We start from the raw sequence: 109,724 nt of genomic DNA, 5'->3' as shown, positions 1-109,724 counted from the left end.
CCCCCCCCCCCCCCCCCCCCCCCCCCCCCCCCCCCCCCCCCCCCCCCCCCCCCCCCCCCCCCCCCCCCCCCCCCCCCCCCCCCCCCCCCCCCCGCTACTGAGAAAACCTCATTGGGGCGCTGTGGCTACCGGGCCGGGGCCACGCCGAGCCGGTCGGCGACACCCGTCGTGATCGCGCTCGAGCCGAGGTCCGTGCCCGGCTTGATCCAGGACTGGTCCGGCTCCGCACCCGCGACCGTGCGCTCGCCGATGAACTGACCCGTCACCGGGTCGACGATGAGCTGGCGGATCTCGTGGCGGTCGTCCAGGCCGAGGGCGACGCCGGTGCGGCCGTCGAGGTTGGTTTCGGCGGCCAGCACCGTGATGCCCGGGATCTTCGCCAGCGCGCGGTACCACTGGGCGCGCAGCTCGGCGGGCATCAGCCCGGCGCGGAGGATCTCGATGCCGAAGTGGAACATCACCGTCGGCGTCGAGCCGCGGCCCTTGGTCATGGACTGCAGCTTCGCGTAGAGCTGGGCCGGATCGTGCGGCAGCGTCGCGTAGTACGCCGGGCTGTCCCAGTCGGTCGGGTCGTCGCACTTCTTGGCCGGCTTGGCCTTCGGGAAGAAGTCACCGCAGCGGCCCTGCCACTGTCCCTGGTCGGTGTCGGTGATCTCCGGCTCGGGCGCCTGCGCCTGCGGCACCGAGCCGCCCAGGAACTTCCCGGTGCTGAGGATCTTGCGGTTCTCCTGCCAGACGTCGTGCGTGTCGGCCGGGATCCAGCGCTCCAGCCGCTGCTCCCACAGGTAGGTGTAGCCGGTCGTCTCGCCGGTGTTGACCCCGCGCCCGACCCACGTGTGCTCGTCGACGTACCGGAACTGCCCGGGCCCGACGGGCTGGTCGACCGCGCCGACGCTGAGGTCGGCCGCGCGGTTGAGCACCTGCACCGCCGACATCAGCTTGATGTCCGGCCAGTGCGCGGTCGGGTTCGTGCTGGACGCGGGGGCGGCGGCCGCCGGCCCGGCGGTGGGCCCGGACGAGCCGGTCTGCGTCACGACGACCGTCACCGCGACCACCCCGGCCACGGCGGCGGCGACCGGCAGGGCGAACCGGCGGGCCCGCTTCGGCCGCAACGGGATCACGGTGGCTTCGGGTGCGAGCTCCGCCATCAGCCGGGCGCGCGCCGCGGACAGGTCGGCCGGGGCCGTGCGGGCGTCGCGGTGGAGCAGCTCGAGGGTCTCGTCGAGCTCATTCATGGGTGTTCTCCTCGATGGGGACGAGCAGGGCCTGGAGGCGGTGGCGCACGCGGTGCAGCCGCGAGCGCACCGTGCTGGCGGGGACGCCGAGCGCCTCGGCGACTTCGGCCGGTTCGAGACCGGCCCAGGAGGTGAGCAGCAGGACGTCGCGGTCCTGTTCGGACAGCCCGGAGAGCTCACCGGCCAGCAGACGCAGGCGGGCGGCCGCGTCGACCCGTCCGGCCACCGCGGTGTCGTGGCTCTCGGCCGGGCGGTCCTCGGTCCCGGCTCTCGCGGTCAGCTGGAACCCGCGGACCTCCTGCCGCACGTGGTTGCGGAGCAGGTTGGTGGCGATCCCGTAGAGCCAGCCGCGGATGGGTGCCTTGGCGGGGTCGTAGCTGGCGCGTCTTCGCAGCGCGACGACGAAGGTCTCCGCCACGAGGTCGTCGGCGACGTGCACGCCCACGCGGCCCGCGAGGTATCCGCGCAGGGGGTGGGCGTACTCGTCGAAGAGCCGCGCGAAGACCTCCTTCGGATCCCGCGCGGCGAGGTCGGGCCGATCGAGCCGTTCGACGATTCTGGTCACGGTACTGGTTGTCGCGACCCCGCACCCGCGTCCCCGATCACCCGGCCGGATGAGACACAGGCCACATTCCGGCCCGTCCGGCCGAACAGTCGCGGTGGCTGCGGACAAGAGCCGGTATGCACCGAGGAAACGTGATGCTGGCCGGCTCGTGCGCCGGAGCGGTGGTGGCGATGCTGGTCGTCGCCGCGGCGATGCGGGCGCCGGGACCCGCCGTCGCGGCCGGGCCGGTGCTGGAAACCGGGCCGCCGCTGACCACGAGCGTGGCGACCACGGCGACGTCGGCCCCGCCGGAAACCTCGGCCTCGGCCTCGGCGCCGGCGAAGCCGCACCTGCCGGCCGGCGCCGACCTCGCCGCGCTCGTGCCCGGCAAGGTGAGCGTGCTCGTCCACGACCGCAAGAACGACCAGGACCTCGTGTCCTACCGGCCGGACGCGACCTACACGTCGGCGTCGCTGGTCAAGCTGCTCATCGCGCTCGAAGCGCTGAAGCGGGGCGAGCCGGCCAGTGAGGTCTCGGAGATGCTCTCGCGCAGCGACGACGACGTCGCGAGCCGGCTCTGGTCACAGCTGGGCGGGCCGACGATCGTCACGTCCTGGGCGAAGCGGGCCGGCATGACCTCGACCCGGCCGCCCGCCGACGCCAACCACTGGGGCGGGACGCTGGTCACGGCCACCGACCTGGTCCGCTTCTACGACTACCTGATGGACGACGCGCCCGAAGCCAGCCGTCAGGTGATCCTGCGCGCCCTCGACGGCGCCACCGAGCACGGCGCCGACGGCTTCGACCAGTTCTTCGGCATCCCGGGTGCGGTCACCGCGACCGACTGGGCCGTCAAGCAGGGCTGGTCCTGCTGCGACCCGGGCCGCAACCTGCACACCAGCGGGCTCGTCGGCGGCCGCCGGTACGTGGTCGTCGTGCTCAGCGCCCAGCCGGCCGCCACGAGCTGGGGGAAGGCCTCGCAGAACGTCACGGCCGTCGTGAAAGCGCTCTCCGGGCCGCTCGGCTGGGGCTGACGCCTCGCGCGCGGCGCGGGACGACCGGTGCGCGGCGGTTCGGCGGTACCGTCTCCTAGGTGGCGAAGCGCGAGGTGGAGGGGGCCAGGGTGGCGGACCGGGCGAAGCCGGGGGAGCAGGCCAGGACGTCGTTCCCCGGGCCGCGGCAGCCGAGCCTGGCCGACGTCGCCGGCATGGCCGGGGTCTCGCACATGACCGTCTCGCGCGTGGTCAACGAGAGCGGGCCGGTGCGCCCGGAAACCCGCGAACGGGTCCTCGCCGCCGTCCGGAAGCTCGGGTACCGGCCCAACTCCGCCGCGCGGACGCTGGTCACCGGTCGCTCCGGCACCCTCGGCGTGGTCGCGCTGGAGTCGAACCTCTACGGCCCGGCGAGCACGCTCTACGGCATCGAGAACGCCGCGCGCGAGGCCGGCTACGGGATCGCGATCTGCAGTGTCACGCGGCCGGGGCGCTCGTCGATCGGCGACGCGGTGGAGAGCCTGCGGCGGCAGGCCGTCGAAGGCATCGTCGTGATCGCCCCGCACGTGACGGCCGGACGCGCCCTCGACGCGGCCCCGTCGGACATCCCGCTGGTGGCCGTCGGCGGCGGGGAGGCCGCGCCGGTGCCGGTGATCTCGGTGGACCAGTACGACGGCGCCCGCCGGGCGACCGAGCACCTGCTGGCGCTCGGCCACCGGACGGTCTGGCACGTCGCCGGCCCCGAGGACTGGCTCGAAGCCCGGGACCGCGAACGCGGCTGGCGGGAGACCCTCGAACGGCGGGGCCTGCGGGTGCCCGCGGTCGTGCGCGGCGACTGGAGCCCGCGGTCGGGGTACGAAGCCGGCCGCGCGCTCGCCGGGAAGCGCGGGCTGAAGGCGGTCTTCTCGGCCAACGACCAGATGGCGCTGGGCCTGCTGCGGGCGTTCACCGAAGCCGGCATCCGGGTGCCGGAGGACGTTCACGTCGCCGGGTTCGACGACGTGCCCGAGGCCGCGTACTTCACGCCGCCGCTGACCACGGTGCGCCAGGACTTCATCGAGGTCGGCCGCCGCACGTTCGGGCTCCTGGAGGACCGGATGGCAGGCGGCGACGTCGGCGCGCGGCACCTCGTGCCCGCCGAGCTGATCGTGCGGGAGAGCACCGGCCCCCGCTGATGTCCCGTGCCTGGCTCGTTCGAGACACCGGAGCAGGACAGTTAGCGTTAACACGACGTCGGCACTGATCCATCTCGGTGTTGCATCTTGACCGCTTCTGTGCGGTTGCCAAAGGATCGTGTGCGGTTCAGTGCCGTTCCTGGAGGTCCCCGCATGCGTGCTTCGTTCCGGGCCCTGCTCGTCGCCCTGCTGGCTCTGGTCGGCGTGGTCGTCCCCCAGGCCGCCGCGGCGCCACCGAAGGCGGCCCACACCGTCACCTACGACGGCTACTCCTTCCTGGTCGACGGCAACCGGACCTACCTGTGGTCGGGGGAGTTCCACTCCTATCGCCTGCCGAGCCCCGACCTCTGGCTCGACATCTTCCAGAAGATGAAGGCCGCGGGCTTCAACTCGACGTCGCTCTACTTCGACTGGGGTTACCACTCGCCGCGCCAAGGTGTGTACGACTTCAGCGGCGTCCGCGACCTGGACAAGCTGCTCGACGTCGCGCAGCAGGCCGGGCTGTACGTCATCGCGCGGCCGGGGCCCTACATCAACGCTGAGGTCGACGGCGGCGGCTTCCCGACCTGGCTGTCGACGACTCCGGGCCACACTCGTAGCGCCGACCCGGTGTATCTGAAGTACTCCGACGAGTGGCAGACGCAGATCGACCGGATCATCGCGCGCCACCAGCTGACCAACGGCACCGGCAGCGTGCTCGCCTACCAGGTCGAGAACGAGTACTACAACGGCAACGCCGACGGCCGCGCGTACCTGAAGCACCTCGAGGACAAGGCCCGCGCCGACGGCATCACGGTTCCCCTGGTGGGCAACAACAACGGCACGTTCAACGCCGGCGAGGCCGCGCTCGACGTCGACGCCGCCGACTCCTACCCGCAGGGCTTCGACTGCTCCAACCCGACGCGCTGGAACGGCGTGCCGGACATCAGCTACGACCACGTCCCCGGCAAGCCGCTGATCACCGCCGAGTTCCAGGGCGGTGCGTTCGACCCGTGGGGCGGCCCGGGCTACGAGAAGTGCGCGCAGCTGATCAACGACCAGTTCGCGAACGTGTTCTACAAGCAGAACATCGCGGTCGGCGCGACCGGCCAGAGCTTCTACATGCTGCACGGCGGCACGTCCTGGGGCTGGAGCGCGATCCCGCAGAACTACACCTCCTACGACTACGGCGCCGCGATCACCGAGGGCCGCCAGTTCGACCCGAAGTACAACGAAGACAAGCTGATCGGCTACTTCACGCAGTCCGTCGCGCCGCTGACCAAGACCGACGGGCTGGCGGGCGCGCCGCTGACCGACCCGGCGCTGACCGACACCGCCCGGATCAACCCCGACACGCGCACGCAGTTCCACACGCTGCGCCACACCGACTCGACGTCGACCGCCACGAACACCACGAGCCTCGCGCTCGACCTCGCGGCGCACGCCGGCTACACCTACGACGACCGCGCGACCGAGGTCGGCTACACCGGCACCTGGACCCACGCCGGCCCGGAGGTGGACTACACCGGGGGTGACTACCAGCACACCGAGTCGTTCTCGGAGGTCACCGGCGACAGCGTGAGCATTCCCTTCACCGGCACCGGAATCCGCTGGGTGACGTCGAGGGACCCGAGCCACGGCGTCGCCGACGTCTACCTCGACGGGTCCAAGGTGGACACCGTCGACCTCTACGCGGCGAGCAAGCAGAACCAGGTCACCGGGTACGAGGCGCGGGGCCTGACCGCCGGGGCGCACACGCTGAAGATCGTCGTCACCGGGCAGAAGAACGCGAAGGCGACCGGGCCGTTCGTCGTGGTCGACGCCGTCGACCTGCTGTCGGACAGCGCCGACTACTACCCGGTCGTGCCGCAGCAGACCGGCACCGGGATCACGCTGAACGGCCGCCAGTCGAAGATCGTCGTCGCCGGTTACGACCTCGGGCGGACGCGGCTGCAGTACTCGACGTCGGAGATCATGACGTCGGCGGCCATCGGCGGCCGTGACGTCGCGGTCCTCTATGGGGACAAGGGCGGGCCCGGCGAGACCGTGCTGAGGTTCGCCCGGCAGCCGTCGGTGCAGGTCCTCGGCGGCACCGCGACGTCCACTTGGGACGCCGCTCGCGGCGACCTGCGGCTGAACTACACCCACGACGGCCTGGCCCGCGTGCTCGTCACCGCACCCGGTCAGCGGCCGCTGCTCCTGCTGCTCGCGGACAAGGCGACGGCGGCGACCTTCTGGCGTCAGGACACCGCCGCCGGGCCGGTGCTGGTCCGCGGCACGCACCTGGTGCGGACCGCGACCGACGACCACGGCGCGCTGAACCTGACCGGGGACACCGGAACGGACGGCGCGTTCGAGGTCTTCGCCGCCGAGAAGTCGTTGTCCTGGAACGGATCCCGCGTCGCGACCCAGCCGACGTCCAGCGGCAGCCTCACCGCCGCCGCACCGACCGCGAAGGCCGTCACGCTGCCCGCCTTGAGCGGCTGGAAGCACGAGCAGGAGTCGCCGGAGAGCCAGCCCGCCTTCGACGACTCGGCGTGGCCGGTGGCCGACAAGGACACCTCCAACAGCTCGACCGCGCTCGGCACCAAACCGGTGCTCTTCGCCGACGACTACGGCTTCCACACCGGCAACACCTGGTACCGCGGCCACTTCACCGGCGACGGCAAGCAGACCGGGATCACGCTGTCGAGCCAGAGCGGCGGCCCGGCGGGCGCGTTCTCGGCGTGGCTCAACGGGGTCTTCCTCGGCAGCTCGAAGGACCCGCAGCACACGTTCACCTTCCCGGCGGGCACCCTGCGCGCGGGCGACAACGAGATCTCCGTGCTGACGGTGAACATGGGGCACGAGGAGGACTACGGCGCGGACAACGGCAACAAGGCCGCGCGCGGGCTCACCGCCGCCCGGCTGACCGGCGCGCCGCTGACGTCGGTGACCTGGCGGCTGCAGGGTGTCCGCGGTGGCGAGACCGGGCTCGACCCGGTCCGCGGCCCGCTCAACACCGGCGGCCTCTACGGCGAGCGCGCGGGCTGGTCGCTGCCCGGCTTCCCGGACCAGCGCTGGGCCCCGGCGACACTCCCGGCGACGGACACGACTCCCGGCGTCTCGTGGTACCGCACGACCGCGGACCTCGACCTGCCGCGCGGCCAGGACACCTCGCTCGGCCTCACGATCACCGACGACCCGGCCCGGCAGTACCGGGCGCTGCTGTTCGTCAACGGCTGGCAGCTCGGCCAGTACGTCAACTACCTCGGCCCGCAGCACAGCTTCCCGATCCCGAACGGCGTGCTGAACCCGAACGGGCACAACACCATCGCCGTCGCGGTGTGGAACCTCGACGGCAGCACCGGCGGCCTCGGCAAGCTCGCCTGGACGAACTACGGCAGCTACCGCTCGCCGCTGACCGTGCGGCAGAACGCGTCGCCCGGTTACGACCCCGCGCGGTACACGATGCCGTCGGCGCCGACCGCCGCGGTGTCGCTGACCGCGCCGGACACCGCGTCGGGCGGCCAGCGCTTCACTGCCTCGGCGACGGTCCGGGTCCCTGCGGGCGCGGCTCCGGCCTTCGACGTGAAACCGGTGCTCACCGCGCCGGCCGGATGGACGGCCGGCCCGGCGTCCCCGCCTTCGGTGGCGCGGATCGACGGCGGGCGTTCGGCGACGTTCTCCTGGCCGGTGACCGCTCCCTCCACAGTGGACACCGCCGCGCTGAAGGTCGCGGTGGCCTACCGGCAAGCCGGGCGGCCGGGGTCGGTGTCCGGCGAACGGATCGTCGGCGCGGTGCCGCCGGCGCCACCCGCGGGCCAGGTCGCGGTGAGCTCACTGCCGTTCCTGACCGCCACGAACGGCTGGGGCCCGGTCGAGCGTGACACGAGCAACGGCGAGGCGGGCGCGGGGGACGGCAAGCCGATGACCATCGGGGGAGTGGCGTACCCGAAGGGCCTCGGCGTCCACGCGGCGAGCGACGTCCAGCTCTACCTGGCCGGCGCCTGCTCCCGGCTGACGGCGTCCGCGGGTGTCGACGGCGAGACCGGAACCGGCGGTAGCGTCAGCTTCAGCGTTTCGGTCGACGGCGCGACCCGCGTCACGACCCCGGTGCTGCGCGGCGGCCAGGCGGCCGTCCCGATCGACGTCGACGTCACCGGGGCCCAGGTCCTGGACCTGCTGGTGAACGACGGCGGGGACGGCAACGGCAACGACCACGCGGACTGGGCGCTGCCGACGCTGACCTGCGCTACGCCGCCTGCCGGGTGAGCTCGGGCAGCGGGCGGACGAGGAACGTGGCACGGATTTCCCGGCGTTCCTTCCACAGCTGGTAGAGCGCCAGCCCGAAGATGATCGACCCCATGACGTTGGCGATGAAGTGCCACCAGACGCGGTAGGTGGTGAGGCCCGGGCCGGCGTCGATGAGGCCGAAGAACGTCGACACGCCGATGGCGCGCGACCCGAACGCGACCGAGAGGGTGAGGACCAGGTGCTCGAGCCCGTGCAGGCCCTGCATCCAGACGCCCATCTTCCCCCAGCGGCGGGCGCGGGTGCCGGTGGCGCGGCGGGTGATCACCATGACCCCGGCGAGCCCGGCCAGGAAGATGAAGTTGCCGGTGAGGTGCAGCAGCTCCATGCCGAACGTCGGCCGGTTCGGCAGGACCATCTGCAGCCCGTTCGCCAGGCCGGTGCCCCACGGGGTCATCCACGCCGGGGCGTTCGGGTGGCCGAGCCAGTACCCGACTTGCGCGATGTGCTCCTGGACGTGCCCGAGCTGCCCGAGGACCCCGATGCCGATCACCGCGAGCGAGCCGCGGTACACCCAGGGCCGCACCGGCCCGCGGTTCGCGTAGGCCAGGATCCCGACCGCCGCCCACATGGCGAGCGCCCACAGCACGATCAGCACCGCGCCGGCGGTGTCCCAGCCCGACATCGACGTCATCGGCATGTTCATGATCGCCTCCCGTGTCGTCCCTTCGACCCTAAACCCGGACCGGGGGCCCTACTTCTCCCGTCGTGCGGCCGGAATCGGGACGAATCGTTATGGGACAACGGTTTTCCGGTCAAGAGAGGACAAGTCGGACGGCCAGCGCGGTGATCACCGCACTCGACACGAGCGCCGTCACCAGCCGGCCGCGCGCTCCGGTGAGGAGCCGTCCGAGCAGCGCGCCACCGCCGGCGAGGAGGGCCTGCCAGCTGGCGGAGGCGGCGAACGCGGCGAGCACGAAGACGGTCTGCTGCGGCATCGCGACGGCGGCGCCGGCCCGGTCGCCGACGACCAGCGCGGTGAAGTAGACGACGGTGGCCGGGTTCACCAGCGTGACCCCGAGCAGCGTGACGTAGGCGCGGCCGGGCGCGAGCGGCGTCACGGGCCGGGTGGCGGTGTCGCGGTGCTCGCGCAGTGCCGAGACAGCACCGCGGAGTGCCAGCAGGACCAGGACGCCGGCCGAGGCGTACCGCAGAGGTTCGGCGACCGGCGTCAGGACCCCGGCGACCGCGGCCCCGCCGAGCACGGCGACCAGCGCGTACACACCGTCGGCGCTCGCGACGCCGAGCGCGGCGGCCAGGCCGGTTTTGAGGGAGGTGCGGGCGGTGAGGGCGACGAGGTAGGTCGAGACGGCCCCGACGGGGATCGCGATGCCGTAGCCGGCCAGCAGCCCGGCGACCAGCGCGGTGATCACGGCGCGGTGGTGCTCGACCCCCGCGATCGGCCCGGCTGCTGCGTGACCGGCGCGAGGGTCGCGGCGACGGTCGGCAGGAGCGGGGTGCGGTGCGTGGTCATGCGCCGATGGTGTCGGTGCGGCGCACGTGGCGGCAACCGGATTTCCGGGATCGGCTCAGCCGGTGCGTCCCGGTCACCTGTGCTTGAATCGGCGCCGAAGCACCGGCCGACGCGAGAAAGGGCTTTCACGATGCGGGTCGACCTGAGCGGGAAGACGGCGCTGGTCACCGGGTCCACCCAGGGCATCGGCTCGGCGATCGCGGCGGGGCTCGCCGCCGCCGGGGCACGGGTCGCGATCAACGGCCGGAGCGAGACGGGTGTCGCGAAGGCCATCGCGCGGCTCAAGGAAGACCTGCCGGACGCCGACCTGGTGCCCGCCCCGGGCGACGTCTCGGAGGAGGCCGGCGCGGCGCAGGTCGTCGAAGAGGTGCCCGACGCCGACATCCTCGTCAACAACCTCGGCATCTTCGGCGCGCAGGAGCCGCTGGAGATCACCGACGCCGACTGGCGGCGCTACTTCGAGGTCAACGTCCTGGCCGCGGTGCGGCTCACCCGCGCGTACCTGCCCGGCATGACCGGGCGTGGCTGGGGCCGGATCCAGTACATCGCCAGCGACTCCGCGGTCGTGATCCCCGCCGAGATGATCCACTATGGAGTGTCGAAGACGGCGCTGCTCGGTGTGTCCCGCGGGTTCGCCAAGCACGCGGCCGGGACCGGGGTCACCGTCAACGCCGTGATCGCCGGGCCGACGCACACCGGTGGCGTCGAGGACTTCGTCTACGAGCTGGTGGACAAGGACCTGCCGTGGGACGAGGCGCAGCGGGAGTTCATGAAGAAGCACCGGCCGCAGTCGCTGCTGCAGCGGCTCATCGAGCCGGAGGAGATCGCGAACCTGGTGGTGTACCTCAGTTCGCCGTTCGCTTCGGCGACCACTGGCGCGGCCGTGCGGGTCGACGGCGGGTACGTCGACTCGATCGTCCCCTGAGGTCCCGCTCCCGCCCGGAAGCACGGGGGAACCTCTGGCGGGAACGGGAGTGGGAGGCGGCGGGCTTCGCCTCGCCGACACCGGTAAGAACGCTAAAGTTCACCGGGAGTTCCCGCACCGGGGAGTGACGCGCGTCGCCGGGGTACCCCGCGCAGGGGTCGCCCGACCGGGCGCGCCGGGTGTCGGGATCGGCGCGCGTGGTTCATGATCGAATTCATGGACCACATCGAGACACCGGCGAAACCCGCCCGCGGCCTCCGGCGAGTCCTCCTCGCGGCGGCGACGGGCGCAGTGCTCGCCGCCGCCGCGTGGGTGGCCCTGTGGCTGGCCATGCACCTCTGACCGCCCTTCTCGTCGCAACTCATCGCACCGCGCGTCGATCCGGGCCGGTCGGCAGGGCGAACGGGCTGATCGTGCGCCGTTCGTCGCAACTCGGTGCTGATCTTCGGTGTAGCCCGAAGGTGGGTTCCGCGCCAACCGGCGCGTCCACTCACCTGGCCGAGGGGTTCTCGTGCTCACCTGGATCGTCACCTCCTGCGCCGTCCTGCTCATGGCCCTGTTCGGTAGCGCCGGTGGCTTGCTTTCACTGGTGGTGAAGCTCCACGACCTGCACGTTCTGTCAAGCGGCGGTACTGGAGGAGCGGCGCCGGAGTGCGCTTTCTCGAGAAGGATGACCACGCGACCAGGTTCCGGTTCGGGCGGGAGCCGGACGGGACTCCCGCCGAACCGTGGACCTGGGACGATATCGAACAATGATGACTACGGCGTGACGGGGATGTTCGTCAGCCCGGACTTGGCGTTCGTGACCGTGTTGGACGCGTACACCACGTTCGGGTTGGCCGCGCACTTGGAGACCGAGCTGATCTTGATCGCGTAGTCGCCGACGCCGCCGAGGTCGGACTTGTTGCCGCGCCACACGTTGCCGCAGCCGTTGTCGAACGAGGGGGACGTGCTCGTGTTGTGGTTCTCGTAGCCGTTCGCGAACACGCCGGGCGAGGCGAACGTGCCCGTGTTGTTCTCGATCGTGTAACCGATGCCCTTGACGTCGATCCAGGAGTCGGCCGAGTTCTCGCCGGAGATGCCGCGGCCGTCGAACGTGTTGCCGCGGATGAGCCCGTTGAACGTGCCTTCCTTGACGTCGATCGGCTCCGCCGCGATGAACGGGCCGATGTGGTTGTCCAGCACCTGGATCCGGTCGCCGCGGTCGACGCCGCCGGAGTTGCCGTGGCAGGCCCAGTTCGAGTTGGCCGAGCCGAGGTAGACGCCTTCGCCGTACCCCGGCTGGACCAGGCCGGTGTAGGTGATCGTCGAGTTCTTCAGCACGCTGTCGGCCGACGAGCGGCGGAAGTGGACCGCCTCCTCGTCGACGTGGTTGACGTTCACGCCGTCGATCACCGTGTGCGGGGAGTTGTCGGCGACGATGCCCTTCTTCGACTCCTGCACCGTGAAGCCGGTCAGGTTCCAGTACGGCGCGCCCGAAAGCCACAGGCCGTACCCTGAGTCCCAGCCCGCCGTCGGCGCCGGGCAGTCCGGCGCGTCACCCGACGGGCCGTCGTTGATCAGCACCGCGTTCGACGGCCCCGACAGCGTGATCGGCTTCGCCGCCGTCCCGGCCTTCGTCGTGACGAACGAGCCGCGGTAGGTGCCCGCGGCGAGCTTGATCGCCTGGCCCGGGGCCGCGTCGGCCAGCGCCGCCTGCAGCTGGGCGGCCGTCGAGACGTTCACCGTGTCCCCGGCGGGCGGGGGAGTCGTGGTCGTCGTCGGGGGTGGAGTCGTGGTGATCGTCGGCGCGGTGGGTGTCGTGGTGACCGGGCCGCCGCCGGCGCACGGGAGGCCGTTCACCGTGCAGCCCGCGGGCAGCCCGGACCCGGCGACGTTGAAGCCGAAGTTCGCGGTGGCGCCCGGCTTGACCGTGCCGTTGAACCCGGCGTTCGTGAACTTGTAGTGCTGCCCGGACTGCGTTTTCACCGAGCTCCACGAGCTGCTCACCGAAGTCCCGGCGGGCAGGTCGAACTCGACGGTCCAGCCGGTGGCGGTGGCGTCGCCGTGGTTGGTGATCGTGTACCCGGCCCCGTACCCGCCGGTCCAGACCGACGTCTGCGCGAACGCGGCGGACAGGTTCGCCGCCGCGGCCTGGGCGGTGACGGCGCCGGTCAGCGCGAGGGCGGCGGAAACGGTGGCGGCGCCCAGCAGGACGGCACGGCGGAGCGGACTTCGTCGGAACACCCGAGACCTCCGGGAAGGGGGACTACAGCGGAGGTGTTGCGGCGTGACACCCGGACGCCCCTTTATAGGTCACACTCGTGACACGCGTCAACAAACTGAACGCCGGTCACGTATGTGAAAGATCAGCCCGTGACGCTCGCTGCGCCGGTCTCGACGTGGCCGCTGAACCGGCGCAGGAACTTCGGGTCGGCGTCGAGCGTCGCCGAGAGGTCGTACCAGCCGGAGCCGTAGGAGACGGGGTTCCAGTCGTCGGTGATCGTCTGGCCCGCCGCCAGCGGGTACGTCCACGGCCCGTCGGTGCGGTAGTGGTTGGCGGTCACCGTGATCTTGACCGCCGTCGTGCCGCCGTTGCGCATCGTCAGCCGCAGCTTGTTCTCGGTCGTGTAGCCGGCCGTGACGTCGACCGCCGCGCCGGCGCTGTCCGCGTCGCCGGCGAAGACCCAGCGGAACCGGTTGGGCCCGTGCACCGCGACGCCGTACTTCCCGCCGCCGTAGAGCTGCACCCGCCAGGTGTCGGCGACCTGCGCGCCGGGGGCGACGTCGTAGGGCCACGGCCCGTCGGTCTGCCCGTCGTTGCGGTAGGCCATCAGCTGGACGGCCGCGCTGCCCTGGTTGGCGAACGTCGTGGTGAGGATCTGGCGGTCGGCGCTCAGCGACGTCGTCACCAGCGGCCGGTAGGGCAGCGGCCGAGCGGGCCGGGTGCCCGCTTCCTGCGCCGGAACCTGCTGCTTCCCGGTCGCGGGCGGCGCCGGCTTCGGCAGCTTCCGCTGGGTGTCGTCGGCCTGCTTCCGCAACGCCGCGGTGTCCGGCAGCAGCGGAATCCGGACGTTCGCGGCGCCGAAGTCGAAGCAGCTCATCAGGTCACCGCAGAGCGCCCGGCGCCAGGCGCTGATGTTCGGTTCGGCGACCCCGGTCCAGCGTTCGAGGAACCGGATCACCGACGTGTGGTCGGTGACCTCGGAGCTGACCCAGCCGCCGCGGCTCCACGGCGAGATCACCGTCATCGGCACCCGCGCGCCGAGCCCGATCGGCTTGCCGCCGATGTACTCGCCCGCGGTGCCGGACGGGGCGATCGGCGGGGCGACGTGGTCGAAGAAGCCGTCGTTCTCGTCGTAGTTGATGAGGACCACAGTGGACTCCCAGAGCTTCGGGTTGGCCCACAGGGCGTTCAGCACGGTCTGGGTGTACGCGGCGCCGTCGACCGGGCGGGCTTCCGGGTGCTCGCAGTAACCGTAGGGCGCCACGATCCAGGACACCTTCGGCAGTGAACCGCTCGCGCAGTCGGCGGTGAACTCGGCGAGGACGTGGTCGACGTCCTTGCCCTTCCCCGAATCCGGGCCCCAGGTCTTGAAGACGCTGGCGCGCTTCGAAAGGTCGCTCGAGTAGTCCTGGTGGTAGGCCTTGAACAGCCAGAGCGGGTTGTCGCCGTAGTCGCCGACGAACGAGCCGCCCGCGTCGCCGACCTCCTTGTTGGCGTAGACCTTCCACGAAACCCCGTGCTGCTGCAGGCGTTCCGGGTAGGTGGTCCAGCTGAACACCGGTTTGTAGTCGGCCGGGTTGTAGTTCGCCGGGCCGCCCGCCTGGCCCGCGGCGTCGATCGTGCCGGTGAACAGGTAGAGCCGGTTGGGTGTGGTCGGGCCCTGCACCGAGCAGAAGTAGTGGTCGCACACCGTGAACGCGTCGGCGAGCGCGCGGTGGAACGGGATGTCGCCCTGGCCGAAGTACCCCATGGTCATCTCGCCCTTGGCGGGCACCCACGCGTTGTTCGCGCCGCTCGCGATCGCCTGGTGCTGGTCGGCCCAGCCGTGGCCGAGGTCGCCGAGGTCCTGACCGTCCACTTTGGTGGTGTCCACGCGGAACGGCAGCAGGTACTTGCCGTCGCTGCGGCCGGAGTCGGGCTGATGGAAGACGTCCTGGCCGTTCGGCTGCACGATCGCCGACCGGTCGCCGAACCCGCGGACACCCTTCATGGTGCCGTAGTAGTGGTCGAACGACCGGTTCTCCTGCATGAGGACGACCACGTGCTGGACGTCGGACAGGCTGCCGGAAACCCGCGGTTCGGCGAGGGCTTCGGCCATTCCCGGCGGCAGGGCGCCAAGGGCGCCGGCGGCGGCGACCCCGCCGAGGAAGCTGCGGCGGGTGAGTCGGTTCGGATCGGCCATCACGGGAGCCTCCAGGGGGACCTCGGGCGGGCAGCGATCAGCCTAGGTGATCGAAGCTGTTCGTAACTACCGACGTTCGGACGTAATCGAGCAACAGCTGTTCATGTGCTGTTCGATCCCCGGTCCCGTCGCGTGACACTTTCCGGTGACGCGGAGCTGAACGGGCGGTCGGCGGGGAACTCCTCCCTGCACAAACCCCTGGGACGCAGGGGATTCCGGGAGGAGAGCACCATGAAGACCCGCATCGCCGCGCTCGCGGCCGCGCTCACCCTCGCCTCGGCCGTCGTCACGGCGGCCCCCGCGTCGGCGGACCCGGTGCCGGGCAACCCGAACCAGTTCTACGCCTACTGCTCGGTCGACCTGCTCGGGGTGCCGCTGGGGTGCACCGAGACCGACGCGGCGCACGCGTCGCACCTCTGTCAGTACGTCGTCACCGGCGTCGGGGTCGGGCTCGACTGCATCCAGCGCTGAGCCGTTGCCCGAAAGTACCCGGTGGTCCGGACCATCGGGTACTCGTCGGAAAATGTCCGACCGGATAGTCTTGTTCTTCGCCACCGGCCCGTTCATACTTTGTTGCGACGCACAACAAATAGGGTGCCGGTGATCCGCCAGCCCGTCGCCCGCGGAACGGAAGAGGCGACAATGATGTCGACCAGGAACTCCGCCCGGTGGTGGCGGACGGCCCGGCTGCTGGCCGCGCCCGCCGCCCTGCTCGTGCTCGGCGCCGTGGTGGCCGCCCCGCAGAGCCAGGCCGCGCCCGCCGCGCCCCTCGCGAGCTTCAGCGACGACTTCGACGGCCCCGCCGGCGCGGGCGTCGACGGCTCGAAGTGGGTGCACGAGACCGGTGACAACGTGAACAACCACGAGCGCCAGTGGTACACCGACGGCACCGCCAACGCGGCGCTCGACGGCCAGGGCCACCTCGTGATCACCGCGAAGAAGGAGAACAGCGGCAACAACTGCTGGTACGGCCCGTGTGAGTACACCTCCGCGCGGCTCAACACCTCCGGCAAGTTCACCGCGTCCTCCGGGCACATCGAGGCCCGGATGAAGCTGCCGCGCGGGCAGGGCATGTGGCCCGCGTTCTGGATGCTGGGCTCCGACATCGGCAACGTCGGCTGGCCGCAGTGCGGCGAGATCGACATCATGGAGAACGTCGGCTTCGAGCCGAACACCGTGCACGGCACCATCCACGGCCCCGGCTACTCGGGCTCCGGCGGCATCGGCGCGGCCTACAACGGGCCGAACTTCTCCGACGACTTCCACACCTACGCGATCGACTGGTCGCAGGACCGGATCGTGTGGTCGGTCGACGGCAACGCCTACCAGACCCGCACGCCGGCCGACGTCGGCGGCAACCAGTGGGTGTTCAACCACGACTTCTTCGTGATCCTCAACCTGGCGGTCGGCGGCTACTGGCCCGGCGACCCCGACGGCAGCACCCAGTTCCCGCAGCAGCTCGTGGTCGACTACGTCCACGTGAGCTGAGGGGTCCAGACCAGCGGGACCGGTTCTCCTCCGCGCGCGGCGGAGGGGGGCCGGTCCCGCGCCATGTCCCGGCCCGGGCGGCTTTGGTACAGAACCGCGACATTTCTGGTTCAGACCTGTCGAACAACCCCGACGGACCGGCGATCTTCCCCGGACAGAGTGACGGTGTGCGCTCGAGCGGCGCACCCCGGCACCCGGAGGAGAGTCATGGCCCGTACCCGCATCCCACCCCTCGCCGGCGGGCTGGCCGCCGCCGCGGCGGTGGCGCTCGCCGCGGCCGTCTGGGTCGTCTTCCCGCCCGAGGTCGCCGGACACGCCAGCGCCGCGCGGCCGGACGTCGACCTGCCGCTGCCGTGGCCCGCGGAAGGCCAGGCCAGTGCCGAGGTCCAGGGGCTCGGCTCGCTCGGCAGCCGCGGTGAGCAGCAGCCGGTGCCGATCGCCAGTGTCACCAAGGTGATGACCGCCTACGTCGTGCTGAAGGACCACCCGCTCGCCGAGGGGGACGCGGGCCCGGAGATCACCGTCGACGACCAGGCCGAGGCGGAGTCCACCGCCGCCGACGAGTCGACCGCGCCGGTCCGCGCGGGCCGCCGGATCAGCGAGCGGGACCTGCTGGCCCTGATGCTCGTCCCGTCCGGCAACAACGTCGCCCGCCTGCTCGCGCGCTGGGACGCGGGCAGCCAAGACGCCTTCGTCGAGAAGATGAACCGCGAGGCCGGCGCGCTCGGGATGACGAGCACGACCTACACCGGCGCCAGCGGGGTCGAGGACTCGACCACCAGCACCGCCACCGACCAGCTCCGGCTGGCCCGCGAGGTGATGAAGAACCCCGTCGTCCGCGCGATCGTCGGCACCCCGAGCTTGCGCGTAGACGGTGTGCCGGGCGCTGTCGTCAACACGAACACCCTGCTCGGGCGCGACGGCGTGATCGGGCTCAAGACCGGGTCGTCGACCGCGGCCGGCGGCGCCCTGATGTGGGCGGCGCAGAGCCGGGGCGGGACGCTGATCCTCGGGGTCGTGCTGCACCAGAGCCCCGGCGGGAGTCCCGCGGCCGGGCTGCGCGCGGTGCTGGAGAACAGCGCGAAGCTGATCTCCGCGATCCAGCGGGAGCTCCCGGCGGCGACCCGATGACCGCGGTCACCGAGCCGATCACCGTGCCGAAGCCCGGCCGCCCTCGCGCACGCCGTGGCCGCGTCATCGCCGTGTTCTCGGTGTTGACGGCAGTGCTGCTGCTCGCGCATTCCCTGGTGCCCAACTGGATCGGCAACGCGGGCAGCCTGCTCGAGACGGTCCTGCCGTGGACCGGGCTCCTGCTCGTCCCGCTGCTCGTCGCGGCACTGGTCCGGCGCTCGGCGCTCGCCCTCGTCTCGCTGCTGCTCCCGGGCCTGGTGTGGGCCGGCTTCTTCGGCGGGCGGGTGTTCGACAAGACCGAGGCCGGCGGCGACTTCACGATCGTCTCGCACAACGTCAACGACGAGAACCCGGACCCGGCCGGCACCGCCCGCGCGCTGGCCGCCTCGGGCGCGCAGGTGATCGCGTTGGAAGAGCTGAAGAGGTCCGAGATCCCGAAGTACGAGGACGCGCTCGCCGCGCGCTACCCGCACCACTCGGTGCAGGGGACGGTCGGTGTCTGGAGCACCTACCCGCTCGGCGACACGCGGCCGGTGGCGATCATGCCGTGGACCCGCGCGCTGCGGACCACAGTGGACACTCCGAAGGGGCCGGTCGCGGTGTTCGTGGCGCACCTGCCGTCGGTGCGCGTGCGGCTCGACTCCGGGTTCACCGCCAACGGCCGCGACACCGCGATCGGCCTGCTCGCCGACGCCGTCGAAGCGGAATCCGCGCCGCGCAAGGTGCTCGTAGGCGATTTCAACGGCACCACCGACGACCGCGCGCTCACCCGGATCACCGACGGGATGCGGGTCGCGCAGGACGAAGCCGGTGACGGGTTCGGCTTCAGCTGGCCGGCTTCGCTGCCGTTGGCGCGCATCGACCAGATCTTCACCGCCGGGCTGCGGCCGACGGCCGCCTGGACGTTGCCCGCGACCGGCAGTGACCACCTCCCGGTGGCGGCTTCCCTCGCGCTCTGACGCCCGGCCCGCGTGACGAGACCGTTACGCGGGCCGGGTTGACCGCGCGGGTGTTATCGCTAACACTGACTCCTCGCCGTCACCGGAACGGGTGACGGGCGCCACGTCGAAGCGGACGGAAGGGGACGCCGGTGGTCGAACGATCGCGGGCCGGTGGTCCCGTCAAGGTGACCGCGGCCGGCACCCGGCAGCCCAGCCTGACCGACGTCGCCGGGGTCGCCGGGGTGTCCCACATGACCGTGTCCCGGGTGATCAACGGGACCGGCCCGGTGCGGCCGGAGACCCGCGCCCGGGTGCTCGCCGCGATCGAAGAACTGGGCTACCGCCCCAACTCCGCGGCCCGCGCACTCGTCACCGGGCGGACCGGCACGCTCGGCGTCGTCGCGCTCGAGTCCAACTTGTACGGTCCGGCCAGCACGCTCTACGGCATCGAGAACGCCGCCCGCGAGGCCGGCTACGCGATCACGATCTCCAGTGTGAGCCGCCCGGGCCGGTCTTCGATCGCCGACGCGGTGGAAAGTCTCCGCCGCCAGGCCGTCGAAGGTGTCATCGTCATCGCCCCGCACGTGACCGCCGGCCGGGCCCTGGAGGCCGCGCCCGCGGACTTTCCGGTGGTCGCCGTCGGCGGCGGGGAGACCGCGCCGGTCCCGGTGATCTCCGTCGACCAGCGCGACGGCGCCCGCCGCGCCACCGAACACCTGCTGGCGCTGGGTCACCGGACCGTGTGGCACATCGCCGGCCCGGAGGACTGGCTGGAGGCCCGCGACCGCGAGCTCGGCTGGCGGGAAACCCTGGAACGCCACGGTGTTCCGGCGCCGCGCGTGGTCCGCGGCGACTGGAGCTCGCGCTCCGGCTACGAGGCGGGGCGATCCCTCGCCGGGGAACGCGACCTCGACGCCGTCTTCGCCGGCAACGACCAGATGGCGCTCGGCCTGCTCCGCGCGTTCGCCGAGGCGGGCATCTCGGTGCCGCGGGACGTGCGTGTCGCGGGCTTCGACGACGTGCCCGAGGCGGCGTACTTCACGCCGCCGCTGACCACCGTGCGCCAGGACTTCATCGAAGTCGGCCGGCGCACGTTCGGCCTGCTGACCGAGCGGCTGGGCGGCGGCGACCGGCACGCCCGGGCCCTGGTCGTGCCCGAGCTGATCGTCCGCGAGAGCACCGGGCCGCGCTAGCGCGGTCGCCTGCGGCGGAGGCCGTGAACCACCTCCGAATGTTAACGCTAACAGAATTGATCACCGTCGATCGAGGAGTGAACGTGCTGAAGAAGCGATGGGCCGCCGCGGCGGCCGCGGCGGCGGGACTCGTGCTGCTCACCGCGTGCGGCGGGGGGAGCGGCTCGGGGTCAACCGACGGGAAGATCACGCTCGGCTTCGCCCAGGTCGGCGCGGAGAGCGGCTGGCGGACGGCGAACACGAAGTCCATCCAGGACTCGGCGAAGACCGCCGGGATCGAGCTCAAGTTCTCCGACGCGCAGCAGAAGCAGGAGAACCAGATCTCGGCCATCCGCTCCTACATCCAGCAGAAGGTCAAGGTCATCGCCTTCTCGCCGGTGGTCGAGTCCGGCTGGGAGACCGTGCTCAAGGAGGCCAAGACGGCCAACATCCCGGTGATCCTCACCGACCGCGCGATCGACTCGCCGGACAAGTCGCTCTACAAGACCTTCCTCGGCTCGGACTTCATCGCCGAGGGCAAGAAGGCCGGCGAGTGGCTGACCAAGGAGTTCGGCACCGCCACCGGCCAGGTGAACATCGTCGAGCTGCAGGGCACCACGGGTTCGGCGCCGGCGAACGACCGCAAGAAGGGCTTCGCCGACGTCATCGCGGCGGACCCGAAGTACAAGATCGTCGCCTCGCAGACCGGTGAGTTCACCCGCGCCAAGGGCAAGGAGGTCATGGAGGCCTTCCTCAAGTCCCAGCCCAAGATCGACGTCCTCTACGCGCACAACGACGACATGGCCCTCGGCGCCATCGAAGCGATCCAGGCCGCGGGCAAGGTGCCGGGCAAGGACATCAAGATCGTCTCGGTCGACGGCGTGAAGGACGCCTTGCAGGCACTGGCCGACGGCAAGATCAACCACGTCGTCGAGTGCAACCCGCTGCTCGGCCCGCAGCTGATGGACCTGGTGAAGAAGGTCTCCGCCGGCGAGCAGGTGCCCGCGCGCATCGAGACCCAGGAGACCGAGTTCGACCAGGCGTCGGCCAAGGCTGCCCTGCCGCAGCGCCAGTACTGAGGGGTGCCGCATGTCCGCCGAAATCCTCACCATGACCGGGATCCGCAAGGTGTTCCCCGGGGTCACCGCCCTCGACGACGTCGGCTTCCGCCTCTTCCCGGGCGAGGTCCACGCGCTGATGGGCGAGAACGGCGCCGGCAAGTCCACCCTGATCAAGGTGCTGACCGGCGTGTACGGGGTGGACGCGGGCACGATCACCCTCGCCGGGACCACCGCCGCCTTCGGTGGTCCCGGCGAGGCCCAGCGGGCGGGCATCAGCACCGTCTACCAGGAGGTCAACCTCTGCCCGAACCTGTCGGTGGCGGAGAACGTCTGCCTCGGCCGGGAACCCCGCCGCTTCGGCCGCATCCAGTGGGGCCCGATGCGGCGGCGGGCCGAGGAGCTCCTCGCCCGGCTGGACGTCCACGTGGACGTCTCGGCCGAGCTGGGCACCTGCTCGATCGCCGTCCAGCAGCTGGTCGCGATCGCCCGCGCGCTCGACGTCGACGCGCGGGTGCTGGTGCTCGACGAGCCGACGTCCAGTTTGGACACCGGCGAGGTCGCGAAGCTGCTGGAGGTCGTGCGGTCGCTGCGCGCGGAGGGGATGGCGATCCTGTTCGTCTCCCACTTCATCGACCAGGTCTTCGCCGTCGCCGACCGGATGACCGTGCTGCGCAACGGGAAGCTGATCGGCGAGTACCGCACCGAGGAGATCACGCCGGTCGAGCTGGTCACGAAGATGATCGGCAAGGAGCTCACCGTTCTGGAAACGCTCGAAGACTCCGGGCCGAGCCGCGCCGAGGTCGCCGACGCGCCGGTGCTGCTGGCCGCCGAGGACCTCGGCCGCAAGGGCGGTGTCGAGCCGTTCAGCCTCGGCATCCACGCAGGTGAGGTCGTCGGGCTGGCCGGGCTCCTGGGCTCGGGACGCACCGAGCTCGCCCGGCTGCTCTTCGGCGCCGACCACGCCGACACCGGTTCCGTCCGGGTCGACGGGGAGGTCACGACCCTGCGCACCCCGCGCGCCGGGCTCGACCACCGGATCGCGTTCTGCTCGGAGAACCGCAAGACCGAAGGCCTGGTCGAGGAGCTGACCGTCCGGGAGAACATCGTCCTCGCGCTGCAGGCGTCCCGCGGCTGGGCACGGCCGCTCTCACGCCGCCGCCAGGACGAGCTCGCCCGGAAGTACGTGGCGCTGCTCGACATCCGCCCGGCCGACCCCGAGGCGCCGGTCGGCACGCTGTCCGGCGGCAACCAGCAGAAGGTGCTGCTGGCGCGGTGGCTCATCACCGAGCCGCGGCTGCTCATCCTCGACGAGCCGACCCGGGGCATCGACATCGGCGCCAAGACCGAGATCCAGCGGCTGGTGACCCGGCTCTCCGCCGACGGCGTGGCCGTGCTGTTCATCTCCGCCGAGCTCGACGAGGTGCTCCGGCTGAGCCACCGCGTCGTGGTGCTGCGCGACCGGAAGGTGGTGGCGCAGCTGGACAACCGGGCGCTCACCGCGGACGAGATCATGGCCACGATGGCCGAGGGAGCCGTCTCATGACCAAGCACCGCCTGTTCTGGCCCGTGGTGGCGCTGCTCGCGCTGCTGGTGGGCGACCTCATCGCCAGCCCGGCGTTCTTCTCGGTCGAGCTGCGCGACGGCCACCTCTACGGGAACCTCGTCGACATCCTGAAGAACGGCGCCCCGCTGGTCCTCATCGCGATCGGCATGACGCTGGTGATCGCCACCCGCGGCATCGACCTCTCGGTGGGCGCGGTCGTCGCGATCAGCGGATCGCTGGCCTGCCTGTGGATCGCCGATCACCCCGGTGGTGCCGGCGCGACGCTCGTGGCCGTCGGGCTCGCGCTGGGGCTGTCGCTCGTGCTCGGGGTGTGGAACGGCTGGCTCGTCGCCGCGCTGGGCATCCAGCCGATCATCGCCACGCTCATTCTCATGGTCGCCGGCCGCGGGATCGCGCAGCTGATCTCCGGCGGGCAGATCATCACCGTCAACTCCGGCCCGTACGAGTGGATCGGCAGCGGGTTCGTGCTGACGCTGCCGAGCGCGATCCTCCTCGCGCTGGCCGTGTTCGTGCTGGCGTCGGTGCTCGTCCGCCGGTCCGCGCTCGGCCTGCTGGTCGAAGCCGTCGGCGGCAATCCCGAGGCCAGCCGGCTGGCCGGGTTGCGCTCGGCGCGGCTGACCTGGCTCGTCTACGTCTTCTGCGCGCTGTGCGCGGGCCTCGCCGGGCTGATGATCAGCGCGAACGTGCACAGCGCCGACGCCAACCACGCCGGGCTGTTCATCGAGCTCGACGCGATCCTCGCCGTCGTCGTCGGCGGCACGCAGCTGACCGGCGGCCGGTTCTCCCTCGGCGGCGCGGTGATCGGCGCGCTGCTCATCCAGACGCTGACCACCACCGTCTACGCCCTCGGCATCCCGCCCGAGGCGATCATGCTGTTCAAGGCCGTGGTCGTGCTCGCGGTGTGCCTCCTGCAGTCGCCCGCGCTCCGCCGCAAGCTCCGCCGCCGGACGCCGCCGCCCGGGCAGCCGGCCCCCACCTCCGCTCCGGAGAAGGTCGAGGTCACGGCATGACCACCCTGGCCCGCGTCCGCGGTTACCGGCCGAAGCAGCGGCACCTGCCGATCCTCGCCACGATGGCGCTGCTCGTCGGCGCGTACCTCTTCGGCGCGTCGAGCTACGAGGCGTTCGGCTCCGGGCAGGTCGTGCTGGACCTGTTCATCAACAACGCCTTCCTGCTCGTGGTCGCCGTCGGGATGACGTTCGTGATCCTCACCGGCGGCATCGACCTGTCCGTCGGGTCGGTCGTCGCCCTGTCCACAGTGGTCTCCGGCGACCTGCTGCAGAAGCACGGCTGGCCCGCGTACGCGGCGATCGCCGTGGTGCTGGTGATCGGCGCGCTGCTCGGCGCCGGGATGGGCGCGCTCATCCACTTCTTCGAGATCCAGCCGTTCATCGCGACGCTCATCGGGATGTTCTTCGCCCGCGGGCTCTGCTACACGATCAGCACGGAGGCGTACTCGATCGACAACCCGACGATCGCCGGTCTCGCCCAGGCGCAGATCCCGTTGGGCGGGGAGCTGCACATCTCGATCAGCGTGGTCGTCGCGCTGGTCGTCGTCGCGGTCGCGGCGTACGTGCTGGCCTTCACGCGGTTCGGGCGCACGGTCTACTCGATCGGCGGCAACGCGCAGTCCGCGATGCTGATGGGCCTCAAGACCGGCCGCACGAAGATCGCGGTGTACACGGTGAGCGGGTTCTGCTCGGCTCTCGGCGGGCTGCTGCTGGTGCTGTACAAGTCTTCCGGCGACCCGCTCAACGGCGTCGGTCTCGAACTGACCGCGATCGCCGCGGTGGTCATCGGCGGCACCATCCTCACCGGCGGCTCCGGCTACGTGCTGGGCACCGTGCTCGGGATCATGGTGCTGGGCATCATCCAGACGCTGATCACCTTCGACGGCACCCTCAACTCCTGGTGGACCTCGATCATCACCGGCGCCCTCCTGTTCGTCTTCATCGTCCTGCAACGCCTCGTGACCCGAGGGAGCCACCGATGAAAACCCGCATCCTGGCCGTGCTCGCGGCCCTGACCTTGTTCTCCACCCTGCCCGCGACGGCCACCGCGGCCGAGCCCGCCTCGGCGCTCGCCGGGCACTGGACGTTCGACGACGGCAGCGGGACGACCGCCGCCGACACCGCGGGGGACCACCCCGCGACCCTGAACTCGGGCGCGGGCTGGGGTCCGGGCATCCGCGGCGGCGCCCTGACCACCGACGGAACGAGCGGGTTCGCCGATGCCGGCGCGTCCGTGCTCGACACCACGAAGAGCTTCTCCGTCAGCAGCTGGGTCAAGCTCGACAAGACGTCCGGCTACCAGACGTTCGTGAGCATCGACGGGAACCAGGTCAGCACCTTCTTCCTCCAGTTCCGCGACGACTCGCGCCGCTTCGCCTTTACCCGCCTCGCCGGGGACGCGCCCGCCGACGGCGTCGTCGCCTCGGCGAACTTCGACCCGGTCGTCGGCCAGTGGTACCAGCTGACCGGAGTGTTCGACGCGGCCGCGTCAACGCTGTCGTTGTACGTGGACGGCACCCGCCAGGCCACGGTCGCCGCGCCCGCGGGCTGGGCCGGTAGCGGCCACCTGGTGATCGGCCGCGGCAAGTACGCGGGCAACCCGGTGGACTACGTCGACGGCACGATCGACGACGTCCGCGCCTACTCCGGCACGCTGACCGCGGCCGACGCGGCCCGGCTCGCCATCGCCGGGCACTGGAGCCTCGACGAGGGCACCGGCGCCACCGCGGCCGACGACTCCCTCGACGCCCGCACCGCGACCCTCACCGGCGGTGCGACCTGGGGTGACGGGGTCGTCGGCCCGCACGGCGTGGTCCTGAACGGCGCCGACGCCGCGGTCGAGACCCCGGCCCCGGTGGTCGACACCGGCCAGAGCTTCTCGGTGTCCGCGTGGGTGAAGCCGACGGCGGCCACCGGTTTCCGGACCGTCGTCAGCGTCGACGGCACGACCATCAGCGGCTTCTACCTCCAGCGCACCACCGACAGCCGGTTCGCCTTCACCCGCCGGGCATCCGACGGCGACACGGCGTCGTCCGCGGCGGTCTCGACGTTGCCCGCGCAGGCCGACCAGTGGCAGCACCTCGTCGGCGTCTACAACCGCGCGGTCGGCACGCTTTCCCTGTACGTCAACGGAACCCTGCAGCAGAGCGTTCCGTTCACCACACCGTGGACCGCGGGCGGGCACCTCGTCATCGGGCGCGGCAAGTGGGCCGGCAGCCCGGCCGACTGGTTCGCCGGGGGAGTGGACGACGTCCGCGCGTACCCGACGCCGCTGACCGCGTCCGCCGTCGCCGCGCTGGCCGCGAGCGGATCGTGGCACTTCGACGAAGGCTCGGGCACGGTCTCGCGGGACTCTTCGGCGAACGCGGCGGACGGGACGCTGAAGGGTGCCACGTGGACCGCGGGTGCCGCGGGCAAGGCCGTCGAGTTCGACGGGAAGTCCACTGTGGACCTGGGTACCTCGCCCGCGTTCGACGCCGGAACGGGTTCGCTCTCGCTGGCCGCATGGTTCCGCACGACGGGCGACGGCACGCTCGTCGACCACGGCGACGGCTACGCGCTTGGCGTGACCGGCGGCAAGCTCACCGCCCGCGTCGGCGCCATCCAGGTAACGACGACCGGCGCCGGACTCGCCGACGGGAACTGGCACCACGCCGCCCTCGTCCTCGACCGCGCGTCGCAACGGCTCACCGTCTACGCCGACGGTGACGCGGCGGCCGTCGTCAGCACCTGCGGAACCTGCCCGGCGTCCGGCACCGCCGCTCCGCTGACGGTCGGCGCGGGCTTCACCGGCGCCGTCGACGAGCTGGAGCTGCGCCGCTTCCCGCTCACCGCCACGCATATCGGGACGCTGGCCGGGGCGAACCAGCTGGCCGTGGACGCCAACGTCGTCCGCGCGAACACCCGCCCGACCACCTACGGCTCGATCCTCGAAGACATCAGTCACTCCGTCGAAGGCGGGCTGTACGCAGAGCTCGTCCGCAACCGCACCTTCAAGGAGGCCTACCAGCGCGGCAGCGGCGCGGGCGACACCCCGGTCCCGTACTGGTCCCTGCTCGCCTCGCCGGGAGCAACCGGGACGTACACGATCGACAGCACGACCCCGCTCAACACCGCGCTGGACCGCTCGCTGAAGCTGCACGCCGACGCCGTCCCGGCCGGCGGGCGGGTGGCCGCCGCGAACGTCGGCTTCTATGGCGTCGCCGCGAAGCCGTCCACCAAGTACACCGGTAGCTTCTTCGCGCGCGGAACGTGGACCGGCGCGGTCCGCGTCAGCCTGGAGAAGCCGGACGGGACCGTGCTGGCGAGCAAGGACCTCCAGCTCGGCGCGGCTTGGGGACAGCAGACGTTCAGCTTCACCACACCGTCGACGATCACGACGTCCACCGACAACCGGATCGTCGTCTCCCTGGTGAACAAGACCAAGAAGGCTCTCGCCGGGGACGCCTGGTTCCAGCAGGTGTCGCTGTTCCCGCCGACCTTCAAGAACCACGGCGTCCGGCTCGACCTCGGGCAGAAGCTCGCCGCGATGAAACTCGGCCTGTTCCGCGTCCCGGGCGGCAACTACCTCGAAGGCAACACCCTCGACACGCGGTTCGCGTGGAAGAACACCATCGGCAAGCCGGAAGAGCGCCCCGGCCACCAGAACACCGCGTGGGGCTACTGGTCCACCGACGGCTTCGGCATCCTCGACTACCTCAAGCTGTCCGAGGACATCGGCGCCCAGCCGCTGCTCGCGCTGTTCGCCGGTTACACGCTCAACGGCCAGCACGTCAGCCAGGCCGACTACCCGCAGTACGTCCAGGAAGCCCTCGACGAGATCGAGTACGCCATCGGCGACGCCTCGACGACATGGGGTGCGAAGCGGGTCGTCGACGGGCATCCGGCGCCGTTCGACCTGCACTACGTCGAGGTCGGCAACGAAGACTGGTTCGACGGCTCGGGCAGCTACGCCTGGCGCTTCACCGACATGTACAACGCGATCAAGGCGAAATACCCGCAGCTGACGGTCATCGCCACGACCGGCGGCCTGCAGGGCGGGGCCGCGTCGAGCACCCCGACCGGCGTGCGCCCGGACGCCGCGGACGACCATTACTACCAGTCGCCGCAGTGGTTCACCGACAACTCGACCCGGTACGACACCGCGGACCGCAGCGGCCCGGAGATCCTCGTCGGCGAATACGGCGCCCAGGACGGCCGGCCCACCGGCACCCTGGCCGCCGCTATCGGCGAGGCCGCCTTCCTCACCGGGCTGGAACGCAACAGCGACGTCGTCATCGGCTCGATGTACGCGCCGGTGCTGGTGCAGGAGAACCAGTCGAACTGGCCGGTCAACCTGATCGGCTTCGACGCCGGGAGCAGCTACGGCTCGCCGTCGTACTGGGTGCAGCAGATGTTCTCCAGCACGCTCGGCAAGCAGATCGTGTCCAGCCGCCTCAACCCGGGCAGCCCGCTGCGGCAGGTGGTCAATGTGACCACCAAGGGTGGGAAGAAGACGTTCACCGTCAAGCTCGTCAACCCGACCGGGCAGGTGCAGACCGCGCGGCTGGCGCTCACCGGCGTCACGGCGGTCGACGGCACCGGGACGCTCACCACCCTCACCGGCGACCCGGCGGGGCGCAACAGCCTCGCCGCGCCGGCCGCGATCGTGCCGCAGACCAGGGAGATCAGCGGACTGGCGGCGACCTCGAAGCTCACGCTGCCCGCGAACTCCGTGACCACGCTCGTCCTCACCGCCCGGTGAACCACCCCAGAAAGGACCCAGCAGTGTCAGCAGGACCCCTCGTCGTCGGTGTCGACTTCGGCACGCTCTCCGGGCGCGCGGTCGTCGTGCGGGTGGCCGACGGCGCCGAGCTGGGCAGCGCGGTCTTCGAGTACCCGCACGGGGTGCTCGACGAGACGCTGCCCGCCACCGGCCGCGCGCTGCCGCCGGACTGGGCGCTGCAGGTGCCCGCGGACTACGTCGGAGTCCTCCGCGAAGCCGTCCCCGCGGCGCTGCGGGACGCGGGCGCCGACCCCGCCGACGTGGTCGGCATCGCGACGGACTTCACCGCGTGCACGATGGTCCCGACGACCGCCGACGGCACGCCGCTGTGCGAGCTGCCGGAGTTCGCGGCCGAGCCGCACGCCTACGTCAAGCTGTGGAAGCACCACTCGGCCCAGCCGCAGGCGGACCGGATCAACACCCTCGCCCGCACCCGCGGCGAGAAGTGGCTGCCGCGGTACGGCGGGCTGATCTCCTCGGAGTGGGAGTTCGCCAAGGGACTCGAGGTGTTCGAAGAAGCCCCGGACGTCTACGCCGCGATGCGGCACTGGGTCGAGGCGGCCGACTGGATCGTCTGGCAGCTGACCGGCGGGTACGTCCGCAATGCGTGCACGGCGGGGTACAAGGGGATCCTGCAGGACGGCCAGTACCCGAGCCGCGACTTCCTCCACGAGCTCTCGCCGGGCTTCGAGTCCTTCGTGGCCGACAAGCTCGAACATCCGTTGGGGCAGCTGGGTTCCCGCGCCGGTTCGCTGTCCGCCGAAGCCGCCGGCTGGACCGGGCTGCCCGAAGGCATTGCGGTCGCCGTCGGCAATGTCGACGCGCACGTGACCGCGCCCGCGGCGAACGCCGTCGAGCCCGGGCAGATGGTCGCGATCATGGGCACCTCGACGTGTCACGTCATGAACGGCGCCGAACTGCGTGAGGTCCCCGGCATGTGCGGGGTCGTCGACGGCGGGATCGTCCCCGGGCTCTGGGGCTACGAAGCCGGGCAGAGCGGTGTCGGCGACATCTTCGGCTGGTTCATCGAGCACTTCGCGCACGAGGGGCACGAGCAGCTCACCCGGCTCGCGCAGCAGCAGGACATCGGCGAGCACGGCCTGGTCGCGCTCGACTGGCACAGCGGCAACCGCTCGGTGCTCGTCGACCACGAGCTGTCCGGCGTGATCGTCGGGCAAACCCTCGCCACCCGCGCCGAGGACGTCTACCGCGCGCTGCTGGAAGCCACGGCCTTCGGCACCCGCAAGATCATCGAGACCTTCGGGGAGGCCGGAGTTCCGGTCACCGAACTGATCATCGCGGGCGGCCTGATGAAGAACACGCTGCTCATGCAGATCTACGCCGACGTCACGAACCTCCCGCTGTCGGTCATCGGCTCCGAACAGGGACCCGCGCTCGGCTCGGCCATCCACGCGGCCGTCGCCGCCGGGGCCTATCCGGACATCCGCGCGGCCGCCGCGGCCATGGGCTCGGTCCAGCGCGCGGTGTACCAGCCGATCCCGGCGAACGTCGCCGCCTACAACGAGCTGTACGCCGAGTACACGACGCTGCACGACTACTTCGGCCGTGGCGGCAACGATGTCATGCACCGCCTGGCCGCCCGTCGCCGAACCGTCGCGAAAGGACGGTCCTGATGTCCCTGACCGACGAAGTCCTCGACACCGTCGCCGAGCTCCGCGAGACGGTCGCGAACCTGCACGGTGAGCTGACCCGCAACGCGCTGGTCATCTGGACCGCCGGCAACATCTCGGCCCGGGTCCCCGGCCGTGAGCTGATGGTCATCAAGCCGTCAGGCGTGTCCTACGACGAGCTGTCCGCCGACACGATGGTCGTCACCGACCTGCACGGCGAACTGGTCCACGGCGAGCTCGCGCCGTCGTCCGACACCGCCGCGCACGCCTACGTCTACCGGCAGCTGCCCGAGATCGGCGGCGTCGTGCACACACACTCGACGTACGCGACCGCGTGGGCCGCGCGCGGCGAGCCGATCCCGTGTGTGCTCACGATGATCGCCGACGAGTTCGGCGGGGAGGTGCCGGTCGGGCCGTTCGCGCTGATCGGCGACGACTCCATCGGCCGCGGCATCGTCGAGACCCTCCGCACCAGCCGCTCCAAGGCCGTGCTGATGCGCAACCACGGCCCGTTCACCGTCGGCCGCACCGCCCGCGACGCGGTCAAGGCCGCGGTGCTGGTCGAAGACGTCGCCCGCACCGTGCACAAGGCCTTCGAGCTGGGCACCCCCGAACCCCTCCCACCCGACGACGTCGACCGGCTCTACGCCCGGTACCAGAACGTCTACGGCCAGCACTGAACCGCTTCCAGGAGAAACGATGACCCGCGCGTCGAAACCCCAGCTCTGGTTCCTCACCGGGAGCCAGGCCCTCTACGGCGAGGAGACCCTCGAACAGGTCGCCGGCCAGTCCCTGCGCATCCAGCAGCTCCTGGCCGCCGCCGGCGGGCTCCCGGCCGAGATCGTCGGCAAGCCGGTGCTGACCGAGGCTTCGTCGATCCGGCGGGTCCTGCAGGAGGCCAACGCCGACGCCGCCTGCGTCGGGGTCATCGCGTGGATGCACACCTTCTCGCCCGCGAAGATGTGGATCACCGGCCTGGACGCGCTGCGCAAGCCGTTGCTGCACCTGCACACCCAGCTCAACGAAGCCCTGCCGTGGTCGACCATCGACATGGACTTCATGAACCTCAACCAGGCCGCGCACGGCGACCGCGAGTTCGGGTTCGTCCAAACGCGGCTCGGTGTGCCGCGCAAGACCGTCGCCGGGCACGTGTCGGACCCGGTTGTCGTCGCGCGGATCGACGCGTGGGCGCGTGCCGCCATCGGCGCCGACCACCTGCGCAACCTCCGGCTGGCCCGCTTCGGGGACAACATGCGCGATGTCGCGGTCACCGAGGGGGACAAGGTCGAGGCCGAGCTGCGGTTCGGCGTCTCGGTCAACACCTACGGCGTCAACGACCTGGTCGAGCTCGTCGACCAGGTGTCCGAAAAGGACACAGTGGACTCGCTCGTCGCGCAGTACGCCGAGGACTACGACGTCGTCCCGGCGCTGGCGGCCGGGGGAGCGCGGCACGAGTCGCTGCGGTACGCGGCCAAGATCGAAGCCGGGATGCGGAAGTTCCTCACCGACGGCGGCTTCGGGGCGTTCACGACGAACTTCGAGGACCTCGGCGGCCTGCGCCAGCTGCCCGGCCTCGCGGTGCAGCGGCTGATGGCCGACGGTTACGGCTTCGGCGGCGAAGGCGACTGGAAGACGTCGGCGCTGCTCGCGGCGGTGAAGGCGATGGGCACCGGCCTGGACCGCGGCACGTCGTTCATGGAGGACTACACCTACCACTTCGGCCCGGGCACCCCGAAGATCCTCGGCGCGCACATGCTGGAGGTCTGCCCGAGCATCGCCGCCACCCAGCCGTCGTGCGAGATTCACCCGCTGGGCATCGGCGGCCGCGAAGACCCGGTCCGGCTCGTGTTCGACGCGGCGCCCGGCCCCGGCGTCACCCTCGGCCTGGTCGACCTCGGCGACCGCTTCCGCCTGGTGGCCAACGAGATCGAGGTCGTCGCGCCGGACGAGCCGCTGCCGAACCTGCCGGTCGCGCGGGCGGTGTGGGAGCCGGCGCCGTCGCTGTCGACGTCCGCGGAGTCGTGGATCACCGCGGGCGGCCCGCACCACACCGTGCTCACCCAGGCCGTCGGCACCGAGACCTTGCGCGACTTCGCGAACCTCCTCGGCGTCGAGCTGCTGGTCATCGACTCCGACACCACGCCGCACGGCTTCACCGACCGCATCCGCTGGAACCAGGCCTACCACCGGCTCGCTCAGGGTTTCTGAGAAAGGAAGAAGGAACAATGAAGTTCACCAGAGGAATCGCGGCTATCGCGGCCGCGGGACTCGTGCTGACGCTCTCCGCGTGCGGTTCGAGCGAGAAGACGGCCGACCAGGCGGCGGCGTCGAGCGCGAGCGCGGCGGGCGGCCTCGTCGGCGTCACCATGCCGACGAAGTCGTCGGAACGCTGGATCCACGACGGCGACAACATCAAGTCGGCGCTGGAGAAGCTCGGCTACCAGGTCGACCTGCAGTACGCCGAGAACGACATCCCCACCCAGGTGAACCAGATCGAGAACCAGATCACCAAGGGCGCGAAGCTCCTGGTCATCGCCTCGATCGACGGCACCGCCATCACCACCCAGCTGCAGGAGGCGGCCGACCGCAAGATCCCGGTCATCGCCTACGACCGGCTGATCCGCAACTCGCCGAACGTCGACTACTACGCGACCTTCGACAACTTCAAGGTCGGCGTCGAGCAGGCGAACTCGCTGGTCAAGGGCCTCGGTGACGGCGCGGGTCCGTTCAACATCGAGCTGTTCGCCGGCTCGCCCGACGACAACAACGCGACGTTCTTCTTCAACGGCGCGATGTCCGTGCTCAAGCCCCTGATGGACAGCGGCAAGCTGGTCGTCAAGAGCACCCAGACGGACTTCGCCCGTGCGGCGATCCTGCGCTGGGACCCGGCCACCGCGCAGCGGCGCATGGAAGACCTGCTGACCAAGACCTACACCGGTGGCGCCAAGGTCGCCGGCGTGCTTTCGCCGTACGACGGCCTGTCGATCGGCATCCTCTCGGCGCTGAAGAGCAACGGCTACGGCACCGCCGGCCAGCCGTACCCGGTCGTGACCGGGCAGGACGCCGAGGTCGCGTCGGTCAAGTCCATCATCGCCGGCGAGCAGTACTCGACGATCTTCAAGGACACCCGCATCCTCGCCGACACCACGGTGAAGATGGCCGACGCCGTGCTCAAGGGCGGCAAGCCGGAAGTCAACAACACCAAGGACTACGACAACGGCAAGAAGGTCGTCCCGTCGTTCCTGCTGCAGCCGGTCACCGTGGACAAGGCGAACTACCAGAAGGAGCTCGTCGACTCCGGCTACTACACGGCGGGTCAGCTGAAATGACCGAACTGCTCGGCATGCGCGGGATCACCAAGACCTTCCCCGGGGTCAAGGCGCTGTCGGACGTCACCCTTTCCGTGCACAGCGGCGAGATCCATGCGATCTGCGGGGAGAACGGCGCCGGGAAGTCCACCTTGATGAAGGTGCTCTCCGGCGTCCACCCGCACGGGACGTACGACGGTGAAATCCACTTCGACGGGCAGCGGTGCGAGTTCGGTTCGGTGCGCGAAAGCGAGCGGCGCGGAATCGTGATCATCCACCAGGAGCTCGCGCTGTGCGGGCAGCTTTCGATCGCCGAGAACATCTTCCTCGGCAACGAACAGGCAAAACGCGGCTGGATCGACTGGAACCGCACCAACCACGAGGCCGGCGCGCTGCTGCGGCGCGTCGGCCTCGCCGAAAACCCGGTGACGCCGGTGCAGGAGCTCGGCGTCGGCAAGCAGCAGCTGGTCGAGATCGCCAAGGCGCTGTCCAAGGAGGTCCGGCTGCTGATCCTCGACGAGCCCACCGCGGCCCTCAACGACGAGGACTCGGCCCACCTGCTGGAGCTGCTGCGCGAGCTGCGGTCCGACGGCGTGACCTGCGTGATCATCTCGCACAAGCTCGGCGAGGTGACCGCGATCGCCGACACCGTCACGATCCTGCGGGACGGCCGGACGATCGAGACGCTCGACGCGGCCGGGCTGACCGAGGAACGGATCATCACCGGCATGGTCGGGCGCGACCTCGAGCACCGGTTCCCGCCCCGGGAGCCGGACATCGGGGAAGAGGTGCTGCGGATCGAGGACTGGACGGTGCACAGCCCGACCCAGGCCGGCCGGGTCGTCGTCGACCACGCGTCGCTTTCGCTGCGGCGCGGGGAGATCGTCGGCCTGGCCGGGCTGATGGGCGCGGGCCGGACCGAGCTCGCGATGAGCGTGTTCGGCCGCTCCTACGGCAAGGACATCTCGGGAAGGATCCTCAAGCACGGCGAGGAGATCGACGTCCGGTCGGTGCGCGACGCCGTCCGCCACGGCATCGCCTACGCCACCGAGGACCGGAAGCGCTACGGGCTCAACCTGATCGAGGACATCCAGCGCAACGTGTCCGCGGCGGGGCTGGGCAAGCTGGCGAAGCGGGGCTGGGTCGACGAGAACGCCGAGCACGACACGGCCGCCCGCTTCCGGCGTGACCTGCGGATCAAGGCGCCGACCGTGCGCAGCGTGACCGGGAAGCTCTCCGGCGGCAACCAGCAGAAGGTCGTGCTGGCCAAGTGGATCTTCACCGACCCGGACGTGCTGATCCTCGACGAGCCGACCCGCGGCATCGACGTCGGCGCGAAGTTCGAGATCTACACGATCATCAACGCCCTCGCCGCGCAGGGGAAGGCCGTCCTGGTCATCTCCTCCGAGCTGCCGGAGCTGCTCGGGCTCTGCGACCGGATCTACGCGCTGTCGGCCGGGCGGATCACCGGCCAGGCGACCCGCGAGGAAGCCACCCAGGAACTGCTCATGCAGTACATGACGAAGGAACGGGAATGACCACGACCGAAGCGCGGCCCGCCGCGCCCCCGGTTGAGCGCTCCAAGCGGAGGATCTCGATCAATCCGCGCCAGAGCGGCATCTACGTCGCGTTCGCGCTGATCGTGGTGCTGTTCGAGGTGCTCACCGGCGGCGCGCTGCTGGAGCCGCAGAACATCTCCAACATCATCGTGCAGAACAGCTACGTGCTGATCCTCGCGATCGGGATGATCCTGGTGATCATCTCCGGGCACATCGACCTCTCGGCCGGGTCGGTGGTCGCGATGACCGGCGCGGTGTCGGCGGTGCTGATGGTCAACTGGCACCTGCCGTGGTTCGTGGCGGTGCTGATCACCCTCGTGGTCGGCGCGGCGATCGGGGCCTGGCAGGGGTACTGGGTCGCGTACTTCGGGATCCCGGCGTTCATCGTGACGCTGGCGGGCATGCTCGCGTTCCGCGCGCTGACCCTGACGGTGCTGGGCAACCAGGGCATCGGGCCGTTCCCGGACGCGATCCGCACGCTGTCCAACGGGTTCACCGACGGCTACCTCGGCAACATCGGCCTCGGGCCGTTGGGTGGAGCGGATCTGGTGTCGCTGCTCGCCGGAGTTCTTGCGGTGGCGGGCATCGCGTTCATCCAGTGGCGCAAGCGCTCGGCGCGGCTCGGGTACGGCCAGGACGTCGACCCGTTCCCGGTGTTCGTGCTGAAGATCGTCGGGATCGCGGTGGTGGTCCTCGCGCTGGTCGTGCAGCTGGCGCGGTTCAAGAACCTGCCGTGGGTGCTGATCCTGCTGGCCGTCCTGGTGCTGGGGTACTCCCTGGTGGCCGGGAAGTCGGTGTTCGGGCGGCACATCTACGCCGTCGGCGGCAACCTGCAGGCGGCGACGCTGTCCGGCGTCAAGGTCAAGTCGGTGACGTTCTGGATCTTCGTCAACATGGGCGTGCTGGCGGCCCTGGCCGGGATCATCTTCGCGGGCCGGCTGAACCAGGCGGGCCCGACGGCGGGCGTCAACTTCGAGCTGGACGCGATCGCGGCGGCGTTCATCGGCGGCGCGGCCGTCCAGGGCGGCGTCGGCAAGGTGGTCGGCGCGATCACCGGCGGCCTGATCATGGCGGTGATCAACAACGGGATGTCGCTGATCGGCGCGCCGAGTGAGCGGGTGATGCTGGTGAAGGGCGTCGTCCTGCTGGCGGCGGTGGCCTACGACATCTGGACGAAACGTCGGGCGGCTTCCTGAGGGCCCGGAGTCCGTGAATGGCACATCGAGGGGCGCCGAGTCCTTCGATGTGCCATTAGGATGCCGGGGTGGCGGATCCGGTGGACGAGGAATGCGAAACCCTCGAATTCCTCAACGACGAAGTGGCGGCGAGAACCACCCGGCAGGACCAGGCCGCCGCACGGCTGGAAACCAAGGCGACGGTTCTGCTCGGATTTTCGGCGACGGCCGCCCAGTTCCTCGCCACCCGAACGGCGCAACCGGTGCTCACCTGGGTCGCGTTCGTCTTCTACCTGGGATCCTTCTGCGCGAGTGTGGCCGTGATCGCCGTGCGGCGGTACAAAGATTTCGACCCGATCGCGTTGGTCGGCCATCACGCACAACCGAAGCTCGACGTGATTCGGCTGGTGCTCGCGAGCCGGACCGCCATGTTCGAGCACAACGCGAAGAACCAACGCCGGAAAGGGATCGCCTGGCGCGTCTCGATCGTGCTCTTGATGGGCGGATTGGTGGCGTCGGCGGTGGGAATCGTGCTAGGAAAATGACATGAGCGAACCCACGCCGTCGGAGGCACCGGACGGCGCGAAGCTGCCGCCGCCCGCGAAGTCGCCGTCCGAGGAGGGCAAGTCCTTCGTCGGCAAGTTCGCGAAGAAGATCGTCGAGATGACGGAAGATCGCGCGAACGGCCCGTCCGGGAAATAGCCCGCCCTCAGAGGGTCAGGCGGTCGCCGAGGTTGCGGATGTGGTCGGCGTTGCCGCAGCCGAGGGCCAGCTGGCGGCGGCGCTCCGCCACGAACGCCCGGCCGAGGCCCGTGCGGTCCGAAGTGGACATCGTGCGGCGCAGGTCGTTCAGCAGCCCGCGCTCTTCCCCGCGGACGTGCGCGTCGACGGCGTTCTCCAGGCTTAGCAACGCCTTCTCGGAGTCCGACGTCTCCAGGACCGCCAAGAGGTCGTCGGTGAAGGGAAGCCCGGGGGAGTCCGGGCGCACGATCCGCTCGGTCGCCGTCGCGTGGGCGACCAGGAGGCCCGCCAGCTCCGCGACCAGGGCCGGGCGGTCGGCCTCGGTGTTGCGCAGGTCGCGGAACAGCTGCTCGAACCGGCGGTGGTCGGCCAGCAGCACCTCGACCAGGTCCGAGCCGGGCGCGACCGCGGCCGGGCCCGGGCGCATCCAGCCGAACGTCAGCTCCACCGCCTGGCGCCAGTGCCCGTACTCGCTGTCGCGGCGCGCCGGGTCCATCGCCGGCAGCCACTGCCCGGCGCGGTGCCAGTTGCGCCGCAACCCTTCCAGGTCCGGCCAGTAGCCGACGGACAGCCCCGCCGCGTAGGCCGCGCCGAGGGACACCGTCTCCGCCACCATCGGGCGGACCACCGGCACGTCGAGGACGTCCGCGACGAACTGCATCAGCAGGTTGTCGGCGGTCATCCCGCCGTCGACCTTCAACGTCGACAGCGCCAGGCCCGAGTCGGCGTTCATCGCGTCGACCACCTCGCGGGTCTGCCAGCCGGTCGCCTCCAGCACCGCCCGCGCGAGGTGGCCCTTCGTGATGTACGACGTCAGCCCGGCGATCACCCCGCGCGCCTCGCTGTGCCAGTGCGGCGCGAACAGCCCGGAGAACGCCGGGACGATGTAACACCCGCCGTTGTCCTCGACCGTCTTGGCCAGGGTCTCGATCTCGGGGGCGCTGCCGATCAGCTCGAGGCCGTCGCGGAACCACTGGACCAGCGACCCGGTGACCGCGATCGACCCTTCCAGGGCGTACACCGCGGGCTCGTCGCCGATCTTGAACCCGACCGTGGTGAGCATGCCGTGGGTGGACAGTACCGGGGTCGGGCCGGTGTTGAGCAGCAGGAAGCTGCCGGTGCCGTACGTGCACTTCGCCTCGCCGGGTGCGAAGCAGGTCTGGCCGAACAGCGCGGCTTGCTGGTCACCGAGGGCCGCGGCGATCCGGATCCCCGGCACCACCCGCGACGTCGTCCCGTACACCTCGGTCGAGGACCGGATCTCCGGCAGCATCGCGCGCGGGACGTCGAAGAAGTCGAGCAGCTCCTTGTCCCAGGCGAGGGTGCGCAGGTTCATCAGCATGGTGCGCGAGGCGTTGGTGACGTCGGTGACGTGCACCCCGCCCTCGGCCCCGCCGGTGAGGTTCCAGATGAGCCAGCTTTCGATGGTGCCGAAGAGGACGTCGCCGCGCTCGGCGCGCTCGCGCAGGCCCGGGGTCCGGTCGAGCAGCCAGCGGATCCGCGGCGCCGAGAAGTACGTCGCCAGCGGCAGGCCGCACAGCTGCCGCACCCGGTCGGCGCCCGGCTCGCGGGCGAGCTGTTCGAGCATCGCGTCGGTGCGGGTGTCCTGCCAGACGATCGCGCGGCCGACCGGGTTGCCGGTGTGCCGGTCCCACAGGACGGTGGTCTCCCGCTGGTTGGCGATCCCGAGGCCGACCACCTGCTCGGCGGTCGCGCCGGCGTCGGCGAGGGCCTGCGGGACGATCCGCGCGAGGTTCCGCCAGATCTCGGTCGCGTCGTGCTCGACCCAGCCGGGCCGCGGGAAGTGCTGCTGGTGCTCCCGCTGCACGACGGAGACGAGCCGGCCGCGCGCGTCGAACAGGATGCACCGGGTCGAGGTGGTGCCCTGGTCGACCGACATCACGTACCGCTGGACCACCCGGGCACCTCCTTCACCATCGGGACGCGCCCAGGTCGCGGGACACCGCGCGCGCCGCGTCGCGGACGTGGCCGAGCAGCCGGGGGCTCGGCGCGCCGTCCGGCTCGCAGATCCGCTCCACGGCGCCCGACACCCCGATCGCGCCCACGACGATGCCGCCGTGGCCGCGGATGGGGGCCGCGATGCCGGCCTCGCCCGAGATCATTTCGCCGTTTTCGACCGCCCAGCCCGCTTCGCGGACCTTGGCGCAGGCCCGCTTGATCGCGGTCTGCGTGGTCAGCGTACGGCGCGTGTACAGCTCCGGTGTCGCCTTCAGCGTGGTGTCGTAGGCCAGCAGGACCTTCCCGAGCGCGGTCGCGTGCAGCGGCAGCAGCGAGCCGACGTCGAGGGTCTGCAGGCTGTCGTCGGGCCGGAACACGTGGTGCACCACCAGCACCCGGCCCTCCAGCGGCGCGCCGATCCGGACGGCCTCGCCGCTGCGCGCGGCCAGCGCGTCGGCCCAGTTGATGGCGCGGGACCGCAGCTCGTTGACGTCGAGGTAGCTCGTCCCGAGGTGCAGCAGCGCCGCGCCGAGCTGGTACTTGCCGGTGTCGCGGTCCTGTTCGACGAACCCGACCCCCTGCAGGGTGCGCAGGATCCCGTGCGCGGTGCCCTTCGCCAGTTCGAGGGACTCGGCGATCTCGCCGACGCCGAGCCGGCCCGAGCCGCGCGCCAGCAACCGCAGGATCGCGGCGGCTCGCTCGATGGACTGGATCGGACCGGGCACGTCGCCAACCTAACCCGACCGGCCCTGATTCGACAATGTCGAACATCCACTTCGGCCGTTCGACAATGCCGACCGGTGTCCGTTGACCCCCCGGAAACCCGAACTTAACTTTCACTCACCAGGGGGAACGAACGGTCCTTTGTGGAGGAAGCAATGGTGCGAAACCTCAAGGCCCACGGACTCGGCGGCGAGATGGCCGCGGAGTTCGTGGGAACGATGATCCTCATCCTGTTCGGGTGCGGGGTGGTGGCGCAGGTCGCGGCCGCGGGCATCGGGGACCACGACAGCATCGCCTGGGCCTGGGGGCTCGGCGTCACGCTCGGTGTCTACGTCGCTTCGCGGATCAGCGGCGCGCACCTCAACCCGGCCGTGACCATCGCGCTCGCGGTGTTCAAGGGCTTCTCCTGGCGCAAGGTCGCCCCGTACGCCCTCGCGCAGACGGCCGGCGCGTTCCTCGCCGCCCTGCTCGTGCGCTGGAACTACACCGAGGTGCTCACCGCCAAGGACCCCGGCCTGACGATCAAGACCCAGGGGGTGTTCTCCACCCTGCCGGGTAACGGCACGCTGCCCGTGGGTGACTGGGGCGCGTTCCGCGACCAGGTCATCGGCACCGCGATCCTGCTGATCGTCCTCTTCGCGATCACCGACCTCCGCAACACCTCGCCGGGGGCGAACCTCGCCCCGGTCGTCGTCGGCTTCCTCGTCGTCGCGATCGGCATGGCCTGGGGCACCAACGCCGGGTACGCGATCAACCCCGCCCGCGACTTCGGCCCGCGCCTGGCCTCCTGGCTGACCGGCTACGACACGGCGTGGTCCGACCAGTACGGCTTCCCCTACTGGTGGATCCCGATCGTGGCCCCGGTGCTCGGCGCCCTCGTCGGCGGCGCGATCTACAAGTTCCTCATCGAGCGCTTCCTCCCCGCGGGGGAACCGCTGGACGCCATGCCCGCCAAGGACCTCGAGCCCGCCCACTGACTGAGGAGAACTCCCATGCCTGACTACGTCGGCGCGGTTGACCAGGGCACCACCAGCACCCGGTTCATGATCTTCGACCACGGCGGCAACGAAGTCGCCCGCCACCAGCTCGAACACGAGCAGATCCTGCCGAAGCCCGGCTGGGTCGAGCACGACGCCACCGAGATCTGGGAACGCACCCGCTCGGTCATCGCGACCGCGCTGAACAAGGCCAACCTGACCCACCGCGACCTGGCCGCGCTCGGCATCACCAACCAGCGCGAGACCACCGTCGTGTGGAACCGCCGCACCGGCCGCCCCTACTACAACGCGATCGTCTGGCAGGACACCCGGACCGACCGGATCGCCTCGGCGCTGGAGCGCGAGGGCAAGGGCGACGTCATCCGCCGCAAGGCCGGGCTCCCGCCCGCGACGTACTTCTCCGGCGGCAAGCTGCAGTGGATCCTCGAAAACGTCGACGGCGTGCGCGAGGACGCGGAAAAGGGTGACGCCCTCTTCGGTACCACCGACTCGTGGCTCATCTGGAACCTCACCGGCGGCCCGGACGGCGGCGTCCACGTCACCGACCCGACCAACGCCTCGCGCACCATGCTGATGGACCTCGAAACCCTCGACTGGGACGACGAGCTGCTGTCGTTCTTCGACGTCCCGAAGCGGATGCTCCCGGCGATCCGGCCGTCGTCGAACCCCGGCTTCTTCGGCGTCACCCGCGCGGACGGCCCGCTCGGCGGCGAGGTCGCGCTCACCGGCGTCCTCGGCGACCAGCAGGCGGCGACCGTCGGCCAGGTCTGCTTCCGGCCCGGCGAAGCCAAGAACACCTACGGCACCGGCAACTTCCTGCTGCTCAACACCGGCCACGAGCTGGTCCGCTCGAAGCACGGCCTGCTCACGACGCTGTGCTACCAGTTCGGCGACGAGAAGCCGGTCTACGCGCTGGAAGGCTCGATCGCCGTCACCGGGTCGGCCGTGCAGTGGCTGCGCGACCAGCTGGGCATCATCAGCGGCGCGTCCCAGAGCGAAAGCCTGGCCCGCCAGGTCGAGGACAACGGCGGTGTCTACTTCGTCCCGGCCTTCTCCGGCCTGTTCGCGCCGTACTGGCGCTCGGACGCCCGCGGCGCGATCGTCGGGCTCACTCGCGCCACGACCAACGCTCATCTCGCGCGGGCCACCCTGGAGGCGATCTGCTACCAGACCCGCGACGTCGTCGAGGCCATGCAGAACGACTCCGGTGTCACGCTCGACGTGGTGCGTGTGGACGGAGGGGTGACCGCGAACGAGCTGTGCATGCAACTGCAGGCCGACATCCTCGGCGTGCCGGTGTCGAAGCCGGTCGTCGCCGAGACCACGGCGCTCGGCGCCGCGTACGCGGCCGGCCTGGCCGTCGGGTTCTGGCGCTCGACCGACGAGCTGGAGCAGAACTGGAACGAGGACAAGCGCTGGGCGCCGTCGTGGACCGGCGAGCAGCGCGCCGAGGGCTACGCGGGCTGGCAGAAGGCCGTCGGCCGCACGCTCGACTGGGTCGACGTGCAGTGACCATGAGGAGGAACACCGTGACACCGCTTTCCCCGGCCTACCGGGCCGAGACACTGCGCAAGCTCGCTCGCGAAGAGGTCGACGTCCTGGTCGTCGGCGGGGGAGTGACCGGCGCCGGCGTCGCGCTCGACGCGGCGTCCCGCGGGCTGTCGACCGCGCTGGTCGAGGCCCGCGACTTCGCCGCCGGGACGTCCAGCCGCTCGTCCAAGCTGATCCACGGCGGCCTGCGGTACCTGGAGCAGCTGGACTTCAAGCTGGTGCGCGAGGCGCTGAAGGAGCGCGGCCTGCTGCTGCAGACCCTCGCGCCGCACCTGGTGCGGCCGGTGAAGTTCCTGGTCCCGCTGACGCACCGGGTGTGGGAGCGCGGGTACATCGGCGCCGGCGTCACCCTGTACGACACGCTCGGCGGCGCCCGCGCCCTGCCGCGGCACCGGCACCTGTCCAAGCGCGGCGCGGCCAAGGTCGCGCCCGCGCTGGCCGGCGACGCGCTGATCGGCGCGATCCAGTACTACGACGCCCAGGTCGACGACGCCCGCCACACGATGACCATCGCGCGGACGGCGGCCGAGCAGGGTGCTTCGGTGCTGACGCGCGCTCGCGTGACGTCGTTGCTGCGCGAGGGTTCCCGGGTGGTCGGCGCGAAGGTCGTCGACCGCGAGAGCGGGGTCGAGTTCGAGATCCGCGCCCGCACGGTCATCGCGGCCACCGGAGTGTGGAGCGACGACATGGCGGAGGCGGCCGGGATTCCCGCGCCGTTCACCGTGCGCGCGTCGAAGGGCATCCACCTGGTGGTGCCGCGGGAGAAGATCGACCTCGACACCGGGCTGATCCTGCGCACGGAGAAGAGCGTGCTGTTCGTGATCCCGTGGGGCAAGCACTGGCTCGTCGGCACGACGGACACCGAATGGTCCCTCGACCGCGAGCACCCGGCGGCGAGCCGCGCCGACGTCGACTACGTGCTGGAGCACCTCAACAAGGTGCTGCGCACGCCGGTCACGCACGACGACATCGAAGGCGTGTACGCGGGACTTCGCCCGTTGCTGGCGGCGAAGGCGGCCGCGACGACGAAGCTGTCGCGGGAGCACGCGGTGGCGCATCCGGTGCCGGGCCTGGTGATCGTGGCCGGCGGCAAGTACACGACGTACCGGGTGATGGCCGCGGACGCGGTCGACGTCGCGGTCGAAGAGGTGGGCAAGCCGACCCCGCCGTCGTGGACCGACCGGCTGCCGATCGCCGGCGCCGAGGGGTACCACGAGCTGTGGGCGGACCGGTACTCGGTCGCTTCCCGGACCGGGTTGTCGGTGGCGCGTGTCGAGCACCTGCTGCAGCGGTACGGGACGCGGATCTGGAACCTCGTCTCCCTGATGGAGGAGGACCCTTCGCTGGCTTCGCCGATCACGGAGACCTCGGATTACCTGCGCGTGGAAGCGGTGTACGCGGTTTCGCACGAAGGCGCGTTGCACCTCGAGGACGTCCTGACGCGGCGGACACGCATCTCGATCGAGGAGCGCGACCGCGGTGTCGCGGCGGCTCCGGTGGTCGCGGAGCTGATGGCTCCGCAGCTGGGCTGGGACGCGCACCGGACCGAGCGTGAGGTGACGAACTACCTCGCGCGGGTCGAGGCGGAGCGCTCGGCGCAGGAGGCCCCGGACGACGAGGCCGCCAACGCCACCCGGCTGACGGCCCCGGCGCTGCTGCCGGGCTGACTCGGCCGGCGGTCCTGGCGGGTGCGGACGAGCCGGGCGGTCCGATCGGCCTGGGCAGCGCGCTGGTGCGGGCCGGCCCGGGTGGGTACTTCGTCCTGGTGGCTCGCGCGGCCAGACCACGGCCGACGAGGCTTCCTGCCTGGTGAACGAACCGAACGACCGCGGCAGCGTCACCGGGACATGTCACATCCACCACGCCGTCCGAGGGCACCCGCCGGTGCTCGGCGACCAGTGACCGAACCCCCGGCTCACAGCGCCCGCCGCCGTGAGCCGGGGCACCCCGGATTGCACGACGATGCATAGCCGTGCATAATCATTCGCATGTCCAAGGTGCTCACTTCCCTGCCCGTCGGCGAGCGTGTCGGTATCGCCTTCTCCGGTGGCCTCGACACTTCCGTAGCGGTCGCGTGGATGCGCGACAAAGGCGCGGTGCCCTGCACCTACACCGCCGACATCGGCCAGTACGACGAACCCGACATCGAGTCGGTGCCCGGCCGGGCCGGGCAGTACGGCGCCGAGATCGCCCGGCTGGTCGACTGCAAGGAAGCCCTCGTCGAAGAAGGCCTCGCGGCGCTGACCTGCGGGGCGTTCCACATCCGCACCGGCGGCCGCAGCTACTTCAACACCACCCCGCTCGGCCGCGCGGTCACCGGCACGCTGCTGGTGCGCGCCATGCTCGAGGACGACGTCCAGATCTGGGGCGACGGCTCCACCTACAAGGGCAACGACATCGAGCGGTTCTACCGCTACGGCCTGCTGGCCAACCCCTCCCTGCGCGTCTACAAGCCGTGGCTCGACGCCGACTTCGTCACCGAGCTCGGTGGGCGCAAGGAGATGTCGGAGTGGCTGCTGGCCCACGACCTGCCCTACCGCGACAGCACCGAGAAGGCGTACTCGACCGACGCCAACATCTGGGGCGCGACGCACGAGGCGAAGTCGCTGGAGCACCTGGACACCGGCATCGAGATCGTCAAGCCCATCATGGGCGTGGCGTTCTGGGACCCCGAGGTCGAGATCGCCGCCGAGGACGTGACCGTCGGCTTCGAGCAGGGCCGGCCGGTGACGATCAACGGCAAGGAGTTCTCCTCCGCCGTCGACCTGGTGCTGGAGGCCAACGCCATCGGCGGCCGGCACGGCCTGGGCATGTCCGACCAGATCGAGAACCGGATCATCGAGGCGAAGAGCCGCGGCATCTACGAGGCGCCGGGCATGGCGCTGCTGCACGCCGCCTACGAGCGGCTCGTCAACGCCATCCACAACGAGGACACCCTCGCCAGCTACCACAACCACGGGCGCCAGCTCGGCCGCCTGATGTACGAAGGCCGCTGGCTGGATCCGCAGGCGATGATGCTGCGCGAGTCGCTGCAGCGCTGGGTCGGCACCGCGGTCACCGGCGAGGTCACGCTGCGGCTGCGCCGCGGCGAGGACTACTCCATCCTGGACACGACCGGCCCGGCCTTCAGCTACCACCCGGACAAGCTGTCGATGGAGCGCACCGAAGACTCGGCGTTCGGCCCGGTGGACCGGATCGGCCAGCTGACCATGCGCAACCTCGACATCGCCGACTCGCGGGCGAAGCTCGAGCAGTACGCCAGCATCGGCATGGTCGGCGGGAACTCGCACCCGAAGCTGATCGGCGCCGCGCAGGCCGCGTCGACCGGCCTGATCGGCGCGATGCCCGAGGGCGGCGCCCAGGTGATCGCCTCGCGCGGCAAGGCCGACGACGCCGAGCTGCTCGACAGCGCCGCGATGGAGTTCGGCACCGACTGACGCCCCGCGTTTCCCGAAGGCCACCACGTTCTCGCGTGGTGGCCTTCGGTGTCTTCAGGGGACGAGCACAACCTTGCCGGTGACGGTGCCGGATTCAGCCAGCGTCAACGCCTTCGCGGCCTCGGTCAGCGGGATCCGCGCCGCCACCTGCGCCTTGAGCTGTCCCTTCGCCGCCAGGGCGAAGACGGCCGTCAGGTCCTCGGTGAGGCGCGCGCGGAACCGGGTGAGGTTCCGCTTGCCGCCCCAGACGTTGTAGAAGTGCGTGCGGCGCCGGTTCGGCAGCGCCTGCCACCACAGCAGCCGGGCGAAGAGCTTGAGCACCGGGAGCCGCGGGTTGCCGCCGGTGTCCTTCGTGGCCGCGCTGCCGTAGGCGACCAGGGTGCCGCCGGGGGCGAGCAGCCGGAACGAGTCGACGATGCCGGGGCCGCCGACGTGGTCGAAGACGGCGTCGACCCCGCCGGGCGCCAGCTCGCGCACCCGCGCCGGGACGTCACCGCGGTAGTCGACGGCGGTGGCGCCGAGCGCGGTCACGACGTCGAGGTTGCGCGCCGACGCGGTGCCGATCACCTTGATGCCGGCCGCCCGGGCGAGCTGGACGAGCGTGGTGCCGACGCCGCCGCTCGCGCCGTGGACCAGGATCGTGCCGCCGGCCCCGGCCTTCGCGATCCGGTGCAGCATCTGCCAGGCCGTGATGCCGTTGACCACGAACGTCTCCGCTTCGGCGGCGTCCAGGCCGTCGGGCACGGGGACCAGGTCGGCCGCGGGGACGACGAGGTGGCTGCTCCAGCCGCCGATCTTGGTCATGGCCGCGACACGGCGCCCGACCAGCGCGCGGTCCTCGGCTTCGAGCACCGTGCCGACGACGTCGTAGCCGGGCACGAACGGGAACGGCGGCTGGTCGTAGTACTTCCCGCGGCGCATCTGCTGCTCGGCGAACGAGATCCCGCTCGCCTCGACGCGGACGAGCGCTTCGCCGGCGCCCGGGGCGGGCAGCTCGCGGTGTTCGACGCGCAGGCCGTCCGGCTCGACGAGGCCGGGGAGGACGATTTCGGTGGTGGTGGTCATGGTGCTTTCCTTCCGATGTGTGAGTGACTGGTCAATCACTCGATGGGCGTCAAAAAAGAGGCGTGCCGGGATGGCTCAGTTCTTGCCGGGGTGGCGGATGCCGGCGGAGAGGATCGCGGCCCAGTCGCCGGTGTGGTCGTCGAGGTCGAGGGTGGCGATGAGGTGGCAGAGCTGGCCGTAGGCGATGAAACGCTGGACCTGCTCGCCGGCGGCGCCGGAGCGGTCGCGGGCGAGTTCGGTGACCTTCGCCAGCCCTCGCCGCAGGGCTTCGGCGATCTCGGGTGTGTCGGCCGCCGACTGGGCGTGCACCTGCAGCATGAGCAGGCTCCGGTCGGCGATCAGCTCGGCGTAGGCGCCGCCCATCTCGTAGAGGATCTTTTCGGGGTCGGTGCTGTCGGCGCGGGCGGCCCCGTTCGACAGCGCGTGCGCGACGAGCTCGTAACACCGGTCGAGCGCGGCGACGAAGAGGGAAACCTTGCCGGGGAACAACTTGAAGACGTAGGCGGGGGAGATCTCGGCCTTGGTGGCCACGGCGCTGATCGGCGTGCTGTGGTACCCGGCCCGGGCGAACTCGGTGATGGCCGCGTCGACCACGGCGTCCCGCCGGGCGTCGGAGGTGGAGAGGGTGGCACCGCGCTTCGTCATGTGAGTGACTGTACACTCACTCTCGCCGGCGAAGCAAGCCCCCGGGTCCCGGGCAGGGGTCCGGCAAAGTCGGTAGCGCAAGGGGGCGCCGGCACGGTGATCGCTCACATGAGGTGAACACCGTCGCGACCGGACTCTCGAACGACACTGCGGAATCCTGCGCCGCGACACCAAGGTTGCGGTCGGAGCGTTGGGACGCGGTCCGCCGCTGCCGGGGGTGGCAGTCGTCGACGGCAGCTCGGCTGCGCGAATCCGACTTTGCCGGAGCCCCCGGGTCCCGGGGGCTGCTCGCGGAAGGCTCAGACGCCCGCGGTCTGGGAGATCCAGTCGCGGTACTTCGTGATGTTGATGTAGGCGGTGTAGGACTGGCGGTCGCTGGTCGAGGCGACGCCGACCTGCTTGCCGTTCGCGTACATCGGGCCGCCCGAGTCGCCGCCCGCGGTGATGCCGTCACCGCGGTTCGCGCACACCGAAACGCCGGCCGCGCCGTCCGGGCAGTCGATCGAGGTGACGCTGACCTTGGCCACCTTCAGCAGCTGCGACTGGCACTCGATCTCCGGCTTGTCGGTGCAGGTCGCACCCCAGCCGTAGACCTCGGCCTGGTCGCCCACCTTGACGTCGCCCTCGCTGCCCAGCGGCGCGTACTCGGTCTGCACCTGCTGGTCGATCTGCACCAGCGCGATGTCGGAGTCCGGCGCCTCGTGCACCGAGGTCGCGTTGACCGTGGTGCCCTTGGTCTGGTCGAGGTCGCCGACGTGGAAGCTGATCGGCTGGCCGTCGGCGCCCTGCGTGCAGTGGCGCGCGGTGAGGATCCAGTCCGGGGCGATGATCGTCGCCGAGCAGATCTCCTGGCCGCCGGCGAACATCCGGGCCGCGGAGTGGAGCGAGTCGGCGTTGCCGCCGTCGATGATGGCCGGCTCGGCCGCCAGGGACGGCGCCGCGGCCGCCAGAGCCGAGAGGAGCACACCGGAGACGACTACGCCGGTTCGCGCGATACGCACTTTACGATCAACCTCCAGCCGCGGACCGGGGTCTCGCGGTGACGAGTGGTCAAGGACACGCTTACCGTCATCGTTGTGAGTGAATCCCGGAACCCGACGATGGTCGGTTGATCGAAAACACGACTTTCGTCGTGGGCTGTCCGGCGCAACCGGGAAACGGCTTCCCCTCGCGCCGCGTCGCAGTGCCGATACTGTCCGCGTGCAGGATTCACCCGCCTGGGGGCGGGCTCCGGAACGGGGGGCTCGATGGGGTCTGACGTGCGCTTTCACCTGCTCGGGCCGCTGCGGGTGACGGTCGGGGACCGGCCGCTGCCGCTCGGCGGGACGAAGCAGCGGGCGCTGCTGGCCCACCTGCTGCTCAACGCGAACCGGACGGTGACCCCCGGGCAGCTCGTCGACGTCGTGTGGCCGCGCGAGCCCCCGACGTCGGCCACCGCCAACCTGCAGACCTACGTCTGGCGGCTGCGCCGGCTGCTGCCGGAAACCGCGCTGCGGACCCACGGCCCGGGGTACTCGCTGGCCGTCGAGCCCGGCGCCGTCGACGCGCACCGGTTCACCCGGCTCGTCGCGGACGCCGCGCGGGCGGCCAAGGACGGCTCGCCCGAGACGGCCCTGACCCTGCTCGCCGAGGCGGAGGCGCTGTGGCGCGGCGACCCGCTGGAGGACCTGCCCACCGCGCCCGCCTGGGACGCCGAGCTTGGCCGGCTCGTCGAGAACCGGCTGGCCGCGGTCGAGGAACGGCTTTCGCTGCAGGTGCGTCTCGGCCGGCACGACGCGGCGATCGCCGAGCTCACCGTGCTGCTCGCCGAACACCCTTACCGCGAACGGCTGTGGCAGCAGTACCTGCTCGCGCTCACCGGCGCCGGACGCCGCGCCGAGGCGCTGCGGGCGTTCACGACGGCGCGGGAGCGGCTGGTCACCGAGCTCGGCGTCGAGCCGGGGCCGGAGCTGCGGGCCCTGCAGGCCGCGATCCTCACCGGCGACCCGCTGCCCGGGCCGGTCCCGGAAGCGGCTCCCTTGCGGCAGCTGCCGGCGGACCTGCCCGACTTCACCGGCCGCGAGGACCACGTCCGGGAGCTGGAAGCCGCGCTCGGCGCGGGACCGGCACCCGTCGTGCTGACCGGCGCGCCGGGAACCGGCAAGACGGCGCTCGCGATGCACGTCGCCCACCGCGTCGCCGGCCGGTTCCCCGACGGCCAGCTGTACGTCGACCTCGCCGGCACCGGCGCGCCGCGTGACCCGGCCGAAGTGCTCGCCGACTTCCTGCATGCCTTGGGGGTCACCGGAAACACCGTGCCGGCCGGGCTCGGCGGGCGGGCCGCGCTGTTCCGCTCCCGCCTCGCCGGCCGCCGGGTGCTGCTGGTGCTCGACGACACCGCGACCGCCGCGCAGGTCCGCCCGCTGCTGCCCGCCGACGCCGGGTGCGCGGTGCTGGTGACGACCCGCGGGCGGCTGCCGGAGCTGGCCGGCGCGAAGCACGTCGAGCTGCCGGTGTTCGGCGAAGCCGAGGCCGAGCGGCTGCTGGCCGGGGTCGCGGGCGCCGACCGCGTGGTCGGCGAACCGGCCGAAGCCGCCGCCATCGTGCGCTGCTGCGGCTACCTGCCGCTGGCCATCCGCATCGCCGGCGCGCGGCTGGCCGGGCGGCAGGCGTGGAGCCTGCGCACCCTGCACGACCGGCTGGCCGACGAGTCGAGCCGGCTGAGCGAGCTGCGGGTCGGCGACCTCGGTGTCCGGCCGAGCTTCGAGCTGAGCCTGCGCCAGCTGCCGGCGGCCGCGCGGACCGCGTTCTGCCGCTCGGCGGTGCTGGGCGCGCAGGACTTCCCGAGCTGGGTCTTCGACGCGCTGCTCGGGCACGGCGGCGCCCACGAGGTGCTCGACGTGCTGGTCGACGCCAACCTCGTTTCCCTGGCGGGCCGCGACTCCGCCGGGCACCCGCGGTACCGGCTGCACGACCTCCTGCGCTGCTACGCGGCGGAGCTCCTGGCCGAAGAGCCGGCTTCGACGCGGCGGGAGACCTTGGTGCGGGTGCTGTCGGTGCTGCTGGCGCTGACAAAGGCCGCGGCGGCGGGGCTGCCGCCCGCGTTCGGCGCGATGACCGGGCCGCCGCTGGGCGCGGAGCTCCCGGCGGCGCTGTCGCGGCTGGTGGCCGACCCGCTCGGCTGGTTCACCGCCGAACGCAAGCTGCTGGCCGGCGCCGTCCAGCTCGCCGCCGACGCGGGCCTGGACGAGCTCGCCTGGCAGCTGACCGCCGCCGTCCCGTTCTACGACCTGCGCGGCGCCTACGACGACTGGCGCCGCAGCCACCTGGCCGCGCTCGCCGCCGTGGAGGCCGCGGGCAACCGGGCCGGCGCGGCGGTGCTGTGCCGCGGGCTCGGGCAGGTCCGGCTCTACCACGACGAATACGCCGCGGCCGCCGACGACATGGACCGCTCGGCGCGGCTGTTCGCCGAGCTCGGCGACGTCCGCGGCGAGGCGCTGGCGGTGGCCGGGCTCGGCACCGTGTACCGCGTCCGCGACCGGCCGCGCGACGCGCTCGGCTGCTACCGCCGGGCCCTCGACGGGCTGGAACGCGCCGGCGACCGCAGCGGCGTCGCCCAGATGCGCAACTCGATCGGCTCGACCCACGTGCTGCTCGGCGAGTTCGCCGAGGCCCGGACGTGGCTGCAGCGGGCCAGGGACCTCGCGCGGGAGAGCGAAGACCCGCACCGCGAGGCGAAGGTGCTCACCGAACTCGGGACGCTGCACCGGGATTCGGGCCGGCTGCCCGAGTCGCTGACCTGCCTGCGGCTCGCGCTGAGCATCCTGGAGGAGCTCGACGACGAACGGTGCAGCGCGTACGCGTTGCTCGGCATCGGCCAGACGCTGCTGGCCGCGGGGGAGCCCGTCCAGGCTCGCGGGGTCTGCGACCGCGCGCTGCGCGTGTTCCGGGAAACCGGGAACCGGCAAGGCGAAACGACCGGGCTGGCGTTGCTGGAGCAGGCCCGGCGATGGCGGCGCCCGTCGTCCGTGCGGGCGTGACGCGGGGAGGGGCCGCCCCGCGTCACGCCGGCGCGGCGATCAGTTGCTGTTGCCCGGCTTCCAGCCCAGGTAGCTGCCGAAGTAGCTCTGCTTCGCGTGGCCGATCGCGCCGTTGACGCTCGTCGCCCAGACCCCGCCGCTGCCGTCGGCAATGCCGACGTGGCCGTAGGCGGAGATGTCCCAGAACACGAAGGCGCCGCGCGGCGGGGTGCCGGTGGTGTGGCGGGCGCCGTCGGAGGAGCGCCAGTGCTCGATCGCGCTCGCGTGGTGCGTCGTGCGGTTCCACGACAGGCGCGCGGCCTTCTCGCAGTAACCCTGGTAAGCGGTGCTGCCCTGCCGGCTGGAGTACCAGGAGATCGCCTGGGCGGCGGTCCGCGCGGCGGCCAGCGCGGCCGGTGAGTCGGTGATCACCGCGCCCGGGTCGGCGATGTCGGCGGCGGTGACCTCGGCGTAGACGTCGGCGGGCGCGGGGGCGGCCGTGGCGGCGGTCGCGCCGCCGACGAGCAGGGCGGCCGAGAGCGCCACCGCCGGGTAGATGCTGCGCATGGGTTTGTCTCCCTCAGTGGACAAGTGCTTGCCGGGGAGGACCCTGGCCGCGGCCCCTACACCGCCACTACACCCGCGCTCTCGTGGTGCTGACGCGCGTGAGTGCGCGTGCGTCGAAAATTGTCATATCCGAACGGGCGCGTCACAAAAAACAAAACCCGCGACCTCGAACCGCGTGACAAATTCCGGGGACACCGGAAAGCGCATTGGCCGGTTGGGAAGTTTCCACCTAGGATCCGAAATGCCGTTCAACGACGAAAGGACGTGACATGACGGAAACCCTCATGCGGAAAACGAGCCGCCGTTTCCTCGGAATCGGTCTGGCCGCGCTGCTGGCGGGTGCGGTGGCCGTCGTTTCCGCGGGACCGGCCGCCGCGGCCGAGAAAACGCTCACCTACCGAGGGGGCTTCCCGCTGATCGGCGACCAGCAGGTGTCCGTGGTCGTCAAGGCGGACATCCCCGCGACGGCCACCGCGGGCACGCCGGTTTCGGTGCCGTTCAGCCTCGACGTCGACGCCGGGCAGGCGGCCGGGGACGGCCTTCGGCTCGTCGGCGCCACGAAACTGTCCGGCACGATCAAGTCCAAGGTGAACGTCGCGATCAGCGGCCAGACGGTCGCCATCCCGATCGAGCTGCCGATCCCGGAGACCCCGGTGCCGGCCGAAGGCACCCTGAAGTTCACCGCGCAGGGCCAGGTCGACTTCACCGTCCCGGCGGGCACCCCGGCCGGCGACGCGACGAGCAGCGTCGACCCCGCGGCGACCACGCACGTGGTGACCGACAGCAGCCTCGGCGAGTTCGACGTCGAGCTGGCGCTCGACCCGCCGGACCAGGACGCCACCCTGGGCACGACGACGGTCGGCTGACCCGGTCCGCCGGCCCGCCGGAATCCGTCCGGCGGGCCGGGGCCGCTGCCGGATTCCGGCACCCGGGAACTGCCGGGATCCGCCGGAAGTCGTTCCCTCCCAACGTGATCCTCCCTTAGTAGGTACCGGATCGACGGGCCGGGCGCGGAGTATTCCGTGCCACCACGTCGCATCGTCACCGGCTGGAGGACCACTTCGTGAAAACCACTTCAGGAGTCCTGCGTGGACTCGCGGCGGTCTCGGCCGCCGCGGCCGCCGTCGTCGCGCTGCAGGCGCCCGCCGCGGCGGCCGCAGCGCGGACCGATCTCGGCATCACCATGCAGGCGCAGCAGAAGGACCAATGGTGCTGGGACGCCAGCGGGAACACGATCGCCGGCTACTGGGGCCACTCCCTGACCCAGACCCGGTTCTGCCAGGTCGCTCACAACGAGTCGGGCAGTGACTGCGCGAACAACCAGGGATACCTCTCCGACCAGCAACGGGTGTTCCGCTGGCTCGGGTTTTCCAATGTCGGGTCGTACAACTCGAACGGGCAAGTGCTTTCCTTCGCCACCATCAAGAGCCAGATCGACGCCGGGCAGCCGATCGGCACGCGCATCGGCTGGCGTTCCGGCGGCGGGCACATGCACGTGCTCTACGGCTACGACAATTCCGGCGGCGCGACCCGCGTCGAATACGGGGACCCGTGGCCGAACAACAGCCGGTACAACTCGATGAACTACGACACCTACCGCTCGAACAACCAGTTCCAGTGGACCCACACGCTGTACGGGATCGAGGGATGAGCATGCTGAAGAAGATGCTGGGCGCGGCCGTGCTGGCCGGCGCCGCGATGCTCACCACGACCGGCGCCGCGAGCGCGGCCGGCGGCCCGGACGGCGTCCCGACCGCGGCCGACACCGCCGCGATCGGGCAGGTCACCGGCGGCTCCGCCACGCTCGCGCGGCTGGCGTCGACGAAGTTCCCCGGAGCGCACGCGGCCGCGGCGGCGACCGCCGAGCCCCGGACGCAGATCGCGGTCTACGAGCCGACGGCGGCGTTCGTCGCCGGCCGGTCGGACGTCCCGGCCGCGCTGGCCTACGTCGCGGTGCCGGCGCGGACCGGCGACGGCAGCACCGCCACCGTCTGGGCCGAGCGGCAGGGCGCGGCCTGGACGGTGGTGAACGTCGCGTCCGGCGACTACGAGCGCAAGTTCGCCGGGGCCGCGGCCGGCGGTTACCTCCTGCACGAGCCGCAGGTCAACGCCTGGTACGCGGTGCGCGGTGACGCCGTGACGGTGCTCGACGGCTCGGTCACCGGCCTCGCCGCGGGCACGAAGCTCACCCTCGCCGACTACCGCGCGGCGCTGCACCAGCGCTACGCCGACAAGCTGCCGGGCTCGGCCTACGACCGCGACGGCGCGGGCGGCGGGTACGGCGGCCGGGAGCGCGCCGTCCCGGCCGCGGACCCCGCGGAGACCCCGGTGCTGCCGTTCGTGCTCGGCGGTGCTCTCGTGCTGGTCGCGGGCGCGGTCGTGGTGCCGCGGCTGCGCCGGCGGTAAGACCGCGAAGGGGCTCACCGGCCCGTCCGGTGAGCCCCTTGGCAGAAGATCATGACCAGGTCACAATGCGCCATGCCCGTTTCCCCCGGTGCGCAGGTGGAACCGGCGCGCCCGGGCCTGAGCGCCTCGGACCTCGCGCTGGTGGAGGCGCTGCAGCGCGACCCGCGGGCGCCGTGGACGCGGATCGCCGCCGCGGTGGGCACCGACGCGACGACGGCGGCCCGCCGCTGGGACCGGCTGCAGGCGGCCGGGCTGGCCTGGCTGACCGCGTACTCCACCGCCCCGACGACCACGGTCGGCTACGTCGACCTGGCCTGCCGCCCGGACGTGCTGAGCGAGCTGACCCGCGAGCTGTGCGGCTGGCCGTCGGTGTTCAGCGTCGAGCGCACGACCAGCCGGTTCGCGCTGTTCCTCAGCGTGGCCGCGCGGGACCTCGACGCGCTGGACGCCCTGGTCACCAGCCGCATCGGCGCCTTGCACGGGGTGCGCGAGGTCCGCTTCGCCGTCGCCACCCGCGTCTACCGCGAAGGCAGCGGCTGGCTGGTGAACGCGCTGGCCCCGGAGCAGCGGGCGGTGCTGGACGAGACGGCGGTGCAGGCCCGGCTGGTCGTGCCGCAGCAGTGGAACGACCGGGACCTGCGGGCGCTCGTCGAGTCCCTCGGCGAGGACGGCCGCCGCAGCTACGCCGAGCTGGCCCGCGACTGCCGGATGAGCGAGTCGGCGGTGCGCCGCACCCTCGCGCGGATGCTGCGCAACCACGAGCTGGACTTCCGGTGCGACCTCGCGCACGTCCCGGCGGGCTGGCCGGTGATCGCGGGGTACCGCGTCGACGTCGCGCCCGGCGGGCTCGAGCGGGCCGGGACGGCGATCGCGCAGCTGCCCGAGACCCGGCTCTCGGCCGCGGTGGTGGGGGAGGGCAACCTCGTGGTGTCGGCCTGGCTGCGGGTGCCGGCCGACTGCACGGGCTACGAGGCGCGGCTGGCGGCCGCGGCGCCCGGCGCGCGCATCCTCGACCGGGCGATCACGCTGCGGATGCCGAAGCGGATGGGCCGGCTGCTCAGCCCGCACGGCCTCGGCGGCACCCACCAGGCGATCATCCCGGCCCGCTGAGCGGGGTAGGGTCGGGAGCGGGATCCGGCGCGGGGAAAGGACATTCGGTGGGCGAGTCGAACTGGGCCGGGAACCACACCTACGCCGCCGACGAGGTGCTCACCCCGCGCACGGTCGGCGAGGTCCAGGCCGCCGTCGCGGCCGCGAGCCGCGTCAAGGCGCTCGGCAGCCGGCACTGCTTCAACACCATCGCGGACGCGCCCGGCGGTGTGCTCCTCGACCTGCGGTCCCTCGCGAGCCCGGTGGAGATCGGCGACGGCACCGTGACGGTCGGCGGCGCGGCGCGCTACGGCGACTTCGCGGCGCAGCTGCACGACGCCGGGTTCGCGCTCGCCAACCTCGCGTCGCTGCCGCACATCACGGTGGCCGGCAGCGTCGCCACCGGCACCCACGGCTCCGGACGGCGGCAGCCGGGTCTCGCCGCGGCCGTCTCGGCGGTCGAGCTGGTCACCGCCGACGGCGAGGTCCGGACGTTCACCCGCGCCGACGAGATGTTCCCCGGGGTGGTCGTCAGCCTCGGCGCGCTCGGCGTCGTCACTCGGCTGACCCTCGACACGGTGCCGGCCTTCGACGTCCGGCAGGACGTCTTCGACGGCCTGCCCTGGGACGCCGTGCGCGAGCACTTCGACAGCATCGAGGACGCCGGGTACAGCGTCAGCCTGTTCACGAACTGGGCGAACGACGTCGTCGACCAGGTCTGGGTCAAGAGCCGCGTGGACGCCTTCACCGAGCGGTCCGGGCTGTACGGCGCGATCCCGGCCGACGGGCCCCGCCACCCGGCGCACGCGGCCGGGATCCCGGCCGGCAACGGCACCCCGCAGCAGGGGGTGCCGGGCCCGTGGCACGAGCGGCTCCCGCACTTCGCGCTCGCGTTCACGCCGAGCGTCGGGGACGAGCTGCAGTCGGAGTACTTCGTGCCCTACGCGGACGCGCCGGCCGCGATCGAAGCGGTCCGCGGGCTCGGTGACCGGCTGGCCCCGCTGCTGCTGGTGTCGGAGATCCGCGCGATCGCGGGGGACGACCTGTGGCTGAGCCCGTGCCACGGCGGTGACCGGGTGGCCCTGCACTTCACGTGGCAGCCGCGCCAGGCCGAGGTCGAAGCGGTGCTGCCCGTCCTCGAAGAACGCCTCGCCCCGTTCGGCGCCCGCCCGCACTGGGGCAAGCTCTTCCACGGCGGCGAGGTCGCGGCGCGGTACCCGAAGCTGGCCGGCTTCCGCGCCCTGGCGGGGAAACTCGACCCCGCCGGCAAGTTCCGGAACCCGTTCCTGACGCGTCACGTCTTTTCGAAGTAACCATTCTTCGATGATTTCGAAGAATGAATTCGCACGTTGACGCCATTGTCGCGGACGCCGTACCGGGGATCGCCGGGGCTTGAGGTAAGCGCTTTCTCGATCGGACGAGGGGCAGCTTGCGCCTTGTCCGGCACCGCGGCGGGGTGGTCCTGAACTCACCGCGGGAGGGCTACCGCGTCGCGTTCTCCGGCAGCGAGGGGTGGCTCGAGCTCGATGTCCGGGAAAACGAGTACACGAACGGCCCTTCCGAGCCGGGGTGGGCCCGGCTGACCCGGCAACGGCTTGGGGAACCGCCGGAAGCCGTCTGAGGCGGGCCCCTCGGCGAAGGCGACGGCGGCGGCGACGAGCGGATGCTCGCCGAACTGCTCGGCGAGGCCGGGCCGGACCCGCTCGGCTGCGCGGCCGACCATGGCGCCGGCCTGCGGGCCCTGCTCACCGGGCTGGCCGCCAACCGGTCGCCGGAGACCGGCCGGGCCGTGGCCGGGCTGCTCGCCGAAACCGGCGAGCAGCCCCGTTTCCCTTGCGGGCTAGGTGATCGGCACCGTCGCGGTGCAGGACGCCGCGCCGCTGTCGAACGTCATCGCCGCGGTGCCGCGCCCGGTGACCGGCAGCGCGAGCCCGGTCGGCAGGAACTGCACGCCCTGGCTGGCCGGGCCCGTCTGGGAGTAGACGGTGTGGGGGTTGGGGCCCTCGAAGTACGAGATCCGCAGCGTCTGGGTGCCCACGTCCCCGATGTAGGGCCCCGAAACGGTGTAGGTGTTCAGCGGGCGGTGGTACCCGCCGGACGTCTCGTACCGCAGGGTGAAGGTGCCGCTGAAGGCACCGGAACGGCAGACGCTCGTGACCTGCTTGCCGATGTCCGCCTGCGCCGGGGGCGTGAGCACAACGGCGGCCGCGAGCACGGCCGGGACGACGATCCTCATCGTTTTCACCCGGTACATCCTGCCGTGGATCGCCCCGGTCCCGCTCCGTTTTCGGCAAGCCCGCGCGGATTCAGGAGACCGTGCGGACCAGGAGCACCGGGCAGGCCGCGTGGTGCAGGAGCGCCTGGCCGGTGGATCCGAGCAGCAGGCCGGGGAACCCGCCGCGGCCGCGGTCGCCGAGCACGACGAGCTGGGCGTCGGCGCTGCGCTCGACCAGCTCCCGTCGCGGGTGCGCGGCCACCACGACCTGCTCGACGTCGACCCCGTCCGTGTCGTGCGCGAGAACCCGTTCGCCGAGGAGCCGGTGCCCGGCATCGGTGACGCAGCGCGGGTCCCGGTGGGACGGCGGGGTGTCCGCCCACGCGTGCAGCACCACGAGAGGAGCGCGGCGGGCGCGGGCTTCGGCGAGCGCGGTCGTGAGGACGCGGGTGCCGCTTTCGCTGCCGTCGATGCCGGTGACGACCGGGCGGGCGGCCGCGGCGGGCTCGTCCCAGCTGTCCCCGCGGACGACCACGGTGTCGCAGTGCGCGTGCGTCCCGACAGCCCCGGCGACCGATCCGGCGAGCAGGCTGGTGAGCCGGCCGTGCCCGGTCGAGCCGACCACGAGCAGCGCCGCGCTGCGGGACGCTTCGATGAGCGCCTGGGCGGCGCGGTCGGGGTCGAGCCGGGTGGTGGCGCCGGCGAACCCTTGCGCGGCGGCCAGTTCCGCCGCGGTCCGCAGCGCCCGGCGGCCCCGCGCGCGCAGGGCGTCGACCATCTCTTCGGGCGGCGGCACGACCCCGCTCGCGACGAGCGCCGGGACGTCGAGGGCGTGCACGATCTCCAGCGGCGCGTCCCGCAGGCAGGCGGTCCGCGCGGCCCACCGCACGGCGTCGAGGGACTCGGCCGAGCCGTCCGCTCCGACGACGATCGGCGCCCCGGGCACGGCTGTCATGGTCGCCTCCTGACGCGGCTGTCGTCCTGACGACTGTAGGCCCGCGCCCGGGATCCGGCGGGGAGTTCGGGTCAGCCCGCCCCGAGGGTCCGGCGCGCCGACCAGCCGAGCAGGGCCAGCTCCAGCACCGCGAACCCGGCCAGCACCACCGCGCCCGGCGCGACGAGCATCGCGAGGCCGATCAGCAGCACCGGCAGCACCAGCCCCGCGTAGGCCGCGAGGAACAGCGCGGCCAGGACCTCACCGCGGGTCAGGTCGTCGGCCAGCGCGGCCACCGTGCCGACCGACGCCCGGAAGCCCAGGCCGAACCCGGCGCCGGCGAGCACGCTCGCGCCGAAGAACAGCGGCAGCGAGGCCGCGAACGCGGAGACCGCCAGCAGCACCAGGCCGACGCTCATCAGCACGTACCCGGCCCGCAGCTGCGGGCGGGTGCCGACCCGGGCCAGCACGACCTGGGCGAGCGCGGCGCTGCCGAGCATCGTGAACGGCGCGATCCCGGCGAGCAGGCGGGACGGCTGGTGCAGCTCGTGCGCCAGCAGCGCCGGGGCGAGCGCCATGACCAGGCCGCTGATCGCGAAGGCGGCGAACGCGCCGAGCGCGGCGCCGGTGAACTCCGGGCGCGCGGCCGGCGGCAGGGAAAGCCGCTGCGGCCGGTACGCCGGCCGCTCCTCGCGGCGTTCGACGGTCTCCGGCACGAGGCTCACGGCGATCGCCTCCAGCAGCAGCACGACCAGGAACACGGCGAAGGGCGTGCTCAGCGGGTGGCCGGCGAACCGCGCGAACAGCCCGCCCACGAGCGGCCCGAGGGCGAGCCCGCCGGCGTTCACCACGGTCGCGACCAGGCCGGAGCGCCCGAGACCGGCGCCCGGGCGGGACACGGCGTGCAGCTCGGACAGGTGCGCGGTGGCCGTCGCCGTGATGACGCCGATGCCGGCGCCGCTGACCAGCCGCGCGACGATCAGGCCGGGCACCTCCGGCCAGAGCAGGAACAACGCCGCCGCGAACGCCTCGGCCAGCAGCCCGGCGAGCAGGACCCGGCGGCGGCCCAGCCAGTCGCTGAGGTGCCCGGCCAGGTAGAGGCTCAGCATCACCCCGACCGCGTAGGCGGCGAAGATCACGGTGACGAGGAACGCCGGGAAGCCGTCGCGCTGCTGGTAGAGCGCGTACAGCGGGGTCGGCACGGTGGAGAACGCGAGCGCCGTCGTGAACGCGACCGCGACCACGCGGAAACCCAGGCCGTGGCTGAGACGCAGGCGGGCGGCCGGGGCGGTGAGGACGGACATCGGGACCTTCCGGGGTTCGGGGATCTTCCGATCTCCACGATCACCCTCCCGACTCAGCAAGTCCAACGAAAAGTCCTGGCCTGAGTTATCGGTCTGAGCGATAGATTGGCCGCATGGAGACGCGTCAGCTCGAGTACTTCGTCGCGGTGGCCGAGGAGCTCAGCTTCACCCGGGCCGCTCAGCGGCTGTTCGCGGTGCAGTCCACGGTGTCCGCGGCCGTCCGGGCGCTGGAGACCGAGCTCGGCACGCGGCTGTTCGACCGGTCGACCCGCCGGGTCGCGCTGTCGGCGGCCGGCGCGGCGTTCCTGCCCGAGGCGAAAGCCGCGATCGAAGCCCTCGAACGGGCGCGCGCGACCGTCCAGGAGGCCTCGGAAGGGCTGCGCGGCAGCCTCCGGATCGGCACGCTGACCTCGATCGGCATGGTGGACCTGCCCGCGCTGCTCGGCGCGTTCCACCGGCGCTACCCGCTCGTGGACATCCACGTGACCGTGTCGATCACCGGCTCGACCGGGCTGGCCGACGAGGTCCGCCAGGGCCGCCTCGACGCCGCGCTGGTGGGCCTGCCCGAGGCCGACCTGCCCGGGCTCAGCGTGCTGCGGCTCGACACGCGGCCGTTCGTGGGGCTGCTACCGGCGTCGCACCGGCTGGCGGGCGAGCGCGCGCTGCGGCTCGCCGACGTCACCGGCGAGGCGTTCATCGACATGCCGCGGGGGTTCGGCAACCGCGTGGTCATGGACCGCGCCTTCGACGCCGCCGGCCTGACCCGGCGAGTCACCGTCGAGGTCGCCGACCTGCGCACGGTGCCGGGCTACGTCCGCGCCGGGCTGGGGATCGCCGTCATCCCGGACACGCCGATGCCGGCGGAGCCCGACGTCGTGGTGCTGCCGCTGGCGGGCGCGGGCCTGGACTGGCCGCTCAACCTGGTGACCGCCGCCGCGCAACCGCCGAGCCGCGCGCTGCGGACGCTGCTGGACCTCGTCGAGAGTATTTGAACACGTTCAACTCCTCCGGTACCGTGGGTTTCGGGCGGACCGGCGAGGGGGACTTCCGTGAAGATCGTGATTCCGGGCGGCACCGGTCATCTCGGCCGGGTACTGAGCCGCGTGCTGGCCGCGCGCGGGGACGAGGTCGTCGTGCTCACCCGGCGGGAGGCCGCGCCGGAGCCGGGGGTGCGGCACGTCCGGTGGGACGGGCGCGGCGCCGGGCCGTGGACCGCCGAGGTCGACGGCTGCGACGTGGTGCTCAACCTGGCCGGCCGGTCGGTGAACTGCCGGTACACCCGGGCGAACCTGCGGGCCATGTGGAACTCGCGGATCGATTCCGCGCGGGTCGTCGGCGGCGCGATCGAACGCGCGGCGCGGCCGCCGCGGGTCTGGCTGCAGATGAGCACGGCCACGATCTACGCGCACCGCTTCGACGCCCCGAACGACGAAACCACCGGCGTCATCGGCGGCCAGGAGCCGGGCGTGCCGGGCTACTGGGCCTACAGCGTCGACATCGCCCGGGCGTGGGAGCGCGAGCAGCGGCTGGCGGCGACCCCGCACACCCGCAAGGTCGCGCTGCGGACGGCGATGGTGATGAGCCCGGAGCCCGGCGGCGCGTTCGAGATGTTGCTGCGGCTGGCCCGCCTGGGCCTCGGCGGCCCGGTCGCGGGCGGCGGCCAGTACCTGTCGTGGATCCACGAGGACGACCTGGTCCGGGCGGTCGACCTGCTCGTCGCGCGCGAAGACCTGAGCGGGCCGGTGAACCTGGCGGCCCCGGAACCGTTGCCCTACAAGGACTTCCTGCGCGAGCTGCGAGCGGCGGCGGGTGTCCCGTTCGGACTGCCCGCGACGAGGTGGCTGGCGGCGCTCGGCGCGTTCGTGCTGCGCAGCGACACGGAGCTGCTGCTGAAGAGCCGGCGGGTGGTCCCGGGCCGGTTGCTGGAGGCGGGGTTCGAGTTCGCATACCCGGATTGGGCCTCGGCGGCGGAGGATCTGGTGCGCCGGACACGGAGTCCATTGAGGACGGTCAGCTGAGGACGGTCGGAGCTCTCCGGTGCTCAGCCGAGGTCGCCGTTGTCCCGCACCCGCCGCAGCAGCAACGCCAGGTGCAGCCGGAACCGTCCCGCGGGGGAGTCGACGTCGAACCCCAGCACGGCTTCCGCGCGGGCCAGCCGGGCGGGCATCGTGCTGTGGTGGCGGTGCAGCAGCGCCGCCGCCTTGCGGGCCGAGCCCGTCGCGCACAGCGCGTCCAGCGCCGCCAACGTGTCTTCGGTCGCCAGGCGGTCGAGCGCGCGGACGTCGGGCAGGTCGGCCAGCTCCGCCGGGCCGAGCCGGTCGGCGACCGCCGCGAGGCTGCCCAGGCGCTCCCACCACACCGCCGGCTCGAAGGCCGAGGTGAACCGCAACGCCGTCCGCGCGGCCGTCCACGAGCGGGCCACCTCGAGGGCCGGGAGCTCCGGTCCGATGCCCGCCCGGGCGCCGGGCGGGAGCGAGCCGGGGACCGCGTCCGCGGTCAGCACCGCCCGGACGCTGCCCAGCCGCGCCGAGCGGCCCGCGAGCGTGTCGACGCCGGTGCCCGCCAGCACCCGCAGCCGGGCCGCCGGGCCGAACCCCAGCAGGTGCAGGGCGCGCGCCCGGTCCGCCGTGCCGACGTCGTCCGACAGCACCAGCTCGACCAGCGCCGGGTCGCCGAGCTCGGGCCGCGGAACACCGTTGTGCTCCAGGAGGATCGCCGTGGCGATCGCGAACCGCTCCAGCAGCATGTCGTCGAGCGGGACCGGCGCACCTGTGCGCGCCACCCACACCGCCACCCCGCCTTCGAGCGCGCGGACGGCGGCGCCCGGCGGTGCCGCGCCGGGCGTGGTGACCTCGCCGGCCGGGTCCGCGCGCAGCGACATCCCCTGGCCGGGCGCGTGCACCCCGACCGGGCAGCCGGCGAGCTCGGCCGTGCTGCGCACCAGGGCGTCCAGCCCGGCGTGCCCGGTGATCAGGCGGTCGAAGAACCCGATCACCCGGACGGCGTTCTCGGCGTCGGCGTCGAGCCCGGACAGCCGCAGCAGCAGGCCTTTCATGCCGTCACGATAGGCGCGTCCGCCGCCGGATGGCGAGGTCCGGGCGGGGAACGCCCGCCGCGTGGCGGTGGCCGGGGCGCCGGTGGCGGCCGATGATCGGAGCATGACCTACGCGATCGATCCCGAGCTGCTGCCCTGGCTGGACATGCTCCCGGCGGTGGTCCTGTCCGACTACGACTCCCTGCTCGCCGCGCGCTCTTCGATGGCACAGCTGGGCGACGTCATCCCGGCCTACGAGCCGGCGAACCCCATCGACGTCCGGGACACGTCCGTGCCCGGTCCGGCCGACGCGCCTGAGGTCCCCGTGCGCGTCTACAGCCCGGCGAACCGCACCGGCGCCGTGCCCGGCCTGCTCTACATCCACGGCGGCGGGTTCGTCGTCGGCGACCTCGACATGTTCCACGCGTCGCTGCTGCGCCTGGTCGACGAGCTGGGCATCGTGATCGTGTCGGTCGACTACCGGCTCGCGCCCGAGCACCCGTTCCCGGCGCCGGTCGAGGACTGCTACGCGGCCCTGCAGTGGGTCGAGGCCAAGGCCGCCGAGCTGGGCATCGACCCGGCCCGCCTCGGCGTGGGCGGCGAAAGCGCGGGCGGCGGCCTGTCGGCGGCGGTCGCGCTGCTGGCCCGCGACCGCGGCGGCCCGGCGCTGAGCTTCCAGCTGCTCGGCATCCCGGAGCTGGACGACCGCCTGGACACCCCGTCGATGCAGGCCTACACCGACACGCCGATGTGGAACCGGCCCAACGCGGTCTACAGCTGGACCAGCTACCTCGGCGCGGAACCCGGCGGTGCCGACGTCTCGCCGTACGCGGCCCCGGCCCGGGCGGCGGACCTCGCCGGGCTGCCGCCCGCGTTCGTGACGACGTGCCAGTTCGACCCGCTGCGCGATGAGGGAATCCAGTACGCGCAACGCCTCGCGCACGCGGGCGTCGCCGTCGAGCTGCGGCACTACCCGGGCACGTTCCACGGGTCGGCCCTGGTCGAGACGGCGGAGATCTCGCGCCGGATGTTCGCCGACGAGGTCGACGCGCTGCGCCGGGGCCTGCGGGTCTGAGCGGCGGTCACGCCCGGGGCAGCTTGCCCACGAGCGCCTTGGCGAACGCCGTCGCCTGGTCGCAGGCGCCGCCGGTCTTCTGCGCGCGGACCCGGACGTGCTCGGCCTCGCTCGCGGACAGCGGCCGGTGGCTCCAGCTCACGACGCAGCCGTCGCCGGTCGCCAGCCGGGTCGCGGTGACCCCGCCGAGGTCGACCGGGCTGCCGGTGTCGGGCACGGTGAGCGGCTGCTGGTCGAAGGTCAGCGTCAGCGCCGTCGGGGCCGTCCAGTCGCACTCGCGCAGCCGGGTCGGCTTGACCTCGCGGACCGGGCCGATCGCCTGCGCCGTCACGGTCTTGTCGACGACCGTGCACGGGTCGAGCGTGAGCAGGGTCCCGGCCGCCAGGGTGTATTCGGTGCCGCCGCGGATGCGCTCGAGGACCTTGCCGAGCGTGGACTTCGCCAGGCCGCAGGTCTCGGCGAGCGCCGTCACACCCAGCTCCGGGTGCGCCGGGACCTGGACGCTCGCGTCGCACGTGCTGCCGCTGACCTCGGTGAACAGCACCAGCCGGCCGTCCAGGTCCTCGGTGGGCCGGCCGCCCTCGAGGTAGATCGGGTCGCCGAGGTGGACGGAGATCTTCTCGCCGGCCGTCGTCCGGTAGTCGCAGCGGCCGAGGTACAGCGAGTCGGTGTCGGCGCGCAGCTTCCCGGCCGAGGGCACGGTCACGGCGTCGAGCACCCGGCAGGGATCGGTGCGCCGCAACGTCTCCAGGCTCGTCGGGTCGAGGTTCCGGCCGGCGGTCGGCGGGTCCGGGTCGCGGGCGGTGATCGTCACCGCGAGCAGGCCGCCGAGGGCGAGCGCGGCCACGGCCGACAGCGCGGTCACGACCGGCAGCCAGCGGCGACGGCGGGGCGTCGCGGCCACCGGCACCGGCTCGGGCGCCGGCCACGACAGCGCGGTGCGGACCGCGGCCTCCTGCGTCCCGATCAGCCGGTGCACCGCCTCCGGCCACGGCCGGGTCCCGGGCGCCACCGGGCCGAGGAAGTCGAGGATCCGCTGCGGCGCGGGCCGCCGGGCGGGGTCCTTGGCCAGGCAGGGTTCGACGAGCGCGCGGATCTCGGGCGGCAGTCCGGTCAGGTCCGGGACGGCGTGCACGACGTTGTAGAGCATCTGCGCGGTCGTCGAGCCGGTGAACGGGCCGCGCCCGGTCGCGGCCATGACCAGCAGCCCGCCGAGGGAGAAGACGTCGCTCGCGGGGGTGAGCGGGCGGCTTTCGGCCTGCTCGGGCGACATGAACGCGGGGGAGCCGACGATGCCGCCGGTGCCGGTGAGGTCCGAGCCGCCTTCGGTGGCGCGTGCGATGCCGAAGTCGATCACGCGCGGTCCGTCCGCGGTCAGCAGGACGTTGCCGGGCTTGAGGTCGCGGTGGATCAGGCCGACCCGGTGGATCTCGATCAACGCCGTGGCGAGCCCGACGGCGAGCCGGCGGACCGGCTCGACCGGCAGTGGCCCGGTCGCTTCGACGGCCTCCTTCAGCGACGGCCCGGTGACGAACACCGAAGCGAGCCACGGGGTCTCGGCGTCGGGGTCGGCGTCCATGACCGCGGCGGTGAAGGCGCCGGAAACCCGTTGTGACGCCTGCACTTCCTGCTTGAACCGGCTGCGGAAGCGGGCGTTGTGGGCGAACTCGGGGTGCACCTGCTTGAGCGCGACCAGCCGGCCGTCCGGGGCGACGCCGAGCAGGACGCGGCCCATGCCGCCCTCGCCGAGCGCGGCGACCAGCCGGTACTTCCCGGCCTGCCGGGCATCCCCCGGCTCCAGCGGCTTCACGGCTTCGGCAGCCCGGGCCGGACCGCCTTGGCGAACTCCCGCGCCTGGCGGCAGATCTCGTCGTCGGTGAGCTTGCTGGCGGACGTGCGGTAGTCGACGATGACGTTCTCCGAGGTGTCTTCCCCGAGCGGGCGCTGCTGCCAGGTGAAGCTGCAGGTGCCCGTCGCGGGGTTGAAGCGCTTGGTGGTGAAGTAGGCGGTGACGCCGCCGAGGTCGGCGCTGCCGGTCGAGTCCCAGTACGGGTCTTTCGCCTCCTTCGGCCGGAAGCCGCGTTCGAGGGTCACGACGACTTCACCGCCGACCTGCCAGTGGCATTCGTGCAGCCCGCGGGGTTCGACCTTGGTGACCGGGCCGACGATCCGCTGCGCGGTCGCGGTGGCGACCAGGCCGCACGGGTCGACCGGGGCCAGGCTGCCCGGCGCCGCGGGCGCACCCGTACTCCCGGCGCGGAGGCGCTTCAGCGTTTCGGTGAGGGCTGCCTTCGCGGAGTCGCACGGCTGGGCGAACTTCGTCGCTTCGACGCTGATGGTGGTGTCGGGCCGGTCGGCGACGGGCACCGAGGCGGTGCAGCGGCCCGCCTTGTCGTCGAGGGCGAGCGGGAGGCCGTCGAGCTCCCCGGAGACCGCGCCGGCGGCGGTCACCGGGCCGCCGACGGTCAGGTCCAGCCCTTGGCGCTGCGCGGTCTCGTAACCGCACTCGAAGAAGTGGACGTCGGTCTCGGGCGTGAGCTTCCCGATCCCGGGCACCGACGGCAGCACCTGGCACAGGGTGACCCCGCGCAGCTTGTCCGGGCCGAGCGGGTCCGGGTTCGGCGGGGCCGTGCTCGTCGTGACCGGCGGCGGCGCCGGGGTGCTCGCCGGGGCGGCGGTCGCGCCGTCGTCGCCGTTCAGCACCGTGACCGCGGTGATCGTCCCGGCCGCGACGACCACGGCCGCGGCGGCGGCGAGCACGGCCCGGCGGCCCCGCCGCCGGAGCTTCGGCGGCTTGGTGACGACCGCCGCGACGTCGGCCTGGTGCCGCGCGATCAACGCGTGCACGGCGGGCGGCCACGGGCGCTGGACCGGCGGCAGGGGACCGAGCCGCTCGAGGACCTGCGCGGGCGTCGGCCGCCGCGCCGGGTCCTTGGCCAGGCACGGTTCGGCGAGGGCGCGCAGCTCGGGCGGGAGGAACCGCAGGTCCGGGTGCGTGTGGACGACGTTGTAGAGCGACTGCGGCGCCGAGGAGCCGGCGAACGGGCTGTGCCCGGTGGCGGCGAGCAGCAGCAGCGCGCCGAGGGAGAAGACGTCGCTCGCCGGGGTCAGCGGCCGCCCGTCGGCCTGCTCCGGCGACATGAACGCGGGCGAGCCGAGGATGACGCCGGTGTGGGTCAGGTCGGCGCCGCCCTCGGCGGCGCGCGCGATGCCGAAGTCGATGACCCGGGGGCCGTCGTCGGCCAGCAGGACGTTGCCCGGCTTGAGGTCCCGGTGCACCAGCCCGGCGCGGTGGATGCCGATGAGCGCCGACGCGAGCCCGGCGGCGAGGTGCCGCACGGCGGCCGGCGGCAGCGGCCCGGTCTTGTCGACGGCCTCCTGCAGCGATGGCCCGGCGACGAACACCGAGGCCAGCCACGGAGTGGGCGCGTGCGCGTCGGCGTCCATCACCGCCGCGGTGTAGGCGCCGGAGACCAGCCGGGAGACCTCGACCTCCCGGCGGAACCGCTCGCGGAACCCGGGGTCGCCCGCGAACCCGCGGTGGACCTGCTTGACGGCGGCGAGCCGGCCGTCGGGGGCGACCCCGAGCAGCACCCGGCCCATCCCGCCCTCGCCGACCGCCGCGAGCAGCCGGTACCGCCCCACCTGCGCCGGTTCCCCCGGACCCAACGGCTCCACGCCCACCTCCCGCGGGCGATCGTAGAGCGTCCAGTGGCCGCGGTGGGGCCGAACGGCCCAGCCCGGCCCGGTGCTCTGCGCCACCGGGCCGGACCGCGCTCCCCGGTCAGGGCACGACGTCGGTGACCGTGTCCTTGACGACCTGCCACCGGCCGTGGTCGCGCACCATCTGGCAGTTCTCGACGACGGTGTGCACCACCGTCCACGGCATCGAGTACTCGTAGGGCACCTTGAACTGCTCCAGCACCGGGTTCACGCGGTAGCAGGCCGCGTCGCGCTTGTGGTAGCTGTCCATGTCCTCGCACACCGCGTGGTCGAACGCTCTTCGTCTGACGACCGCGCGGCGCATCGGGTACCGCGCCCAGGAGGCCCGCGCCTTGGCCGGGCTCGGTGTGGGGCAGGAGGTGGTGGCGGCGAGGTGTGAGCGTTTGGCGGGGGAGTTGTCGGTGAAGCTGGGGTTGCCGGTGTCGGCGGATCGCTGACGGCCGGGCGCGCGCGATGCCGACGCCGTGTGGTCCGCGCTAGGAAGGACTCATGCACACCGCGAAGACCACCATCGGACTCCTCCACCCCGGCGCGATGGGCGCCGCGATCGGCGCTCTCCTCACCGCCGGCGGCACCGAGGTCCGCTGGGCCTCCGCCGGCCGCGGGCCCGCCACCCGGCGCCGTGCCGACGAAGCCGGGCTCACCGACGTCACCGATCTCGCCGCCCTGCGAAGCTGCGACGTCCTCCTCAGCGTCTGCCCGCCCGCCGCCGCACTTGACGTCGCCCGCAGCGTCGAAGGCTTCGGAGGCCTCTACCTCGACGCCAACGCCATCAGTCCCCGGCACGCCCGGGCGGTCGAGGAGATCCTGAGCGGCGGGACGGCCACCGTCGCCGACGGCGGGATCGTCGGGCCGCCGCCGCGATCGGCCGGGACCACTCGGCTCTACCTGTCCGGCTCGACCGCCGCGACGACCCGGCTGGCGAGCCTGTTCGCCGGCACCCACCTCCGGACCGTCGTGCTCGACGGCCCGGTCGGCACGGCATCCGCGCTCAAACTGGCCTTCGCCTCCTACAACAAGCTCACCTTCGCGCTGGCCGCGCAGTCCCACGCCCTCGCGGAGCGCCACGGCGTCGGCGGCGAGCTGCGTGAGCTCGCCGCCGACGTGCTGCCGCACACCCCGTTCGGCTCGCCCGACGGGATCACCTCCGCCGGACGGCGGGCCTGGCGGTGGGAAGGCGAAATGGCCGAGATCGCCGAAGCCTGCGCCGACTCCGGGCTGTCCCCGGCGCTGCTCACCGCCGCGCAGGAGCTGTTCGGCCACTGGCGCGAGCACCGCGACGACGCCGGCGTCACCCTCGCCGAACTCCTTCAGGCGCTGGTCACCCCGCCGGGGTGACGTCGATCAGCACCTTCCCGGTGACGCCCTTCTCCGAGGCGATGTGGGCCTCGGCGGTGTCGGCCAGCGCGAACCGGTGGATCGGCACCCCGCGGTCCTCGCCGAGCCGGAGCGCGCCGTCGGCCAGGGCCGCGGTGACGTCTTCGGCGCCGACGCGCAGCTTGTCCGCGCCGACCGTGTAGAGCACCAGGAACTGGTACCGCGTGTTCAGCCACAGGTTCGCCCCGAAGTCGAGGCTGGCGGTCCCGGTGCCGCGGTCGTCGCCGTACACCGCGACCGTGCCGCGCGGGCGCAGCACCTCGGTGTGCAACCCGGCGTTGACCCCGACGGCGACCTCGACGACCAGGTCGACACCGTCGGGCGCGACCTCGCGGACCCGGGTGGCGAGCTCCGGGTCGGGGTAGCGCAGCACGTGCTGGGCGCCGGCCGCGCGGGCGAGCGCGGCCTTCTCGTCGCTGCTGACGGTCGCGATCACCGTCGCGCCGGCCCAGCGGCCGAGCTGGATCGTGGCGTTGCCGACCGCGCCGGCGCCGCCGCTGACCAGCACCGTCCGGCCCTCGAGCGCGCCGGGGGAGAGCCGGGACGGCCCGTCTTCGGCGACGGTGAGCGCGCGGTGCGCGGTGAGCGCCGGGACGCCGAACCCGGCGCCTTCGTCGAACCCGGCGCCGTCGGGCAGGCGCACCAGCTTCTCCGCCGGGAGCACGGTGTACTCCTGGGCGGTCCCGGCCGCCGGCCCGTGGGTGCCGGCGAGGATCAGCCACACGCGGTCGCCGGGCGCGAACCCGGTGACCTCCGGGCCGACCGCGTCGACGACGCCCGCGCCGTCCTGGTTGGGCACCGTGTCGGGCGTTTCGGTCCCGGCCTCCGCGCCGCGGCCGAGCCGGGCCTTCCAGTCGGTCGGGTTGACCGCGGACACGACGACGCGGACGCGGACCTCGCCGGGTCCGGGGTCGGTGAGGGCACGCTCCGCCAGCGACAGCACTTCGGGCCCGCCGTGGCGGCGGTAGACGACTGCTTTCATGTCCGGTGCAATCCCGCCCCACCCGGGGTTATTCCCCACCCCCGGAATTGAATCCGCGGTGCTTTTTCCCGCCGGCGACCGGAAAAACCGCGCCACGCGGGTGATCCCCCGGCCGGGCGATTTTCCGTGCTGCCCGAGCGAAATCGACCGCCGTCGCAGAAACTGGGCGCGTGGGAGAGGAAAAGCGCAGTCCGGGGGACGAGCGGCCGAAGCGCGACGACGGGGAACCGACGCCGATCTTCGACGCCGTGTTCAGCGCCACGCGCGCGCGGGCCACTACGAAGAATCCGCCGGGGGAGCCGGAGAAAACAGGACGCTGAATCACCATCGGCCGTGACGTACGCGCTGGTCCCGGCGGCGCAGGCCACCTCGCGAGCGGGCTCGCCGCCGACCTGAAGCACTTTGTTCGACGTCCGCAGCGAACATGTAGCATTCCGCGTGCACGTGCAGCCGCAGAGGAGGAGTGAGGCATGGCGGGAGTCGTGAACAGCATGATCGCCGCCGAGCACGCGGCGGGCGCCTCGATCTCCGAGCTGGCCGAACGCTGGGGCATCGACCCGCGCCAGGTGCTCGAGCGGATCTCCGCCGCGCGCGGCTGACCGGCGTCAGATCGCCCGTTCCCCCTTGCCGAGCACCACGATCCCGCCTTCGCTGACGTGGTAGTGGCCCCGGTCGCGGGCCAGGTCCACCCCGATGTGCGCCCCGGGCGGGACCACGACGTTCTTGTCCAGGATCGCCCGCCGCACGACCGCGCCGCGGCCGACGCGGGCGCCGTCCAGCAGCACCGAGCCCTGGACCACCGCGCCCTGCTCGACCAGGACGTCGGGGGAGAGCACCGAGTCGACGACCTGCGCGCCCGAGATGATGCAGCCGTTGCTGACGATCGACTGGTTGGCCGAGCCGCCCTCGACGAACTTGGCCGCCGCGCGCTGGCCCGGGTGGGCGAGGATCGGCCACTTGCGGTTGTAGAGGTTGAAGATCGGGTGGGTCGAGATCAGGTCGGTGTGGGCGTCGTAGTAGCTGTCGATCGTGCCGACGTCGCGCCAGTAGCCGTGGTCGCGTTCGGTCTCGCCGGGCACGACGTTGCCGCTGAAGTCGTAGACCGCCGCCTCACCCGACTTGACCAGCGCCGGGATGATGTCGCGGCCCATGTCGTGGTGCGACGCCGCGTTCTCGGCGTCGGCGTGCAGCGCCTCCAGCATCACCTTGGTGGTGAAGACGTAGTTGCCCATCGACACGTACGACTCCTCGGGGGAGTCCGGCAGGCCCGGCGGGTCGTCGGGCTTCTCCATGAACGCGTCGATCATCAGCCCGTCGGTGGTCCGGATGACGCCGAACGAGCTCGCCTCCGCCCGCGGCACCCGGATCCCGGCGACCGTGACCCCGGCGCCCGAAGCGACGTGCGCCTCGAGCATCTGGCGCGGGTCCATCCGGTAGATGTTGTCCGCGCCGAACACCGCGATGTACTCGGGATCCTCGTCGTAGACCAGGTTCAGGCTCTGGTGGATCGCGTCGGCGCTGCCCTGGTACCAGCGCGGCCCCAGCCGCTGCTGGGCCGGCACCGGCGTGACGTACTCGCCGGTCAGCGACGACAGCCGCCAGGTCGTCGAGATGTGCCGGTCGAGCGAGTGCGACTTGTACTGCGTCAGCACGCACAGCCGCCGGATGCCGCCGTGCACCAGGTTCGACAGCACGAAGTCGACCAGCCGGTGCACACCCCCGAACGGCACCGCCGGTTTGGCGCGGTCGGCGGTCAGCGGCATCAGCCGTTTGCCCTCGCCGCCCGCGAGCACGATCCCCAGCACGTCGGCTCCAAGATTCACGACGACCTCCCGCACGCCTCGTAAAGGGCGACCGTCCGCTCGGCGATCGCCCTCCAGCCGAACTCGCCGACCGCGCGCTCGCGGCCGGCGGTACCCATCGCGGCGGCCCGGTCCGGGGAGCCCGCCACCTCGTTCAGCGCGGCGGCCAGGCCCGCCTCGAACGCTCGCGCGTCCTGCTCGTCGTAGTGCACCAGCAGCCCGGTCCGGCCGTCGTCGACGACCTCCGGGATGCCGCCGACGTCGCTGGCCACCACCGGCGTGCCGCACGCCATCGCCTCCAGGTTCACGATGCCGAGCGGCTCGTAGACCGACGGGCAGGCGAACACGGTGGCGTGGGTGAGCAGCTGCACGACCTCGGGCCGCGGCAGCATCTCGGGGATCCAGCGGACGCCGGTGCGCGTCTGCTCCAGCTCGGCGACCAGCCCGCGGAACTCCGCGTCCAGCTCGGGGGTGTCCGCGCCGCCCGCGCACAGCACCAGCTGGATGCCCGGGTCGAGCGACGCCGCCGCGCGCACCAGGTGCGGCACGCCCTTCTGCCGGGTGATCCGGCCGACGAACAGCACGTACGGCCGGTTCGGGTCGACGCCGTGCTTGACCAGCGCTTCGGTGCCGGGGTCGGGGCGGTAGAGCGTCGTGTCGATGCCGTTGTGGATCACGTGCACCCGCTCGGGCGGCACCGCCGGGTACGCGGCGAGCACGTCCCGGCGCATCCCGCCGCTGACCGCGACGATCGCGTCCGCGCTCTCGTAGGCCTCGCGCTCGATCCACGACGAAACGCGGTAACCGCCGCCGAGCTGCTCGGCCTTCCAGGGCCGCAGCGGCTCCAGCGAGTGCGCGGTCACGACGTGCGGGATGCCGTGGGTCAGCTTCGCCAGGTGCCCGGCCAGGTTCGCGTACCAGGTGTGGCTGTGCGCGAGGTCGTGGCCTTCGAGCGCGTTCGCCATCGACACGGCGATGTCCATGGTCGTGAACGCGGGCTGGCGGTACCCGTGCGGATCCGTGTGCCCGGTGGCGTCGGGCCGGTCCGCGCCCCAGCAGTGGACGTCGAGATCGACCAGCGGCCGCAACTCCCGGGCGAGGAACTCCACGTGGACCCCGGCTCCGCCGTAGACCTCCGGCGGGTACTCCCGGGTGAGCAGGCCGACCTTCATGACCGAACCCTATGGCCTTCCCCGCCTTCCGCGCAGTCTGGCGTCCAGGGGAAATCCCGTGAACTTCCCGTGACTGCTCAGTTGAGCGCGGAGATCACGGCTCGCGCGTGAGCGTGAAGTGGCCGACACCCTTCGCCGCGGAGGAGACCTGCCAGCTGTCCGGTCCGGTCGCGGGGCCCGTGGCGTACTGCAGCCGGTACTCGGGCTTGCGCGGCGCGACCGAGGTGTCCAGCCAGTGGTAGTTCACCCGCAGCGCGAGGCTCATCAGCGGGTTCGCCGTCGCGATCCGCTGCTCGACCAGCTTCACCGCCTGACCGCGGTCGGAGAACTCGTCGATGATCGCGCACTCGCAGTAGTAGGCCAGGGTGCCGATCTCGCCGGGGCTGGCCACGCTCGCGCCGTTCAGCCGGGCGCGCAGCTCGGTCCCGACCCGGGCGTAGTCCCGCGCGCTCGCCCAGTTGCCGAAGATCACCGGCGACGGCCACGGCACACCCTGCGCGACGTCGACCGCCGCGCCGCTCAGCACCAGCACCCCGGTGAGCCCGAGCGCCACCGCGGGCGGCCCGGTCCGCAGCGGCGGCCGCTCCCGGGTCTGGGCGTACCAGGTCCCGAAGGCGGCGACGGCGAACGTGCTCGCCGCCGTCACCGGGGCCACGTAGTACCAGTGGAACGGGCCGACGCCGATGAACGAATACGCGACGTAGTACAGGATCCCGCCGCCGCAGAGCGCGGCGAACGGGCCGAGCGCGGGGAAGTCCGGCCACCGGACGCCGAAGCGCGCCGCGGCCCACGCGGCGAGCGCGACCACGCCGACCAGCGCCGGGACGAACGACACGAGCACGGTGACCGGCCAGCCGAGGTAGTACATCATCGGCCCGGTGCTGTAGCTCCACGGCGCGAACAGCCCCGCCTGCAGCTGCTTGATCACCAGCGTGTCGGGCACGAACGAGCCGAACGCGACCCAGCTGACGACGAACCACGGCGCGGCGGTCAGCACCGCGGCGGCCACGACGGGCAGCAGCCGCCGCCGGATCGCCGGGGCGCTCACCGCGATCACCACCACGAACACGACGAGGTCGAGCCGGGTCAGCACGGTGAGCCCGCCGGTCACGCCGAACCAGCGCGGCCGGCCTTCGAGCGCGCAGACCGTGAGCACCAGCAGCACCGCCGGGATGAGCAGCACTTCGAGGCCGATCGCGGACAGCACGAAGGGGTTGAGCACAACCAGCGCGATCCCGAGCATCCCGGCCGCGGGCGGCAGCGCGAGCACGCGGCCCGCGCGCTGCCACGCCCAGCCGAGCGCGCCGCCGCACAGCACGGTGAGGATCCCGAGCGCCACCACCGGGTGCGGGCCGCCGGCGATCCGTGTCACCAGGGTCAGCGCGCCGAGGAGCAGGACGTTCAGCGGCGACGTCGCGGAGTTCGCGGGCGAGCCGGGGATGATGCCCCATTCGCCGTGCACCGCGAGGTTCTTCGCGTAGGCGAGGGTGATGTAGCTGTCGTCGGTGAGGCTGCCCCGCACCAGCAGGAAGGCTACGGCGCCCAGCACCGCCCCGAAGACGGGCAGCCACCACCGGCCGCGCGTGGTCGTCGCCGTCTGTTCCGTTTGAGTTTCCGCAAGCACCTTTTCACCTTGCGGATGCGCCATCGGCGCGGGATCCGCCCTCTGCCCGATCACCATGACCCGAGGACCGTAGGGGCGGCGGATTACCGGGGTGCTACACCCGTGTCACGTCCGCCGTTCCCGTCCGGTCTCACCCGATGGTGTCACGCCCCGCGTGGTCCCGCAGTGTGGCCGGGGTCCCTTGTGGACACGCGGGACGGAACGGTCAGCGGGTCCGGCGGCGGATCGTGAGGAGCACCAGCGCGGCGCCACCGGTGAGCAGCAGGGCGCCGAGGCCGAGGACCGGGCCGACGTCGACGCCGGTGTCCGGCAGGCTGCCGGTGCCGCCGGGCGTGGTCGGCACGGGCGGCGGGACGGCCGAGGTCGACGACGTGGCGGTGCTGGTGGCCGTGCTGGTGCTGGTGCTCGTCGCGGTCGAGGTGGCCGGGCTCGTCGGTGTGGTCGTGCTGGTGCTGGTCGAGGTCTGCGTGGTGCCGGTCGGCTCGGTGGTGGTGGTGGGTTCCGTGGTGGTCGTCGGTTCCGTGGTCCCGGTGGGCTCGGTCGTGCCGGTGGGGGTGGTGGTCGCCGTGGTGGTGCTCGTGGTCGGCTCGGTGGTGCTCGTCGGCGTCGTGGTGCCGGTCGTGGTCGTCGTTGTCGGGGTTGTGCTGGTCGTCGTGGTGGGCTCCGGCTTGCCGCACGAGGGCAGGTCGCCGGTGAACGGGTACGCGTGGAACTCCTGCCCGCTGCCCTGGCCGGCGCTCGAGCCGTGGACCAGGTCGCCCGCGGTGAAGAAGCGGCCGTTGGTGCCGGGCAGGGTGACCGTCGTGGTGCCGGCCGGGTTGCCCGCCAGCACGCTGCCCTGGAACATGCCGCTGCCGGTGAGGTGGACCGCCGTCGCCGCCGGGAAGTTCCACAGCAGGCGGGGGCGCAGCCGGTTGAGCGGGTCGCGGTCGTCGAGGGTGCCGCTGTAAGTGTTGATCGTCCGGACCGCGCCGGTGAGGTTGACCAGCACCGTCGCGCCCTCGGGGATGCCGGTGAACTCGATGCCCTGCGCGCCGCCGCCGGGCGCGGCGATGTCCTGGGTGACGGTGAAGACCTGCAGCGCGGACTTGCCGTCGCCGGTGAAGAGCGTCCGGTAGTTCTGGTTCTGCACGGTCCCGGTGGCGGCGGCGGCCGCGTAACACTCGCTGGCGGCCGTGAGCTCGGCCCGCAGCCCCGCGTACGGCTTCATCGCCGCCGGGTCGTGGACGAGCTCGCCGATCACGGTGCCGGTGACCGTCCCGGCGTGGCGGACCACCCCGCCGGCCGAGTCGCCGACGGCGTCGAGCCGCTGGCGTTCGGCGACGGTCAGGTCCCCGCCGACGGCCAGGTAGTCGGCGCCGTCCGGCGGCGGCACGCGGGAGCCGACCCCGGCGACCCCGACGTTGTAGATCGAGGAGCCGGCGGTCTTCCGCAGCGTGAAGTTCCCGCCGACGATCACCCGCCCCTCGGCCTCGGCGGCGCTGCCGGTGACGCGCATGCTGCCGCCGACGAAGACGTTGATGCCGTTGTCGCGCCCGGCGAACGCGCCGTTCCCGACCGGCGGATAGGTCCCGGGGCAGGTGCCCGGCACGCACGGCCCGAGGCCACCGGGCAGCGGGTCGGCCTGCGCGGACCGCACGAACGGCACCGAAAGCACCACGAGCCCGCAGGCCGCCAGCGCCGCCAGTGCGGCATGGGTCACGCGCACGGAACCTCCCTGGTCCACTGTGGACTCTGCGGGTCGGACGATAGTGCCAGGTCACGCGGGTAGCCCGCCGATCCACCCGATCGGTGGCGCGCCGGAGACCGCCCGGCGGCCACAATGGACCGACCAGGGCCGATGAAATCCGGATGACCGCGACTCTCCTCCCGAGGTCCGATGCGCCGCCGTCGCGGGCTTCCTAGGCTGGTCCGGTGCGGGCGAGGGTGGTGAGCGGGCTCCGGGCCCGGATGGAGGCGAGCCTCGACCGGGCGGGCATCGCGCTGCCCTGGTGGGTGCCGGTCGCGGTGAGCGCCTTCGGGACCGTGCTGGCGGTCACCGCGGTCGTGCAGCGCGGGGCGCCCCTGCCGGCCGTGCTCGCCGGGCTGCTGGCGGTCGTGACGGCGCTGGGCTGGGCTGTCACCGGGGTCATCGCGCCGCCGTGGCTCAAGGCGCTCACCGTGCTCGGGGCCGTTGCGATCCTGCTGGCCGACCCCGTCGTCCCCGACTTCGCCCCGGTCGTGCTGGCGGTGCTCGCCGCCGAGACGGCGTCGATCGCCCGGCCGGTGCTCGCCTTCGCCGTGAGCGCCGCGAGCGTCGTGCTGCTGAGCGTCGCCACGGCTCGCGTCGGGCTCGTCGGCTTCCCGGTCTACGTCGCGGCCGTGCTGCTCGGGCTGGCCGCCGGGTTCATGCTCCGCTGGTACGTGCGGGCGCTGGCCGCCGAGCGCGCGGCGCGGGACGCCGTGCGCGACCAGGCCGTGCTCGCCGAGCGGCAGTGGATCGCCCGCGAGGTGCACGACGTCGTCGCGCATTCGCTGAGCATCACGCTGCTGCACCTGACCGGCACCCGGCACGCCCTCCGCCAGGACCGGGACGTCGAGGAGGCGCTGGAAGGGCTCGAGGAGGCCGAGCGGGTCGGCCGGGCCGCGATGGCCGACATCCGCCGGACCGTCGGGCTGCTCGCCGAGGCGCCCGCCGCGACCCGGCCGCTGCCGGACGCCCGTGACATCACCGCGCTCGTCGAGCGCACCCGCGCGGCCGGCCTGGCCGTGGACTACGAGCAGGACGGCGACCCGGCCGCGGTGCCGGATCTGGCCGGGCTCGGGCTGTACCGCATCGCGCAGGAATCGCTGGCCAACGTCGCCAAGCACGGCGCCGGCGCGCCCGCGCGGATGCGGCTGGCCGTCGAGGCGGGCGAAGCGCGGCTGACCGTCCGCAACCGGCTCCCGGCCGGGGCCCTGCCGCGGGCCGCGGGCGGGTCCGGGCTCACCGGGATGGCCGCGCGGGCGGGACAGCTGGGCGCGCGGCTGAGCGCCGGACCGGAAGGGGCGGACTGGGTGGTGGCCGTCAGCGTGCCCGCGGGTGTCGCGCCGTGACGGGCGAAGAGCCGGTGCGGGTCCTGCTCGTCGACGACCAGGAGCTCGTGCGGTCCGGGCTGCGGCGGATCCTGCGCCGCCGCGACGGGTTCGTCATCGCGGGGGAGTGCGGCGACGGCGCGGACGTCCCCGCGGCGCTCGCCGCCGCCGAGGTGGACGTCGTCGTGATGGACCTGCGGATGAAGCACGTCGACGGGATCGAGGCGACCCGGCGGCTGCGGCGGGCCGGTCCTCGGCCGCCGGTGCTCGCGCTCACCACGTTCGACGACGACGAGCTGCTCGCGGGCGCCCTGCGGGCCGGCGCGGTCGGCTACATCCTCAAGGACTCGCCCGCCGAAGACCTCATCCGCGCCGTGCGCGCGGTCGCCGCGGGGGACGCCTGGCTCGACGCCGCCGTGACCGCCCGCGTGCTCACGACCTACCGCCGCGCGGCCGCCGACGGGTCCGCGGGCCCGCCACCGGGTCTGCTGACCCCGCGCGAGCTGGACGTGCTGCGCGCGGCCGGCCGCGGCCTGAGCAACACCGAGATCGCCGCCGCGCTGGTCGTCTCCGAGCTGACGGTGAAGAGCCACCTGGGCCGGATCTTCACCAAGCTGGGCCTGCGCGACCGGGCCGCCGCTGTGGTCTACGCGTTCGACCACGGCATCGTCAGCCCGCGCTGTTCGGCGGTCGACGACGCGCCGGTGCGGCCCGCGCCCGTGCCGGATCCGGTGCCGGGACTGCGGTTCTCGGTGCTCGGCCCGCTGCGCGCGTGGCGGGGCGGCAGGCCCGCTCGACCTCGGGCCGGTGCGCCAGCAGGCGCTGCTGGCCGCGCTCGTGCTGCGCCCGGGGGTCACGGTCAGCCAGTCCGAGCTGCTCGACGGCGTGTGGGGGCTGGAGCCGCCGGGCACCGGGGGCCGGGTCGTGCCGGTGTACGTGCACCGGCTGCGCAAGTGCCTGCGCGGGCCCGGCGAGCGGACCCCGGACTCGGTGATCGGCCGCACCCGCGGCGGCTACCGGTTCGTCGCCGACGGCGTGCGGCTCGACGTCGCCCGGCTGGCGGAGCTCGACGCGGACGCGGGCGCCGCCGAAGAAGCGGGCGACCTGCCCGCGGCCGCCGCGTGCTGCGCCGACGCGCTGGCGCTGTTCCACGGCGAGCCCCTTGCCGGGTTGCCGGGGCCGTTCGCCGAAGGCCAGCGGCTGCGGCTGGGCGAACGCCGGAACACGCTGTGGACCCGGCGCGCCCGGCTGCAGCTGAAGCTGGGCCGGGCCGCGGAAACGGCCGACGAGCTGTCCGCCGTCCTCGCGCTCGAACCGTTGCGGGAGCCGCTGGCCGCGTTGCTCATGCGGGCGTTGCTGGCCACCGGCCGCCGCGCCGAGGCGATCGCGGTGTACGGCCGCGTCCGCGACCGGCTGGCCGGGGACCTGGGTGTCCAGCCCGGCGAGGAACTGCGGCGCACCTACCGGGCGGTGCTCGGTGACGCCCCCGCGTAGGTCCGGTTCAGCACGCGCGGCGGCGCGGGTCCGGCGCGACGGCGGCCTGGGCCTCCGCCGAGGTGGAGTGCAGCGGCAGGTCCTCGTCCAGGCCGAGGATTTCCAACGGCCGGGCGACGGACTCCGCGTCGGCCGCGATGGCGAAGGGAACGTCACGCGCCCGGGCGTCGCGATGGGCTTCCACCAGGACGCTGAAGATCGTCGAGTCGCAGAAGGTGACCGCGGCCAGGTCGGCGACGACCCCGCGGGAGCGGCGGCGGATCGGAGGCAGGAGCGCGCGGCGGAAGCGCGGCGCGGTGTCCAGATCGGCGGGGCCCGCGCACCGGACGGTGACGATCCCGGCGGCGGTGGTGGTCTCGAGCGCGGTGGGGTGCTCTGTCATGGGTTGTCCTCCTCGATAACGGGTACCCGGGCCGGAGTGAGATCACTCGTCCGGCGCAGGTTCGCTGCGGCATCCGGGGGATAACGATGCACAAGCGATGCGTTTGCGGTATAACGTGGCCGCGCAGCACCGTTTCCCCGGCACGTCGCCGGCCACGGCGGGTGCCACACCCCGCGGCCGGCGGGATCCGGCTGACGCGGGCCGGATCACCGGCGCCGGGCGGCGCCGAAGGGGACGCGGCAGGCCGACGCCCCGCCGCCGCGTCCCCCGCACGCCTCCGCCCGGCTCGCGCGCGGGCGATGGTGACCCGGCGGGTCGGCCGGTCGCCGCCGGGTGCGGCGGGCTTCGCGTCGCTAAGCTTCGGCCCACTCCGGTGAGGTGAAGGGACACGGTGGAACCCGAGAACGTCGACCCGCCGCCCGTCTGGGCGCCCGGCAAGGTGGCCGAGCTGCTCGGCGTGTCGCCGGTGACCCTGCGCAGCTGGAGCGCGCGGTACGGGATCGGCCCGCCGGTCGGCGAAGGGCGCCATCGCCGCTACTCCGACGCCGACGTCCGGCGCCTGCAGCACATGCAGCGGCTCGTCGCGCGGGGGATGCCCGTGCGGGAGGCCGCCGCCGCGGCGTTCGCCGGCCCCGCGGCGACGACGTCCGGGGTGCCGGCCGCCCGCCGCGTCCGCGAGCTCGCCGACGCCGCCGACGAGCTGCAGTTCGCCTCGGTCGCCGGGCTGCTCGACGAAACCCTGGGCACGCTGGGCCCGGCCGCCGCCTGGACTGAAGTCCTCGCGCCGGTGCTGCGCGGCCTCGGCGACCGCTGGCAGAGCGGCGACGTGTGCTTCGCGTCGGAGTGGGCGCTGACGAGCGAGATCTCCCTGGCGTTCGAGCGGTTCAGCCGCCGCTTCCCGGCCGCCGTCCCGGGCCGGCCGGTGCTGCTGGCCTGCTGTCCCGCCGAACGGCACTCCCTCCCGATGGAAGCGCTCCGGGCGGCACTGGCCGAGGCGGGGGTGCCGGTCGCCTACCTCGGCCAGCTCGTGCCGGCCGAGACGGTGGCCAACCTGGCGGAGCGCCTCGACCCGGCGCTGGTCCTGCTCTGGTCCCTGGCGCCCCCGACGGCCGACGACCTGCTGGCCGCCCGGGTCCGCGACCTCGGGCGCGCGGTCGGTGTCGCGGGCCCGGGCTGGGCACACCTCGGCGACCGCGGGTTCCCGCGGGTGGCCGACCTGGCGTCGGCGATGGAGCTGGTCGTGGCGTACGCCCACGCCTAGCCGCGGTCGAAAGCGTCAGCGCAGCCTGCCGAGCTCCCGGGTCAGCTCCGGCACGACGTTGTCGCCGAGCCGCTCGAACTCCCGCTTGAGCAACGGGCCCGCCAGTTTCGCCAGGCCGTGGAACTCGATCGTCGCCTGGTACCGGACCTCGGTGCCGTCCGGGCCGGACGTCAGCGTGAAGTCGTCGGTGGACGTCGCCGTCTTGTTCTTGCCGACGAAGGTCACCCGGCCCGGGTCGCGCCGCGTGAGGCGGTACTCCAGCTCCGTCTTCTTGCCGCGGAACTCCGACACGTTGTGCCACACCGCGCCGACTTCCAGCGGGCCCGCGTCGGTCCGGGTGCACGTGACCGTGCCCGGGTCCCAGTCCTCGGTGTGCGTGAAGTCCGCGAGGTATTCGGCGACGAGCTCGACCGGCGTGCGCACGGTGACGGTGCGTTCGACCTGGACCATGGGGCCTCCCGGGACCGGTTCGCTGCGGAGTCGATGCAACCGTAGCGGTGCCCGCTCAGCGGGGCACAGCGGCGACGCACGCAGACATCGATGTCATTATTCCTAATTCTTGTCTTCCTTGTCGTCTTGACGGCTCCCGCGACCACCGTCGAAGCTTCGTGGCAACGTTGTCAGCCAACGGCGCCGACTCCCCTCGAGATCCCCGCGTCCGTGCACGGCTGCCGCTTCGAGAACGGAGTTCGCATGGCTGAGGAGTACGGCGCCGGCCCGGACGTCGAGCCCGCGGAGGTGGCCGCCGTCTCGCGGCGGCACGTCCTCGCCGCCGGGACCGGGCTGCTGGCCGGGTTCGGCCTGGCCGCCGTCCTGCCCGGGGTCGCGTCGGCGGCGCCCGCGGTCGCCGAAGCGTCCCCCAAGACCGACCTCGCGCTGTTCCGGCCGGTGCAGGTGTCCTCGACCGACTACGCCGCCACGCCGGCCGAGTTCGCCGTCGACGGCCTCGCGCGGCCCGGGGTCGGTGGCTCCGGCTGGCGCGCCGCGCCCGGGGACAACCAGTGGATCGTCGTCGACCTGCAGGCGCCGTGCCGGATCGAATCGGTCGTGCTGACCTTCGAAGCGAAGCCCGGCGACCCGGCCTTCGACGCCGGCGCGTCCCGCACTCACACCAGCGGCTTCGAGATCCAGTCGAGCTACGCGACCGTGTTCGACCTCGACGTCTCCGGTGACGGCAAGGCCTGGCGCACGGTCCACCACAGCGACGCCGGCGCCGGCGGGGTCGTGACGATCCCGCTCGCGGCCGTCACCGCCCGCTGGGTGCGGTTCTCCGCGTCGGGCCGGTCGACGACGAACCCGCTGGGCCTCAACGGGTTCCAGGTGTTCGGCACCGGCCCGCGCGACCGCCCGGCGGTGCACGGCTGGACGAGCTTCCCGGTGCGCCCGCACGACGACCCGCCCGCGCTCGCCGTCGCGCCCGACGGCACCGTGCCGCTCGAGTCCGGCTGGGTCCTCACGATGGACGACTGGGCGCCCACCGGCGACGGCAAGGCGCTCTCGACGTCCACAGTGGACACTCGGGGCTGGCTGCCGGCGACCGTGCCCGGGACCGTGCTGGCTTCGCTCGTCGAGCAGGGTCAGCTGCCCGACCCGGTGTCCGGCATGAACAACCTGCACGTGCCGGAGGCGCTGTCCCGGCACGCCTGGTGGTACCGCCGCCGCTTCGGCCTGCCACGTGGCCTCGACACCTCGCCGGGCCGGCACGTCTGGCTCGAGTTCGACGGGGTCAACCACGAAGCGCGGATCTGGCTCAACGGCGCGGAGATCGGCACGCAGAGCCACCCGTTCGGCCGCGGCGCCTACGACGTCACCGCGGCGCTGCGGCGCACCGGCGAGCAGGCCCTCGCCGTGAAGATCTCGCCGATGCCGCGGCCGGGCAGCCCTGGCGACAAGGGGTCCGCGGGCTACGCGTTCGTCGACGCCGGCAGCACGATGTTCGACAGCTCGCCGACCTACCTCGCGGTGTCCGGCTGGGACTGGATGCCCGCGGTCCGCGACCGCGCCTCGGGCATCTGGGACCACGTGCGGCTGCGCTCGACCGGCGCCGCCGTGCTCGGTGACGTGCGGGTCGACACGAAGGTGCCCGACGCCGGCACCGCCGAGGTGACGCTCACCGTGCCGGTGCGCAACGCCGCCGCGACGGCCCAGCGGGTCAAGGTGAGCGCCGCGTTCGGCCCGGTGAACGTCTCGGCCACGGTCACCCTCCCGGCCGGGCAGAGCACCGACGTCGTGTTCCCGAAGCAGCAGGTGAAGAACCCGAAGCTGTGGTGGCCCAACGGGTACGGCGACCCGAACCTCTACGACCTGACGCTCACCGCGGCGATCGGCGCGGCGACGAGCGACCGGCGGACGGTCAAGATCGGCCTCCGGCAGATCGGCTACCAGTACGACCTGCCGATCGTCATCGCCGACGGCCGCGCGACGCAGACCGTCGACCTCGCGCCGCAGACCGCCCGGTACGTCCGGATGCAGGGCCTGAAGCGCGCCACCGGCTGGGGTTTCTCGCTCTGGACGATGTCCGTGGTCGACAGCAAGAACCCCGGCGCCGACCTGGCGCAGGGCAAGACCGCGACGGCGCAGTCGGTGGCCGACGGCAACCCGCCCGAGCGGGCCTTCGACGGCGACCCGAACACGCGCTGGACGTCGGCCTACGAAGACAACCAGTGGCTGCAGGTCGACCTCGGCGCCGCGACCGCGTTCGACCGGGTCGTGCTGACCTGGGAGACGGCCTACGCGGCGACCTTCAAGATCCAGGTGTCGCAGGACGGTGACACCTGGACCGACGCCGCCTCGGTGGACAACAGCCCGAAGCCGCTGACGTTCCTCGTCAACGGTGTCAAGGTGTTCGCCCGGGGCGGCAGCTGGGGCTGGGACGAGCTGCTGCGCCGGATGACGCCGGAGCGGACCGACGCCGTCGTCGCGATGCACCGCGACATGAACTTCACCCTGATCCGCAACTGGGTCGGCTCGTCGTACCGCCAGGAGCTGTTCGACGCCTGCGACAAGTACGGCATCCTGCTGTGGAACGAGTTCTGGGACGGCTGGTCGACCGACCCGGCCAACCACGACATCTTCCTCGCGCAGGCGAAGGACACCGTGCTGCGCTACCGCCACCACGCCTGCGCGACGGTCTGGTTCGGCTGCAACGAGGGCACTCCGCCGGCAGTCATCGACAACGCGCTGCGCGAGATCGTCACCGGCCACACCGACCTGCTCTACCAGGGCAACTCCGCGGGCGGCGTGATCACCGGCGACGGGCCCTACCGCTGGCTGGACCCGAAGCAGTACTTCACCGGCGAGGCGACCGGCGGCAAGGCCGGGTTCTGGAGCGAGATCGGGCTGCCGACCGTCTCGGTCGTGGAGAGCATGCGCAACCTGGTCGGCAAGGACGACCCGGGCTGGCCGATCGGCGCGTCGTGGTTCCACCACGACTGGTCGGGCAACGGCAACCAGGCCCCGCAGACCTACCTCGCGGCGATTGACGCCCGGCTCGCGCCCTCGACGAGCCTGGCGGAGTTCTGCCGCAAGGCGCAGTTCGTCAACTACGAGAGCATGCGCGCGATCTTCGAGGCGTGGAACGCGAAGCTGTGGAACGACGCCACCGGCGTGCTGCTCTGGATGTCGCACCCGGCCTGGCACAGCACGGTTTGGCAGACCTACGACTACGACCTCGACGTCAACGGCAGCTACTACGGCGCGCGCAAGGGCTGCGAGGCCCACCACGTCCAGGCCGACCTCACGACGTGGCAGGTCCGGGTCGTCAACCACACGCCGGCGGCGCTGAGCGGGGTGACCGTCGACGCCCGGCTGTACGGTCTCGACGGCGCGAGCCTGGGCCCGGCGAAGGAGCAGAAGCTCGACGTGGCCCCGATTTCGGGCGCGGCGGCGTTCACGGTGCCGTTCGACGCCGGGCTGCCGCCGCTGCACCTGCTCCGGTTGACCCTGACCGACGCCCGTGGCGCGGTGCTGTCGGAGAACACCTACTGGCGCTACACCACGGACACGGCGATGCGGGCGCTCAACCAGCTGCCGGGCGCCCGGCTCACCACGTCGCTGCGGCCCGACGGCGACGCGTTCACCGCGACGGTCCGCAACGACGGCCGGACGGTCGCGGCGATGATCCGGCTGTCGCTGCGGGAACGCAACGGCGTCGACCGCGTGCTGCCGACCCGCTACGGCGACAACTACTTCTGGCTGCTGCCGGGGGAGAGCCGCACGGTCCGCGTCGAGCCCCGGCGGCGGGTGCCGGGCGCCAAGCTGCTGGTGGCGGCCTACAACGTGGCGGCGAAGCTGGCGGGCTGACCCTCCTCGGGCACCCGAGTTCGTCGTCGTGGACGAACTCGGGTGCTGAATTCGTGGCTTCCGACGAACTAGGCTGGGGTCGGCCCGCCTAGCTTCGGGAGGTGCTCGTTTCCGTGAACCTGCGCCCGCACGCCAGCCTCGGCCGTGTCCTCGACGACCTGGGCGGCACCCTCCTGGACCTGGTGCTCGGGGACGGCGACCGGGCCGGCGGCATCGGCGGGGTCGCCATCCACGACCCGCTCGACGAGCCGGCGCTGCCGCAGCACGCGCTGGTGCTGGGCGTCGGCCTCGGCGAGCCGGAGGAAGTGGTGCGGCAGCTGCGGGCCCTGGCCCGCCACGACGCGGCCGGGCTCGTGCTGCGGGCGCCGGTCACGGTGACCCCCGCCGTCACGGCCGCCGTCGAGGAGACCGGCGTCGCGCTGCTCGGGTTCGCGCGCGGCGCGTCGTGGGCACAGCTCGCCGCCATGCTGCGGTCGCTGCTCGCCGAGGGCGACGTCGGTGACGCCGAGCCCGAGACCCTGGCCGGGCTGCCCTCGGGTGACCTGTTCGCCGTGGCCAACGCGATCGGGGCGTTGATCGACGCGCCGGTCACCATCGAGGACCGCCGCTCCCGCGTGCTGGCCTTCTCGGGGCGGCAGGACGAAGCCGACCCTTCGCGCGTCGAGACGATCCTCGGGCGGCAGGTGCCGGAGCGGTTCGCCCGGATGCTGGCCGACCGCGGGGTGTTCCGGGAGCTCTACCGCACCGACCAGCCGGTGTTCGTCGACCGGCCGCCGGAGAGCCCCGACGGGTTCTCGCTCCCGCGGGTGGCCGTCGCGGTCCGGGCGGGGGACGAGATCCTCGGCTCGATCTGGGCCGCGGTGCGCGAACCCCTGACCCCGGACCGGACCCAGGCGCTCTGCGACGCGGCCCGCCTGGTGGCGCTGCACCTGCTGCGCGTCCGGGCGGGCGCCGACGTCGAACGGCGCCTGCGCGCGGACCTGCTGAGCACGGCGCTGGAAGGCGGGGCGGGCGCGCGCGAGGCGTTGAGCCGGCTGGGGCTGGCCGACCAGCCGGTCGTCGTGCTGGCGCTGGCGGTGCTCGACACCGCCGACCCCCGCGCGGCCGAGCTCGCCACCGAACGCCAGCGGCTCAGCGACGGCCTCGCCATGCACCTGAGCGCGGTGCACCCGCGGTCGGCCGCGGCGCTCGTCGGCGACACGGCGTACGGGCTGATACCGGTGACCCGCGACGCCGACGGCGAACGGCGGGCCCTGCGGATCGCGAAGGACTTCCTGGACCGCGTCGGCGACCGCGTCCGGGCCGTCGTGGGCATCGGGCCGGTCGCGCGCAGCGCGGGGGAGCTGCCGGAAGCCCGCGACAGCGCCGATCGCGCGTTGCGGGTGCTGCGGTCCGGCAACGGCGCCGGCCGCCGCGTCGCGCTGCTGGCCGACGTCCACGTCGAAGCGCTGCTGCTCGAGCTGCAGGACCTGGTGGCCGCGCGCGGCGACCGCCCGACCGGCCCGGTCGCCCGGCTCCTGGACTACGACGAGCAGCACCACGCGCACCTCGTCGAGACCCTGCGAGCCTGGCTCGACGCCTTCGGCGACGTCATCGCCGCTTCGGCCGCGGTCCACGTCCACCCGAACACGTTCCGGTACCGCCTCCGCCGGCTCGCGGAAGTCGGCGGCTTCGACATGACCGACCCGGAAGCCCGTTTCGCGGCCATGCTCCAGCTCCGAGTGGTGGCCCCACCCGCCCCCTGACCGTGCGCCAACAGGCATCACGCGTGATCCGCGGGGACACACGCGTGATCAGCCGGGCATCACGCGTGTTTTCCGGGGCATCGCGCTGATGCCCCTTCAATCACGTGTGATGCCCGCCCAGTCACGAGTGATGCCCCTCCAATCACGCGTGATGCCGCGCGGGTCACGTCTGGGTCGTCCGAAATGTCGGTGATTAACTACCGGTTGCCCGACTTCAGATGGTCAGTTACCTACTTTCGACCGGTGTGCGACCCCTTCGGGGCATGTGACTCTGCACGGACTTCACGTCAGGTGATCAAGCTTCCACGGAGGTGTACCGGGTGTCACGCAAACGGGTCATCGCGGGGGCGGCGACGGTGAGTGCGGCCGTCGTCGCGGTGTCGCTGGCCACGATCAGTTCGCCCGCCGAGGCGACCATCGCGCAGCCGTCGATGCACGCGCTGAGCTCGCTCGCGATGCCGTTCGGCAGCGTGCAGCGGCAGCAGCAGGAGATCGGCGGGGTGCCGGTGTTCGGCGGCCAGCTGGTCCAGCTGCGCGACAAGGCCGGCGCGGTGCTCGCCACGCACGGCCGCACCACGAAGAAGACCACCGGCGCCTTCCCGAAGAGTGACGCGGGGGCCGCCGACGCCGCCATCGCGGACGTCGCGAAGCGCACCGGCCTGCCCGCGAACACGCTGAAGGCCGACGCGCCCCGCGCGTACTGGTACGACGCCACCCTCGGCGGCGCGAAGGGTGACGGCGTCGCGGTGCCGACCTACCAGGTCACCGTGCACGGCAAGAAGTTCCAGGACAAGTGGACCGAGGTCGTCAAGGCCGGCACGGCCGACATCCTGACGTCCTGGTCGGAGGTCCGCGAGGCCAACCGCGACGTCTGCGACGCCAACCGCAAGGTGGTCAGCGGCACGACCGACTCGGTCCGCTGCGGCGCCGCGTTCGACGTCACCCGCAAGGAAGGCGGCGCCGAGTCGAGCGTGCCGGACGTCAACAACGTCTACACCTTCTTCGGCCAGGCCTCGGACTTCTACCAGAAGTACGTCAACGTCGACCTGACCGGCCTCATCGGCGCCGACTACAGCGACGGCACCGGCAAGGCGCTGCGCGGCACCGTCCGGATCTGCGTCGACGGCGAGTGCCCGTTCGCCAACGCCTTCTGGGACGGCGAGCAGATGGCCTTCGGCGAGGGTGTCACCACCGACGACATCACCGGCCACGAGCTCACCCACGGTGTCACCCAGCACACCTCCGGGCTGAGCGGCGGCCAGGCCGACTCGATCAACGAAGGTCTCTCGGACGTCTTCGGCAAGTTCATCGGCATCACCTCGAACGACCCCAACGACACCGGCGACAACCGCTGGCTGCTCGGCGCGGGCTCGTCGCTGGGCGCGATCCGCAACATGAAGGACCCGCGCTCGTCGCTGTCCCCGCAGCCGGACATGGTCAACGGCCCCGGCTGGCAGACCAACAACCCGGACGAGCACATCAACGACGGCGTCGTGAACAAGGCCGACTACCTGATCACCGACGGCGACACGTTCAACAACCAGACCGTGCGCGGCCTCGGCCTCGACAAGTCGGTCCAGATCTGGTGGGGCGTCGAGAACACGCTCACCCAGAGCGCGACGTTCAAGGACGTCGGCGAAGCCCTCAACTCCTCGTGCGCGGCGCTGGCCAAGGCGGGCACCGCGGGCATCACCGACGACGACTGCACGCAGGTCGCCAACGCGGTGAAGGCGACGCAGCTCGATCAGGACCCCAGCTGATCCGAGCCCGCGCGACGGCCACCCCGGGACGACTCCCCGGGGTGGCCGTCGGCGTTCAGCGGGGGAGCGACGCGACGCCGGCGAGCAGCCGGTCGACGTCGGCTTCCGTGGTGTACGGCGCGATCCCGGCCCGCACCGCGCCGGTGTCGCCGAGCCCGAGGTGCCGCGCGCACTCGATCGCGTAGAAGCTTCCCGCCGGCGCGTTGACGCCCTGGGCGCCGAGGTGCTCGTAGACCGCCTGCGGCGTGACGCCGTCCACGGAGAACAGCGCCGTCGGCGTGCGGTGCCGGTCCGGCGCGCCGTGCCGGGTCACCCCGGGCAGCCCGGCCAGGCCGGTGTCGAGCCGGCTGAGCAGCGCGTTCTCGTGCTCCTCCAGCGCCGCCAGGGAGCGGAGGAGACGCGCGCGCCGCGTGCCCTCGCCGGGGACGAGCCCGGCGAGGAAGTCCACGGCCGCGGTGGTGCCGGCCAGCAGCTCGTACGGGAGCGTCCCGAGCTCGAAGCGTTCCGGGACGGCGTCGGTCGAGGGCAGCAGCTTGTCCGGGTGCAGGGTCTCCAGCAGGGCGGGTGCCGCGGCGACCAGCCCGAGGTGCGGGCCGAGGAACTTGTACGGCGAGCAGGCGTAGAAGTCGGCGCCGAGGGCCGTGACGTCGACCGCCGCGTGCGGGGTCAGGTGCACCCCGTCGAGGTAGAGCAGCGCGCCCGCGTCGTGCACCGCCGCCGCGATCGCCGGGACGTCCGGGCGGGTGCCCAGCAGGTTGGACGCCGCCGTCAGCGCGACCAGCCGGGTCCGCGCGGACAGCAGGCCGGTGACGGCGGCCGGGTCGAGCAGGCCGGTCGCGGGGTCGAAGTCCGCCCAGCGCACGGTCGCGCCGGCGGCCGCCGCGGCCTGCACCCACGGCCGGATGTTCGCGTCGTGGTCGAGCCGGGTGACGACGACCTCGTCCCCCGGACCCCAGTCCTTGGCCAGCGCGCGGGAGAAGTCGTAGGTCAGCTGCGTCATGCTCCGGCCGAAGACGACCCCGGCCGGGTCGGCGGCGAGCAGGTCGGCGACGGCCTGGCGGGCTTCGGTGACCACCGTCGCCGCCCGGCGCTCGGCGGCGGTGACCACGCCGCGGTTGGCGATCGCCGCGCACAGCGTGCCGGCCACCGCCTCCCCGACGACGTCGGGAACCTGCGAGCCGCCCGGCCCGTCGAAGTGGGCGGCTCCCTCGGCGAGGGCGGGGAAGTGCTTGCGGACCGTCTGCACGTCGTAGCTCATGGCTCCAGCGTGCCAGGTGCGGGTCACCGCCCGCGGTTGCGCGCGTGGTCGCGGGCCTGCCGTTCGTTGCCGTGCTTGTAGTTGCCGGTCGCGCGGGCCATCAGCAGCTGCGCGTCGTCCCCGCGGTCGAGCGCGGCGAGGAAGCGCGCGGCGGCGCCACCGCGGAGCGTCCCGGCGGGACGGCCGTGGTGGGTGATCGTCACGGTGCCGCGTGCGTCGACGCGGTGGCCGAAGCCGTCCGGAGTCCCCATCCGCCCAGGGTGGCACGGGCGGCAACCGGTTTTCCCCGGGTCGGTCCGGGGGTTTCCCGGATGGCGCCGGCGCGGGGAGCCGACAGAATGCGTGAGACGACCGGAGGGGACGAGGGGTGCGGGCGAAGCTCGGGAACAAGTACGTGCTGCTGGGCGCGCAGGTGCTCGTGCTGGTCGTGCTGCTGGTGTCCTACAACGACGGCCGCCTGCGGTTTCCGGCCTACCGCGTCGATCTGGACGTCTACCGGCTCGGCTCGGCTGCGCTGCTGCACGGCCAGGCGCTGTACGGCACGCTGCCGCCGACCGGGGACGGCCAGCTCCTGCTCTTCACCTACCCGCCGTTCGCGGCGATCGTGCTGGCCCCGCTGACGCTGCTGCCGTACTGGGCCGCCTGCCTCGCGCTCACGCTGCTGTCCCTCGGCCTGCTGGCCGCGGTGCTGACGACGGTGCTGCGCGCGCTCGGCGCCCGCTGCGACTGGCGCCGCGTCGGGGCGCTCCTGCTGGTGGCCGAGGTGCTGGAACCGGTGCTGCGCACGGTGTACGCGGGGCAGATCGACGTCCTGCTGCTGGCGCTGGTGGTGCTGGACGTGCTCGTCGACCACCCGAAGTGGCCGCGCGGCCTGCTCATCGGCCTCGCTGCCGCGATCAAGCTCACGCCGGCCGTGTTCCTGCTGTACTTCCTGCTCCGCCGCGACACCCGGGCCGCCGTGACGACCGTGGTGACGTTCCTGGCCGCGACGGCGCTGGGCTTCCTGCTCGCCGGCGCGGACTCGGTGCGGTATTGGACCGGCGCCTTGTGGGACACCGGGCGGGTCGGGGAGCCGACCTACGCCGGCAACCAGTCGCTGCTGGGGCTGCTGGCCCGGGCCGGGGTGCCGGCGGACGCGCGCACGGCGTGGTGGCTGCCGCTGGTGGCGGTGGTGCTGGTGCTGACCGCGCTGGGCGTGCGGCGCGCGCTGGCCGCGGGGGAGACGACTGTCGCGCTCGGGGTGAACGCCGTCGGCGGGCTGCTGGTCTCCCCGATCTCCTGGACACACCACTGGGTCTGGGCCGTGGTCGTCCTGCTCGGCTGGGCGGTGCTGGCGCGACGCACCCGGCGGCGTGACTTCACGATCCTCGTCGGAGCGGGCGCGGTGCTGTTCGTCGCCGGCCCGCAGTGGTGGTGGCCGCGCGGGGGCGAGGTCGAGAACCGGTGGAACCTGCTCCAGCAGCTGACCGGGAACGGCTATGTCCTCTTCGGACTGGCGGTGCTCGTGGCCGCCGCCGTGGTGCGCTTCCCGCGGCCCGGCGGCGACGTCGTCAGCGGTGGCGTCCTGGCCCGAGCCGGAGCCAGCCCAGCCCGAGGATGAGCATCGCCGTGCCGAGGCCGAAGCTCAGGCAGATCGCGGCGGTGTTCATCGGCAGCAGGTCCTCGACCGCGCCCGGCAGCGGCAGGAGCCCGGCGAGCCCGAGCACGGCGTACAACCCGCCGGCCCCGACGAGGAACCGGGCGGACAGTGCGGACGAACGCGTGCAGAAGACCGCGGCGGCGCCGGTGAGCAAATGGAGCAGCGTCCATACCCCCGAAACGGCGAAGACGCCGAACAACCGGCTCGGCTGCTCGCCGATGGTGACCCCCGGAATCAGCTCCAGCGCACCGAGCACGAGGAAGAGCAGGCCGATGAGCATGCCGATGCCCTGGATCGGAGCCGGGCCCGGTTTCGGCACCCGGGCGACGGGTTCGGTGCGTGCCATGGCATCCGGGTTCCCCGCCGGGCGGCTTTTAAAGCTCCGGCGCGGGATTGTGTCCGGGCCGGGTGGGTAACCCGGGCGCGACCGGTCCGCCGACGAGGAGCTGACGATGACCCAGTACCGCCACACCGCGACCGCCGACGTCCCCGCGGACGAGCTGTTCGCGTTCTTGAGCCACCCCGAGAACCTCCCGCGGTACTTCCCGGAGATGAAGCTCGCCCAGCCGACGGGCGGGGACAGCGTGCACGTGGAGGCGGAGGTGCACGGGCAGCGCGTCGCGAGCGAGGCGTGGCTGCACACCGACGCCGCGAACCGCTCGCTGTCGTGGGGCGCCGAAGGCCCGGACGACTACCACGGCGAACTGCGGATCGCCGACGCCGGACCGGCGTCGTCGGAGATCACGGTGACCCTGCACAGCGTGCGCGAGGCGGCCGACGACGAGGTCCGGCAGGGCCTCGAGCGCACCATCGCGGCGATGACCCAGGCGGTGACCGCCGACGTCGGAGCGGCCGAGGGCCAGGCCTCCTACGACAAGAGCGATTCGTCCAGCTGAGGCGGGAACGGGCCGTAGGCGTTGCCGCGCGCGCCGCGGGCGCGCACCGCCGGGATCGCGAACAGGAACTTGAGCAGCGCGGGTGGCGCGGTGCCCCGGCCGCGGGCCCGGGCCGCCGCGGCCCGCCGCTCGACGCGCACCTGGTCGGCCTGCACCCGTTCGATCGCGCGGATCCGGTCGGCCTGGACCGCGGCCAGGTCTCCGTCGGTGAGATCGCCCCGCCGCAGCGGCGGAACCAGGCGGTTCGCCGCGGCGACGGCGTCCTGCACCGCCATGAGGATCCCGTTGCCGCCGACCGGGGAGATGACGTGCGCGGCGTCGCCGAGCAGCAGCAGCCCCGGGCGGTGCCAGCGCTCGACGCGGGAGATGTCCACCGAGAGCAGCGTGGTCTGCGCGAAGTCGGCGAGCAGGTGCGCCCGGTCGGCCAGCCACGGGACGCGCTCGCGCAGGAACGCGCGGATCGGCTCGACCCCGCCTTCGCGCAGCGCCGGGTAGGCGCCCTTCTCGATGCTGTAGCCCACCTGCCAGTCGCGGACGCCGCCGAGGACACCGACGTAGGAGTCCCGCCCGAAGTAGAGGTCGAGGTCGGCGTCGGGCGGGTCGCCGGGGGAGCGCGGCAGCCGGAACCACAGCAGGTCGGTGGTCGCGCCGAGCGGCTCGGCGGGGAGCCCGGCCAGGCGGCGCACGGTCGAGAACCGGCCGTCGGCGCCGACGACGAGCGACGTCTTCAGCTCGCCGCCGCGGTACCGGACGCCGGTGACGGTCCCGTCGTCGTCTTCGAGCAGCCCGGTGACCTTCGCGTTCGTCCGGAGCGTGAACGTCGGCAGCGCGTTCGCGCGTTCGGCGAGGAAGTCGAGGAACCGCACCTGGGGCATCAGCGCGACGTAGCCGAACGGTGTGTCGAGCCGGTCGTAGTCGGCGCAGCGGTAGACGCCGGCCGGGGTGTGGAAGCGGAACGAACGCGCCTTGAAGTGGTCGAGCCGCAGCAGGTCCTCGGCCAGGCCGAGCCGGTCGAGCAGCTCCAGGGTGTACGGGTGGAGGGAGTCGCCGCGGAAGTCGCGGTCGAAGTCCGACCGCGCCTCCAGCACGGTGACCTCGATCCCGGCGCGGGCGAGCAGGTACCCGAGCAGGAGACCGCCGGGCCCGCCACCGGCGACCGCGACGCTCACGCCGTGTCCACTGTGGACAGCCGGAACACCGCCATGCTCGGCAGGTGCTCCAGAATCCGGTCCTCGGACGCGTCCTGCGGGACCGGGAAGGCCTTGACCGCCCACGGCACCGACATCGCGGCCAAGTACGTCGCGACCACGTCGGCGGCCTCCGGGCCGTCGACGGTTTCGGCGCGGCAGTCCTGGCGTTCCCCGGCCGAAAGGAGTGCACACTCGGGCGCTTCAAGGAGATTCGCGACCCAGTCGCGGTCGCGGACCGGCGAGACGAGGTAGTGCCAGCCCTCCCGTGCGACGACGGCCAGCGGCACGCGCCGCGGCTCGCCGGTGCTGCGGCCGCGGGTCTCGACCACCCGCAGCGCGTACCCGCCTTCGGGCGGCGGCTCCGCCGGGGCGCCGATCAGCCGGGCGGTCATCTGCGCGTTCATCGCTCGGACATCCACCGGGCCCACGGTAGCAAAACTAGCTAGATTGTCTAGCTACCGTAGAATGGGCCGGTGGAAGACGGTGTCGCGCTCCGGGTGAACCTCGCCCTGCGGGACCTGCTCGTGCTCGCCCACGACGTCCAGCTGGCCCTGGCCCGGCGCCTGGACCTCGGCGCGACCGACGTGCAGGCCCTGCAGCACCTCGCGGCGGGCACGCCGATGGGCACGGTCGACCTGGCGCACGCGCTCAAGATCCGCTCCGCGTCGGCGACGGTGCTGGTCGACCGGCTGGAGGCGGCCGGCCACGTCCGCCGCGACCGTCACCCGAGCGACGGCCGGCGCGTCACGCTGGTCATCGCCGACACCGCGCGCACCGAGGTGCGGGCGGCGCTGGCGCCCCTGGTCGCCGCGATGACCCGGCTGACGGCGGAGCTGGCGCCGGGGCAGGCCGAGGTGGTGGCGAAGTTCTTGGGAGACACCACGGAAGTGCTGCGCGCGTACGCTGCGGAGCCGCCGGAAGCGGGTTAGCGTTCAGCCCATGGGAGACGAGCCCGCGCTCTGGCTGTTCGCCGACCAGCTCGGACCGCACTTCCACGGCACGCCCGAGCTCCGCGACCGCGACGTGCTGCTGATCCGCTCGGCCGCGGCCTTCGCCGGAAAGCCGTTCCACCGGCAGAAGCTGCACCTCGTCCAGGCCGCCCTCTACCGGCTCGCGGCCGACCTCGGCGACCGCGTCACGCTCCTCGACGCGCCCGACTACCGCACCGGGCTGCGGCGGTTCGGGCGGCCGGTGGTGGTGCACGAACCGACGTCGCACGCGGCCGACGCGTTCGTCCGGCGGCTGCGTGACGAAGGCGTCGTGACGGAGATCCTGCCGACCCCGGGGTTCGTGCTGTCCAAGGCGGACTTCGCCGAGTGGGCCGGCGGGCGCACCCGGTTCGTCATGGAGGACTTCTACCGCGACCAGCGCCGGAAGTTCGGCGTCCTGCTCGACCCCGGCGGCGAGCCGGCCGGCGGCCGGTGGAACCTCGACCACGACAACCGGGAACCGCCGCCGAAGACGACCCGGCTCGGCGTCCCCGCGCCGTGGCACCCGCGCGAGAACCCGATCGACGACCGCGTCCGCGCCGAGCTCGACCGCGCCGAGCGCGCGGGGGAGATCCACCCCGTCGGCGTCGACGGGCCGCGCCGGTTCGCCGTCGGCCACGACGAGGCGGAGCGGGCGCTGCGGCGGTTCCTCGAGCACCGGCTGCCGGACTTCGGCCCGCACCAGGACGCGATGCTCACGCACGACTGGGCGATGGCGCACGCGCTGCTCTCGGTGCCGCTCAACCTCGGCCTGCTCGACCCGCGGGACGTGATCGAGCAGGCCGAAGCGCGGTACCGGGCCGGGGAAGCGCCGCTGGGCAGTGTCGAGGGGTTCGTCCGGCAGGTGCTGGGCTGGCGTGAATGGGTGTGGCACCTGTACTGGCACCAGGGGCCGGACTACTTGCGCCGCAACGCTTTGCGGGCGCACCGGGAGCTGCCGCGGTGGTGGCGCGAGCTGGACGCCGACGCCGTCGAGGCGGCCTGCCTGCGCACCGCGCTCGCGGGGGTGCGCGACCGCGGGTACGCCCACCACATCGAACGCCTGATGGTGCTGGGCAACCACGCGCTGCAGCGCGGGTACGAGCCGGCCGCGCTCACCCGGTGGTTCGCGACGGCGTTCGTCGACGGTTTCGCCTGGGTGATGCCGGCGAACGTGATCGGCATGAGCCAGTACGCCGACGGCGGGCTCGTCGCGACCAAGCCGTACGCGGCGGGCGGGGCCTACATCAACCGGATGAGTGACCACTGTCCCGGTTGTGCCTTCGACCCGAAGAAGCGGACGGGGCCGGACGCGTGCCCGTTCACGGCGGGGTACTGGGCGTTCCTCGACCGCAACGCCGGGCGTCTCCGCGGGAACCACCGGATGCGGCAGCCGTTGCGGGGCCTGGAAAAGCTCGCGGACCGTGACGAGGTCGTCGCCCGGGAGGTGGACCGGGACCACTTCTGAGTCCACCCCATCAGGTGGCTAGCCGGGGCGGGCGGTGTCTCTTACGGTGGTTGTCTCCCTTTCCCCGGCGAAGGCGATCCCCTGATGCCCGAAGCAGATCCGCGCGGCGCCGCCCGCGCGGGGGTGCTGTCCAAGCGTGCCCTGGTGACCGCGTCCCACGCGGTGGAGCGGGCGGCGCTCGCGGAGGGCGCGGGAGCCGACATGGTCGTGTTCGCGCTGTTCCAGCGGCTGCCGTACTTCGACCGCGAGCGCGAGGTCTACGCCCGGATCGCGCGGCGGGCCGCGGTGACGGTCGTCGGCATGGTCGACTCCGGCCGGCCCGACCTGCCGCACGGCGTCACGCCGGTGCTGCTGCGCGCCGACGAGCCGATGGCGCGGGAGTGGTCGGTCGCGGTGCTGTCGCCGACGTTCGGCGCTTCGGTCGTCGCGCAGGACCTGGACGAGGTCGACCCGCAGGCGTCCTCGGTGGAGCGGGCGCGGCTGTTCCGCGGGCGCTGGGGCCTGCGCCGCGACGAGGCGTACGCCGAGGTCGTCCGGCTCCGCGACGCGATGGGCGACCGGCTGCCGCCGTCGGTGCGCCGCCGGGTCGACGACGTCCTGGCGTCGGTCGACACCCCGGCGGCGCTCGACATCGAGAGCCGGGCCGAGGCGGCGTTGCGGCACGTGGCGGCGAAGCTGGACTCGGCCCGCGCGGCGGAGCCGCCGCCCACCGGCCCGCCGGTCGACCCGGACACCGGCCTCGACACCCTGGCGGGCATCATGTCCTGGCTCGGCGACGCGACCGACACGGTCCCGCTGGGCCTGGTCCTGGTGGTGGTCGACGACCCGGCCGCGGTCGAACGCCGCCACGGCGTCCGGGTCCGGATGCACACGGAGCAGAACATCGCCGACCTCCTCCGCGACGGCCTCCGCCCCCTCGACCGCGCGGTGCGGCTCGGGCCGAGCGAGTTCCTGGTGGTCCAGCCGGCGGTCCCGGCGGGAGAGCTGGCCGAGCGCAGCCGCCGGCTCGAAAACCGTCTGGCGGCGTTGCACACGACGTACCCGTTCGTGGACCTCCACCCGCGTACGACGACGATGCTCACCCGCCGGCGGCCCCTGCCGTTGGCCGGTTTGCGGGCCCAGGTGCGTGATGTCCCCGCGGTGACGCTGTGGCCGCCGAGCCAGGGGTCGTTGCCGATCCCGCCGAAGTCACGCGGCCCGGTGATGCGGTCGGGTGCGGGGAGTTGGTTCCGGTGAGGGTTGTGTATAACGGCCTATACTGCGGGCGTTGAGTCAGCTCGCTACGTCCCGACGCGAAAGCAACACCACGGCAGCGACCGCCGCTCAACCTCCGAAGTGGCGAGGCGCCACATGCGGCTGATTTTGAGTCAAATCACCCTGCCCCGGCGCCAAAACGACACCACGGCAGCGACCGCGAACAGTCCACAAGCGACTCCCGCCGCCACCTGCACCCCATCCGCGCAAGCCGCCCGCGCCGCCGCGAGCAGTTCGTCCGCCGCCGCCAACCCTCGTGCCGCCGTCTCGGCCTGCGCCGGGCCTGCCGCCGCGAGCTGGGCAGCAGGCGGAGGCACTCCAGGCGGCACCACCAGCCGTGCTGCGTACACCGCCGCCGCCAGGGAACCGAACACTGTTGTCCCGAGGCCGGCTCCCAGCTCGTAGCCCGTCTTCTCGACCGCGGCCGCGCCGCCCGCGCTGTCCGCCGGGGCCGCCGACAGCAGCGTGTCCGTGCTCGACGTCAGCGCCAGCGCCATGCCGAACCCCGAACCCACCAGCGCGCCGCCCAGCCACCACGGTGAGCTCGACCCGCCGGCGGCCGGGATCAGCAACGCCAGCGCCGCCACCGCGAACCCCGCCGTCCGGACCCGGACGTTGCCGAACCGCGCGAGCAGGCCCGGAGCCACCACGCTCCCGCCGCCGACGCCCCGAGCACCAGCAGCAGCCGCGCCGCCGCGGCCGTCGGGGAGAGGCCGAGCACCACCTGCAGGTACTGGGCGAGCAGCAATCCCAGCCCGACCAGCGTGCTCATCACCAGCAGCACCCCGCCGACTGCGCCCGGCACGCCCGGCCGCCGGAACAGCCCGAGGTCCAGCAACGGCTCCGGCGAACGACGCTGCCGCCGGACGAACAGGCCGAGCAGAACGCACCCGGCCGCGCCCGCCGCGAAGCCGCCCCCCGACGGCCCGATGGCGGACGCGACCCCCAGCACCCCGCCGGCGGCGAGCGCGGCGCTGAGCGCGTCCCACCGGCCCGGCCCCGGCGGTGTGCGCGGCAGCCACCGCAGCGCCGCCACCACCGCGGCCAGGATCACCGGCGGGTTGACCAGGAACGTCGCCCGCCAGCCCCACGCCTCGACGAGGACCCCGCCGAGCACCGGCCCGAACACCGAGCCGGCGCCGGCGATGCCGCTGCACACCGCGATCGCGGTGCGCCGCTGCCGCCGCTCGGGGAAGAGCTCCCGCAGCAGCGACATCGTCACCGGCATGATCATCGCGCCGCCGCAGCCGAGCGCCGCCCGCGCGGCGAGCAGCGCCGGGACGCCGGGGGCGAGCGCGCAGCCGAGGGACGCCAGCCCGAACACGACGTAGCCGGTGACCAGCACCCGCCGCCGCCCGAAGCGGTCGCCGAGGGTGGCGAACGGCAGCAGCAGCGGCGCCGCCGTCAGCGGGTAGATCGCCACGATCCACACCTGGGCGGCGGCGCCGGGCCGCAGCTGCCGGACGACGTCGGGCAGCGCGACGTGCAGCACGGTCGCGTCGACCGCGACCAGCAGTAGCCCCGCGCCGAGCACGGCCAGCAGCGGCCACGCCCGGACCAGGGTCACGGCCACAGCAGGCCCGCCAGGTGCCGCGCGACGACGTCGACGTGCGGCGGGTCGACCACCGAGAGGTGGTGCGCGGCGACGGGCACGATCTCCAGCCGCGGGCACAGGTCCGCCCAGCCGGCGGCGAGGTCCGTGCGGGAGTACCGCGGTTCCATCGCCAGCCCGGCGGCGTACGGCTCGGTGGCCCGGTAGAGGACGACCCGGCCGTCGTAGCGCCGGGGCGTCCCGCGTTCGGCGGCCAGAGTGTCCAAAAAGGACTGACGCTGGTGCCGCAGCACCCCCGGGCTCAGCAGCCCGGCTTCGGCGACGCGGCGCATGGTGAGCTCGATCTGCTCCTCTTCGGGCAGCGGCGCGAGCTCGTCGTGGCCGAGGGCGACGGGCCGGCCGTAGGTGCCTTCGACGTAGCCGGTGAACCGCAGGAACCGCCGGGCCGACGACGCCCGCGGGTCGAGGTCCGGTTCCGGCAGCGGCAGCATGGTGTCAACGAGCGCGACGAGCTCGACCTCGGCACCCTCTTCCGCCAGCCGCGCGGCGACGCCGTAGGCGAGCGCACCGCCGAACGACCAGCCGGCCAGGCGATAGGGCCCGTGGGGCTGCCGTGCCCGCACCAGCGGGAGCAGGCGGTCGACGCGCTCTTCGATGCTCGTGCCGGGCACCCGTTCGAAGCCGACGCACGGCACACCGCCGGGCAGCCGGTCCAGCAGCGGCCGGTAGACGGTGCAGGTGCTGCCGCCGGGGTGGAACAGCAGCAGCGGCGGGGTCCCGGCGTCACCCGGTGAGAGCAGGTGCACGGGCCCGCGTTCTTCCCGCGTGTCCAGGACGGCACGCGCGACGTCGGCGATGGCCGCGAGCGAGTCGTGCCGCAGCAGCTCGGCCGGGTCGATGGGGGTGTCGAGCTCGGTGGTGAGCCCGTCCGCGAGCAGCCGGGCGAGCGGCTCCGGCCGGGCGGCGCCGGACAGCCGGACGTGCGTGCCGCTCGCGTCGGCACCGGTGTGGTCCCGCCACAGCCGCAGGACCAGCCGGTCGGCGGCGTCCCATGCGCGGCCGCGGGCCGGTCGCGGAATCTCGTCTTCGCGCGGCGCGAGATCGCGGTTGAGGTCGGCGAGGGTGGCGCCGCGCAGGACGGCGGCGGCGTCGGGTTCGGCGCCCAGCTCCCGCCGGACGGCCTCGCGGATCCGGTTCGCCATCAAGGAGTCCAGCCCGAGCTCGACGAGCGGGACGTCGGCGTCGAGCCGGTCGGGGGACAGGCCCATGATGGCGGCGACGATCTCGGTGAGCCGGTCACCCCCGGCGGCGCGAGGCGCCGCACTCGCCGGACTCCGGCGAGCGGGGGCCGGTTCTGGATCGGTGTACCAGAACCGTTCGTGCCGCCAGGGCATCGGCGGGACGTCGGTGAGCCGCGCCCCGTCGTCGGGCTCCGCGAGACTCAACCCGATCCCCGCGCAGTACACCGCCGCGGCGGCCGCGCCGAACGCGCGGATCTCGTCCTGGCCGCGGCGCACCGTCCCCGTCACCACCGCGTCCGCCACTCCGGCGGCCGCCAGCGTCCGGGCCACCGAACCCCGCAGGATCGGGTGCGGGGACACCTCGACGAACACGCGGTGCCCGTCCGCGGCCGCCGCCGTGACGGCCTGGCGGAACCGCACCGGCCGCCGCAGGTGCGCCGCCCAGTACCGCGCGTCGAAGTCCGGCAGCTCGCGCGGGTCGGTCAGGACCGTGTCGTACCAGGGCACCAGCGGCCGCCGCCCGCCCAGCTCGGCCAAGGCGTGCCGGAGGTCGCCGAGGACCGGCTCGACGCCGGCCGAGTGCCCGGCCACCGCCACCGGGAGCCGCCTCGCCGTCCGGCCGGCGGCTTCCAGCTCCGTGACGAGCCGGTCCAGCACATCGGCGTCCGCGGCCACCGTCAGCTGCCCCGGCGCGGAGTCGACGGCCAGCTCGACCCCCGGGTACGCGGCGAGCTCGCCGGTCGTCAGCTCGACGGCGGCCATCGCGCCGCCCGGCCGGACCGTGCCCAGCAGCCGCGCGCGGGTCGCGACCAGGTGGACGGCCTCGTCGGCGGTCAGCACCCCGCTCACGACGGCCGCGGCCGCCGACCCGAGCGAATGCCCGAGGACCGCGGCGGGCCGGACGCCGAGCGCCTCCCACCGGGCGGCGAGCGCGACCTGCGTCCCGAAGATCGCCAGCTGGGTTTCGGCCAGTGAGAACGGACCGGCGGAGCCCAGCAGCGCGCGCAGCGACCGCCCGGTGTGCTCGGTGAAGGGGTCGCAGAGCTTGTCGACCTGCGCGGCGAACGCCGGTTCGGCGGCCAGCAGGCCGCGGCCCATCCCCGGCCACTGCGAGCCGTGACCGGAGAACACAAAAACCGGGCCCTCGCCGGGATTCGCGCTCCCGGTCACCGCTCCCGCGGGCAAGGGGTCGGCCCCGGCGCCGACGGCCCGCAGCAGCGTCGCCAGCTCGGCCCGGTCCCCGGCGACCACGGCGGCGCGGTGCCGCCCACCGTTGTCCCGCCGGAAGAGCGTGTGCGTGACGTCGGCGAGGGAGCCGGCCGCGGGGGAGTCCAGCCAGTCCGCCAGCTGCGTCGCCCGCTCGGCGAGCCGGTCGCGGGTGCGGGCGGACAGCAGCCCGATCCGGACGCCGGCGGCTTCCGGGCGCGCAGCCGGGAGCGCGGCCTGCTCAAGCACGACGTGCGCGTTGGTCCCGCCGAAGCCGAAGGCGGACACCCCGGCGGTGGCCCGCCCGCTGTGCCGCGGCCACGGTGTCGGCTCGGTGACCACGCGCAGCCGCAGCTCGTCGAACGGGATGTGCGGGTTCGGCGTGGTGAAGTGCAGCTGCGGCGGCAGCTCGTCGTGGGTCATCGCCAGGACGACCTTGATCAGCCCGGCGATCCCGGCCGCGGCTTCGGCGTGGGCGATGTTCGTCTTCACCGACCCGATCAGCAGGGGCGCGTCCGCGTCGCGGCCCGCGCCCAGCACCGCGCCGAGCGCGCCGGCTTCGATCGGGTCGCCGAGCAGGGTGCCGGTGCCGTGCGCCTCGACGTAGTCCACAGTGGACGGATCGAGCCCGGCGCCGCGGTAGGCGTCCCGCAGCATCGCTTGCTGGGCCACGGGGTTGGGCGCGGCGAGACCGTTCGACCGGCCGTCGGAGTTGACCGCCGAGGACCGGATCACCGCGAGTACGCGGTCACCGTCGACCTCGGCGTCAGCAAGCCGCTTGAGCACCACGACCCCGCAGCCTTCGGCCCGCGCGATGCCGTCGGCGCCGGCCGAGAAGGTCTTGCACCGGCCGTCGCCCGCCAGCAGCCCGGCGGTGGCGAACGCGGCGGTCGGGGCGGGCAGCAGCATGAGGTTCACCCCGGCGGCGAGCGCCAGGTCCGCTTCGCCGTCGCGCAACGCCCGCACCGCGTGGTGCACCGCGACCAGCGAAGACGAGCACGCGGTGTCGACGGCCATACTCGGCCCTCGCAGGTCGTAGAAGTACGACAGCCGGTTCGACGCGATGCTGCCCGCCGCGCCGGTCGCCGTCGCGAGATCGGGCTCGGCACCGGCCATGGTCAGGTGGCCGTAGTCGTGTGTGGCGATTCCCGTGTAGACCCCGGTGCGGCTGCCGCGCAGCGACGCCGGCGCGATCCCGGCGTGCTCCAGCGCCGCCCAGGTGACCTCGAGGAGCATGCGCTGCTGGGGATCCATCGTCGCGGCTTCGCGCGGGGTGACGCCGAAGTGCTCGGCGTCGAACCCGGCGACGTCGTCGAGGAACCCGCCGACGACCGGCGCCGCGTCGGCGTGCCAACGGCCTGGCGGCGCGGTCCGGACGGCGTCCCGTCCGCTGCGCAGCAGGTCCCAGAACTCCTCGAGCCCGTCCGCGCGGGGCCAGCGGCAGCCGAGGCCGACCACGGCGACCGGGTCGGTCCGGCGGCGGTCCGTGGCCCGGGTTTCCGGCTCGGTCTCGTCGTCCGGGGCCAGGCTGCGCGCGAGGTGGTCGACGGTCGGGTTCTCCCACAGCAGGGTCGCGGGAAGCCGGGCGCCCAGCAGCTCTTCGAGGTCCGCGGTGATCCCGACGGCCTGACGGGAGGACAGGCCGTAGTCGGCGAGCGGGCGGTCGGGCTCGACGTCGGCGCCGAGGTGCTCGGCGAACAGGTCGAGCAGCCGCCGGCGGAGGGTGGGGTCGTTTCTCATCGCGCCAGGGCCTTTCCGTAGTCACCGGCGAGGTAGCGGTCGCGGCAGGCGGCGCGCGCGATCTTGCCGCTGGAGGTGCGTGGCACCCGGCCGGCCGGGACGAGCAGGACGTCACGCAGCGCGAGACCGTGCGCGTCGGCGACGAGCCGCCGGATCGTGGTGACGAGGTCGCGTTCCGCCTGCTCGCTCAGCTCGTCGTGGGCGCGGTGCTCGGCGACCACGACGACGGACTCGGTGTCGGCGCCGCCGACCGCGAACGCGGCCGTGCTGCCGGGCCGGATCGCGCCGTGGGCGGCCGCGGCGGTCGCCTCGACGTCCTGCGGGTAGTGGTTGCGGCCGTCGACGATGATCAGGTCCTTGATGCGGCCCGCGATGTAGAGCTCCCCGTCGTGGCGGAGGCCGAGGTCACCGGTGCGCAGCCACGGCCCCTCGGGCAGCCCGCCGGCGGGCTGAGCGCCGAAGGTTTCGGTGCTCTCGAGGGGTTTCTGCCAGTAGCCTTCACCGACGTTCGGGCCGTGCACCCAGATCTCGCCGACCGACCCGTCGGGGACCGCGACGGCGGTGTGCGGGTCGACCAGGGCGACGTCCTGACCGGCCGGAACCCCGCAGGCGACCAGCCGGACGCCGTCGCCGGCCGGGCGCACGGTGCCCGTGGAGAGGGCGTCCCGGTCGAACGTCGTGACGCGCGGAGCCGCGGCGGGGCCGGTGGTGACGAAGACGGTCGCCTCGGCCAGGCCGTACGCGGGCCGCGTCATCTCCGGCCGGTACCCGGCGGCGGCGAACGTGGTGTGGAAGCGGTCGAGAACGTCCGGGTTGATCGGCTCGGCGCCGTTGACGATCGCGGCGACCCGCCCGAGCCGCAGCCGGGCGCGGTCGGCCTCCCGCACCCGGGTCGCGCAGTAGTGGAAGGCGAAGTTCGGCGCGGCGCTCCAGGCGCCGGCGTGGTCGCCGAGCAGCTCCAGCCAGCGAACGGGCCGCTCGATGAACGCGAGCGGGTCCATCAGCACCGACCGCAGGCCCAGCGCCAGCGGGGTCACCAGGCCGAGGACGAGGCCCATGTCGTGGAACAGCGGCAGCCACGACACCGTGGTGGCCGCGCCCGGGTCGAGCCCGAGCCCGCGCACGACCTGGCCGACGTTGCTGAGCACGTTCGTGTGGGTGAGCACCACGCCGGCCGGGCTGCGCGTCGACCCCGAGGTGTACTGCAGGTACGCGACGTCGCCCGGGGCCGCCGCGGGCGCCGGCCAGGACTGGGCGGGGCCCGGGCGATCGGCCACGACGACCGGGACGTCGACGAACTCCTCGACGGCCGCCTGGACGGCCGTGGTCGTGACGACCGCGGCGGGGGTGCAGTCGGCGAGCACCGCGGCGAGCCGTCCCGCGTGGCCGGGCAGGCCCGGGTCGAACAGCGGCACCGCGATCGCGCCCGCGGTGATCGCGGCGAGGAAGCCGACGACGTAGTCCGGGCCCTGCGGGCAGAGGACCGCGACCCGGTCGCCGGGACGCACCGGGAGCGCGGCCGCGGCGGCGTCGACGCGGTCGGCCAGCTGCCGCCAGGTGAGGGTGCGCCGCCGCCCGTCGCGTTCGGTGCTGAAGTCGGCGAACGTGAGCGCGGCTTCGTCGGGCTTTGCGGCCGCCCAGTGCCGCAGGCAGGCGGTCAGGGTGTCGCCGCCGGTGTGCTCCAGGGACATCGGGTTCTCCTCTTGCTTCAACGGGGTCAGCGACCCAGCCGCGGGAGCGCGTGCTGCCACGCGGCGAGGGCCAGGGCGTCGAGGTCGACATCGGTCGCTCCGGCGTCGCGGAGCAGGACGAGCACGGTGCCGGCGGCGATGGCGACGGTGCGCAGGCGCAGTCCCGGCAGCCCGGCCTCTTGGCCGGGAAGGGTCAGGACCTGCTGGTAGGAAAGGGTTTCCGCGCCGGGGACGGCGGGCGCGGTGCGCAGGGTGAGGGTCGAGACCGTGGGGAGGTCCTGGTCGTCGACGGTGACTTGCGCGCACCGGCGGACCTGCGCGGTCCAGCCGGCGAGGTCGGGCGGTTCGGGGGTGCGGGCGACGAGCTCGGACACCTGACCGCCGGGCACCGCGGCCTGGAAGCCCTGCCCGGTCGCGGTTCCGGGGCCGAGCAGGCGGCCGTGGGTCACGTTCGCGCACCCGTCTTGAGGCTCCGGCGCCGATCGCGCGGTGGTGGCGAGGTCGAAAACCTCGCGCGGGCCGCTCCCGGGGACCGACTCGGCGGGCAGCAGCGCGGCCGGCGGGACGGCCGGTTTTCCGGCGGCCCCGGAAATGGTGGTCGCGGCGGCCACGGCGATCAGGAGCGCGGCGGCGCGGGCCGGGGGAAAGCGAATTCGGGCAGGCATGAAAAGCCCTTTCGGGGAGTGTTCTCGAGGGTTCGCGGTCCCCGCGCTGGGACCTGCGCCGGGGGACGGGGTCAAGGGGGTCCGAGCCCGGCGGCAGGGGAAGGCTACGACAGGAAATCGGTTACCGGAAGCCCGTCAAGAAAACGTAAACGGTCTTCGTGTACAAGGGGTGACCTGCTGATTTTCAAGTTACTGGCGAGTTTGGTGCAGGGATGTGGCACGGCCGTCCGACTCTGATGACGGTCGGTGACCGTACCCTCACCCTGACGGGGGAGGAAAAGCGTCGTTTTGTTTGCCTGCGCTTCACATTGTCCGACGGGATCGGGGACCGGACAATTGCCGGGCGGACCGTTCTTCCTCTAGGTTGACCGCGCATCCGATGCGGTTTCCGGGTGATCGCCGTCACTTTTCCGGATTCGATCGATCGACCGGGGAAAGGAATACGTATGCGCATATCTGGGAGGTGGCTCGGCGCCGCCGCGGTGGTGGCCACGGTGGCCTTGGTGGTGCCGGTGGCGCCGGCGCGGGCCGCGACCGGCGTCCCGGACGCCCGGGCCGACGACGGCTCGCACGTCGTCGCGGAGTCCACTGTGGAGGGTGACCCGCGGGTGCTCGACCTGACCGTGCGCTCGACCGGCGTCGGCGCCTACACGATGGTCCGGCTGATCCTGCCGCGGGACTGGGCCGCCGAGCCGGACCGGAAGTGGGCGGCGGTGTACCTGCTCGCCGGGGAGACCCGCCTGCAGGACTACCGCGGCTGGAGCGCCAACACCGACATCCGGGCGCTGGCCGACAACGCCGGTGTCCTGGTCGTCATGCCGGGCGCCGGGCCGGCGGGCTTCTTCAGCGACTGGTGGAACTACGGCAAGGACATCGCGCTGAACCAGTGGGAGACGTTCACGGCCGCCGAGCTGCCCCAGCTGATCGACCGCGGCTACCGCGGGGACGGCCGGCGGGCCGCGGCCGGCCTCTCGCTCGGCGGTTACGGCGCGATCGAACTGGCCGCGCGCCGGCCCGGCGTGTTCCGCTACGCGGCGTCCTACAGCGGGAACCTCAACCCCACCGGCCCGACGGGGGAGCTGCTGACCGACGCGATCGTCAGCTCGGCGCGCCTCGACCCGGAGGCGCTGTGGGGCGATCGGCGTCGGGAGTCGGCGCGCTGGGACGCCCACGACCCGCTGGTGAACGCCGAGCGGCTGCGGGGGACCGAGGTCTACCTGTCGGCGGGCAACGGCCTGCCGGGACCGCTCGACTCGAAGCTCCCGATCGACGTCCTGCCGGGCGCGATGCTGCTGGAGTTCCTGTGCGGCGGCCAGACCACGGCGATGGCCGGCCGGCTGCGCGCGCTCGGCGTCCCGGCGACGGTGGACCTCTACGGGCCGGGCACCCACCAGTGGGCGTACTGGCAGGAGCAGCTGCACAAGACGTGGCCGCGGATGCTGCAGGTGCTGGCGTCGTGAAGGCGTCCTATGTGGTCACGGGCGCGTCGAGCGGGATCGGCCGCGCGTGCGTGGCGGAGCTGGTCCGCCGCGGCGCGCACGTGTGGGCGAGCGTCCGCACCGACGGCGACGAGAAGGAGCTCGAACGCGCGTACGGCGAGGCGGTCACAGTGCTGCGGATGGACTTGCGCGACGCGGCGTCGATCGAGGAGTGCGGCCGGCGCGTCACGGCCGGCGGCCCGCTGCGGGGCCTGGTGAACAACGCGGGCCTGGCCCGGCCCGGGCCGCTGGAGTACGTGCCGCTCGAGGCGTTCCGCGAACAGCTGGACGTGAACGTCACCGGGCAGCTCGCGGTGACCCGCGCGATGCTCCCGGCGCTGCGGATAGCCTCGACGGCGCGCGTGGTGACGGTCGGCTCGATCGGCGGCCGCATCGCGGGGCCGATGATCGGGCCGTACCACACGTCGAAGTTCGCGCTGGTGGGGTTGACCGACAGCCTCCGGGCCGAGCTGGCGCCGGAGGGGATCGAGGTGGTCCTGGTCGAGCCGGGCGCGGTGGCGACGGCCATCTGGCCCCGCGCCCAAGCGGCGGCCGAGGAGGTCCGGTCGCTGCTGCCACCGGCGGGGCTCGAGCGGTACGGCGCGCAGCTGGCGGCGGCCGAGCACAGCGCGGCCCGGTCGGCCCGGACGGGAGTGCCACCACGACGGGCGGCACAGGTGGTGGTCCGCGCGCTGACGGCCCGACGCCCGGCGCCGAGGTACCTGGTGGGAGGGGACGCGCGGGTGGCGGCGGTGCTGGCCAGCCTGCCGTTCCGCCTCCGGTACCGGCTGACGGCGGCCAAGCGATGAGCCGACTCGTGGTGATCCTCGCGCCCGGGTCGCGCGGTGATGTCCAACCCTGCGTCGCGCTCGGCCAGGGGATCACCGCCGACGGCGACCGCGTCCGGATCCTCGCCGCCGAACGGTTTCGGTCTCTCGTCACCACGCACGGCCTCGGCTTCGCGCCCCTCTCCGCCGATCCCGGCGAAATCCTCGGCTCGGCCGCCGGCGGCGCCTGGACCACCGGACGCAACCCGCTCAAGTTCCTCTCCGGCCTCCGCGAAGTCCTCACCCCGCTCCTCGACCGTCTCCTCGCCGACGTCCACACCGGCACGAAAGACGCCGACCTCGTCCTCGCGCCCACCCTCGGCTTCCTCGGCACGCACCTCGACGTCCCCAACGTCGAACTCCACTACCAGCCAAGCATCCCGACGCGTGCCCTCGCGCACCCCCTGCTGCCCCGCGCCCGCCACCTCGGCGCGTGGGGACGGCAGCTGAGCTTCACCGCGGTCGACACCCTGGCCTGGCAGCTCCTGCGCCCCGAGATCGACCGCTGGCGCACGGCCACCCTCGGCCTCCCCGCCGCCGGCCGCCGCGGGCCCCGGCGGAACGGGCCCGTGCTCTGCGGATTCTCCGACGCAGTCGTGCCGCGCCCACCCGACTGGCCCCCACGAGTGCACGTCACCGGCTACTGGTTCCTCGACGCCGACGACGGCTGGCGCCCGGACCCGCGGCTGCGCGACTTCCTTGCGGCCGGGCCGCCGCCGGTCTACGTCGGCTTCGGGAGCATGGAATCCGGGGATGCCGCCGGGACCGTCCGGGAAGCTCTGCGGCGAGCAGGGCTGCGAGGCCTGCTCGGCATCGCGGGAGAGGACTCCGACGACATCCTCACCGTCACCGACGTCCCGCACTCCTGGCTGTTCCCGCGCACCGCGGCGGTCGTGCACCACGGCGGCGCCGGAACCACCGCGGCCGCGTTGCGCGCGGGGGTGCCGGCGCTCGTCTGCCCGGTCTTCTCCGACCAGCCGTACTGGGGCGACCGGGTCTCCCGGCTCAGCGCCGGGCCGCGGCCGCTGCCCCTCGCGCAGCTGGACGTCGACGTGCTGACCGCACGGCTGCGCGAGCTCACCGGCAACCCGCTCTTCCGCCGGGGCGCGCAGTACGTCGGCGCACGGCTGCGGGCCGAGGACGGTGTGGCGCGGGCGTGCGGTGTCCTGCGGGAGATCAGAGCGTGAGCAACACCCCGGCCGCCACGACCACGACGCACGCGGCGATCGTCGTGCGGCGGTAGTGCAGGATCAGCGCCGCGAACTCCCGCAGCAGCGCGCTCGGCAGGAAGTACCGGGCCGTCGGGGAGCCGACCGCGTGGAACGGCAGGTGCAGGCGGCGGCACTCGACCGCCGCGCGGAACACGTGGTAGTTGCTGGTCACCGCGACCACCCGGCGCGCGTCGGCCGGGAGGAGCGCGGCCGAGAACCGGAGGTTCTCCTCGGTCGTGCGCGCCCGGTCTTCGCGGCGGATCCGGTCGTCCGGCACCCCGCGCTCGCGCAGGTAGGCGTGCATCGCCTCGGCTTCGGTCACCTTCTCGTCCGGCCCCCGCCCGCCGGACACCACCAGCAACGGCGGGGTGGACTCGCGGGTGTAGAGCCGGAGCGCGCGCTCGAGCCGGCCGGCGAGCAGCGGCGGCACCTCGTCCCCGGCGAGCCCGCAGCCGAGCACGATGACGGCGTCCAAGCCACCGCGCCGGCCGATCCGGCTGTACAGCACCGAATAGACCAGGAGCGAGAAGAACAGGAACCCGAAGTACCCGGCGAGCACCGCCGCGATGGCCACGGCCGCCGCGCCCCAACGGCCGAGCGGGACGAAGAGCAGCGCCTCGAGGAGGATCATCCCGGCACCGAGCGCCAGCGACAGCAGATTCCCGGTGGAACGGCCTTCGCGGCGCCACATCTGGGCGCCGTTGACGAGCAGGGCGACCGGTAGCGCCAGCGCGACCAGGGCGATCACCCCGAGCACGACCGGTGTCAGCCAGTCCAGGTGCAACGCCTGGCGCAACAGCCACAACCCGGTCAGCAGGAGCGCGACGCCGAGCCACACGGCGTTGCCGAGCCGCCGCGGCTCGTGCGCCAGCCGCACGGCGAACACGAGCAGCGCCACCGCGGCCGCGACGGGCAGCACCCCGTCGGCAAAACGCAAGCGTGGCCTCCCTGATCGGTCCCCGAGGAAGCCAACCTAGCCGAACGCCCGCGGCGGTCTCCGCCCGCCCGGGAGCGGAGACCGCCGCGAGTCGTCAGGCCTTGTGCTGCATGCTCGACCGCGCCGGGTTGCCCTGGTCGGCGGCCTTCGGGTCCTTCTCGTCCTGCTTGGCGCGCACGCCCGACTCGATCCGGTCGCCGACGTCCTTGTCGACGTTGCGCCAGTAGTCGAACGCCCGCGCCAGCACGGGCTCGCTCACGCCGTTGAGCAGGTG

At 72.9% G+C, this 109,724-nt stretch carries 89 protein-coding genes and 3 pseudogenes; 54 read left to right on the top strand and 38 right to left on the bottom strand.

Features of this window, described 5'->3' with window-relative positions:
* Positions 1-125: 125 nt before the first annotated feature.
* Positions 126-1,235, bottom strand: a complete 1,110-nt coding sequence (locus ACZ63E_RS43685) for a CU044_5270 family protein (RefSeq protein WP_465342219.1) — start codon at positions 1,233-1,235, stop codon at positions 126-128.
* Entirely contained in the window at positions 1,228-1,800 is a 573-nt protein-coding gene (locus ACZ63E_RS43680; RefSeq protein ID WP_465342218.1) for an RNA polymerase sigma factor, read from the bottom strand. Before ACZ63E_RS43680 ends, ACZ63E_RS43685 begins: the two co-directional genes overlap by 8 nt.
* A gap of 116 nt (positions 1,801-1,916) precedes the next feature.
* Between ACZ63E_RS43680 and ACZ63E_RS43675 the strand changes: the two genes are divergently transcribed.
* The 3 genes from ACZ63E_RS43675 to ACZ63E_RS43665 all read left to right on the top strand — a co-directional run bounded on the left by ACZ63E_RS43675 (position 1,917) and on the right by ACZ63E_RS43665 (position 8,179).
* Positions 1,917-2,813 carry a serine hydrolase gene (locus ACZ63E_RS43675; protein ID WP_465342217.1) on the top strand — a complete coding sequence of 299 codons (897 nt, stop codon included), beginning with the start codon at positions 1,917-1,919 and terminating at the stop codon, positions 2,811-2,813.
* Positions 2,814-2,902: 89 nt separating this feature from the next.
* Positions 2,903-3,946: a LacI family DNA-binding transcriptional regulator gene (locus ACZ63E_RS43670; protein ID WP_465342221.1), complete on the top strand. Its 1,044-nt coding sequence runs from the start codon at positions 2,903-2,905 to the stop codon at positions 3,944-3,946.
* 153 nt (positions 3,947-4,099) lie between these two features.
* The gene (locus ACZ63E_RS43665; RefSeq protein ID WP_465342216.1) at positions 4,100-8,179 is read left to right on the top strand and encodes a beta-galactosidase; all 4,080 of its coding nucleotides are present in this window, start codon (positions 4,100-4,102) and stop codon (positions 8,177-8,179) included.
* Here the strand turns inward: ACZ63E_RS43665 and ACZ63E_RS43660 are convergent.
* Together ACZ63E_RS43660 and ACZ63E_RS43655 are read right to left on the bottom strand one after the other, a co-directional pair.
* On the bottom strand, positions 8,160-8,864 hold the full coding sequence (locus ACZ63E_RS43660) for a DUF6008 family protein (RefSeq protein WP_465342215.1): 705 nt from the start codon (positions 8,862-8,864) through the stop codon (positions 8,160-8,162). The genes ACZ63E_RS43665 and ACZ63E_RS43660 overlap by 20 nt on opposite strands.
* A 109-nt stretch (positions 8,865-8,973) precedes the next feature.
* Complete coding sequence (locus ACZ63E_RS43655; protein ID WP_465342214.1) at positions 8,974-9,591, bottom strand: LysE/ArgO family amino acid transporter; 618 nt, start codon at positions 9,589-9,591, stop codon at positions 8,974-8,976.
* Positions 9,592-9,822: 231 nt separating this feature from the next.
* On the opposite strand from ACZ63E_RS43655, the gene ACZ63E_RS43650 reads away from it, so the two are divergent.
* Both ACZ63E_RS43650 and ACZ63E_RS43645 read left to right on the top strand, forming a co-directional pair.
* Complete coding sequence (locus ACZ63E_RS43650; RefSeq protein ID WP_465342213.1) at positions 9,823-10,617, top strand: SDR family NAD(P)-dependent oxidoreductase; 795 nt, start codon at positions 9,823-9,825, stop codon at positions 10,615-10,617.
* A 216-nt stretch (positions 10,618-10,833) separates the two neighbouring features.
* Positions 10,834-10,959 carry a hypothetical protein gene (locus ACZ63E_RS43645; RefSeq protein WP_465304263.1) on the top strand — a complete coding sequence of 42 codons (126 nt, stop codon included), beginning with the start codon at positions 10,834-10,836 and terminating at the stop codon, positions 10,957-10,959.
* 417 nt (positions 10,960-11,376) lie between these two features.
* Here the strand turns inward: ACZ63E_RS43645 and ACZ63E_RS43640 are convergent, their stop codons facing one another.
* Together ACZ63E_RS43640 and ACZ63E_RS43635 are read right to left on the bottom strand one after the other, a co-directional pair.
* On the bottom strand, positions 11,377-12,843 hold the full coding sequence (locus ACZ63E_RS43640; RefSeq protein WP_465342212.1) for a cellulose binding domain-containing protein: 1,467 nt from the start codon (positions 12,841-12,843) through the stop codon (positions 11,377-11,379).
* A gap of 122 nt (positions 12,844-12,965) precedes the next feature.
* Positions 12,966-15,005, bottom strand: coding sequence for a phosphocholine-specific phospholipase C (locus ACZ63E_RS43635; protein WP_465342211.1), 2,040 nt, complete (start codon positions 15,003-15,005; stop codon positions 12,966-12,968).
* Positions 15,006-15,236: 231 nt separating this feature from the next.
* Between ACZ63E_RS43635 and ACZ63E_RS43630 the strand changes: the two genes are divergently transcribed.
* From ACZ63E_RS43630 to ACZ63E_RS43545, 18 genes and pseudogenes are all read left to right on the top strand, one after another.
* On the top strand, positions 15,237-15,476 hold the full coding sequence (locus ACZ63E_RS43630) for a hypothetical protein (RefSeq protein ID WP_465342210.1): 240 nt from the start codon (positions 15,237-15,239) through the stop codon (positions 15,474-15,476).
* A 174-nt stretch (positions 15,477-15,650) separates the two neighbouring features.
* Positions 15,651-16,490, top strand: a pseudogene (locus ACZ63E_RS43625) (glycoside hydrolase family 16 protein); the annotation flags it as partial.
* Between the two features lie 210 nt (positions 16,491-16,700).
* Positions 16,701-17,624, top strand: a complete 924-nt coding sequence (locus ACZ63E_RS43620) for a D-alanyl-D-alanine carboxypeptidase family protein (protein ID WP_465342209.1) — start codon at positions 16,701-16,703, stop codon at positions 17,622-17,624.
* Between the two features lie 17 nt (positions 17,625-17,641).
* The gene (locus tag ACZ63E_RS43615; RefSeq protein WP_465342220.1) at positions 17,642-18,583 is read left to right on the top strand and encodes an endonuclease/exonuclease/phosphatase family protein; all 942 of its coding nucleotides are present in this window, start codon (positions 17,642-17,644) and stop codon (positions 18,581-18,583) included.
* A gap of 131 nt (positions 18,584-18,714) precedes the next feature.
* Complete coding sequence (locus tag ACZ63E_RS43610) at positions 18,715-19,758, top strand: LacI family DNA-binding transcriptional regulator (protein WP_465342208.1); 1,044 nt, start codon at positions 18,715-18,717, stop codon at positions 19,756-19,758.
* A 38-nt stretch (positions 19,759-19,796) separates the two neighbouring features.
* On the top strand, positions 19,797-20,816 hold the full coding sequence (locus ACZ63E_RS43605; protein WP_465342207.1) for an ABC transporter substrate-binding protein: 1,020 nt from the start codon (positions 19,797-19,799) through the stop codon (positions 20,814-20,816).
* Positions 20,817-20,826: 10 nt separating this feature from the next.
* The gene (locus tag ACZ63E_RS43600; RefSeq protein ID WP_465342206.1) at positions 20,827-22,341 is read left to right on the top strand and encodes a sugar ABC transporter ATP-binding protein; all 1,515 of its coding nucleotides are present in this window, start codon (positions 20,827-20,829) and stop codon (positions 22,339-22,341) included.
* Positions 22,338-23,372 (top strand): ABC transporter permease, encoded by a 1,035-nt coding sequence (locus tag ACZ63E_RS43595; RefSeq protein ID WP_465342205.1) that lies wholly within the window; start codon positions 22,338-22,340, stop codon positions 23,370-23,372. Before ACZ63E_RS43600 ends, ACZ63E_RS43595 begins: the two co-directional genes overlap by 4 nt.
* Entirely contained in the window at positions 23,369-24,355 is a 987-nt protein-coding gene (gene yjfF, locus ACZ63E_RS43590) for a galactofuranose ABC transporter, permease protein YjfF (RefSeq protein WP_465342204.1), read from the top strand. Before ACZ63E_RS43595 ends, yjfF begins: the two co-directional genes overlap by 4 nt.
* Positions 24,352-28,116: a LamG-like jellyroll fold domain-containing protein gene (locus ACZ63E_RS43585; protein ID WP_465342203.1), complete on the top strand. Its 3,765-nt coding sequence runs from the start codon at positions 24,352-24,354 to the stop codon at positions 28,114-28,116. Before yjfF ends, ACZ63E_RS43585 begins: the two co-directional genes overlap by 4 nt.
* A gap of 23 nt (positions 28,117-28,139) precedes the next feature.
* The gene (araB, locus tag ACZ63E_RS43580; RefSeq protein ID WP_465342202.1) at positions 28,140-29,771 is read left to right on the top strand and encodes a ribulokinase; all 1,632 of its coding nucleotides are present in this window, start codon (positions 28,140-28,142) and stop codon (positions 29,769-29,771) included.
* On the top strand, positions 29,771-30,448 hold the full coding sequence (locus tag ACZ63E_RS43575; protein ID WP_465342201.1) for an L-ribulose-5-phosphate 4-epimerase: 678 nt from the start codon (positions 29,771-29,773) through the stop codon (positions 30,446-30,448). Before araB ends, ACZ63E_RS43575 begins: the two co-directional genes overlap by 1 nt.
* Before the next feature lie 19 nt (positions 30,449-30,467).
* Positions 30,468-31,976 (top strand): L-arabinose isomerase, encoded by a 1,509-nt coding sequence (araA, locus tag ACZ63E_RS43570; RefSeq protein ID WP_465342200.1) that lies wholly within the window; start codon positions 30,468-30,470, stop codon positions 31,974-31,976.
* A 17-nt stretch (positions 31,977-31,993) separates the two neighbouring features.
* Positions 31,994-33,097, top strand: a complete 1,104-nt coding sequence (gene chvE / locus ACZ63E_RS43565) for a multiple monosaccharide ABC transporter substrate-binding protein (protein WP_465342199.1) — start codon at positions 31,994-31,996, stop codon at positions 33,095-33,097.
* On the top strand, positions 33,094-34,614 hold the full coding sequence (mmsA, locus tag ACZ63E_RS43560) for a multiple monosaccharide ABC transporter ATP-binding protein (protein WP_465342198.1): 1,521 nt from the start codon (positions 33,094-33,096) through the stop codon (positions 34,612-34,614). Before chvE ends, mmsA begins: the two co-directional genes overlap by 4 nt.
* Positions 34,611-35,831, top strand: a complete 1,221-nt coding sequence (mmsB, locus tag ACZ63E_RS43555) for a multiple monosaccharide ABC transporter permease (protein ID WP_465342196.1) — start codon at positions 34,611-34,613, stop codon at positions 35,829-35,831. The genes mmsA and mmsB overlap by 4 nt, the downstream gene beginning before the upstream one ends.
* A gap of 68 nt (positions 35,832-35,899) precedes the next feature.
* Positions 35,900-36,355: a hypothetical protein gene (locus ACZ63E_RS43550; protein WP_465342195.1), complete on the top strand. Its 456-nt coding sequence runs from the start codon at positions 35,900-35,902 to the stop codon at positions 36,353-36,355.
* Position 36,356: 1 nt separating this feature from the next.
* A complete protein-coding gene (locus tag ACZ63E_RS43545; RefSeq protein WP_465342194.1) occupies positions 36,357-36,512 on the top strand; it encodes a hypothetical protein in 156 nt (51 codons plus the stop codon).
* A gap of 7 nt (positions 36,513-36,519) precedes the next feature.
* Here ACZ63E_RS43545 and glpK (ACZ63E_RS43540) read toward each other — a convergent pair whose 3' ends face one another.
* Positions 36,520-38,469, bottom strand: a complete 1,950-nt coding sequence (gene glpK / locus ACZ63E_RS43540; RefSeq protein WP_465342193.1) for a glycerol kinase GlpK — start codon at positions 38,467-38,469, stop codon at positions 36,520-36,522.
* A 13-nt stretch (positions 38,470-38,482) separates the two neighbouring features.
* Positions 38,483-39,235: an IclR family transcriptional regulator gene (locus ACZ63E_RS43535; protein ID WP_465342192.1), complete on the bottom strand. Its 753-nt coding sequence runs from the start codon at positions 39,233-39,235 to the stop codon at positions 38,483-38,485.
* 153 nt (positions 39,236-39,388) lie between these two features.
* Between ACZ63E_RS43535 and ACZ63E_RS43530 the strand changes: the two genes are divergently transcribed.
* The 4 genes from ACZ63E_RS43530 to argG all read left to right on the top strand — a co-directional run bounded on the left by ACZ63E_RS43530 (position 39,389) and on the right by argG (position 45,219).
* On the top strand, positions 39,389-40,210 hold the full coding sequence (locus ACZ63E_RS43530) for an MIP/aquaporin family protein (protein WP_465342191.1): 822 nt from the start codon (positions 39,389-39,391) through the stop codon (positions 40,208-40,210).
* 15 nt (positions 40,211-40,225) lie between these two features.
* Positions 40,226-41,743, top strand: a complete 1,518-nt coding sequence (glpK, locus tag ACZ63E_RS43525) for a glycerol kinase GlpK (RefSeq protein WP_465342190.1) — start codon at positions 40,226-40,228, stop codon at positions 41,741-41,743.
* A gap of 2 nt (positions 41,744-41,745) precedes the next feature.
* Positions 41,746-43,449 (top strand): glycerol-3-phosphate dehydrogenase/oxidase, encoded by a 1,704-nt coding sequence (locus ACZ63E_RS43520; protein ID WP_465342189.1) that lies wholly within the window; start codon positions 41,746-41,748, stop codon positions 43,447-43,449.
* Positions 43,450-43,770: 321 nt separating this feature from the next.
* Positions 43,771-45,219 carry an argininosuccinate synthase gene (argG, locus tag ACZ63E_RS43515; protein ID WP_465342188.1) on the top strand — a complete coding sequence of 483 codons (1,449 nt, stop codon included), beginning with the start codon at positions 43,771-43,773 and terminating at the stop codon, positions 45,217-45,219.
* A 54-nt stretch (positions 45,220-45,273) separates the two neighbouring features.
* Here the strand turns inward: argG and ACZ63E_RS43510 are convergent, their stop codons facing one another.
* From ACZ63E_RS43510 to ACZ63E_RS43500, 3 genes are all read right to left on the bottom strand, one after another.
* Complete coding sequence (locus tag ACZ63E_RS43510; RefSeq protein WP_465342187.1) at positions 45,274-46,284, bottom strand: medium chain dehydrogenase/reductase family protein; 1,011 nt, start codon at positions 46,282-46,284, stop codon at positions 45,274-45,276.
* Between the two features lie 75 nt (positions 46,285-46,359).
* Positions 46,360-46,929, bottom strand: a complete 570-nt coding sequence (locus ACZ63E_RS43505; protein WP_465342186.1) for a TetR/AcrR family transcriptional regulator — start codon at positions 46,927-46,929, stop codon at positions 46,360-46,362.
* Between the two features lie 299 nt (positions 46,930-47,228).
* Positions 47,229-47,930 (bottom strand): S1 family peptidase, encoded by a 702-nt coding sequence (locus tag ACZ63E_RS43500; RefSeq protein ID WP_465304307.1) that lies wholly within the window; start codon positions 47,928-47,930, stop codon positions 47,229-47,231.
* 246 nt (positions 47,931-48,176) lie between these two features.
* Here ACZ63E_RS43500 and ACZ63E_RS43495 point away from each other — a divergent pair, with 246 nt between their 5' ends.
* Positions 48,177-50,948 (top strand): AfsR/SARP family transcriptional regulator, encoded by a 2,772-nt coding sequence (locus ACZ63E_RS43495; RefSeq protein ID WP_465342185.1) that lies wholly within the window; start codon positions 48,177-48,179, stop codon positions 50,946-50,948.
* A gap of 39 nt (positions 50,949-50,987) precedes the next feature.
* On the opposite strand, the gene ACZ63E_RS43490 is transcribed toward ACZ63E_RS43495, so the two are convergent.
* The gene (locus tag ACZ63E_RS43490; RefSeq protein WP_465342184.1) at positions 50,988-51,494 is read right to left on the bottom strand and encodes a hypothetical protein; all 507 of its coding nucleotides are present in this window, start codon (positions 51,492-51,494) and stop codon (positions 50,988-50,990) included.
* 269 nt (positions 51,495-51,763) lie between these two features.
* On the opposite strand from ACZ63E_RS43490, the gene ACZ63E_RS43485 reads away from it, so the two are divergent.
* From ACZ63E_RS43485 to ACZ63E_RS43460, 6 genes are all read left to right on the top strand, one after another.
* Positions 51,764-52,360: a DUF6801 domain-containing protein gene (locus ACZ63E_RS43485; protein WP_465342183.1), complete on the top strand. Its 597-nt coding sequence runs from the start codon at positions 51,764-51,766 to the stop codon at positions 52,358-52,360.
* A 197-nt stretch (positions 52,361-52,557) separates the two neighbouring features.
* Positions 52,558-53,145: a papain-like cysteine protease family protein gene (locus tag ACZ63E_RS43480; RefSeq protein WP_465342182.1), complete on the top strand. Its 588-nt coding sequence runs from the start codon at positions 52,558-52,560 to the stop codon at positions 53,143-53,145.
* Complete coding sequence (locus tag ACZ63E_RS43475; protein WP_465342180.1) at positions 53,142-53,900, top strand: hypothetical protein; 759 nt, start codon at positions 53,142-53,144, stop codon at positions 53,898-53,900. Before ACZ63E_RS43480 ends, ACZ63E_RS43475 begins: the two co-directional genes overlap by 4 nt.
* Positions 53,901-53,972: 72 nt before the next feature.
* Positions 53,973-55,010: an Lrp/AsnC family transcriptional regulator gene (locus ACZ63E_RS43470; protein ID WP_465342178.1), complete on the top strand. Its 1,038-nt coding sequence runs from the start codon at positions 53,973-53,975 to the stop codon at positions 55,008-55,010.
* 47 nt (positions 55,011-55,057) lie between these two features.
* On the top strand, positions 55,058-56,302 hold the full coding sequence (locus ACZ63E_RS43465; RefSeq protein ID WP_465342177.1) for an FAD-binding protein: 1,245 nt from the start codon (positions 55,058-55,060) through the stop codon (positions 56,300-56,302).
* Between the two features lie 116 nt (positions 56,303-56,418).
* Entirely contained in the window at positions 56,419-56,610 is a 192-nt protein-coding gene (locus ACZ63E_RS43460) for a hypothetical protein (protein ID WP_465342176.1), read from the top strand.
* Positions 56,611-56,829: 219 nt separating this feature from the next.
* On the opposite strand, the gene ACZ63E_RS43455 is transcribed toward ACZ63E_RS43460, so the two are convergent.
* The 3 genes from ACZ63E_RS43455 to ACZ63E_RS43445 form a co-directional block, all read right to left on the bottom strand.
* Positions 56,830-57,225, bottom strand: a complete 396-nt coding sequence (locus tag ACZ63E_RS43455; RefSeq protein WP_465342175.1) for a hypothetical protein — start codon at positions 57,223-57,225, stop codon at positions 56,830-56,832.
* Positions 57,226-57,295: 70 nt separating this feature from the next.
* On the bottom strand, positions 57,296-58,159 hold the full coding sequence (locus ACZ63E_RS43450) for a universal stress protein (RefSeq protein WP_465342174.1): 864 nt from the start codon (positions 58,157-58,159) through the stop codon (positions 57,296-57,298).
* Between the two features lie 71 nt (positions 58,160-58,230).
* Positions 58,231-59,442 (bottom strand): MFS transporter, encoded by a 1,212-nt coding sequence (locus ACZ63E_RS43445; RefSeq protein ID WP_465342173.1) that lies wholly within the window; start codon positions 59,440-59,442, stop codon positions 58,231-58,233.
* 113 nt (positions 59,443-59,555) lie between these two features.
* Here ACZ63E_RS43445 and ACZ63E_RS43440 point away from each other — a divergent pair, with 113 nt between their 5' ends.
* Both ACZ63E_RS43440 and ACZ63E_RS43435 read left to right on the top strand, forming a co-directional pair.
* A complete protein-coding gene (locus ACZ63E_RS43440) occupies positions 59,556-60,434 on the top strand; it encodes a LysR family transcriptional regulator (protein ID WP_465342172.1) in 879 nt (292 codons plus the stop codon).
* Positions 60,435-60,491: 57 nt separating this feature from the next.
* Complete coding sequence (locus tag ACZ63E_RS43435; RefSeq protein WP_465342171.1) at positions 60,492-61,460, top strand: TIGR01777 family oxidoreductase; 969 nt, start codon at positions 60,492-60,494, stop codon at positions 61,458-61,460.
* 23 nt (positions 61,461-61,483) lie between these two features.
* On the opposite strand, the gene ACZ63E_RS43430 is transcribed toward ACZ63E_RS43435, so the two are convergent.
* Complete coding sequence (locus ACZ63E_RS43430; RefSeq protein ID WP_465342170.1) at positions 61,484-62,497, bottom strand: helix-turn-helix domain-containing protein; 1,014 nt, start codon at positions 62,495-62,497, stop codon at positions 61,484-61,486.
* A gap of 103 nt (positions 62,498-62,600) precedes the next feature.
* Here ACZ63E_RS43430 and ACZ63E_RS43425 point away from each other — a divergent pair, with 103 nt between their 5' ends.
* Positions 62,601-63,551 carry an alpha/beta hydrolase gene (locus tag ACZ63E_RS43425; RefSeq protein ID WP_465342169.1) on the top strand — a complete coding sequence of 317 codons (951 nt, stop codon included), beginning with the start codon at positions 62,601-62,603 and terminating at the stop codon, positions 63,549-63,551.
* 7 nt (positions 63,552-63,558) lie between these two features.
* On the opposite strand, the gene ACZ63E_RS43420 is transcribed toward ACZ63E_RS43425, so the two are convergent.
* From ACZ63E_RS43420 to ACZ63E_RS43410, 3 genes are all read right to left on the bottom strand, one after another.
* Entirely contained in the window at positions 63,559-65,361 is a 1,803-nt protein-coding gene (locus ACZ63E_RS43420; RefSeq protein ID WP_465342168.1) for a serine/threonine-protein kinase, read from the bottom strand.
* On the bottom strand, positions 65,358-67,229 hold the full coding sequence (locus ACZ63E_RS43415) for a serine/threonine-protein kinase (RefSeq protein ID WP_465342167.1): 1,872 nt from the start codon (positions 67,227-67,229) through the stop codon (positions 65,358-65,360). Before ACZ63E_RS43415 ends, ACZ63E_RS43420 begins: the two co-directional genes overlap by 4 nt.
* 106 nt (positions 67,230-67,335) lie before the next feature.
* Positions 67,336-67,578: a hypothetical protein gene (locus tag ACZ63E_RS43410; RefSeq protein WP_465342166.1), complete on the bottom strand. Its 243-nt coding sequence runs from the start codon at positions 67,576-67,578 to the stop codon at positions 67,336-67,338.
* A 185-nt stretch (positions 67,579-67,763) separates the two neighbouring features.
* Here ACZ63E_RS43410 and ACZ63E_RS43405 point away from each other — a divergent pair, with 185 nt between their 5' ends.
* Positions 67,764-68,612 (top strand): NAD(P)-dependent oxidoreductase, encoded by an 849-nt coding sequence (locus ACZ63E_RS43405; RefSeq protein WP_465342165.1) that lies wholly within the window; start codon positions 67,764-67,766, stop codon positions 68,610-68,612.
* Here ACZ63E_RS43405 and ACZ63E_RS43400 read toward each other — a convergent pair.
* Positions 68,596-69,633 (bottom strand): NADPH:quinone reductase, encoded by a 1,038-nt coding sequence (locus ACZ63E_RS43400; protein ID WP_465342164.1) that lies wholly within the window; start codon positions 69,631-69,633, stop codon positions 68,596-68,598. The genes ACZ63E_RS43405 and ACZ63E_RS43400 overlap by 17 nt on opposite strands.
* A gap of 470 nt (positions 69,634-70,103) precedes the next feature.
* On the opposite strand from ACZ63E_RS43400, the gene ACZ63E_RS43395 reads away from it, so the two are divergent.
* A complete protein-coding gene (locus ACZ63E_RS43395; RefSeq protein WP_465342163.1) occupies positions 70,104-70,232 on the top strand; it encodes a hypothetical protein in 129 nt (42 codons plus the stop codon).
* Between the two features lie 6 nt (positions 70,233-70,238).
* Here ACZ63E_RS43395 and glgC read toward each other — a convergent pair whose 3' ends face one another.
* The 4 genes from glgC to ACZ63E_RS43375 form a co-directional block, all read right to left on the bottom strand.
* Entirely contained in the window at positions 70,239-71,456 is a 1,218-nt protein-coding gene (glgC, locus tag ACZ63E_RS43390; RefSeq protein WP_465342162.1) for a glucose-1-phosphate adenylyltransferase, read from the bottom strand.
* The gene (gene glgA, locus ACZ63E_RS43385) at positions 71,453-72,607 is read right to left on the bottom strand and encodes a glycogen synthase (RefSeq protein ID WP_465342161.1); all 1,155 of its coding nucleotides are present in this window, start codon (positions 72,605-72,607) and stop codon (positions 71,453-71,455) included. Before glgA ends, glgC begins: the two co-directional genes overlap by 4 nt.
* Positions 72,608-72,701: 94 nt before the next feature.
* On the bottom strand, positions 72,702-74,231 hold the full coding sequence (locus ACZ63E_RS43380; RefSeq protein WP_465342160.1) for a hypothetical protein: 1,530 nt from the start codon (positions 74,229-74,231) through the stop codon (positions 72,702-72,704).
* A 205-nt stretch (positions 74,232-74,436) separates the two neighbouring features.
* Complete coding sequence (locus ACZ63E_RS43375) at positions 74,437-75,939, bottom strand: choice-of-anchor A family protein (protein ID WP_465342159.1); 1,503 nt, start codon at positions 75,937-75,939, stop codon at positions 74,437-74,439.
* A gap of 206 nt (positions 75,940-76,145) precedes the next feature.
* Between ACZ63E_RS43375 and ACZ63E_RS43370 the strand changes: the two genes are divergently transcribed.
* The 3 genes and pseudogenes from ACZ63E_RS43370 (at position 76,146) to ACZ63E_RS43360 (ending at position 78,779) form a co-directional block, all read left to right on the top strand.
* A complete protein-coding gene (locus ACZ63E_RS43370) occupies positions 76,146-77,306 on the top strand; it encodes a sensor histidine kinase (RefSeq protein ID WP_465342158.1) in 1,161 nt (386 codons plus the stop codon).
* Positions 77,303-77,962: pseudogene (locus tag ACZ63E_RS43365) on the top strand (response regulator); the annotation flags it as partial. The gene ACZ63E_RS43370 and the pseudogene ACZ63E_RS43365, both read left to right, overlap by 4 nt.
* A gap of 130 nt (positions 77,963-78,092) precedes the next feature.
* Entirely contained in the window at positions 78,093-78,779 is a 687-nt protein-coding gene (locus ACZ63E_RS43360; protein ID WP_465342157.1) for an AfsR/SARP family transcriptional regulator, read from the top strand.
* A 7-nt stretch (positions 78,780-78,786) separates the two neighbouring features.
* Here the strand turns inward: ACZ63E_RS43360 and ACZ63E_RS43355 are convergent, their stop codons facing one another.
* Positions 78,787-79,161 (bottom strand): STAS domain-containing protein, encoded by a 375-nt coding sequence (locus ACZ63E_RS43355; protein ID WP_465342155.1) that lies wholly within the window; start codon positions 79,159-79,161, stop codon positions 78,787-78,789.
* A gap of 391 nt (positions 79,162-79,552) precedes the next feature.
* Between ACZ63E_RS43355 and ACZ63E_RS43350 the strand changes: the two genes are divergently transcribed.
* The gene (locus ACZ63E_RS43350) at positions 79,553-80,422 is read left to right on the top strand and encodes a MerR family transcriptional regulator (RefSeq protein ID WP_465342154.1); all 870 of its coding nucleotides are present in this window, start codon (positions 79,553-79,555) and stop codon (positions 80,420-80,422) included.
* 15 nt (positions 80,423-80,437) lie between these two features.
* Here the strand turns inward: ACZ63E_RS43350 and ACZ63E_RS43345 are convergent, their stop codons facing one another.
* Complete coding sequence (locus ACZ63E_RS43345; protein ID WP_465342153.1) at positions 80,438-80,872, bottom strand: SRPBCC family protein; 435 nt, start codon at positions 80,870-80,872, stop codon at positions 80,438-80,440.
* 243 nt (positions 80,873-81,115) lie between these two features.
* Here ACZ63E_RS43345 and ACZ63E_RS43340 point away from each other — a divergent pair, with 243 nt between their 5' ends.
* From ACZ63E_RS43340 to ACZ63E_RS43330, 3 genes are all read left to right on the top strand, one after another.
* Positions 81,116-84,724, top strand: a complete 3,609-nt coding sequence (locus tag ACZ63E_RS43340; RefSeq protein ID WP_465342152.1) for a discoidin domain-containing protein — start codon at positions 81,116-81,118, stop codon at positions 84,722-84,724.
* Between the two features lie 101 nt (positions 84,725-84,825).
* Positions 84,826-86,469 carry a PucR family transcriptional regulator gene (locus ACZ63E_RS43335; RefSeq protein WP_465342151.1) on the top strand — a complete coding sequence of 548 codons (1,644 nt, stop codon included), beginning with the start codon at positions 84,826-84,828 and terminating at the stop codon, positions 86,467-86,469.
* A 320-nt stretch (positions 86,470-86,789) separates the two neighbouring features.
* Complete coding sequence (locus ACZ63E_RS43330; protein WP_465342150.1) at positions 86,790-88,229, top strand: M4 family metallopeptidase; 1,440 nt, start codon at positions 86,790-86,792, stop codon at positions 88,227-88,229.
* A gap of 55 nt (positions 88,230-88,284) precedes the next feature.
* On the opposite strand, the gene ACZ63E_RS43325 is transcribed toward ACZ63E_RS43330, so the two are convergent.
* Both ACZ63E_RS43325 and ACZ63E_RS43320 read right to left on the bottom strand, forming a co-directional pair.
* Positions 88,285-89,487, bottom strand: a complete 1,203-nt coding sequence (locus ACZ63E_RS43325; protein ID WP_465342149.1) for a cysteine desulfurase-like protein — start codon at positions 89,485-89,487, stop codon at positions 88,285-88,287.
* A 23-nt stretch (positions 89,488-89,510) separates the two neighbouring features.
* A complete protein-coding gene (locus tag ACZ63E_RS43320) occupies positions 89,511-89,738 on the bottom strand; it encodes a hypothetical protein (protein ID WP_465342148.1) in 228 nt (75 codons plus the stop codon).
* A gap of 116 nt (positions 89,739-89,854) precedes the next feature.
* Between ACZ63E_RS43320 and ACZ63E_RS43315 the strand changes: the two genes are divergently transcribed.
* A complete protein-coding gene (locus tag ACZ63E_RS43315) occupies positions 89,855-91,087 on the top strand; it encodes a glycosyltransferase 87 family protein (RefSeq protein WP_465342147.1) in 1,233 nt (410 codons plus the stop codon).
* Here the strand turns inward: ACZ63E_RS43315 and ACZ63E_RS43310 are convergent.
* On the bottom strand, positions 91,038-91,472 hold the full coding sequence (locus ACZ63E_RS43310) for a DUF4383 domain-containing protein (RefSeq protein ID WP_465342146.1): 435 nt from the start codon (positions 91,470-91,472) through the stop codon (positions 91,038-91,040). The genes ACZ63E_RS43315 and ACZ63E_RS43310 overlap by 50 nt on opposite strands.
* 106 nt (positions 91,473-91,578) lie before the next feature.
* Here ACZ63E_RS43310 and ACZ63E_RS43305 point away from each other — a divergent pair, with 106 nt between their 5' ends.
* Positions 91,579-92,022, top strand: a complete 444-nt coding sequence (locus tag ACZ63E_RS43305) for an SRPBCC family protein (RefSeq protein ID WP_465342145.1) — start codon at positions 91,579-91,581, stop codon at positions 92,020-92,022.
* Here the strand turns inward: ACZ63E_RS43305 and ACZ63E_RS43300 are convergent.
* On the bottom strand, positions 91,995-93,191 hold the full coding sequence (locus ACZ63E_RS43300; RefSeq protein WP_465342143.1) for an FAD-dependent oxidoreductase: 1,197 nt from the start codon (positions 93,189-93,191) through the stop codon (positions 91,995-91,997). The two genes, ACZ63E_RS43305 and ACZ63E_RS43300, sit on opposite strands and share 28 nt — an antisense overlap.
* Positions 93,188-93,631, bottom strand: coding sequence for a nitroreductase/quinone reductase family protein (locus tag ACZ63E_RS43295; protein WP_465342141.1), 444 nt, complete (start codon positions 93,629-93,631; stop codon positions 93,188-93,190). The genes ACZ63E_RS43300 and ACZ63E_RS43295 overlap by 4 nt, the downstream gene beginning before the upstream one ends.
* A 54-nt stretch (positions 93,632-93,685) precedes the next feature.
* Here ACZ63E_RS43295 and ACZ63E_RS43290 point away from each other — a divergent pair, with 54 nt between their 5' ends.
* From ACZ63E_RS43290 to ACZ63E_RS43280, 3 genes are all read left to right on the top strand, one after another.
* Positions 93,686-94,141, top strand: a complete 456-nt coding sequence (locus ACZ63E_RS43290; RefSeq protein WP_465342140.1) for a MarR family winged helix-turn-helix transcriptional regulator — start codon at positions 93,686-93,688, stop codon at positions 94,139-94,141.
* Between the two features lie 10 nt (positions 94,142-94,151).
* Positions 94,152-95,648, top strand: coding sequence for a cryptochrome/photolyase family protein (locus ACZ63E_RS43285; RefSeq protein WP_465342139.1), 1,497 nt, complete (start codon positions 94,152-94,154; stop codon positions 95,646-95,648).
* An 84-nt stretch (positions 95,649-95,732) separates the two neighbouring features.
* On the top strand, positions 95,733-96,884 hold the full coding sequence (locus tag ACZ63E_RS43280; RefSeq protein WP_465342138.1) for a DICT sensory domain-containing protein: 1,152 nt from the start codon (positions 95,733-95,735) through the stop codon (positions 96,882-96,884).
* Positions 96,885-97,015: 131 nt separating this feature from the next.
* Here ACZ63E_RS43280 and ACZ63E_RS43275 read toward each other — a convergent pair whose 3' ends face one another.
* Genes ACZ63E_RS43275 through ACZ63E_RS43255 form a run of 5 tightly spaced genes read right to left on the bottom strand, consistent with a single transcriptional unit; the run spans position 97,016 to position 104,997 of the window.
* Complete coding sequence (locus ACZ63E_RS43275; protein WP_465342137.1) at positions 97,016-97,549, bottom strand: hypothetical protein; 534 nt, start codon at positions 97,547-97,549, stop codon at positions 97,016-97,018.
* Positions 97,468-98,469, bottom strand: coding sequence for an MFS transporter (locus ACZ63E_RS43270; protein ID WP_465342136.1), 1,002 nt, complete (start codon positions 98,467-98,469; stop codon positions 97,468-97,470). Before ACZ63E_RS43270 ends, ACZ63E_RS43275 begins: the two co-directional genes overlap by 82 nt.
* On the bottom strand, positions 98,466-102,641 hold the full coding sequence (locus tag ACZ63E_RS43265) for a beta-ketoacyl synthase N-terminal-like domain-containing protein (protein WP_465342135.1): 4,176 nt from the start codon (positions 102,639-102,641) through the stop codon (positions 98,466-98,468). Before ACZ63E_RS43265 ends, ACZ63E_RS43270 begins: the two co-directional genes overlap by 4 nt.
* A complete protein-coding gene (locus tag ACZ63E_RS43260) occupies positions 102,638-104,332 on the bottom strand; it encodes a fatty acyl-AMP ligase (RefSeq protein ID WP_465342134.1) in 1,695 nt (564 codons plus the stop codon). Before ACZ63E_RS43260 ends, ACZ63E_RS43265 begins: the two co-directional genes overlap by 4 nt.
* 26 nt (positions 104,333-104,358) lie before the next feature.
* Positions 104,359-104,997 (bottom strand): hypothetical protein, encoded by a 639-nt coding sequence (locus ACZ63E_RS43255; RefSeq protein ID WP_465342133.1) that lies wholly within the window; start codon positions 104,995-104,997, stop codon positions 104,359-104,361.
* A gap of 446 nt (positions 104,998-105,443) precedes the next feature.
* Between ACZ63E_RS43255 and ACZ63E_RS43250 the strand changes: the two genes are divergently transcribed.
* From ACZ63E_RS43250 to ACZ63E_RS43240, 3 genes are read left to right on the top strand one after another with little or no spacing between them, the layout of a single operon-like run.
* Positions 105,444-106,457: an alpha/beta hydrolase gene (locus ACZ63E_RS43250; RefSeq protein ID WP_465342132.1), complete on the top strand. Its 1,014-nt coding sequence runs from the start codon at positions 105,444-105,446 to the stop codon at positions 106,455-106,457.
* Positions 106,454-107,284: an SDR family NAD(P)-dependent oxidoreductase gene (locus ACZ63E_RS43245; RefSeq protein ID WP_465342131.1), complete on the top strand. Its 831-nt coding sequence runs from the start codon at positions 106,454-106,456 to the stop codon at positions 107,282-107,284. The genes ACZ63E_RS43250 and ACZ63E_RS43245 overlap by 4 nt, the downstream gene beginning before the upstream one ends.
* Entirely contained in the window at positions 107,281-108,489 is a 1,209-nt protein-coding gene (locus ACZ63E_RS43240) for a glycosyltransferase (RefSeq protein ID WP_465342130.1), read from the top strand. The genes ACZ63E_RS43245 and ACZ63E_RS43240 overlap by 4 nt, the downstream gene beginning before the upstream one ends.
* Here the strand turns inward: ACZ63E_RS43240 and ACZ63E_RS43235 are convergent.
* Positions 108,479-109,450, bottom strand: a complete 972-nt coding sequence (locus tag ACZ63E_RS43235) for a YdcF family protein (RefSeq protein ID WP_465342129.1) — start codon at positions 109,448-109,450, stop codon at positions 108,479-108,481. The two genes, ACZ63E_RS43240 and ACZ63E_RS43235, sit on opposite strands and share 11 nt — an antisense overlap.
* Positions 109,451-109,544: 94 nt before the next feature.
* A pseudogene (locus ACZ63E_RS43230) lies at positions 109,545-109,724 on the bottom strand (catalase); the annotation flags it as partial.

This window comes from Amycolatopsis sp. NPDC104819 (assembly GCF_055583145.1).
The sequence above is the reverse complement of the archived record's forward strand: the minus strand, read 5'-3'. Positions and strand labels throughout refer to the sequence as shown.

What these genes read in the sequence shown, in the direction of transcription:
- ACZ63E_RS43685 (WP_465342219.1), bottom strand. Translation starts at nt 1,235, where the DNA reads ATGAATGAGCTCGACGAGACCCTCGAGCTGCTCCACCGCGACGCCCGC.
- ACZ63E_RS43675 (WP_465342217.1), top strand. Translation starts at nt 1,917, where the DNA reads ATGCACCGAGGAAACGTGATGCTGGCCGGCTCGTGCGCCGGAGCGGTG.
- ACZ63E_RS43665 (WP_465342216.1), top strand. Translation starts at nt 4,100, where the DNA reads ATGCGTGCTTCGTTCCGGGCCCTGCTCGTCGCCCTGCTGGCTCTGGTC.
- ACZ63E_RS43660 (WP_465342215.1), bottom strand. Translation starts at nt 8,864, where the DNA reads ATGAACATGCCGATGACGTCGATGTCGGGCTGGGACACCGCCGGCGCG.
- ACZ63E_RS43650 (WP_465342213.1), top strand. Translation starts at nt 9,823, where the DNA reads ATGCGGGTCGACCTGAGCGGGAAGACGGCGCTGGTCACCGGGTCCACC.
- ACZ63E_RS43645 (WP_465304263.1), top strand. Translation starts at nt 10,834, where the DNA reads ATGGACCACATCGAGACACCGGCGAAACCCGCCCGCGGCCTCCGGCGA.
- ACZ63E_RS43635 (WP_465342211.1), bottom strand. Translation starts at nt 15,005, where the DNA reads ATGGCCGATCCGAACCGACTCACCCGCCGCAGCTTCCTCGGCGGGGTC.
- ACZ63E_RS43630 (WP_465342210.1), top strand. Translation starts at nt 15,237, where the DNA reads ATGAAGACCCGCATCGCCGCGCTCGCGGCCGCGCTCACCCTCGCCTCG.
- ACZ63E_RS43620 (WP_465342209.1), top strand. Translation starts at nt 16,701, where the DNA reads ATGGCCCGTACCCGCATCCCACCCCTCGCCGGCGGGCTGGCCGCCGCC.
- ACZ63E_RS43605 (WP_465342207.1), top strand. Translation starts at nt 19,797, where the DNA reads ATGTTAACGCTAACAGAATTGATCACCGTCGATCGAGGAGTGAACGTG.
- ACZ63E_RS43600 (WP_465342206.1), top strand. Translation starts at nt 20,827, where the DNA reads ATGTCCGCCGAAATCCTCACCATGACCGGGATCCGCAAGGTGTTCCCC.
- ACZ63E_RS43595 (WP_465342205.1), top strand. Translation starts at nt 22,338, where the DNA reads ATGACCAAGCACCGCCTGTTCTGGCCCGTGGTGGCGCTGCTCGCGCTG.
- yjfF (WP_465342204.1), top strand. Translation starts at nt 23,369, where the DNA reads ATGACCACCCTGGCCCGCGTCCGCGGTTACCGGCCGAAGCAGCGGCAC.
- ACZ63E_RS43585 (WP_465342203.1), top strand. Translation starts at nt 24,352, where the DNA reads ATGAAAACCCGCATCCTGGCCGTGCTCGCGGCCCTGACCTTGTTCTCC.
- ACZ63E_RS43575 (WP_465342201.1), top strand. Translation starts at nt 29,771, where the DNA reads ATGTCCCTGACCGACGAAGTCCTCGACACCGTCGCCGAGCTCCGCGAG.
- araA (WP_465342200.1), top strand. Translation starts at nt 30,468, where the DNA reads ATGACCCGCGCGTCGAAACCCCAGCTCTGGTTCCTCACCGGGAGCCAG.
- chvE (WP_465342199.1), top strand. Translation starts at nt 31,994, where the DNA reads ATGAAGTTCACCAGAGGAATCGCGGCTATCGCGGCCGCGGGACTCGTG.
- mmsA (WP_465342198.1), top strand. Translation starts at nt 33,094, where the DNA reads ATGACCGAACTGCTCGGCATGCGCGGGATCACCAAGACCTTCCCCGGG.
- mmsB (WP_465342196.1), top strand. Translation starts at nt 34,611, where the DNA reads ATGACCACGACCGAAGCGCGGCCCGCCGCGCCCCCGGTTGAGCGCTCC.
- ACZ63E_RS43545 (WP_465342194.1), top strand. Translation starts at nt 36,357, where the DNA reads ATGAGCGAACCCACGCCGTCGGAGGCACCGGACGGCGCGAAGCTGCCG.
- ACZ63E_RS43530 (WP_465342191.1), top strand. Translation starts at nt 39,389, where the DNA reads ATGGTGCGAAACCTCAAGGCCCACGGACTCGGCGGCGAGATGGCCGCG.
- glpK (WP_465342190.1), top strand. Translation starts at nt 40,226, where the DNA reads ATGCCTGACTACGTCGGCGCGGTTGACCAGGGCACCACCAGCACCCGG.
- ACZ63E_RS43520 (WP_465342189.1), top strand. Translation starts at nt 41,746, where the DNA reads ATGAGGAGGAACACCGTGACACCGCTTTCCCCGGCCTACCGGGCCGAG.
- argG (WP_465342188.1), top strand. Translation starts at nt 43,771, where the DNA reads ATGTCCAAGGTGCTCACTTCCCTGCCCGTCGGCGAGCGTGTCGGTATC.
- ACZ63E_RS43510 (WP_465342187.1), bottom strand. Translation starts at nt 46,284, where the DNA reads ATGACCACCACCACCGAAATCGTCCTCCCCGGCCTCGTCGAGCCGGAC.
- ACZ63E_RS43505 (WP_465342186.1), bottom strand. Translation starts at nt 46,929, where the DNA reads ATGACGAAGCGCGGTGCCACCCTCTCCACCTCCGACGCCCGGCGGGAC.
- ACZ63E_RS43495 (WP_465342185.1), top strand. Translation starts at nt 48,177, where the DNA reads ATGGGGTCTGACGTGCGCTTTCACCTGCTCGGGCCGCTGCGGGTGACG.
- ACZ63E_RS43490 (WP_465342184.1), bottom strand. Translation starts at nt 51,494, where the DNA reads ATGCGCAGCATCTACCCGGCGGTGGCGCTCTCGGCCGCCCTGCTCGTC.
- ACZ63E_RS43485 (WP_465342183.1), top strand. Translation starts at nt 51,764, where the DNA reads ATGACGGAAACCCTCATGCGGAAAACGAGCCGCCGTTTCCTCGGAATC.
- ACZ63E_RS43475 (WP_465342180.1), top strand. Translation starts at nt 53,142, where the DNA reads ATGAGCATGCTGAAGAAGATGCTGGGCGCGGCCGTGCTGGCCGGCGCC.
- ACZ63E_RS43470 (WP_465342178.1), top strand. Translation starts at nt 53,973, where the DNA reads ATGCCCGTTTCCCCCGGTGCGCAGGTGGAACCGGCGCGCCCGGGCCTG.
- ACZ63E_RS43455 (WP_465342175.1), bottom strand. Translation starts at nt 57,225, where the DNA reads ATGAGGATCGTCGTCCCGGCCGTGCTCGCGGCCGCCGTTGTGCTCACG.
- ACZ63E_RS43450 (WP_465342174.1), bottom strand. Translation starts at nt 58,159, where the DNA reads ATGACAGCCGTGCCCGGGGCGCCGATCGTCGTCGGAGCGGACGGCTCG.
- ACZ63E_RS43445 (WP_465342173.1), bottom strand. Translation starts at nt 59,442, where the DNA reads ATGTCCGTCCTCACCGCCCCGGCCGCCCGCCTGCGTCTCAGCCACGGC.
- ACZ63E_RS43440 (WP_465342172.1), top strand. Translation starts at nt 59,556, where the DNA reads ATGGAGACGCGTCAGCTCGAGTACTTCGTCGCGGTGGCCGAGGAGCTC.
- ACZ63E_RS43430 (WP_465342170.1), bottom strand. Translation starts at nt 62,497, where the DNA reads ATGAAAGGCCTGCTGCTGCGGCTGTCCGGGCTCGACGCCGACGCCGAG.
- ACZ63E_RS43425 (WP_465342169.1), top strand. Translation starts at nt 62,601, where the DNA reads ATGACCTACGCGATCGATCCCGAGCTGCTGCCCTGGCTGGACATGCTC.
- ACZ63E_RS43410 (WP_465342166.1), bottom strand. Translation starts at nt 67,578, where the DNA reads ATGCGCCGCGCGGTCGTCAGACGAAGAGCGTTCGACCACGCGGTGTGC.
- ACZ63E_RS43405 (WP_465342165.1), top strand. Translation starts at nt 67,764, where the DNA reads ATGCACACCGCGAAGACCACCATCGGACTCCTCCACCCCGGCGCGATG.
- ACZ63E_RS43400 (WP_465342164.1), bottom strand. Translation starts at nt 69,633, where the DNA reads ATGAAAGCAGTCGTCTACCGCCGCCACGGCGGGCCCGAAGTGCTGTCG.
- ACZ63E_RS43395 (WP_465342163.1), top strand. Translation starts at nt 70,104, where the DNA reads ATGGCGGGAGTCGTGAACAGCATGATCGCCGCCGAGCACGCGGCGGGC.
- glgA (WP_465342161.1), bottom strand. Translation starts at nt 72,607, where the DNA reads ATGAAGGTCGGCCTGCTCACCCGGGAGTACCCGCCGGAGGTCTACGGC.
- ACZ63E_RS43355 (WP_465342155.1), bottom strand. Translation starts at nt 79,161, where the DNA reads ATGACAGAGCACCCCACCGCGCTCGAGACCACCACCGCCGCCGGGATC.
- ACZ63E_RS43345 (WP_465342153.1), bottom strand. Translation starts at nt 80,872, where the DNA reads ATGGTCCAGGTCGAACGCACCGTCACCGTGCGCACGCCGGTCGAGCTC.
- ACZ63E_RS43340 (WP_465342152.1), top strand. Translation starts at nt 81,116, where the DNA reads ATGGCTGAGGAGTACGGCGCCGGCCCGGACGTCGAGCCCGCGGAGGTG.
- ACZ63E_RS43325 (WP_465342149.1), bottom strand. Translation starts at nt 89,487, where the DNA reads ATGAGCTACGACGTGCAGACGGTCCGCAAGCACTTCCCCGCCCTCGCC.
- ACZ63E_RS43320 (WP_465342148.1), bottom strand. Translation starts at nt 89,738, where the DNA reads ATGGGGACTCCGGACGGCTTCGGCCACCGCGTCGACGCACGCGGCACC.
- ACZ63E_RS43310 (WP_465342146.1), bottom strand. Translation starts at nt 91,472, where the DNA reads ATGGCACGCACCGAACCCGTCGCCCGGGTGCCGAAACCGGGCCCGGCT.
- ACZ63E_RS43305 (WP_465342145.1), top strand. Translation starts at nt 91,579, where the DNA reads ATGACCCAGTACCGCCACACCGCGACCGCCGACGTCCCCGCGGACGAG.
- ACZ63E_RS43285 (WP_465342139.1), top strand. Translation starts at nt 94,152, where the DNA reads ATGGGAGACGAGCCCGCGCTCTGGCTGTTCGCCGACCAGCTCGGACCG.
- ACZ63E_RS43280 (WP_465342138.1), top strand. Translation starts at nt 95,733, where the DNA reads ATGCCCGAAGCAGATCCGCGCGGCGCCGCCCGCGCGGGGGTGCTGTCC.
- ACZ63E_RS43265 (WP_465342135.1), bottom strand. Translation starts at nt 102,641, where the DNA reads ATGAGAAACGACCCCACCCTCCGCCGGCGGCTGCTCGACCTGTTCGCC.
- ACZ63E_RS43260 (WP_465342134.1), bottom strand. Translation starts at nt 104,332, where the DNA reads ATGTCCCTGGAGCACACCGGCGGCGACACCCTGACCGCCTGCCTGCGG.
- ACZ63E_RS43255 (WP_465342133.1), bottom strand. Translation starts at nt 104,997, where the DNA reads ATGCCTGCCCGAATTCGCTTTCCCCCGGCCCGCGCCGCCGCGCTCCTG.
- ACZ63E_RS43250 (WP_465342132.1), top strand. Translation starts at nt 105,444, where the DNA reads ATGCGCATATCTGGGAGGTGGCTCGGCGCCGCCGCGGTGGTGGCCACG.
- ACZ63E_RS43240 (WP_465342130.1), top strand. Translation starts at nt 107,281, where the DNA reads ATGAGCCGACTCGTGGTGATCCTCGCGCCCGGGTCGCGCGGTGATGTC.